Source organism: Cupriavidus consociatus, from assembly GCF_017814975.1.
GTDB lineage: Bacteria > Pseudomonadota > Gammaproteobacteria > Burkholderiales > Burkholderiaceae > Cupriavidus > Cupriavidus consociatus.
This window is the reverse complement of the sequence record NZ_JAGIQA010000016.1, coordinates 55,357-166,734: the sequence shown is the minus strand read 5'-3', so window position 1 is coordinate 166,734 and position 111,378 is coordinate 55,357. Positions and strand designations below refer to the sequence as shown.

Sequence of the window (111,378 nt, the reverse complement as noted above, 5' to 3'; positions counted from 1 at the left end):
CTGCCGAAGGGCCTGCCGTTCTCGGTGCTGAACAAGCCGCTCAAGAAGAAGGAAATCTCGCGCCTGATCAACACCGCATTCCGCAAGTGCGGTCTGCGCGAGACCGTGATCTTCGCCGACAAGCTGCTGCAGTCGGGCTTCCGCCTGGCAACCCGCGCCGGTATCTCGATCGCCATCGACGACATGCTGGTGCCGCCCGCCAAGGAGAAGATCATTGCCGAGGCCTCGGCCAAGGTGAAGGAATACGACAAGCAGTACATGTCGGGTCTGGTGACCGACCAGGAACGCTACAACAACGTCGTGGATATCTGGGGCGCCGCCGGCGACCAGGTGGGCAAGGCGATGATGGAGCAGCTCCAGCACGAGGACGTGGTCGACCGCGAAGGCAAGACCGTGAAGCAAGAGTCGTTCAACTCCATCTACATGATGGCCGACTCGGGCGCACGGGGTTCCGCCGCGCAGATCCGCCAGCTGGCCGGTATGCGTGGCCTGATGGCCAAGCCGGATGGCTCGATCATTGAAACGCCGATTACGGCGAACTTCCGCGAAGGCCTGAACGTTCTGCAGTACTTCATCTCGACCCACGGTGCCCGTAAGGGTCTGGCGGATACGGCACTGAAGACCGCGAACTCGGGTTACCTGACCCGTCGTCTGGTCGACGTGACCCAGGATCTGGTCGTGGTGGAAGACGATTGCGGCACCTCCAACGGCGTGGCCATGAAGGCCCTGGTCGAAGGCGGTGAAGTGATCGAAGCCCTGCGCGACCGTATCCTCGGCCGTGTGACCGTGGCCGACGTGGTGAACCCGGAAACCCAGGAAACCGCGATCGAATCCGGCACGCTGCTGGACGAAGACCTGGTCGAGCTGATTGACAACATCGGCGTGGACGAAGTCAAGGTCCGCACCCCGCTGTCGTGCGACACGCGCTACGGCCTGTGCGGCAAGTGCTATGGCCGCGACCTGGGCCGCGGCGTGCTGGTGAACTCCGGCGAAGCGGTGGGCGTGATTGCCGCCCAGTCGATTGGTGAGCCGGGCACGCAGCTGACCATGCGTACGTTCCACATCGGTGGTGCGGCATCGCGTGCGGCAGTGGCATCGAGCGTGGAAGCCAAGGCGACCGGTACCGTGCGTTTCACGGCGACCATGCGTTACGTCACCAATGCGAAGGGCGAACTGATCGTCATCTCGCGTTCGGGCGAGGCGCTGATCACCGACGACCATGGCCGCGAGCGCGAGCGCCACAAGATCCCGTATGGCGCCACGCTGCTGGTGCAGGACGGCCAGGCGATCAAGGCTGGCACGCAGCTGGCCACGTGGGACGCGCTGACTCGCCCGATCGTTTCGGAATACACCGGTACGACCAAGTTCGAGAACGTCGAAGAAGGCGTGACCGTCGCCAAGCAGATGGACGAAGTCACCGGCCTGTCGACCCTGGTGGTGATCGACGCCAAGCGCCGCACGGCTGCAACCAAGGGCATTCGCCCGCAGGTGAAGCTGCTCGACGCCAACGGCCAGGAAGTCAAGATCCCGGGCACGGACCACTCCGTGACCATCGGCTTCCAGGTCGGCGCGCTGATTACCGTGAAGGACGGCCAGCAGGTGCACGTGGGTGAAGTGCTCGCGCGTATCCCGACCGAATCGCAGAAGACCCGCGACATTACCGGTGGTCTGCCGCGTGTGGCCGAGCTGTTCGAAGCGCGATCGCCGAAGGACGCCGCCGTGCTGGCGGAAGTCACCGGCACGACCTCGTTCGGCAAGGACACCAAGGGCAAGCAGCGCCTGGTCATCACCGACCTGGACGGCAATGCCCACGAGTTCCTGATCGCGAAGGAAAAGCAGGTGCTGGTGCACGACGGCCAGGTGGTGAACAAGGGCGAAATGATCGTGGAAGGTCCGGCGGACCCGCACGACATCCTGCGCCTGAAGGGCATCGAAGAGCTGGCGCACTACATCGTGGACGAAGTGCAGGACGTGTACCGTCTGCAGGGCGTGAAGATCAACGACAAGCACATCGAGGTGATTGTTCGCCAGATGCTGCGTCGCGTGCAGATCGTCGATGTGGGCGACACCAAGTTCATCCCGGGTGAACAGGTGGAGCGTTCGGAACTGCTCGACGAGAACGACCGCGTGATCGCCGAAGGCAAGCGTCCGGCAACCTACGAGAACCTGCTGCTGGGTATTACCAAGGCGTCGCTGTCGACCGACAGCTTCATCTCGGCGGCATCGTTCCAGGAAACCACGCGCGTGCTGACCGAAGCCGCGATCATGGGCAAGACCGACGACCTGCGCGGTCTGAAGGAAAACGTGATCGTGGGCCGTCTGATCCCGGCCGGTACCGGCCTGGCCTACCACCGTGCCCGCAAGGCACGCGAGGCCTCCGAGCGCGAACGCGCCCAGGCGATCGCCGAAGAAGAGCAGTCGCTCTTCATCGAGCCGCCGCCCGTGGTGCAGGCGACGACCGAGGGTGAGGGCGACAACGCCTGATCTTGCAGTACTGAATGCCCGCCGCAAGGCGGTCGAAAGCCCGGCTGATCCAGCCGGGTTTTTTTTTTATGTCCGCGCTGGCGTGGCCTTTCGTGAGAAACGTCGGAGAGTTTGCCCGCCAGTCGCGGTGGCCGGGTCCCTTAGTGGTAAGGTTACGGCTTTTCCGGCTTCAGCAATTCCGCAGTCCATGTCGCAAGCATTGGCGATCCTCAAGGATGTCTTCGGCTACCACGCCTTCCGCGGGCGCCAGGCCGAGATCATCGACCACGTTGCCGAAGGCGGCGACAGCCTGGTGCTGATGCCGACCGGCGGCGGCAAGTCGCTGTGCTACCAGATTCCGGCACTGCTGCGCCAGCGTACGGGGCAGGGCGTCGGCATCGTGGTATCGCCGCTGATCGCGTTGATGCAGGACCAGGTCGCGGCGCTGACCGAAGCGGGCGTGCGCGCCGCGGTACTGAATTCGACGCTGACCGGTTCGGAAGCGTCCGCGGTCGAGCGCGACCTGCTGGCAGGCAGGGTGGAGATCCTCTACGTCGCACCCGAGCGGCTGATGACGCCGCGCTTCCTCGACCTGCTCGAGCGGACCCGCGTCGGACTGTTCGCCATCGACGAGGCGCATTGCGTATCGCAGTGGGGCCATGATTTCCGGCCGGAATACATCCAACTGTCGGTGCTGCACGAGCGCTTCCCGTACGTGCCGCGCATCGCCCTGACCGCTACCGCGGACGCACTGACGCGCAACGAGATCATCGAGCGGCTGGCGCTGGACGACGCCCGCGTCTTCATCTCCAGCTTTGACCGGCCCAATATTCGCTACCGCATTGTCGAGAAGGACAATGCGCGCCAGCAATTGCTGGCCTTTATCAAGGCCGAGCACACCGCCGCCGACGGCACCCACGACAGCGGCATCGTCTACTGCCTGTCGCGCAAGAAGGTGGAGGACACCGCGGCGTGGCTGGAAGGGCACGGCATCAACGCGCTGCCCTACCACGCCGGCATGGACCCAGGCACGCGCCAGCGCCACCAGGCACGCTTCCGCGAAGAAGAAGGGCTGGTGATGGTGGCCACCATTGCCTTCGGCATGGGGATCGACAAGCCGGACGTCCGCTTCGTCGCTCACCTTGACCTGCCCAAGAGCATGGAAGGCTACTACCAGGAGACGGGCCGTGCCGGGCGCGACGGATTGCCCGCCAATGCCTGGATGGCCTACGGCCTCGGTGACGTGGTGCAGCAGAAGCGCATGATCGACGAGTCCGACGCGGACGAGGCGTTCAAGCGCGTGTCGTCGTCCAAGCTCGATGCGCTACTGGGTTTGTGCGAGACTGCCGGCTGCCGGCGCCAGCGCATCCTTGCGTACTTTGAAGAAGCCAGCGAGCCCTGTGGCAACTGCGACACCTGCCTGGAACCGCCGGCCACCTGGGATGGCACGCGCGAGGCGCAGATGGCGCTGTCATGCGTGTACCGCACCGCGCAGGCAAGCCGGGTCCACTTTGGCTCGACGCACCTGATCGACGTACTGCGCGGCAATGCGTCGGAGAAGATCAAGCAGTGGGGCCATGACAAGGTATCGACCTTCGGCATCGGCAAGGACCGTTCGGTGCATGAGTGGCACACGGTCTTTCGCCAGCTGATCGCCCAGGGCTTGCTGTTGATCGACCATGGCGGCCACGGCGCGCTGCTGCTGGGCGAACGCGCGCGCGATGTGCTCAAGGGCGAGCGACAGATCATCCTGCGACGCCAGGCTGCCAAGCCGGGCAAATCCGGCGAACGCGCGGCGCGCGGCAACCGCATCGACCATACCGCGGACATGGATGCCGACACGCTGGCCAACTGGGAGGCGCTGCGCCGCTGGCGCACCGAGGCCGCGCGCGAGCACGGCGTACCGGCCTACGTGATCTTCCATGACGCCACGCTGGCAGAACTGGCGCGTACTGCGCCGGACTCGCTCTCGGCAATGCAAGGCATTCCCGGGATTGGTGCATCCAAGCTGGAGCGCTACGGGCAGGGCATCCTTGACACCCTGCGCGACGTCTAGCCACCGCTGTTTCCATCCGGTTATACGGCTTGACGGTATACGATTCCGCTGCTAGGATGGCAGATTCGAGTTTTTGGCTTTGGATTTCGCTCGCCCGTCGGATAAGTGGCTTTCATGCCGCTGCTGGCAAGCCTTCCGGACCGGTTTTGATGGACCGGTGGCGGCAGACGCGGGATCCGGGTGCCGGCTCGCGCTCTTTGGCATGCTGTTACCGCACAGTCCCGTCTCCAGAGCGCGCCCGCTCATCTCTCCCGCCCAAAAACCCGTAGTTGCCTCTCCAGCCTGGCGCATGCCGGCGCGAGGGGCGTTTTTCGTAAAACCAAGCTGGATTGAACAATGCCAACTATCAACCAACTGGTTCGCAAGCCGCGCGTCTCTGAAGTCATCAAGAGCAAGAGCCCGGCGCTTGAGAACTGCCCCCAGCGCCGTGGTGTGTGCACCCGCGTGTACACCACGACGCCGAAGAAGCCGAACTCGGCACTGCGTAAGGTCGCCAAGGTGCGCCTGACCAACGGTTTCGAAGTCATTTCGTACATCGGTGGTGAAGGCCACAACCTGCAGGAACACTCGGTCGTGCTGATTCGCGGCGGCCGTGTGAAGGATCTGCCGGGTGTGCGTTACCACATCGTCCGTGGCTCGCTGGATCTGCAGGGCGTGAAGGACCGCAAGCAGGCCCGTTCGAAGTACGGCGCGAAGCGTCCGAAGGCGGCCTAAGCTTAGGGTGCCTGGGTCTGCGAGATCCAAAGCAGCAAACAAACGATAGCCTGTGGCGCGAGTCATGGTGCTGTCACCAGGCGGCGGTACAACGGAGCGCCTTTTTGGCAACCGTGCCGTCGAGTAAGTGGTCACCCGGCGAATTTGCTGTCTATTGCATGCAAGCTAGTTGGTGGCCGGAGAGCGGAAACAACTGACCGCGCTCTCAACTGAATCTAAAGGAAAGAAGATGCCACGTCGTCGTGAAGTCCCCAAGCGGGATGTTCTGCCTGATCCGAAGTTCGGCAACGTTGAAGTTGCCAAGTTCATGAACGTGCTGATGCTGGACGGCAAGAAGTCGGTTGCCGAACGTATCGTCTATGGCGCGTTCGACCAGATCGAAAAGAAGGCAGGCAAGGCCCCCATCGAAGTGTTCTCCGTTGCCATCAACAACGTGAAGCCGGTGGTGGAAGTGAAGAGCCGTCGCGTGGGCGGCGCCAACTATCAGGTTCCGGTCGAAGTCCGTCCGTCGCGTCGTCTGGCATTGGCGATGCGTTGGCTGCGCGAGGCCGCGAAGAAACGCAGCGAGAAGTCGATGGCGCTGCGCCTGGCAGGTGAGCTGCTGGAAGCATCGGAAGGCCGTGGCGGCGCGATGAAGAAGCGCGACGAAGTGCACCGCATGGCCGAAGCCAACAAGGCGTTCTCGCATTTCCGCTTCTAAGCGCGCGATAGCGTTTGTTGGTTGCCGGGCGGGCTGTGTTTTTACACATCTCGCCCGTTTGTGTTAGGGGCGCGGGCCATGAGATGCCGGCGCCTCACGGACGAATAGAGGATTAAAGTGGCTCGTAAGACTCCTATTGAGCGCTACCGCAACATCGGTATTTCGGCTCACATTGACGCGGGTAAAACCACCACGACCGAGCGGATCCTGTTCTACACCGGTGTGAACCACAAGATCGGTGAAGTGCATGATGGCGCGGCCACCATGGACTGGATGGAGCAGGAGCAGGAGCGCGGCATCACCATCACGTCTGCTGCGACCACCGCCTTCTGGAAGGGCATGGGCGGCAACTACCCCGAGCACCGCTTCAACATCATCGACACCCCGGGCCACGTGGACTTCACCATCGAGGTGGAGCGTTCCATGCGCGTGCTGGACGGCGCGTGCATGGTGTACTGCGCAGTGGGTGGCGTGCAGCCGCAGTCCGAAACCGTCTGGCGTCAGGCCAACAAGTACAAGGTGCCGCGTCTGGCGTTCGTCAACAAGATGGACCGTACCGGCGCGAACTTCTTCAAGGTCTACGACCAGCTGAAGACCCGCCTGAAGGCCAACCCGGTGCCCGTCGTGGTGCCGATCGGCGCTGAAGACGGCTTCCAGGGCGTCGTCGATCTGCTGGAAATGAAGGCGATCGTTTGGGACGAAGCCAGCCAAGGCGTGAAGTTCGAATACCAGGACATCCCGGCCGAACTGCAAGCCACCGCTGACGAATGGCGCGAGAAGATGGTCGAGTCCGCCGCCGAAGCCAGCGAAGAGCTGATGGAAAAGTACCTGGGCGGCGAAGAGCTGACCCGCGCCGAGATCGTCAAGGCCCTGCGTGACCGTACCATCGCCTGCGAAATCCAGCCGATGCTGTGCGGCACCGCGTTCAAGAACAAGGGCGTGCAGCGCATGCTGGACGCCGTGATCGACTTCCTGCCGTCGCCGGTCGACATTCCGCCGGTTACGGGCACGGACGAGGACGACAGCGAGAAGAAGCTCGAGCGCAAGGCTGACGACAACGAAAAGTTCTCGGCACTGGCGTTCAAGATCATGACCGACCCGTTCGTTGGTCAGCTGATCTTCTTCCGCGTGTACTCGGGCAAGATCAATTCGGGCGACACCGTGTACAACCCGGTCAAGAGCAAGAAGGAACGCCTCGGCCGTATTCTGCAAATGCATGCCAACCAGCGCGAGGAAATCAAGGAAGTGCTGGCCGGCGACATCGCCGCTGCGGTGGGTCTGAAGGACGCCACCACGGGCGACACGCTGTGCGATCCGGCTGCACCGATCGTGCTCGAGCGCATGGTGTTCCCGGAGCCCGTGATCTCGCAGGCTGTCGAGCCGAAGACCAAGGCTGACCAGGAAAAGATGGGCATCGCCCTGAACCGCCTGGCCGCTGAAGATCCGTCGTTCCGCGTGCGTACCGATGAAGAATCGGGTCAGACCATCATTTCGGGCATGGGCGAGCTCCACCTCGAAATTCTGGTCGACCGCATGAAGCGCGAATTCGGCGTGGAAGCCAACATCGGCGCGCCGCAGGTGGCCTACCGCGAAACCATTCGCAAGACGGCCGAAGGCGTCGAGGGCAAGTTCGTCAAGCAGTCGGGCGGCCGCGGCCAGTACGGTCACGCTGTGATCACGCTGGAACCGCAAGAGCCGGGCAAGGGCTTCGAGTTCATCGACGCCATCAAGGGCGGTGTGATTCCTCGCGAGTACATCCCGGCGGTCGAAAAGGGTATCGTCGACACGCTGCCGAACGGTATCCTGGCTGGCTTCCCGGTGGTGGACGTGAAGGTTACGCTGACGTTCGGTTCGTACCACGACGTGGACTCGAACGAAAACGCGTTCCGCATGGCCGGCTCGATGGCTTTCAAGGAAGCCATGCGCAAGGCCAGCCCGGTTCTGCTCGAGCCGATGATGGCCGTGGAAGTGGAAACGCCGGAAGACTACACGGGTACCGTGATGGGCGACTTGTCGTCCCGCCGCGGCATCGTGCAGGGCATGGACGACATGGTGGGCGGCGGCAAGATCATCAAGGCCGAAGTCCCGCTGTCGGAAATGTTCGGTTATTCCACGTCGCTGCGCTCGGCCACGCAAGGCCGCGCCACGTACACCATGGAATTCAAGCACTACGCAGAGGCACCGAAGAACATCGCCGAAGCCGTGATGGCGGCCAAGGGCAAGTAATAAAAAGCTTTGCCGCCACGCCTTAGCCGGCGTGGCGGCGTAATGAATCGAATCACACTGCATTCCATTAGGAGTTGAAACATGGCAAAGGAAAAGTTCGAGCGGACTAAGCCGCACGTGAACGTTGGTACGATTGGTCACGTTGACCACGGCAAGACCACGCTGACCGCAGCGATCGCCACGGTGCTGGCTGCCAAGTTCGGCGGTGCCGCCAAGAAGTACGACGAAATCGACGCAGCGCCGGAAGAGAAGGCACGCGGTATTACCATCAATACCGCCCACGTCGAGTACGAGACGGCCAACCGCCATTACGCGCACGTTGACTGCCCGGGCCACGCCGACTACGTGAAGAACATGATCACGGGTGCCGCCCAGATGGACGGCGCGATCCTGGTGTGCTCGGCCGCTGACGGCCCGATGCCGCAAACGCGTGAGCACATCCTGCTGGCCCGTCAGGTCGGCGTGCCGTACATCATCGTGTTCCTGAACAAGTGCGACATGGTGGACGACGCTGAACTGCTCGAGCTGGTCGAGATGGAAGTTCGCGAACTGCTGTCGAAGTACGAATTCCCCGGCGACGACACCCCGATCATCAAGGGTTCGGCCAAGCTGGCGCTGGAAGGCGACAAGGGCGACCTGGGCGAAGAAGCCATCATGCGCCTGGCCGACGCGCTGGACACCTACATCCCGACGCCGGAGCGTGCCGTTGACGGTACCTTCCTGATGCCGGTGGAAGACGTGTTCTCGATCTCGGGTCGCGGCACCGTGGTGACCGGCCGTATCGAGCGCGGCATCATCAAGGTCGGCGAAGAAATCGAAATCGTCGGTATCCGCCCGACCGTGAAGACCACCTGCACCGGCGTGGAAATGTTCCGCAAGCTGCTGGACCAGGGCCAGGCTGGCGACAACGTCGGTCTGCTGCTGCGCGGCACCAAGCGTGAAGACGTCGAGCGCGGCCAGGTGCTGTGCAAGCCGGGTTCGATCAAGCCGCACACCCACTTCACCGGCGAGGTGTACATCCTGTCGAAGGACGAAGGCGGCCGTCACACCCCGTTCTTCAACAACTACCGCCCGCAGTTCTACTTCCGTACGACCGACGTGACCGGCTCGATCGAGCTGCCGAAGGACAAGGAAATGGTCATGCCGGGTGACAACGTGTCGATCACCGTCAAGCTGATCGCCCCGATCGCCATGGAAGAAGGCCTGCGCTTCGCCATCCGCGAAGGCGGCCGTACCGTCGGCGCCGGCGTCGTGGCAAAGATCCTCGACTAAGCACTTCCTGGGACATGCCCGCAGGCATGTCCCCATTTAACTGGGCACGTTGCCCAATCGCTCTTTTAAGGAAATATCATGCAGAACCAGAAGATCCGTATCCGCCTGAAGGCTTTCGACTATCGCCTGATCGACCAGTCGGCTGCCGAAATCGTGGATACCGCCAAGCGTACCGGCGCGATCGTCAAGGGCCCGGTGCCCCTGCCGACCCGCATCCAGCGCTTCGACATCCTGCGTTCGCCGCACGTCAACAAGACCAGCCGCGATCAGTTCGAGATCCGCACTCACCAGCGCCTGATGGACATCGTCGATCCGACCGACAAGACGGTTGACGCGCTGATGAAGCTCGACCTGCCGGCCGGCGTGGACGTCGAGATCAAGGTGTAAATATGTTTCGGGCCGCTCAGGCGGCTTGATGCAGCAAAACGGCGAACCATGTGGTTCGCCGTTTTGCTTTGGGCGGCCGTTCTCGTGCAGGGCCGGCTAACCCGCACCGCGCCGCCGCAGCGTCTGCGCCGGGCACTCCCCGAACGCGCGCCGATACTCCGCACTGAAGCGCCCCAGGTGCGAAAAGCCCCAGCGCAATGCCGCGGCGCCGACCGATGCCACCGATGCATCGTTCAGCAGGTCGTGCCGCACCCGCTCAAGCCGCACGGTGCGCAGGTAGGCCATCGGTCCGGTACCGCGATGCTCGCGGAAGCCGGCGAACAGGCTGCGCACGCTGACACCGGCGACCTCCGCCAGCAAGGCCGGGGTCAGCGCCGCATCGGCGTTGGCATGAATGTACTCTTCCACCACCTTGACATGGCGCGGTGCCAACGGCTTGCCATGCTCGCGCAGCGCGTCCGACAGGTTGTGCGGCTGCCATGTCAGCAGGGTGCCGATGACCAGCTGCTCGAGCTGGCAGGCGGTAAGCGGATGGCGCGTGGTCTCGGGCGCGCTCTCGAGCATTGCCGCGAGGTAGCGCACCAGCTCATGCCAGGCGCCCGAGCGCCAGGCCATGCCGAGCGCGAAGCGCAGCGGGCGCGCGGGGCGCCGGCCCAGGTGCGCGGCGCAGACGCGTTCCAGCGCGCTGCGTTCGATGCGTACGATCAGCTGGTCGCTGTCTGCGCTCCAGCGCATGACCAGCGGATCGCTGGGCGTCAGTACCGAAGCGCAGTCAGGGGTCGAGACGATGTGCTGGTCGCCACAGCGGATGTCGGCCTGCCCTGACAGCGGCATCTGCACCAGCAGGAAGTCGCCGAGCGGACCGGGATCGATGGTGACGTCGGCGCCGTAGGCGAGGCGGTTGAAAGAGACCGCGCCAAGCGGCGCATGGTGCATGCGCGCCTGCAGCCGCGTGCCCCGCACGTCGAGCCCGTGCGGCTTGAATAGACGGCCGACGGCGGCGCGTGTCTCGGCCAAGTCGGTGGAGGCGAACACGCACCGGGCGGGATCGCCGAGCAGGGCGCTCGCCAGCGGGCCCTGGGACGGGACCGCCGTGGCGGCGGGGGGCAGCTGCATTGTCTCGCTCCTCTGGCGTGGCCGCGGTGCTGCCGGGCATGGCCGCCAGCGGGTGCCGGCGGAGCCCTGGCGCCGTGCGCGCCGCATGGTCCGGGGACGTGGCCGGCACGCCCGCCGGCTCGCGGTTTTCCACGCGATCCACTATACCGGATGCCCTTGCCGTCAGAGATGCAGCGTTGACCGGGTTCGCAGTTTCCTGCACTAATCGGATAGCCGCTGCAGCGGGCGGCTAGTTTGCTGCGGTGCGGAGCCACCATCATGGAGCCAGCACGCGGCGCCAGCGGACACCGTCAAGAAAACTACGACAAGGAGACCAGGCCATGGGCCAGACCATCCAGATCCAGACCCCCGAAGGCAGTTTCAGCGGCTACCTCGCTGTTCCGGCGACAGGCAAGGGCCCCGGAATCGTGCTGTGCCAGGAGATCTTCGGCGTCAATGCCACCATGCGGCAGGTCGCCGACTATTACGCCGAAGAGGGTTACACGGTGCTGGTTCCGGACCTCTTCTGGCGCCTCGCGCCCGGCATCGAGCTGACCGATCGCGGCGAGGATTTCCAGCGCGCGCTCGGGCTCTATCAGCAGTTCGACGAAGCCAAGGGCGTGCAGGACGTGGGCGCGGCGCTGGAGACGCTGCGGGCGCGCCCGGAATGCGTCGGCCAGACCGGCGTGCTGGGCTTCTGCCTGGGTGGCAAGCTGGCTTACCTGGCGGCGTGCCGGCTGCCGGACGTGGCCTGCGCGGTGGCCTATTATGGCGTGGGTATCGAGCACGCGCTGGGCGAAGCCGCACAAGTGCAGGGCCGCCTGGTGCTGCATATCGCCGAGAGGGACGGCTTCTGCCCGCCGCAGGCCCAGGCCGCGATCCGCAAAGCCCTGGCCGGGCGCGCCAATATCGAGATCTATGTCTACCCAGGCGTTGATCATGCCTTTGCGCGCGCCGGCGGCGAGCACTTCGACAAGCCGTCCGCGCTGATGGCGCACCAGCGCGCGATTGCCGCGCTGCGCCGCGAGATGGGACCACATTACGATTTCTCCGCGCTGTGGGACAAGCATTGCGAATATGAATTCGCCGCGCGCGACGTCGATGCCACCATGGCGACGATGGTGCCGCAACCCTATGTGAACCATATCCCGACCATGACTGGCGGTGTCGGCTACGCGCAGCTGCGGCGCTTCTACCAGAACCACTTTGTCCACAGCAATCCGCCCGATACCACGCTGATTCCGCTGTCGCGAACGATCGGCGCCACGCAGATCGTCGACGAACTACTGTTCTGCTTCACGCATACCTGCGAGATCGACTGGATGCTGCCGGGCGTGCCGCCCACCGGCAAGCGCGTGGAGATCCCGCTGATCGCCGTCGTCAAATTCCGTGGCGACAAGCTCTATCACGAGCATATCTACTGGGACCAGGCCAGCGTGCTGGTGCAGATCGGCAAGCTCGATCCGTCAGGTCTGCCGGTGGCGGGCGTGGAGACGGCGCGCAAGCTGCTGGATGAAACCTTGCCGTCGAACACCCTGATGGCGCGCTGGCAGGAGAGCGAAGGCAAATAGCGAAGTCAGGTGGTGAAGTCAGGTAGCGATCATTGCAGCATTGATCCGGAGCGGGCCCGCAGAGGCCCGCCCGGACGCGGACACGGATGGCAAACAAGGAGACAACCATGAAGGGATTGCAGGACAAGGTGGCCATCGTCACCGGCGGCGCCACGTTGATCGGCGCGGGGGTGGCACGGGCCTTCGTCGAGGCCGGTGCGCGCGTGGCGATCTTCGATATCGATGCCGCCAACGGCGAGCGGGTCGCCGCGGCGCTGGGCAAGGACGCACTTTTCATCGCGGCCGACATCACCCAGGACCAGCAGGTCCGCGATGCGGTCAGCCAGGTCGCGCAGCGCTTTGGCGGCGTGGACTTCCTGGTCAACCTGGCCTGCACCTATCTCGACGACGGCTTCCGCTCCGGCCGTGCCGACTGGCTGGCGGCGCTCGACGTCAACGTCGTGTCCGGCGTGATGCTGGCGCAGGCGGTGCAGCCGCAGATGCGCACGCGCGGCGGCGGTGCCATCGTCAATTTCACCAGCATTTCGGCCAACGTCGCGCAGAGCGGGCGCTGGCTCTATCCGGTATCGAAGGCCGCCATCGCGCAGCTGACGCGCAGCATGGCGATGGACCTGGCACCCGACCGCATCCGCGTGAACTCGGTTTCGCCGGGCTGGACCTGGTGCCGGCTGATGGACGAAGTCAGCGGCGGCAACCGCGCCCGTACCGATGCCGTCGCCGCGCCATTCCACCTGCTGGGCCGCGTTGGCGAGCCCGACGAGGTTGCACAGGTAGTGCTGTTCCTGTGTTCTGACCATGCCAGCTTCGTCACCGGCGCGGATTATGCCGTCGACGGTGGCTACAGCGCCATGGGGCCGGAGCAGAACGTTCCGGCCATCGGCAAGCTGGCCGGCTGACGCCATCCCCGCATCCAACCAGGAGACAACATCATGCGCCAACGCATCGCCATCGTCGGGGCCGGGCAGTCCGGCCTGCAAATGGCCCTCGGGCTGCAGGCGGCCGGCTACCAGGTCACGCTGCTGTCCAACCGCACACCCGAACAAGTCCGCGCCGGCAAGGTCATGTCGAGCCAGTGCATGTTCGACCGCGCCTTGCAGACCGAGCGAGACCTCGGCCTCAACTGGTGGGACGACACCTGCCCGCCGGTCGAGCGCATCGGCCTGGCCGTGCCGCACCCCGAGCAGCCCGGCGCGAAAGTCATCGACTGGGCCGCGCCGCTGGACCGGCCGGCGCAGGCGGTCGACCAGCGGCTGAAGATGCCGGCGTGGATGGAAGCCTTTGCCGCGCGCGGCGGCGACCTGCGCATCGTCGATGTCGGCGTGGACGAGCTGGAAGACCTGACGCGCGAGCACGACCTGGTGCTGCTGGCCGCGGGCAAGGGCGAGGTTGTCAGCCGCTTCGAGCGCGATGCGCAGCGCAGCCCGTTCGACAAGCCGCAACGCGCGCTGGCGCTGACCTACGTGACCGGCATGGTGCCGCGCGAGCCGTTCTCGCGGGTTTGCTTCAACCTGATCCCGGGCGTCGGCGAATACTTCGTTTTCCCGGCGCTGACGCTGTCGGGGCCGTGCGAGATCATGGTGTTCGAGGGCATTCCTGGCGGTCCGATGGATCGCTGGGCCGAGGCGCGCACGCCCGAGCAGCACCTCGCGGAAAGCCTGCGCATCCTGCGCACCTATGCGCCGTGGGAAGCCGGGCGCTGCGAGCACGTGGCGCTGACCGACGACAACGGCATCCTGTCGGGCCGCTTCGCGCCGACGGTGCGCAAGCCGGTGCTGACGCTGCCTTCGGGCCGGCTGGTACTCGGCATGGCCGATGCCGTGGTCGTCAACGACCCGATCACCGGGCAAGGCTCGAACAATGCAGCCAAATGCTGCAAGGTCTACCTGGACGCCATCCTCGATCATGGCGAGCGGCCGTTCGACCGTGACTGGATGGAGCAGACCTTCGCCCGCTACTGGCACTACGCCGGCGATGTCGTGGCGTGGACCAACTCCCTGCTGACGCCGCCGCCGCCCCATATCCTGGCGCTGCTGGGCGCGGCGGGGCAGGCGCCGGCACTGGCGGCGCGCATCGCCAACGGCTTCGACAATCCGCCGGACTACTTCCCTTGGTGGATGGAGCCGCAGGCTTGCCACCAGCTGATCGACAACCATCTGCCACAAGCTGCCTGACATGGACACCACCAGTCATGCCGCGCCCCTGCTTGATTCGCGCGAACTGCGCCGGGTTTGCGGCCGCTACGCGACCGGCGTGGCGGTCATCGGTGCCTGTACGGCGCAGCAGCGGCCGGTCGGCATCACCGTCAACTCGTTCGCGTCGCTGTCGCTGGCGCCGCCGCTGATCCTGTGGAGCCTGGCGTCGCACTCGCCCAACGCCGGGCTGTTCGAGCCGGGCCGGCCCTTTGGTGTCAGCATCCTGCGCGCAGGGCACGGCGATCTGGCGCGCCGCTTCGCCACCCCCGCGGCGGACAAGTTCGCCGGCGTGCGCCATACGCGCTGCGTCCAGGGCGTGCCCTACCTTGATGACGCGCTCGCCACGCTCGCGTGCCGCGTCGAGCGTGCCGATCCCGTGGGCGACCACCTGCTGATCGTGGGCGCGGTGGAGTCCATCTCGGCGCAAGAGGGCGAGCCGCTGGTCTTCTACAGCGGCGGCTTCGTGCGCGTCGCAGCGTGACCTGCTTGCCGGTGCGGCGCCTGACGCCCGCCGCGCCGCGTTCGTGCCAGCTTTTGCGCACATCGGCGTGCATCCGGCTGACAACACCCCCCGGCAAATCGCAATTGCTTATTGCCCTTTCCTCAGGGAGAGGTTATAGTGTAAGGCTACCCGTGTCTCCGGGTAGTGGGTTGGCCGTTTTGGCCAGGCGCAGTCCTCTTTAGCGCAGCCCATCCGCGCAGATGCGCAAACACAGTTTTCGTGTATCAATCAGCCCCGGCCAATCGCAGCTGGGAATGGAGCAAACCATGAGCCTTGGCCTTGTAGGTCGCAAGGTTGGCATGACCCGTATTTTCACGGACGACGGTGAAGCGATTCCCGTGACCGTGGTCGAGGTCGGCGACAACCGCGTGACGCAAATCAAGACGGACGAGACCGACGGTTACACCGCGGTTCAAGTCACCTTCGGCGCACGACGCGCAAGCCGCGTCACCAAGCCGCTGGCGGGTCACCTCGCCAAAGCCGGCGTGGAAGCCGGCGAAATCATCCGCGAATTCCGTATCGATGCAGCCAAGGCTGCCGAACTGCAAGCTGGCGGTTCGCTGTCGGTCGACCTGTTCGAAGTCGGTCAGAAGATCGACGTGCAGGGCGTGACCATCGGTAAGGGCTACGCCGGTACCATCAAGCGCTATCACTTCGCCTCCGGCCGTGCCACCCACGGTAACTCGCGCTCGCACAACGTGCCGGGCTCGATCGGTATGGCGCAGGATCCGGGCCGCGTGTTCCCGGGCAAGCGCATGACCGGTCACCTGGGCGATGTCACCCGCACCGTGCAGAACCTGGAGATCGCCAAGATCGACGCAGAGCGCAAGCTGCTGCTGGTCAAGGGCGCCATCCCTGGCTCCAAGAACGGCAAGGTCATCGTTACCCCGGCCGTCAAGGCCAAAGCCAAAGCTTAAGGAGCGCATGTAATGGAACTCAAGCTCCTCCAGGACAATGGCCAGATCGGCGCGGGCGTTGCCGCTTCGCCCGAAGTGTTCGGCCGTGACTACAACGAAGCCCTCGTTCACCAGATCGTCGTCGCTTACCAGGCCAACGCTCGCAGCGGTAACCGTAAGCAGAAGGACCGTGAAGAGGTCAAGCACACGACCAAGAAGCCGTGGCGCCAGAAGGGTACGGGTCGCGCCCGTGCCGGTATGTCCTCGTCGCCGCTGTGGCGCGGGGGCGGCCGAATCTTCCCGAATTCGCCGGAAGAGAACTTCAGCCAGAAGGTCAACAAGAAGATGTTCCGTGCCGGCATGCGCTCGATTTATTCGCAGCTCGCACGTGAAGGCCGTATCAATGTGGTGGACGGTTTCACCGTCGACGCGCCCAAGACCAAGCTCTTGGCCGACAAGTTCAAGGCCATGGGCCTGGACTCGGTGCTGATCATCACCGACAGCCTCGACGAAAACCTCTACCTGGCTTCGCGCAACCTGCCGCACGTGGCAGTTGTCGAGCCGCGCCAGGCTGACCCGCTGTCGCTCGTGCACTACAAGAAGGTGCTGGTGACCAAGGCGGCTGTCGCGCAGATCGAGGAGTTGCTGAAATGACGCAAGTAGCCAAGAACGATCATCGTTTGATGCAGGTGCTGCTCGCGCCGGTGGTTTCCGAAAAGGCAACCCTGGTCGCCGACAAGAATGAACAGGTCGTGTTCGAAGTCGCCCGCGATGCCAACAAGGCAGAAGTGAAGGCCGCCGTCGAGCTGCTGTTCAAGGTCGAGGTGCAGTCCGTTCAGATCCTGAACCAGAAGGGCAAGCAGAAGCGCTTCGGCCGTTTCATGGGCCGTCGCAACCACGTGAAGAAAGCTTACGTGTCGCTGAAGCCGGGTCAGGAAATCAATTTTGAAGCGGAGGCCAAGTAATCATGGCACTCGTCAAGACCAAGCCGACTTCCCCGGGTCGTCGCTCGATGGTGAAGGTGGTCAACAAGGACCTTCACAAGGGCGCCCCGCACGCTCCGCTGCTGGAAAAGCAATTCCAGAAGTCGGGCCGTAACAACAATGGTCATATCACCACCCGCCACAAGGGCGGTGGTCATAAGCACCACTACCGCGTGGTCGACTTCAAGCGCAACGACAAGGACGGCATCCCCGCCAAGGTCGAGCGCCTGGAATACGATCCGAACCGCAGCGCCAACATCGCGCTGGTCGTGTTCGCCGACGGCGAGCGCCGCTACATCATCGCCACCAAGGGCATGGTTGCCGGCCAATCGCTGCTGAATGGCTCGGAAGCGCCGATCAAGGCTGGCAACAACCTGCCGATCCGCAACATTCCGGTCGGTACCACGATCAACAACGTGGAAATGCTGCCGGGCAAGGGCGCCCAGATCGCGCGTGCCGCCGGCGGTTCCGCCGTGCTGCTGGCTCGTGAAGGCCTGTACGCCCAGGTTCGCCTGCGCTCGGGTGAAGTTCGCCGCGTGCACATCGAATGCCGCGCCACCATCGGTGAAGTGGGCAACGAAGAGCACAGCCTGCGCGTCATCGGCAAGGCCGGTGCTACCCGCTGGCGCGGTATCCGCCCGACGGTGCGTGGTGTCGTGATGAACCCGGTGGATCACCCGCACGGTGGTGGTGAAGGCAAGACTGCTGCTGGTCGTGATCCGGTTTCGCCGTGGGGTACCCCGGCCAAGGGTTACCGTACCCGTAGCAACAAGCGCACGGACAGCATGATCGTCCAGAAGCGCCACAAGCGTTAATCGGTAGGTAGGAGCTAAAGATATGACTCGTTCCGCAAAAAAGGGTCCGTTCTGCGACGCCCACCTGCTGAAGAAGGTGGAAGTTGCAGTCAGCGGCAAGGACAAGAAGCCCATCAAGACCTGGTCGCGCCGCTCGACCATTCTGCCGGAGTTCATTGGCCTGACGATCGCCGTTCACAACGGCCGTCAACACGTGCCGGTGTACGTGACGGAAAACATGGTTGGCCACAAGCTCGGCGAATTTGCGATCACCCGCACGTTCAAGGGCCACGCGGCTGACAAGAAAGCGAAGAGGTAAGGTGCCATCATGGAAGTGAAAGCGATTCATCGCGGTGCCCGCATCTCCGCCCAGAAGACGCGCCTGGTCGCTGACCAGATCCGCGGTCTGCCGATCGAGCGCGCGCTCAATGTCCTGACGTTCAGCCCGAAAAAGGCTGCCGGGATCGTGAAGAAGGTGGTCGAATCGGCCATCGCCAACGCTGAGCACAACGAAGGCGCCGACATCGACGAACTGAAGGTCAAATCGATCTACGTCGACAAGGCGACCTCGCTCAAGCGCTTCACCGCACGGGCGAAGGGCCGCGGCAACCGCATCGAGAAACAAACCTGTCACATCACTGTGACGCTCGGCAACTAAGGAGTCACGATGGGACAGAAGATTCATCCGACTGGCTTCCGTCTGGCTGTCAGCCGTAACTGGGCTTCGCGCTGGTACGCCAGCAACACGAAGTTCGCCGGCATGCTGAAGGAAGACATCGAAGTTCGCGACTTCCTGAAGAAGAAGCTGAAGAACGCATCGGTTGGCCGCGTCGTCATCGAGCGCCCCGCCCGCAATGCCCGCATCACCATTTACAGCTCGCGTCCGGGCGTGGTGATCGGCAAGAAGGGTGAGGACATCGAACTGCTGAAGGCCGAACTGCAGCGTCGCATGGGCGTGCCCGTGCACGTGAACATCGAGGAAATCCGCAAGCCGGAAACCGATGCTCAGCTGATCGCCGACTCGATCACCCAGCAGCTCGAGCGCCGCATCATGTTCCGCCGCGCCATGAAGCGCGCCATGCAGAACGCGATGCGCCTGGGCGCCCAGGGTATCAAGATCATGAGCGCCGGCCGTCTGAACGGTATCGAAATCGCACGTACCGAGTGGTACCGCGAAGGCCGTGTGCCTCTGCACACCCTGCGCGCCGACATCGACTACGGCTTCTCCGAAGCAGAAACCACCTACGGCATCATCGGTGTCAAGGTGTGGGTCTACAAGGGGGATCACCTCGGCCGCAATGACGCGCCGGTGGTGGAAGAGCCGCAAGACGACCGTCGTCGTCGTCCGGGTCGTCCGGAAGGTCGCCGCCGTGAAGGCGAAGGCCGTCCGGGTGGCAACCGCCGTGGCGGTGCCGGTGCCGGTCGTCGCGCTGCGCCTGGCGCAGATGGGAAGAGTGGAGAATAACGATGCTGCAACCTAAGCGCAGAAAATACCGCAAGGAGCAGAAAGGCCGCAACACGGGTAAGGCTACCCGTGGCAACGCCGTGTCTTTCGGCGAATTCGGCCTGAAGGCAATGGGCCGCGGCCGTCTGACGGCTCGTCAGATCGAGTCGGCACGTCGTGCGATGACCCGTCACATCAAGCGTGGCGGCCGCATCTGGATCCGGATCTTCCCGGACAAGCCGATCTCGAAGAAGCCTGCTGAAGTCCGCATGGGTAACGGCAAGGGCAATCCGGAATACTACGTGGCTGAAATCCAGCCGGGCAAGATGCTGTACGAAATGGATGGCGTGAGCGAAGAGCTGGCGCGCGAGGCGTTCCGCCTCGCAGCCGCCAAGCTGCCGATCGCCACCAATTTCGTGGTGCGCCAGGTCGGGACGTAAGGAGAGCAGGAATGAAAGCATCCGAACTTCGCGGCAAGGACGCCGCAGGCCTGAACCAGGAGCTCTCCGAGCTGCTGAAGGCCCAATTTAGCCTGCGCATGCAAAAGGCAACCCAACAGCTGCAGAACACCAGCCAGCTGAAGAAGGTTCGCAAGGACATCGCGCGCGTGCAAACCGTGCTGACTCAAAAGGCGAACGCGAAATGACTGAAGCTGCACAAACGGAAAAGTCGCTTCGCCGTACCCTGGTCGGCCGTGTCGTGAGCGACAAGATGGACAAGACCGTTACGGTCTTGGTGGAAAACCGCGTCAAGCATCCCCTGTACGGCAAGTACGTGCTGCGTTCCAAGAAGTACCACGCACACGACGAAGCCAACCAGTACAAGGAAGGCGACAAGGTCGAAATCCAGGAAGGCCGTCCGCTGTCGCGGACCAAGTCCTGGGTGGTTTCCCGGCTGGTAGAGGCTGCACGCGTCATCTAAGAACAACAACACGTTCTTAGCTTGACTTGCAAGTCCAGGATTATGTAGCTATAATTCTGGACTTCCGCTTTATTGCGTTCGCCTAAGCTGTACCACCCGGGCGGGCCTGTTAAGCGAGCCAGGGCCAGGCGGCCTCGACGATCTGTCGGGATTGCCGGGTTCCTACCGACTTCAAAGTTGATCAACCCAGACGGTGCTGGCGCAAGGCCGGAGCCGACGGGACCAAGACTGACCGACGGGCGCTTTGGCACCTGGCGGATTAAGTTGGGAAGACAAACACCATGATTCAGACAGAAAGCCGGCTCGAAGTGGCCGATAACACTGGTGCGCGCGAAGTGCTGTGCATCAAGGTGCTGGGTGGCTCCAAGCGCCGCTACGCAAGCGTTGGCGACATCATCAAGGTGACCGTCAAGGACGCAGCGCCGCGCGGTCGCGTGAAGAAGGGCGACATCTACAACGCCGTCGTCGTGCGTACCGCCAAGGGCGTGCGCCGCGCTGACGGTTCGCTGATCAAGTTCGACGGCAATGCCGCCGTCCTGCTGAACAACAAGCTCGAGCCGATCGGCACCCGTATCTTCGGGCCGGTGACTCGTGAACTCCGTACCGAGCGCTTCATGAAGATCGTGTCGCTCGCTCCGGAAGTGCTGTAAGGAGCCGACATGAACAAGATTCGCAAAGGCGATGAAGTCATCGTCCTGACCGGCAAGGACAAGGGCAAGCGCGGTACCGTGCAGGCCGTGCTCGGTGACAAGGTTGCGGTGCAAGGCGTGAACATCGCCAAGAAGCATGCGCGCCCGAACCCGATGCTGGGCACCACCGGTGGCGTGGTTGACAAGGTCATGCCGCTGCATATTTCCAACGTTGCGCTCGTGGATGCCAATGGCAAGCCGTCGCGCGTCGGCATCAAGGTGGAAGACGGCAAGCGCGTGCGCGTGCTGAAGACCACCGGCGCCGTCGTGGCAGCTTGATTCTGGGCACGTTTAGGAGTTGAGCATGGCAGCACGTCTGCAAGAGTTTTACAAAGAACAGGTTGTGCCGAAGCTGATCGAACAGTTCGGCTACAAGTCGGTCATGGAAGTGCCGCGCATCACCAAGATCACCCTGAACATGGGCCTTGGCGAAGCGATCAATGACAAGAAGATCATTGAAAACGCCGTCGGCGACCTGACCAAGATCGCCGGTCAGAAGCCGGTCGTGACGAAGGCCAAGAAGGCCATCGCCGGCTTCAAGATCCGCCAGGGCTACCCCATCGGTGCGATGGTGACCCTGCGCGGCGAGCGCATGTTCGAATTCCTCGATCGTTTCGTCACCGTGGCCCTGCCGCGCGTGCGTGACTTCCGTGGTGTGTCGGGCCGTTCGTTCGACGGTCGTGGCAACTACAACATCGGTGTGAAAGAGCAGATCATTTTCCCCGAAATCGAGTACGACAAGATCGACGCACTGCGTGGTCTGAACATCAGCATCACGACGACGGCAAAGAACGACGAGGAAGCCAAGGCACTCCTCGGTGCGTTCAAGTTCCCGTTCCGCAATTAAGGGGTAACCGTGGCTAAACTGGCTCTGATTGAACGTGAGAAGAAGCGCGCCAAGCTGGTGGCAAAGTATGCCGCCAAGCGCGCCAACCTCAAGGCCATTATCGACGACCAAGAGAAGTCGGAAGAAGAGCGTTACAGCGCGCGTCTCGAGCTGCAACAGCTCCCGCGCAACGCGAACCCGACCCGCCAGCGTAACCGCTGCGCGATCACCGGTCGTCCCCGCGGTACCTTCCGCAAGTTTGGCCTGGCGCGTAACAAGATCCGCGAAATCGCCTTCAAGGGCGAAATCCCGGGTCTGACGAAAGCCAGCTGGTAATTACGCACAGGCTACAGGAGAAACAGTATGAGCATGAGCGATCCTATCGCCGATATGCTGACGCGCATCCGCAACGCCCAGGGCGTGCAGAAGGCGTCGGTTGTCATGCCGTCGTCGAAGCTGAAAGTGGCAATCGCCAAGGTCCTGAAGGACGAAGGCTACATCGACGATTACGCCGTCCAGGAAGATGGCGGCAAGGCACAACTGAGCATCGGCCTGAAGTACTACGCCGGCCGTCCGGTGATCGAGCGCATCGAGCGCGTCTCGAAGCCCGGGCTGCGCGTGTACAAGGGCCGCAGCGACATCCCGCAAGTGATGAACGGCCTGGGTGTGGCGATCATCTCGACCCCGCAGGGTCTGATGACCGACCGCAAGGCTCGCGCCACTGGCGTGGGCGGCGAAGTTCTCTGCTACGTCGCTTAAGGAGAGAACCATGTCCCGTGTAGGTAAGGCTCCCATCGCGCTCCCCAAGGGCGCGGAAGTGAACGTGGCAGCTGGCGTGCTCTCCGTGAAGGGTCCGCTGGGTACGCTGTCGCAACCGATTCACAGCCTGGTCAAGGTCAATGTCGAGAACGACACGCTGACCTTCTCGCCGGCTGACGAGTCGCGTGAAGCAAACGCCCTGCAAGGCACCATGCGCGCCCTGGCGGCGAACATGGTCAAGGGCGTGACCACCGGTTTCGAGCGCAAGCTGAACCTCGTTGGCGTGGGCTACCGTGCCCAGCTGCAAGGCGCTGCGCTGAAGCTCCAGCTTGGTTTCTCGCACGACGTGATCCATGAGATGCCGGAAGGCGTGAAGGCGGAGACGCCGACGCAGACCGAGATCATCATCAAGGGTGCGGACAAGCAGAAAGTCGGTCAGGTTGCCGCGGAAGTCCGCGCGTACCGTCCGCCTGAGCCCTACAAGGGCAAGGGTGTGCGTTACTCGGACGAGCGCGTCATCCTGAAGGAAACCAAGAAGAAGTAAGGGGTGCAATGATGAACAAGAAAGACGCTCGTTTGCGCCGTGCACGTCAGACCCGCGCCAAGATCGCGGAGATGAAAGTCAATCGTCTGACCGTGTTCCGTACGAATTCGCATATTTACGCCCAGGTTTTCTCGGAGTGCGGCACCAAGGTGCTGGCTTCCGCGTCGACCGCCGAGGTGGAAGTGCGCAAGGAACTGGATGGCAAGGGCGCTACCGCCGCTGCCGCCACCGTGGTTGGCAAGCGCATCGCCGAGAAGGCGAAGGCTGCCGGCGTGGAAACCGTCGCGTTCGATCGCGCCGGCTTCCGTTTCCATGGCCGCGTGAAGGCCCTGGCAGACGCCGCCCGCGAAGCCGGCCTGAAGTTCTAAGCGCATAGAGAGAGATACGTCATGGCAAAGATGCAAGCAAAAGTCCAACAGGACGAACGCGACGACGGCCTCCGCGAGAAGATGATCTCGGTCAACCGCGTCACCAAGGTGGTGAAGGGTGGCCGGATTCTCGGTTTCGCTGCGCTGACCGTGGTTGGTGACGGCGATGGCCGCATCGGCATGGGCAAGGGCAAGGCCAAGGAAGTGCCGGTTGCTGTTCAGAAGGCAATGGACGAAGCCCGTCGCAAGATGGTCAAGGTCTCGCTGAAGAACGGCACGCTGCAACACGAAGTCGTTGGCAAGCACGGCGCCGCCAAGGTGCTGATGATGCCCGCCAAGGAAGGTACCGGCGTGATCGCCGGCGGCCCGATGCGCGCGATCTTCGAAGTGATGGGCGTCACCAACGTGGTGACCAAGTCGCACGGCTCCACCAACCCGTACAACATGGTTCGCGCCACGCTGGACGGCCTTCAGAAGATGAGCACGCCGGGCGAAATCGCCGCGAAGCGTGGCAAGTCGGTCGAAGACATCCTGGGTTAAGGTGAACGCAATGTCGCAGAAAACCGTAAAAGTGCAACTCGTGCGCAGCCTGATCGGCACGCGCGAGGATCATCGCGCCACCGTGCGTGGCCTGGGCCTGCGCCGCATCAACTCGGTGTCGGAGCTGCAGGACACGCCCGCCGTGCGCGGCATGATCAACAAGGTCTCGTACCTGGTCAAGGTTCTGGCCTGATCGGGACTTGGAGAGCAAGATGCAACTGAACAACCTGAAACCGGCTGCCGGTTCGAAGCACGCCAAGCGTCGCGTCGGCCGCGGTATCGGCTCCGGCCTGGGCAAGACCGCCGGTCGCGGTCACAAGGGTCAGAAGTCGCGTTCGGGCGGCTTCCACAAGGTGGGCTTCGAAGGCGGTCAAATGCCGCTGTATCGTCGCCTGCCGAAGCGCGGCTTCACCTCGCTGACCAAGGCGTTCACCGCCGAAGTCACGCTGCGTGACATCGAGCGCCTGGAAGCGGCCGAAGTCGACCTGCTGGTTCTGAAGCAGGCTGGCCTGGTCAGCGACCTGGTCAAGAGCGCCAAGGTCATCAAGGCCGGCGAGCTGACCCGCAAGGTGACGATCAAGGGTCTGGGCGCCACCGCTGGCGCCAAGGCCGCGATCGAAGCCGCCGGCGGCCAGATCGCAGCCTGACAAGGCATTTATCGCAGCATAGGCAGTTATAGTCGGAGCATCGTTTGGCCACGGCGAAACCCAATGCAAGCGCGCAAGCCAGGAACACGGCGAAGTACGGCGACCTCAAGCGCCGGCTGATGTTCCTGGTGCTGGCCCTGATCGTGTACCGCATCGGCGCTCATATTCCGGTGCCCGGTATCGATCCGGAGCAGCTTGCGAAGCTTTTCCAGAGTCAGTCGGGTGGCATCCTCGGGATGTTCAACCTGTTCTCGGGCGGGGCGCTGTCGCGCTTTACCGTCTTCGCGCTCGGCATCATGCCGTACATCTCGGCGTCGATCATCATGCAGTTGCTGACGATCGTGCTGCCGCAGCTGGAGTCGCTGAAGAAGGAAGGGCAGGCAGGCCAGCGCAAGATCACGCAGTACACGCGCTACGGCACCGTGGTTCTGGCCACGTTCCAGGCGCTGTCGATTGCGGTGGCGCTGGAGTCGCAGCCGGGTCTGGTGCTGGATCCTGGCCTGATGTTCCGGGCCACGGCGGTGATCACGCTGGTGACCGGCACGATGTTCCTGATGTGGCTGGGTGAGCAGATCACCGAGCGGGGTCTCGGCAACGGCATCTCGATCATCATCTTCGGCGGTATCGCGGCGGGCCTGCCCAACGCGATCGGCGGACTGTTCGAACTGGTCCGCACAGGTTCCATGAGCATCATCGCGGCGATCTTTATCGTGGCGATCGTGATCGGGGTGACCTTCGCCGTGGTGTTCGTCGAGCGGGGCCAGCGCAAGATCCTGGTGAACTATGCCAAGCGTCAGGTCGGCAATAAGGTGTATGGCGGCCAGTCGTCGCACCTGCCGCTGAAGCTGAACATGGCAGGGGTGATTCCGCCGATCTTCGCATCGTCGATCATCCTGTTCCCGGCAACGATCGCAGGCTGGTTCACGTCTGACGCGACCGGCTCGGTGGGCGGGTTCATCAAGGACCTGGCTGCCACGCTGTCGCCGGGCCAGCCGGTCTACATCCTGCTGTACGCTGCTGCGATTGTATTTTTCTGCTTCTTCTACACGGCCCTGGTCTACAACAGCCGTGAAGTGGCAGACAACCTGAAGAAAAGCGGTGCCTTCATTCCGGGCATTCGTCCGGGCGAGCAGACGACGCGCTATATCGACAAGATCCTGGTGCGTTTGACGCTGGCTGGTGCGATCTACATCACACTGGTCTGCCTGTTGCCGGAATTCCTGGTGCTGCGCTGGAACGTTCCGTTCTATTTTGGCGGAACCTCCCTGCTGATCATCGTGGTCGTCACGATGGACTTCATGGCCCAGGTTCAGTCCTATGTCATGTCGCAGCAGTATGAGTCGCTGCTGAAGAAGGCGAATTTCAAGGGCAATCTGACCTTGCGCTGACTTCGGATCGGTACAGGCTAGGTATGGCTAAAGACGACGTCATCCAGATGCAGGGCGAGGTCCTGGAAAACCTGCCCAATGCGACGTTCCGAGTCAAGCTGGAGAATGGCCATGTGGTGCTGGGCCATATCTCCGGCAAGATGAGAATGCACTACATCCGGATCCTTCCGGGTGACAAGGTGACGGTCGAGCTGACCCCATATGATCTGTCGCGCGCACGAATCGTCTTCCGGACGAAGTGAGCGAACAGGAATTGAAGGAAGAGGAAAATTATGAAAGTGCTGGCTTCTGTTAAGCGCATTTGCCGCAACTGCAAAATCATCAAGCGCAACGGTGTCGTGCGCGTGATCTGCTCGTCGGATCCCCGCCACAAGCAACGCCAAGGCTAATCGGAAAGAGGATTGACGAATGGCACGTATCGCAGGGGTTAACATCCCGAACCACAAGCACACCGAAATCGGCCTGACGGCCATTTATGGTGTCGGCCGCTCGCGCGCTCGCAAGATTTGCGAGGCCACCGGTGTACCGTTTGACAAGAAGGTCAAGGATCTGACCGACGCCGACCTGGAAAAGCTTCGTGACGAAGTGGGCAAGGTTACGGTCGAGGGTGACCTGCGTCGTGAAACCACGATGAACATCAAGCGTCTGATGGACCTTGGTTGCTATCGTGGCATGCGTCACCGCAAGGGCCTGCCCATGCGCGGTCAGCGTACCCGGACCAATGCCCGTACCCGCAAGGGTCCGCGCAAGGCCGGCGTGGCTCTGAAGAAGTAAAGCCGAAGGCAGAGGAAGAAACTAATGGCAAAAGGTCCGAATAACGCCGCTCGCGCGCGTAAAAAGGTCAAGAAGAACGTTGCCGACGGCATTGCGCACGTCCACGCCTCGTTCAACAACACCATCATCACGATCACCGACCGTCAGGGCAACGCCCTGTCGTGGGCGACCGCCGGTGGCCAGGGCTTCAAGGGTTCGCGCAAGTCGACCCCGTTCGCTGCCCAGGTTGCTGCCGAGAACGCCGGCCGCGTGGCGCAAGACCAGGGCATCAAGAACCTGGAAGTGCGCATCAAGGGCCCCGGCCCTGGCCGTGAGTCGGCTGTCCGCGCGTTGAACGCGCTGGGCATCAAGATCGCGATCATCGAAGACGTCACGCCGATTCCGCACAACGGCTGCCGTCCGCCGAAGCGCCGCCGCATCTAAGCGCTGGCGTTGTCCGGGCCCGGCGGGTTTACCTGCCGGTTTCGGATATGGTAGTATCGCGCGTTGACCTGCTGCATTTGATGCGGCAGGTTTTCGTTTTGCATCGATGGGATGTCGCATAAAGCACATTCCGTTGTCGGTGCGCTATAAATGCTTTCAGCGTCGTACCAGGCCACATCCGGCCAGGTCGCGCTTCATAAGCCCACCGTCCGTCACGGTCTTCCCAAGGTTCTGGGAGGCACTGCGTTGACGGACTCGCGGCGCGTCAAGAAGGCGCCGCGATCGATCAAAGGAAGACAACGTGGCACGTTATACCGGCCCGAAGGCCAAACTTTCCCGCCGTGAAGGCACCGACCTGTTCCTGAAGAGCTCGCGCCGCTCGCTGGCCGACAAGTGCAAGCTGGACAGCAAGCCGGGCCAGCATGGCCGCACCTCGGGTGCCCGCACCTCGGACTACGGCAACCAGCTGCGCGAAAAGCAGAAGGTCAAGCGCATCTACGGCGTGCTCGAGCGTCAGTTCCGCCGCTACTTCGCCGAAGCCGACCGTCGCAAGGGCAACACCGGCGAAAACCTGCTGCAACTGCTGGAGTCGCGCCTGGATAACGTGGTGTACCGCATGGGCTTTGGCTCGACCCGCGCTGAAGCGCGCCAGCTGGTTTCGCACAAGGCGATCCTGGTGAACGGCCAGACCCTGAACGTGCCGTCGGCCCAGATCAAGTCGGGCGACGTCGTTGCCATCCGCGAACAGTCGAAGAAGCAAGTCCGTATCGCCGAATCGCTGTCGCTCGCCGAGCAGTCGGGCTTCCCGACCTGGGTTGCCGTGGATGCCAAAAAGTTCGAAGGTACCTTCAAGCAAGTTCCGGATCGCGCCGATATCTCTGGCGACATCAACGAAAGCCTGATCGTCGAACTGTACTCGCGTTAATCCGCGAGCAGACGGCCCAGCGCTTGCGTTCTCCGCAAAGCTTCTCTTTCAGCCCGACGCGCGCTATGCGCGGTCGGGCTTCGCCCATCGTTGCGATGGGAATTTTCAGGTTCCAAACGTCAGCCTTATCGGTGTAACGAGCCGAGGGTATTGAAAAGGACAACCTAATGCAAACAGCACTCCTCAAGCCAAAAATCATCGCCGTCGAGCCTCTGGGCGACCATCACGCCAAAGTCGTGATGGAGCCGTTCGAGCGCGGCTACGGCCATACGCTCGGTAACGCCCTGCGTCGCGTGCTGCTGTCGTCGATGGTCGGCTATGCCCCGACCGAAGTCACGATCGCTGGGGTGGTCCACGAGTATTCCACCATCGACGGCGTGCAGGAAGACGTCGTCAACCTGCTGCTCAACCTGAAGGGCGTGGTGTTCAAGCTGCACAACCGTGATGAAGTCACGGTGTCGCTGCGCAAGGATGGCGAAGGCGTTGTCACGGCTGCCGATATCGAGTTGCCGCACGACGTTGAGATCATCAACCCGAACCACGTTATCGCTCATCTGTCGGCCGGCGGCAAGCTGGACATGCAGATCAAGGTCGAGCAAGGCCGTGGCTATGTGCCGGGCAACGTGCGCAAGTTCGGCGATGAGTCGGGCAAGGTCATCGGCCGCATCGTGCTGGACGCTTCGTTCTCGCCGGTGCGCCGCGTGTCGTACGCCGTTGAGTCCGCTCGCGTCGAGCAGCGTACCGACCTGGACAAGCTGGTGATGAACATCGAAACCGACGGCGTGATCTCGCCCGAGGAAGCGATCCGCCAGTCGGCCCGCATCCTGGTCGACCAGCTGTCCGTGTTCGCCGCGCTGGAAGGCACCGAGTCGGCAGCCGAGGCTGCTTCGAGCCGCACGCCGCAGATCGATCCGATCCTGCTGCGCCCTGTCGACGACCTGGAGCTGACGGTGCGTTCGGCCAACTGCCTGAAGGCCGAGAACATCTACTACATCGGCGACCTGATCCAGCGTACCGAGAACGAGCTGCTGAAGACCCCGAACCTGGGTCGCAAGTCGCTCAACGAGATCAAGGAAGTCCTCGCCTCGCGTGGCCTGACCCTCGGCATGAAGCTCGAGAACTGGCCGCCCGCAGGTCTGGAAAAGTAATTGTGGCGCAGGGGTTAGCCCCTGCACCGCGGTAACCGCCCTGGCTTCGGCCGGGGCTCGTATGACTACCGGCCCGCGTCCAGCCGTATCGGACGATAGAAGAGCTGGACAAACACTTAACTGAAAGGAATCATCATGCGTCACCGTCATGGTCTGCGGAAACTGAACCGCACCTCGTCGCACCGCCTCGCGATGCTGCGCAACATGTCCAACTCGCTGTTCCAGCACGAGCTGATCAAGACCACCGTGCCCAAAGCCAAGGAACTGCGCAAAGTCGTCGAGCCCCTGATCACGCTGGCCAAGAAGGACACCGTTGCCAACCGCCGCCTGGCTTTCGCACGCCTGCGCGACCGCGACATGGTCACCAAGCTGTTCACCGAACTGGGCCCGCGCTATGCCACCCGTCCGGGCGGCTACACCCGCATCCTGAAGTTCGGCTTCCGTCAGGGCGACAACGCGCCGATGGCGCTGGTCGAACTGGTGGATCGTCCGGAAATCACCGAAGCCCCGGCTGAAGAAGCCGCGGAATAAGTGCGTTTCCCCGCCTGCTGCCGTCGTGCGACGGCTGCGGGCACACCGCTTACAATCGAGCCAGGCATTCGCCTGGCTCTTTTGTTTTGGGCGCCAGCCGCCATTGCCAGCCATTCCAGGAGAGTGCCGATGCCCGATCCCAGCCAGTCACCGGACCCCGCGGAGGTCCTCGTAGTGATCACCAATGCCCCCGATGCCGGGACGGCAGCGCGGTTGTCCAGGGCCGTGCTGGAGGCGCGCGCGGCGGCCTGCGTGAATCGTTTGGCCGCGGTGGAATCCGAGTACTGGTGGCAAGGCGCGCTGGAGCAGGCGCAGGAGTGGCCGCTGCTGATCAAGACCACGCGAGCGCGCTACGCTGCACTGGAGGCCGTGATCCGGCAACATCACCCCTATGACGTGCCGGAGATTGTCGCCGTGCCGGTGACGGCGGGTTTTGCGCCTTACCTGGGGTGGGTCGGCAGCGAGACGAATACCGGCGCGAAGCCGGCGGAATAAGGGGCCAATGGGACTGTCGCCCAGCAGCGGGTACGACGGGACCTATCGCTTAGGACAGACAGGAAACAGGTTCATGAACATCGGTTTGGCACTTCCGGAGCGCGCGCGCGGGCCGGTCCGCGCGCGGCATATTGCCGCAGTCCTGTTCGTAGTACTGGCCTGGCTTTGCCTGGCTGGCGCTGCGCTGCCGGCAACGGAGGACGACTTCCTGCCGCCGGAGCAAGCCTTCCGCTTCGACGCGCGCCAGATCGACGACACCACGGTGGAAGTGCGTTTCGATGTCGCCCCTGGCTACTACATGTACCGCGAGCGTTTCGCCTTTGCGACGGAACCTGCCGCCGTGAAGCTGGGCACGCCGGACTTCCCGCATGGCAAGGTCAAGTTCGACGACACCTTCGGCAAGGAGATGGAGACGTACCGCGACAGCGTTACCATCCGCGTGCCGGTAGCGGCAGCACCGGCGGACGGCAAGTGGACGCTGACAGTCACCTCGCAAGGCTGCGCCGACAAGGGCCTGTGCTATCCACCGATGGAAAGCGTGTACAAGGTTGGCGGCACCGGCCTGGCCGACCTGTTCGGTAAACGGGGGCGCTCCGACGCGCCCGCCGCGGCTACATCGCCAGCCCGGCCGGCTCAGCCGGCCGAGCCGGCGCCCGCTGCGACGCTGCGCGCGGATGACAGCGACCGCATCGCGGGCGCGCTGGCGAGCGGCAACGTGGGCCTGATCGCGATGCTCTTCTTCGGCCTGGGCCTGCTGCTGACCTTCACGCCGTGCGTCCTGCCGATGGTGCCGATCCTGTCATCGATCGTCGTCGGCGAACACGTTACGCGCAGCCGTGCGCTGGTGGTGTCGCTGGCCTATGTACTGGGCATGGCGGTGGTGTACACCGCCGTCGGCGTGGCTGCCGGACTGCTGGGCGAAGGTCTCTCGGCCGCGCTGCAGACCCCGTGGGTGCTGGGCTTGTTCGCCGCGCTGATGGTGGCGCTGGCGTTTTCGATGTTCGGCCTGTACGAGCTGCAGCTGCCGCAGCGTTGGCAGACGCGGCTGACGGAATCGTCGAACCGCCGCCAGGGGGGCCAGGTGGCCGGTGCGGCGGCGATGGGTGCGATCTCCGCGCTGATCGTCGGGCCGTGCGTGACCGCGCCGCTGGCGGGCGCCCTGGCCTATATCGCGCAGACCCGCGATGCGGTCATCGGCGGCGCGGCGCTGTTTGCGATGGCAGTCGGTATGGGCGTGCCGCTGGTGCTGGTGGGCGTGGGCGCGGGCAACCTGCTGCCGCGCGCCGGGCGCTGGATGGAAGTGACCAAGCGCTTCTTTGGCTTCCTGCTGCTGGGCGTGGCGCTGTGGATGCTCGGTCCGGTGTTGCCGGCGTGGGCGACGATGCTGCTGGTGGCGGTACTGTTGCTGGTCGCGGCGGTGTTCCTCGGCGCCTTCGACGCGCTCGGGGCCGATCCGCGCAACCTCGCGCGCGTGGGCAAAGGGCTTGGCGTATTGTTCGCGATCGCCGCAGCCATCGTGCTGATCGGCGTGGCATCGGGCGGGCGCGATCCGCTGCAGCCGCTGTCGCACCTGAGCGCGGGCCGTAGTGGTGCGGAAGGCGCAGGCGCCTCCCAGGCGGTGCGCTTCGAGCGCGTGCGCAGTGTCGCGGAACTGGATGCCCGCGTGGCGCAGGCCGCTGCGGCCGGCAAGCCGGTGCTGCTCGATTTCTATGCCGATTGGTGCGTCAGCTGCAAGGAAATGGAGCGCATGACCTTCGTCGAGCCGCGCGTGCGCGCGCAGTTGTCCGAAATCGTGCTGCTGCAGGCGGACGTGACCGCCAACAATGCCGATGACAAGGCGCTGCTCAAGCGCTTCGGGCTGTTCGGGCCGCCGGGGATCATCCTGTTCGGACCGGATGGGCGCGAGCGGCCGGTGCGGGTGATCGGCTATCAGTCGGCCAACCGTTTCCTGGAGAGCCTGGAGCGGGCCTTCGGCAAGCGCACCAGCACCTGAGGCGTACCTGCGCCTGCGTTAGTGCTCCAGCTGCCGCGCCACGGCCCACAGCGTGCCCAGCACCACCACCACCGCCCCCATCAGGCCGATGGACCACCAGAATCCATCCGGCGCCTGCAGCCACGGCATGCGTTCGAAATTCATGCCGAAGATGCCGGTGATCAGCGTCAGCGGCATGAACAGCGCCGTGATCAGCGTCAGCATGCGCATGGTGCGGTTGGTGCGGTGGGCCACTGCCGAAAAGTGGATCTGCACCGCCGACTCGATTGAATCTTCCAGCCGCCGCGCATGGGCGAGCACGCGCTGGATATGCTCCATCACGTCGTTGATGCGCACCAGCAACACTTCGTCGCGCCCCGGGACATCTACCGGGGTGCCTTGCTGGTCGCTGCTGTAGCGGTTGTCGAGCAGGCTGTCGCGGAATTCCTGCAGTGCGTCGCGCTGCTCCTCGCTCAGGTGCTCCAGCTTGCGCAGCTGGATGCGCGCGTCGAGCAGCCCCTCCCAGCTGGAAAAGCTGCGGCGCGAGTTCAGCAGCGCGCGCTGCCAGCGGTCGAGCTGGCGTGTCAGCGGGGCGCGCAGTTCCAGATAGCGGTCCACCATCGCATTGAGCAGGCGCAGCATCAGATCCTCTGGCCGGTTGGGCGGGCGCACGCCGTGCAGCAACGTCTGGCCGTTGCCGCGCGCGGGCGCCGCCTGCGGCCGCGGCGCCTGGCAAAGCTCAAGCAGGCGCTGGCGCACCTGATCGACGGTGCGCGACGGGCCGCTGCGCACCGTGACCAGCAGCGTATCGAAGACGAAGAACGTGACCGGCTGGGTATCGATCCTGGCCAGGGCGGGTAAAAAGCCGGGCGGATAGCGTCGCGCACGCGCCGTCGCGTCGCCCGACGTCCCGGGCGCATTGGCCGGCGTTGCCTCCTGCGGCCCGGCCTCGGCGATTGCGCGGCTGGTCTCGAAGGTCAGCTTGCGGAAAATCACCATGTCATACGCATTGGTCGTGTCGAAATACGACGGATGCGCCGCATTGGTGGCATCGGCCAGGTGCAGGTCGAGAATCGAGGCGCCTGCGAGCTGGCGCACGTTCTCGCGCCATGCATCGGGGGCGGCGGTGACTTCCTCGGTGGAAAAGTCCGCCCAGACGAACAGCGCGGCGGCATTGCCGCCGAGGAAGCTGCCCGCTTCGGTGAGCGAAGCAAGCGGGTGTACCTGGCTGGCCGAGAAGCCGAGCAGTTCCATAGGCGATCAGATCCCGGTAGAGCGACGCAGGTCAGGCGGCCAGCAGGCGCGCGGCGTCGCGCGCGAAATAGGTGAGGATGCCGTCGGCGCCGGCGCGGCGGAAGGCCAGCAGCGATTCCATCATGACCTTGTCGTGGTCGAGCCAGCCGTTCTGCGCGGCAGCCTTCAGCATCGCGTACTCGCCGCTGACCTGGTAGACATAGGTCGGGAAGCGGAACTCGTCCTTCACGCGGCGCACGATGTCGAGGTACGGCATGCCAGGCTTGACCATCACCATGTCGGCGCCTTCCAGGATGTCCTGCGCTACTTCACGCAGGGCTTCGTCGGTGTTGGCCGGATCCATCTGGTAGGTCATCTTGTTGCCCTTGCCCAGGTTGGCGGCCGAGCCCACCGCATCGCGGAAGGGCCCGTAGAAGGCCGATGCGTACTTGGCCGAGTAGGCCATGATGCGGGTATGGATGTGGCCATTGTCTTCCAGCGCCGTGCGCACCGCGCCAATGCGGCCATCCATCATGTCGGACGGAGCCACGATATCGACGCCCGCGTCGGCCTGGGCCAGCGCCTGGCGCACCAGGATCTCCACGGTGGTGTCGTTGATGACGTAGCCGTTTTCGTCCAGCACGCCGTCCTGGCCATGGCTGGTGTAGGGGTCGAGCGCAACGTCGCACAGCACGCCGAGTTCGGGGAAGCGGTCCTTCAGCGCCCGCACCGCGCGCGGCACCAGGCCTTCGGGATTGACGGCCTCGATGCCATCGGGTGTTTTCAGCGAAGGGTCGATCACCGGGAACAGCGCGAGCACCGGAATGCCGAGCTTGACGCAGTCTTCGGCCATCGGCATCAGAAGGTCCACGGAGACCCGCTCGACGCCTGGCATCGAGGCCACGGACTGGCGCTGGTTCTGGCCGTCAAGGATGAACACCGGATAGATAAGGTTGTCCGGCGACAGGCGATGTTCGCGCATCATGCGGCGGGAGAAATCGTCGCGGCGCATGCGGCGCGGGCGGTACTCGGGGAAGGTCGACATGGCAGGCTTCTTGTGCTGGAGACGGGACAGGGAGGTCCCAATGCCAGCCGGCAAGCACTGCGCGCGCGGCGCAACGATGCCGGCTGAAGAAAAACTAAACTTTTGAGCGTGCCCGCCATCATACTCGCGGACACTATGCGTTGCGCCTTGCGTGGCGCGGGCGTCCCCCGCTACTCCTCCCTGAGCGGGTCCCGCCCCAGCGGCGGGAAAGTTCGTCCCCGTTGCTTGCAGCGGGGCTTTTTTTTGCGCGCTGGCTACGCTGCGGCGTTATGCCGCAGGGCCTGCGGAAGCGGGAGGTTCAGCCGCCGTCGGTGCCGTGGCAGCGTCCTGCGCCGCGTCCTTCTGCGCTTCCGGCAGGTTGAGCCAGCCGGCGATCACACCCTGCGCTTCTTCGATGCCGCGGCGCTTGAGGCTCGAAAACAGCTGAGCCGTCAGGGGCACCGGCGTTTCCAGCTGCTCGGCATAGCCCTGCAGCATCTTGCGCGTCTCGCGCAGTGCCTTGGCGTTCTCGCTGTTGGTGAGCTTGTCGGCCTTGGTGAGCAGAACGTGGATCGGCTTGCCGGTAGGCAGGAACCACTCGACCATCTGGCAATCGAGATCGGTGAACGGCCGGCGCGCATCCATCATCAGGATCAGGCCCGACAGTTGCGGCCGCGTCTGCACGTAGTCGCTGAGCAGGCCCTGCCAGTGGTACTTGGCCGAGCCGGACACCTCCGCATATCCGTAGCCGGGAAGGTCGACCAGGAACGCCTGCGGTTCCGGCGCCTTGACCGGGGCCACCGTGAAATAGTTGATGTGCTGCGTGCGCCCTGGCGTGCGCGAGGAAAACGCCAGCCGCTTCTGGTTGCACAGGATGTTGATGGCGGTCGACTTGCCGGCGTTGGAGCGGCCGGCGAACGCTACCTCGGGCACGGCCGTGGCGGGCAGGTCGCGCAGGTGGTTGACGGTAATGAAGAAGCGGGCCTGGTGGAGAAGGGACATGCGCTGGAGAGGTAGGGCGGGGCGCCGCGCGGCGCGCTTTGGCGCGGCCGCGGCCGGGGTGCCGCCAAGGGTGGGCAGGGCTGCGGCCGGGGCCGCTCGCCGGGGTTTGATCTGGCGCAGCCCGCGGCCGGTTCAACACGGCACAGCAGGGCGCAAGGCATCAATCCGGCACATAACTTATTGTACAATACGCCGGTTTACGGTCTCCTGACTGGGTGACGCGCGACATCCTTTGCCGCGTGGCTCGGCTGCCGTTGTCCGGACGGGAAGCCTCGTTGTGTCGTCCTATCGTGGGCACGGCCTTGTTTCGCAGCATGCGTTGCACCTCGGGTGCCGCGGCGGCGGAGCAGGGGCTGGCGGAGGTCTGCCGCCAGGCAACCGCAGCGGATCGGTCATCCGCGCGGGTCGCCACGATGTCAGGCCTTTGTCCCGGCGCGTCCTCACCGCCGGCAGAGTGCCGGTCGGCATGCATTACGGTATCCAAAACAATTCAGAGAAGGTGTGCGAATGAACCGCATTGCGAAGATTCTGGGTGTCCTGGCACTGGCCGTTCCTGCAGCCGCCCTTTCCGGACTGGCATCTGCCGCAGAGCAGGCCGCCGCGAAGGCCGACCCGGCCAAGGGTGAGACGCTGTACACGCAAGGTGCCCCCGATCGCAATGTGCCCGCCTGCCTGAGCTGCCACGGCGCAGCCGGCAACAGCGCGGCTGCCGCCAACCCCAAGCTGGCAGCTCAGCATCCGGAATACGTTCACAAGCAACTGGCGGACTTCAAGTCCAAGGCGCGTAACAACGCGATCATGGTGCCAATGGCATCGGTGCTGACTGACGATGAAATGCGCAACATTGGCGCCTACCTGGCCAAGCAGCCGATCAAGCCGGCCACCGCCAAGAACAAGGACACGATCGAGGAAGGCCAGAAGATCTACCGTGGCGGCATCGCCGCCAAGGGCGTGCCGGCCTGCGCCGCCTGCCATGGTCCTACCGGCGCCGGCATCCCGGCACAGTATCCGCGTATTGGCGGACAGTGGTCGGAATACACCGAGGCACAGCTGGTCGCGTTCCGCCAGGGCACCCGCAAGAACAATTCGGTCATGACGACCATCGCCGCCAAGATGTCGGATGCCGAGATCAAGGCGGTGGCGGACTACGTCGCCGGCGTCCGGTAACGACGTTAGCGCAGTACGCTGGCGCCGCCAGGCGCCTGCGCTTCGGCATGCGGCCCGCGTGGCATGCAACCGAACGCGCCTGTCAAAATCGAAAAGGGTGGCCTGCTCGTCCAAGCAAGTCCACCCTTTTTCATTTCAAAGCAGCACGTTGTCTTAGGTTTCACTGCACATGTCGACCGCTTCCACTTCAGGGCTGCACCTGAAGACCTCTCACCGCGTGTTGCGCGACGCGGTCGAATTGTTGTCCTCGATGCGCTTCGCGATCGCGCTGCTGACGGTCATCTCCATTGCGAGCGTGATCGGCACCGTGCTCAAGCAGAACGAGCCGTATCCGAACTACGTCAATCAGTTCGGGCCGTTCTGGGCCGATGTCTTCCATACACTGTCGCTGCAGAAGGTCTACGGCTCGTGGTGGTTCCTGCTGATCCTGGCCTTCCTGGTGGTGTCCACCACGCTCTGCCTGGTGCGCAACACGCCCAGGATGATTGCGGACATGCGCTCGTGGAAGGACCATGTGCGCGAGCGCAGCCTGCGCGCCTTCCACCATCGCGGCGAGTTCGACGGCGCGCGCACGCGCGCCGAGGCAGTCGGCAGATTGTCGGCGCTGCTGCGCAACCGCGGCTACCGCATCAAGGCCGTCGACCATGACGGCGCCACGCTGCTGGCGGGCAAGGCGGGAGCCGCCAACAAGGTCGGCTATATCCTGGCGCATACCGCCATCGTGGTGATCTGCATCGGCGGCCTGCTCGATGGCGACATGCTGATCCGCGCGCAGATGTGGCTGGGCGGCAAGACGCCGATCAGCGGCAACGCGGTGATCAGCGAGATCCCGCCGCAGCACCGGCTGCCGGCGACCAATCCTGGCTTTCGCGGCAATGCCTACGTGCCCGAGGGGCAGACCGTGTCCACGGCCATCCTGAACGTCGCCGACGGCGCGCTGGTGCAGGATCTGCCGTTCGCGCTCACGCTCAAGAAGTTCTCGATCGACTTCTACGAGACCGGCATGCCCAAGCTGTTCGCCTCCGACGTGATCGTCACCGATCGCGCCACTGGCAAGCAGACCGAGGCCACCATCAAGGTGAACGAGCCGCTGATCGTCAACGGCATCGCCATTTACCAGTCCAGCTTCGAGGATGGCGGCTCGCGCCTGAAGTTCGTCGGCTATCCGATGCAGGGCGCTGCACGCGGCACTTTCGCCATCGACGGTGCCGTAGGCGGCAATGCGCCGCTGAAGGGCACCGGCACCGGCGCGGACAGCGAAGGCGTGACGGTGGAGTTCAGCGACTTCCGGCTGATGAATATCGAGAACGTCACCGACGCCTCGGGCAAGCCCGATGCGCGCGGCGTCGCGCGTAGATCGCTGAACGAGACACTGGAGAAGCACCTGGGTGCCGCGGCCAGCGCCGACCGCGCCAAGACGCTGCGCAACGTCGGCCCCTCGGTGCAGTACAAGCTGCGCGATCGCACCGGGCAGGCGCGCGAGTACAACAACTACATGGTGCCTGTGCAGATGGACGGGCAGTCGGTGTTCCTGGCCGGCATGCGCGAATCGCCGAGCGAGCAGTTCCGCTACCTGCGCATTCCCGCCGATGACCAGGGCAGCGTTGCCGACTGGATGCGCTTGCGCGCCGCGCTGCAGGATCGTGAGCTGCGCGGCGAGGCTGCGCGTCGCTTTGCGCTGGCTTCGATGCCGGGAGACGACAAGGCCGACCTGCGCCGCCAGCTCGCCGAAAGCGCGCTGCGCGCGCTTGACCTGTTTGCCGGCGCCACGCGCCCGACGCCGGATTCGCCGCCGGGCGGCTTCACCGCGATCGCTGCATTCCTGGAAAAGTCGGTGCCGCAGGCCGAACAGCAGAAGGCCGCTGACGTGCTGCTGAAGATCCTGAATGGCTCGATGTGGGAGCTGTGGCAGCTGGCGCGCGCCCAGGACAAGCTGCCGGTGGTGCCAAACAGCGCGCAAAGCGGCACCTTCCTTCAGCAGGCGATCAGTGCGCTGTCGGATAGTTTTTTCTACGGCGCGCCGGTATTCTTGCAGCTCGACGAGTTCAAGGAAATCAAGGCCAGCGTGTTCCAGATGACCCGTGCGCCGGGCAAGAACATCGTGTATCTTGGTTGTCTGCTGCTGACGCTGGGCGTGTTCGCGATGTTCTATATCCGCGAGCGCCGCGTCTGGGTCTGGATCAAGGACAAGCCCGCCGAAGGAATGGCCACGCCGTCCAGCAGCCATGTACTGATGGCGATGTCGACCCAGCGCCGCACGATGGACTTCGAAAAGGAATTCACGGCGCTGCGCGACGACATCGGCCGTGCCGCCGGCGGGACCGCCACGGAAGCGCCACATCACGGCGGCAGCCATTAAACGAGCAGGTACGCTATGTCTTCAAACGTGAATCCGGGCGACCACGCCATGCGTGGCGCCACGCAAGCCACGCGCGCCACACCCGCCCCCGGGGGCATCGGCGACGAGGCCTACCTCGAACCTTCCTTCCTGCGCCGGCTGACGTGGGTGGACTGGCTGTTCGCGCTGGCGCTGGCCGTCGGCGCGGGCGTTGCGCTGTCGCAATACGGGCAGTGGATGGATGGCTACGACAAGGCGGTGCTGATCGGCGCCGTGCCTGCCTTTGCACTGCTCGGCTGGCACTGGAAGGCGGTACGTCCGCTGATGCTGGGGCTGACGGTGCTGTCGCTGTTCGCTATCCAGCTCTACCAGGGCCAGCTCGCGCGCGCGGACCAGGCGTTCTTTCTCAAATACTTCCTGTCGAGCCAGTCGGCCATCCTGTGGATGAGCGCACTGGTGTTCCTGTCCACGCTGTTCTACTGGGTCGGGCTGGCAACGCGCTCGGACACCGGCTACAGCATCGGCAGCAAGCTGTGCTGGGGTGCGATCGTGCTGGGCTTCACCGGCATGCTGGTGCGCTGGTACGAGTCCTACCTGATCGGCACCGACATCGGCCATATCCCCATCTCGAACCTGTATGAAGTGTTCGTGCTGTTCACGCTGATCACTTCGCTGTTCTACCTGTATTACGAAGGCCACTACGGCACGCGCGCGCTCGGCCCGTTCGTGATGCTGGTGGTGTCCGCCGCGGTGGGCTTCCTGCTGTGGTACACGGTCAGCCGCAACGCGCAGGAAATCCAGCCGCTGGTGCCGGCGCTGCAGAGCTGGTGGATGAAGATCCACGTACCGGCCAACTTTATAGGCTACGGCACCTTTGCGCTGGCGGCGATGGTGTCGGTCGCGTACCTGCTCAAGCAGCGCGGCATTCTTGCCGAGCGGCTGCCGTCGCTGGAGTTGCTCGACGACGTGATGTACAAGGCCATCGCGGTCGGGTTTGCCTTCTTCACCATCGCCACCATCCTCGGCGCGCTGTGGGCGGCCGAAGCCTGGGGCGGTTACTGGAGCTGGGACCCGAAGGAGACCTGGGCACTGATCGTGTGGCTGAACTATGCGGCGTGGCTGCATATGCGGCTGATGAAGGGTCTGCGCGGCACGGTGGCTGCGTGGTGGGCGCTGGTCGGACTGCTGGTGACGACCTTTGCCTTCCTCGGCGTCAACATGTTCCTGTCCGGCCTGCACAGCTACGGCGAACTCTGACCGCCACGCACGACGGACATGGTGCGATGCAAGTAAACCTGCCTCCGGGCAGGTTTTTTTGTCTTTTTTTGCAACGTGACGGAATAAAGGCATCACATCCGGTGTTTACTGGTGGAACGGTGCCGGCTGGCGGTACCGGTTAGCATGGAGAAAAAGATCATGGCACGTGTGCGTCTTACCTCTGCAGCATCCCTCGTTCGTCCCGCCGCGCTGGCGCTTGGCTGTGCGGCTGTCCTGCTCGCCGGCTGTTCCGGCATGGGCATGGGCATGGGCGGCAGCAGCGCCGGCAACATGCCGCCCACGGTGAAGGTGACCAGTGGCGTGCTGACCGATCCGCAGGGACTGACGCTGTACACCTTCGACCGCGACACCGCCAACAGCGGCAAGAGCGCCTGCAACGGCCCCTGTGCCACCAACTGGCCGCCGCTGATGGCCGCGCCGGGCTCCAGCGTGTCAGGCCAGTACACCATCATCACCCGCGAGGACGGCGGCAAGCAGTGGGCCTACCGCGGCATGCCGCTGTACCGTTTTGCCAAGGACGCCAAGCCTGGCGACAAGACCGGCGACAACCTCAACAACGTCTGGCACGTCGCCAAGCCCTGATGGGCTGACGCCCTCGACGTACTGAAGCAAGCCACGGCATGGAAGGCTTTGAAGGCCAGCTCGTAGCGCTGGCGCCGCGGCTGCGGCGTCACGCGCGTGGCCTCACCGGCGACTCGGTACAAGCCGACGACCTGGTGCAGGACACGCTCGAGCGCGCGCTGCGCTACCGCTGGCGCTTCCGCCTGCGCCCCGGCGCCTGGTGGGGCGACGGCGCCGACGGCCTGTTGCCGTGGCTGCTGACCCTGATGCACCGGCTGCGCCTGAACAGCTTGCGCCGCAAGGACCTGGTGGTGGCCACCGATACCCTGCCCGAGGTCAGCGCGCCCGCGGCCGACCCTGGCCTGCGGCGCGACCTGCTGCAGGCGCTGGCGCAACTGCCCGAAGCCCAGCGCGCGGTGCTGCTGCTGGTCAGCCTGGAGCAACTGACCTATGCCGAGGCGGCGCGCGTGCTCGACATCCCGCAAGGCACGGTGATGTCGCGGCTGGCACGTGCGCGCGAGCAGATGCGGCGACTGCTCGACGGCGGTGTCCCCGTCCAGCCAATGGCTGTCGCCAGCTCACTGCAGCGGGTGAAATGATGTCCGCGATCCACGAAGCCGATCTCCATGCCTACGCCGACGGCCAGCTGTCCGGCGCGCGCCGCGCCGCGGTGGAAGCGTACCTGGCGCAGCACCCCGATGCAGCGGCGCAGGTCGCCGCGTGGCGCCGCCAGGCCGATGCGCTGCACGGCATGCTGGATCCCGTATTGAACGAACCGGTGCCGCTGGCCGCGCTGCCGCCCGCCCTGCATGGCGAGCCGCGCCAGGCCGGGCGCCGGCGTGCGCCGCGCTGGACCATTGCACTGGCCGCCACCTGTGCCTCGGTGGCACTGCTGGGGTTCGGGGGCGTGCTCGGCTGGATGGCCCACGGCCGCATGGGCGGCACCACCGTGACGATGGCACCCGGCGAGCGCTTTGCACGCGAGGCGCTTGCCACGCATGTGGTGTACGCGCCGGAAATGCGTCACCCGGTGGAAGTTGCCGCCAGCGACGAGGCGCACCTGATCGCGTGGTTGTCCAAGCGCATCGGCATGGCGCTGCAAGTGCCCGACCTGCGCGCGCAGGGCTTCCACCTGATCGGCGGACGGCTGGGCGTCGCCGAAGGCGGCCCGTCGGCCATCCTGATGTACGAGGCGGACGACGGCACGCGCCTGTCGCTGCAGTTGCGTCGCATGACGCAAGGCACGCCCGACACCGGATTCCGCGTCGAGCGCATGCCGGACGAAAGCGCGCGGCGGCCGGCTACCCGGCCGGCACCGATGGCGTTCTACTGGATCGACCGCGACCTCGGCTTCGCGCTGGCCGGCCCGCTCGAGCGCGCACGGCTGCTGACGCTGGCGCAGGCGGTCTACCAGCAATACCAGGGCGGCTAGCCGCCGGCGTGGCGCCTACGCCGCATCTACGCCGCACCGAAAAAAATTTGTCAGGACTGGCCGGCACGCCACGACCAAGCCCTGAGTCCAACCCTGCAAGCGCCAGGCAACGAGGAAAAACCATGTTGATTCCTTCCCCCAAATGGCTCCGTGGCGTCGATATCGCCACCGACGAGATCACTCCCCGCCATATTTTCGAGTCGCGCCGCCGCATGCTGGCGCTGGCCGCCGCGGGCACCGCCGGCGCCGCGCTGGCGCCATGGTTCGCCCGTAACGCCTGGGCGCAGGGACAGCACGGCCCGAAGCTGGCGGCTACGCCCAACAACGCCTATGTCGTGACTGAAAAGCGCACGCCCTACCAGGACGTGACCACCTACAACAACTTCTACGAGTTCGGCACCGACAAGTCCGACCCGGCGCGCAACGCCGGCACGCTGCGCCCGCGCCCATGGCAGGTGTCGGTGGAAGGGCTGGTGAAGAAGCCCAAGGTCTACGATCTGGATGAGCTGATGAAACTCGCGGCGATGGAAGAGCGCGTCTACCGCCTGCGCTGCGTTGAAGGTTGGTCGATGGTGATCCCGTGGATCGGCTATCCGCTGGCCGAGCTGATCAGGCGCGTCGAGCCGCAACCCGGCGCGAAATACGTGCAGTTCATCACGCTCGCCGACAAGAAACAGATGCCCGGCATCAGCAGCAGCGTGCTCGACTGGCCGTACAGCGAAGGCCTGCGCATGGACGAGGCGATGCATCCGCTGGCGCTGCTGACCTTCGGCCTGTACGGCGAGGTGTTGCCCAACCAGAACGGCGCGCCGGTGCGCATGGTGTTGCCGTGGAAATACGGCTTCAAGAGCGCCAAGTCGATCGTCAGGATCCGCTTTGTCGACAAGCAGCCGCCCACCAGCTGGAACCTCGCAGCGCCGCAGGAATACGGTTTCTATTCCAACGTGAACCCCGATGTCGACCACCCGCGCTGGAGCCAGGCGACCGAGCGCCGGATCGGCGAGGACCGCGGCGGCGGCTTCGGTGCGCTGTTCGCGCCCAAGCGCAAGACGCTGCCGTTCAACGGCTATGGCCAGCAGGTGGCGTCGCTGTACGAGGGCATGGACCTGAAGAAGAACTTCTGATGCGGGGTGAACGCATGGCTTCCACTTCCAACGCGGCGGCCACCGCGAGCCGCGTCGCGCGCCAGCCGGCCGGCCTGGCTGCCCTGTCGCCGCAGCGAGTGCGCGCCGTCAAGATCGTCTTGTGGCTGCTGGCGCTGCTGCCGTTCATCCGGCTGCTTTACCTCGGCGCAACGGAGCAATACGGCGCCAACCCGCTGGAGTTCGTCACCCGCTCCACCGGCACCTGGACACTGGTGATGCTGTGCCTGACGCTGGCGATCACGCCGTTGCGTCGGCTGACCGGCTGGAACTGGCTGATCAGGCTGCGCCGCATGCTGGGTTTGTTTGCGTTCTTCTATGGGTTGCAGCACTTCCTGCTGTGGATCGGCGTGGACCGCGGCTTTGACCTGGCCTACATGATCAAGGACGTGTACAAGCGTCCCTTTATCACGGTGGGCTTCACGGCCTTCGTGCTGATGGTGCCGCTGGCGCTGACGTCGACCAACGGCATGGTGCGCCGCCTGGGCGGCAAGCGCTGGCAAGCGCTGCACAGGCTGGTCTATGCGACCGCGGTGCTGGCGATCCTGCACTACTGGTGGCACAAGGCGGGCAAGAACGACTTCGGCGAAGTTTCGATCTATGCCACCGTGGTGTTCGTGCTGCTGGGGATGCGGGTCTGGTGGTGGGCGCGCAAGGGCAGGGTGCCTGATGTGCGGCAGCCGGCCGCGTAGCCGGCTGCGCTGCGGAACTCAGTCCTGCAGCAGGCGCTCGTCGCGGAACAGGTCTTCGACCAGCTCGCGCTCGCGCACCAGGTGCACGCGCGCGCCGTCCACCATTACTTCGGCGGCACGCGGGCGCGTATTGTAGTTCGAGCTCATGGTGAAGCCGTACGCACCCGCAGACATGACCGCCAGCAGGTCGCCCGACTGCACCGACAGTGCGCGGTCGCGGCCAAGCCAGTCGCCCGACTCGCACACCGGGCCGACGATGTCGTAGGTCACCGGCGCCGCGTCGCGCAGCGCGACCGGCTCGATGCGGTGGTACGCCTCGTACATCGCCGGTCGGGCCAGGTCGTTCATGGCCGCGTCGACGATGCAGAAATTCTTGGCTTCGCCGGGCTTGAGGAATTCCACCTGCGTCAGCAGCACGCCGGCATTGCCCACCAGCGAACGGCCCGGCTCGAACAGCACCTCGCGGTGGCCGTGGCCACGCGCGGCCACGCGTTCCAGCAGCGTGCTGGCAAAGCCGGTGATGTCCGGCGGGGTCTCGTCGGTATAGGTGATGCCCAGGCCGCCGCCCACATCGATGTGCTCGAGATTGATGCCCTCGCGCTCGAGCGCCTCGACCACATCCAGCACCTTGTCCAGCGCTTCCAGGTAGGGCTCGACCTCGGTGATCTGCGAGCCGATATGGCAGTCGATGCCGGTCACTTCCAGGTGCGGGAGCGCGGCCGCGGCGCGGTAGGTCGGCAGCACGTCCTCGAAGGCGATGCCGAATTTGTTGCCCTTCAGGCCGGTGGAGATGTACGGATGGGTCCTGGCATCGACATCCGGGTTGATGCGCAGCGACACGCGCGCGCGCTTGCCGACACGGCCGGCAACCTCGTTCAGGCGGTCCAGTTCCGGGATCGACTCGACATTGAAGCAGCGCACGTCGTGCGCCAGCGCCAGTTCCATCTCCGCCGCGCTCTTGCCCACGCCCGAGAACACCACTTTGCGCGCGTCGCCGCCGGCGGCCAGCACGCGCTTGAGTTCGCCGCCCGAGACGATGTCGAAGCCCGCGCCCAGCCTGGCGAACACCTGCAGCACCGCCAGGTTGGAATTGGCCTTCATGGCGTACTGGACCTGCGCCTTGCGGCCCTGGCAGGCGGCGGCGTAGGCCTGGTAAGCGGCGCTCAGCGCCGCACGCGAATAGACATAGGTGGGCGTGCCAAATTCAGCGGCGATCTGCGCCAGCGGCACCTGCTCGACGGCAAGCGCACCGTCCTGGCGATGGAAGAAAGCGGTCATGGTTATCGGGTAGTGGGGGCGGCGGGCGACGATGCCGGCTGGCTGGCCGGGCCCGGAGCGGGCGTCGGAAGCGGCACCACATCGGTGCGGCCCAGTCCGGGATCGGCCACGGTGGGCGCAGTCGGCTCGGGCGGTACCTTGGGCATGGCCAGCGGCCCGCGGATGCCGCATCCGCCCAGCAGGGGCATCGCAAGGGTGGCGGCAAACGCCGATACAATCGCAACACGACGCAGCATCGGTCGTCCTTTAGGCTGTTGGCATGGCGTTGGCGGATTCCGGCGCGATGAGGCATATCTGGCCGGGTCGACCAAGCTCTGCGCTACATGAATTGTCAACAAAAAACGCCGTTCGCGCCACGTACGCCCGGTCCGGGCAGCGGCGGCAACGGCGGTCTCGGAGTTTAGCATGCCCCCCTTGAGCGAAAGCGAGTTCCTGGCCCTGGCCACGCAGGAGCTGGACCGCATTGAAGCCGCGGTCGAAGCCGCCGCCGACGCGGCCGATGCCGATGTGGAAATCAGCCGCACCGGCAACGTGATGGAACTGGAGTTCGAGAACGGCTCCAAGATCATCATCAACAGCCAGGCGCCGATGCAGGAACTGTGGGTGGCGGCGCGCTCCGGCGGTTTCCACTTCCGCCGCGACGGCGAGCGCTGGGTCGACACGCGCAATGGCGGCGAACTGTACGCGGCACTGTCGGGCTATGTGAGCGAGCAGGCCGGCACCGCGCTCAGGCTGGGCTGAAGCCAGCGCGCGTTGCATAAGGAAAAAGCCGGCCAGGGGCCGGCTTTCTTGCTTTCTGGGGATTCTGCCGGACCGATCAGGCGCCGCCGAACATTTCCAGGATCTTCTTCTTCTCCTGCTCGGTATCCGGCGACGGTGTCGTCGTGGAATCCTCCGGCTTGCCTGGCCACGGATCGCCCAGGCCGACCGAGGCCACGCCGGCACCGCCTGCGTTTTCCTCGAAGGTCCAGTCGCCGCCCACCATCAGCACGCCTTCCGGCGCCGGCCGCTCCGGCGATTCGGGCACGCCCTTGAGCGCCTTGCTCATGTAGCCGACCCAGATCGGCAGTGCCAGTCCGCCACCGGTCTCGCGCACGCCCAGGCTCTTGGGCTGGTCGTAGCCCATCCAGGCGATCGCTACCAGGTTGGGCGTATAGCCGGCGAACCAGGCATCGACCGCATCATTGGTGGTGCCGGTCTTGCCGGCGAGGTCGTTGCGGCCCAGGCGTTGTTTGGCCGGGTTGGCAGTGCCGAAGCGGACCACGTCGCGCAGCATGGTGTCGGCGATAAACGCGGTGCGTGCGTCGAGCACGCGCACGGCATCGCTGCCGGCGCGTTGCGGATGGGTTTCGGAGATCACATTGCCGCGCGCGTCCACCACCTTCTGGATCAGGTACGGATTGACGCGGTAGCCGCCGTTGGCGAACACCGAATACGCACCCGCCATCTGCAACGGCGTGACGCTGCCCGAACCCAGCGCCATCGGCAGGTAGGCAGGGTGCTTGTCGGCCTCGAAGCCGAAGCGGGTGATGTAGTCCTGCGCATACTGCGTGCCGATCGCGCGCAGGATTCGCACCGAAACCAGGTTCTTGGACTTGGCCAGCGCGCGGCGCATGGTCATCGGGCCTTCGAAGCGGCCGTCGTAGTTCTTCGGCTCCCACACCTGGCCGCCGGTATCGGGGCCGATCGTCAGCGGCGCGTCGTTGATCACCGTGGCCGGCGAGAAGCCCTTCTCCAGCGCCGCCGAATAGATGAACGGCTTAAAGCTCGAACCCGGCTGGCGCCAGGCCTGCGTCACGCGGTTGAACTTGTTGCGGTTGAAGTCGAAGCCGCCCACCATCGAACGGATCTCGCCGTCCTGCGGGTTCAGCGACACGAACGCTGCGGCCACTTCCGGCAGTTGCGTGACCGACCAGTTGCCCTTGTCATCCTGTGTCACGCGGATGATCGCGCCGGGGCGCATCTTCATCTTGGGCTGCGCGTTTGCCGACATCGACGGCGAAATAAAGCGCAGCGTCGAGCCTTCGATGGTCGCGACCTCGCCCGACAGCAGCGTGGCCTTGACCTGCTTGGACGACACGCTGGTGACCACGGCCGAGCGCAGGTCGCCGCTGCCCGGGTGCTCGACCAGTGCATCGTCGATCGCCTGCTCGCGCTCCGCCGGATCGGATGGCAGGTCGATAAAGGCCTCGGGGCCGCGATAGCCGTGCTTGCGCTCGTAGTTCATGATGCCGGTGCGCACGGCTTCGTAGGCGGCATCCTGGTCGGGCTTGGTCAGCGTGGTGTAGACGGTCAGGCCGCGCGTATAGGTTTCTTCACGGTACTGCGCGTACATCAGCTGGCGCACGATTTCGGCGACGTACTCGGCGTGGGTCGAAAACTCGTTGCCCTCGGTGCGCACCTTCAGTTCTTCGCGCACCGCAGCGTCATATTGCTCGGGGGTTATGTAGCGCAGGTCGCGCATGCGCTGCAGGATGTATTCCTGGCGCACCTTGGCGCGGCGCGGGTTGACCACCGGGTTGTACGCCGACGGCGCCTTGGGCAGGCCGGCCAGCATTGCGGCCTCGGCCGGCGTCACGTCACGCACCGACTTGCCGAAGTACACGCGCGCGGCGCTGTCGAAGCCGTACGCGCGCTGGCCCAGGTAGATCTGGTTCATGTACAGCTCGAGGATCTGGTCCTTGTTCAGGTTGGCCTCGATCTTGTACGCCAGCAGCATCTCGTAGATCTTGCGGGTGTAGGTCTTCTCGCTCGACAGGAAGAAGTTGCGCGCCACCTGCATGGTGATGGTCGACGCACCTTGCGACAGGCCTCCGCGCAGGTTGGCCAGCCCCGCGCGCATCACGCCGACGAAGTCGACGCCGCCATGTTCGTAGAAGCGGTCGTCCTCGATCGCCAGGACGGCCTTTTTCATCACTTCCGGGATCTCGGCGATCGGCACGAAATTGCGGCGCTCTTCGCCGAACTCGCCGATCAGCACATTGTCGGCCGTATAGATCCGCAACGGGATCTTGGGCCGGTAGTCGGTGATGGTGTCCAGCGAGGGCAGGTTGGGCGCGGCCACCAGCAGCGCATAGCCGAGCAGCAGCGCGATCATGACGGCACCGGCAACAACCAGCCCCACCGCCCAGAACATGAAACGCGCCCAGATCGGGCGGCGGGCAGGATGCTTCTGTTGTGCTGTGGCCATAAGGAAAATACCTAGTCAGGGGTGCCGGGCATTATATCTTCCGGCATCGGGCGCGCCGCTCGCGCAGTGCCCCGCGCGCCGCTACCGCGCTGTTACAAGATGTAAAGCAGCGGAAGGCGGCATGCAGGGCGAAGTTACATGCAGCAAGCTTAGGCGGAAGGGAACCCGACGACCGTGGGGTTTTGGCAACGGATTGGCGAGAGCCTTCTGAAAAAGGAATCGTGGTCAGACCGGCACATTGCCACCGATGCTGGTTTTTGTGAGAATCGGCCAACATAAAAGAGCAAGTGTTTCGGTCAAGAAACAAGGCTCGCCCGATTAGAGCGTACAAGCCGGGGGCGAGTTCAAAGTCAGGGGGGTCACCTTGCGACGGGGCATTTTGTCGGGGCTTCTGCGCCGGACTACGGTCGGCGTGGATATCGGGTCATCCAGTATCAAGGTAGTCGAGTTGTCCGTCGGTGGCGGCAAGCACGACTATCGGCTGGAAAAGTGCGCCAGCGAACTGCTGGATCGCAATGCCGTTGCCGATGGCAACGTCATCAACATTGAAGCCGTCGGGATCGCGCTCAGGCGTGCGCTCGGCAAGGCCGGCATCCGTTCGAAAGACGTGGTGCTGGGCGTGCCGTCCATGCTGACCGAGTCGCAGACCGTCAGCTTGCCGGACAACCTGTCCGAGGACGAACTGTATTCGCAGGTCGAGTCCGAGGCACACCGGCTCTATCCGCCATCGCAGGCGGTCAACTTCGACTTCGCCGTGATCGGCCCCAGCGAGACCGAGGGGGGAATCGGCGTGCGCGTCACCGCGGCCAACAGCGACCGCGTGCAGGAGCGCGTGACCGCCGCCGAGATGGCCGGGCTCAAGCCGCAGGTGATGGACGTCGAAGAATACGCGGTGCAGCGGTCGATCGTGCAGATGCTGGGCGTGCCCAAGGAGATGTCCGAAGCCGATGCCCGCGCGCTGCCCGTGGTGGCGGTGGTCCACCTGGGGGGCAGCCGCTCCAAGGCGATCTTCTACCAGGGCTGGAAAGAGCTCTACGAACAGCCGCTCAACAGCTACGGCGACCAGCTCACGCAGAGCGCGGCGCGCATGTTCACGCTCGACGCGCTCAAGGCCGAGATCAAGAAGCGCAAGAACACGCTGCCCGAAGCGTGGCGCGCGCAATTGCTCAAGCCGTCGCTCGATGCGCTGGCGCTTGAAGTGCAGGCCGCGATCGGCAACTTCATCGCCAGCTCCAGCCTGGGACGCGTCGACGAGATCCTGCTGTCGGGCGGCCATGCCTCCCTGCTGGGCGTGCAGGCGGCGATCCAGCAGCAGACCAAGATCACCACCACGCTGGCGAATCCGTTCGCCAACATGGCGACCAACGCCAAGGTCAACGAGCGCTACCTGCAGCGCGACCTGCCGGCGTATATCGTCAGTGCGGGCCTGGCCTTGCGCGGCCTGCAATAACGCACCGGAGGCATTCGAATGTCCACGAACACGCTGCCTTCGGTCAACCTGCTGCCTTACCACGAAGCCCGCAAGGCGGCGCGGCGCAAGAAGGTCTATTCCATACTCGGCGGCGCGGCCACGGCGGGTGCCGCGGTCGTGCTGCTGGGCGGGCTCTATATCGACGGGCGCATCGACTCCGTGGTCGCGCTGAACCAGGTGCTGAGCGCGGAAAATGCCAGGCTCGACGGCCAGATCCGCGAGGTCAACAACCTCAAGAAGGATATCGACGCGCTGCTGCAGCGCCAGAAGGCGGTGGAAAGCCTGCAGACCGAGCGCAACCGCCCGGTGCAGCTGCTGGAAGAACTGGTGCGCCAGGTACCGGAAGGCGTCTACCTGACCAGCCTGAAGCAAACGGGCGAGGCCTTCACCATCGCCGGCGTGGCGCAGTCCAACGAGCGCATCTCCGAACTGCTGCGCAACCTTGGCGACGTGCCGTGGCTGGACAAGGCCGAGCTGGTCGAGTCCAAGGCGGTCACGATGACCAACAACCTGCGCGAGCAGCGCCGGCTGTTCGATTTCTCGATGCGCTTCGCGTACCGCGCGCCGGAGACGCCGGGCGCCAATGGCAAGCAGGGTACGTCTGGCAATCCCGCCGGCGCAGCCGCTTCAGCTCCCGCACCCGCACCCGCAGCCGCATCCGGAAAGGCAGCCTGACCATGGCGCTCAATACCGAAATCAACCTGGCCGATTTGACGAGCCAGTTCCGCGGCCTCAACCTCAACGAGCCGGAAACGTGGCCGGCCGCGCCGCGCGTGCTGTTTGCCGTGATGGCGGCGGCACTGGTGCTGCTGCTGGGCTGGCAGTTCTACTGGAGCGGCAAGTTCGACGAGCTCGACCGCCAGCGGCTGGAACAGGAAAACCTGAAGCAGGCGTACCAGTCCAAGGTGGCGCAGGTGGCCAACCTCGACGCATTGCGCGATCAGAAGAAACAGGTCGAGCAACGCGTTGCCCTGCTGGAGCGGCAGTTGCCCAACAAGACCGAGATGGACGCGCTGCTGGCCGACGTCAACCATGCCGGCGTGGCGCGTGGCCTGCAGTTCGAGCTGTTCAAGCCGCAGGCGGCAGTGCTCAAGCCTTACTTCGCCGAGATCCCCGTGAACCTGCGCGTGACTGGCCGCTATCACGAGGTGGCGCAATTCAACGCCGACGTGGCCGCGCTGTCACGGATCGTGTCGATGCAGAGCCTGCAGCTTGCCCATACCAAGGAGGGCGGACTCTCCATGGAGGCGGTCGCGATGGCGTACCGTGCGCTCGATCCTGACGAGCAGGCTGCGCAACGCAAGGCCGCTGCGGCTGCCGCCGCCGCCAAGACGGGAGGTGCCAAATGAGCCGCACTCATCGCACCTCTCGTACTCGCAGCTCGGCAATGCGGCGCCTGCAGGCATCGCCACGCGCGATGGCGGCTGCGGCGCTTGCCGTGGGCCTGCTGGGCGCCTGCGGCGCCAGCGACGAAGACGCGCTGCGCCAGTGGATGGATGCCACGCGCAACGCCCGCGCCAAGCCGCCCGAGCCGTTGCCCGAAGCCAGGCCCTACGTGGCGCGGGAATACGCCGCGGCCAACGCGCCGGAACCCTTTGCCCAGGCCAAGATCGGCGAACTGAACAAGACGCTGCCGGATTCGCCCGAAGCCGGGCGGCCGCGCCAGCCGCTCGAAGACTACCCCCTCGAGAATTTCAAGATGCTCGGGATGCTGAAGAAGCAGGGGGAGACCTTCGGCATCGTACGCGTCGATAACAAGATCCACCACGTGAAGGTGGGTCAGTATCTCGGCCAGAGTTACGGCCGGGTGGTCCGCATCACCGATCAGGAGATCGTGTTGCGCGAATTAGTCCGGGAGGGGGTATCCGAGTGGAAAGAGAAAATGACCAGCCTCAAGCTGGAGGTGTCGGCATGACCCCCGCGCGCTGGTATCGTGCGCTCGCGGGCGCCGCAAGCGCGACGCTCGCGCTGTTGCTGCTGGTTGCCGCGCCGGCGGCACTGGCACAAAGCAACCGGATCAAGGCGGTGGACGTCAGCACGGTCGGCGAGCAGACCGTGTTCACGGTCGAACTCGAACGGCCGCTGGCGCAGAAGCCGATCGATTTCACCACGCAGAACCCGGCACGGCTCGCGATCGATTTTGCCGATACCGGCATTGCCAAAGGGCGCGCGCAGTATGACTACGGCGGCAAGCTGGTCAAGGCCGCCAACGTGCTGCAGATCGGCAACCGCACCCGCGTGATCCTCGAGCTCACCCGCAACGCCACCTACCGCACCGACCAGCGCGGCAATGTCTTCGTGGTGGCGCTGGACAATGTGGCGCCGGCGGTCAAGAACGCCGCGCCCACGTTCGCCCCGGCTGCGACGACGCCTGCGGCCGCGGCGGCGCGGCCGTCGGTGCGCCATATCGACTTCCGGCGCGGCGCGGACGGCGCCGGGCGCGTGGTGGTGGACCTGTCCTCGCGCGATTCGGGCATCAATATCGCGCAGCAGGGCAAGAACGTGGTGGTCGATTTCCTCGGCACCACGCTGCCTGACCACTTGCGGCGGCGCTTCGACGTCAGCGACTTCGGCTCGCCGGTGCAGAACATGCTTGCCTCCGATACCAACGGCAACGCGCGCCTGACTATCGAGCCGCGCGGTCACTGGGAATACAGTTCCTACCAGACCGACACGCAGTTCGTGGTGGAAGTGCGGCCCGTCAAGGAAGACCCGACCAAGCTGATCAGCGGTCCGGGCTACCGTGGCGAGCGCCTGTCGCTGAACTTCCAGAACATCGACATCCGTTCGCTGCTGCAGGTGTTTGCGGACTTTACCAACCTGAACATCATCACCAGCGAAAGCGTGCAGGGCAATATCACGCTGCGGCTCAAGGATGTGCCGTGGGACCAGGCCCTGCAGATCGTGATGGATGCCAAGGGGCTGGCCTCGCGCCGCAATGGCAATGTGCTGTGGGTGGCGCCCAAGGCGGAACTCCAGACCAAGGAAAAGCTCGAGCTCGAGTCGCAGCAACAGATCAATGACCTCGAGCCGATCCGCAGCCAGGTGTTCCAGCTCAACTACCAGCGCGCCGAAGACGTGCGCCGGATGCTGCTGGGCATGGGTGCCGGCGGCGGCGCAGCGGCCCCAGCCGGCGTGGCGGGGGCCGCGGGCGGCGCGGGCGCCAGTGCGCGCATGTTGTCCAAGCGCGGCTCGCTGACTGCCGATGCGCGCACCAACCAGCTGTTCGTGTCGGATATCGCCAGCAAGCTGGAAGAGGTGCAGAGCTTTATCGGCAAGATCGACATCCCGGTGCGCCAGGTCATCATCGAGGCGCGCATCGTCGAGGCCACCGATTCCTTCAGCCGCAACCTCGGCGTGAAGCTGGGCTTTGCCGGACAGTACAACAACGCGAGGGTCGGCAATACCTATAACAACGTGCTGCCGGGCGCGACCTCGGACAACGGCCCGTTCCTGAGCCTGCCGGCCGCCTCGATCAACGGCACCAATCCGGCCAATGTCGCGGTCAGCCTGTTCAACAGCGCCGCCACCCGCTTCCTGGCGCTGGAGCTGTCGGCACTCGAGGCTGACGGCAAGGGCAAGATCATCTCCAGCCCGCGCGTGGTCACGGCCAACAACATCAAGGCGCTGATCGAGCAGGGCACCGAGCTGCCGTACCAGGCCGCCACCTCAAGCGGCGCCACCTCGGTGCAGTTCCGCAAGGCCAACCTGAAGCTCGAAGTGACGCCGCAGATCACGCCTGAAGGCAATGTGCTGCTGGATGTGGACGTCAACAAGGACAGCGTCGGCATCCAGACGACGTCGGGGTTTGCCATCGACACCAAGCACGTTCAGACGCAGGTGCTGGTGGAAAACGGCGGCACCGTGGTGATCGGCGGCATCTACACGCAGACCGAGTCCAACGACACCGACAAGGTGCCGCTGCTGGGCGATATTCCGGTGCTGGGCTACCTGTTCAAGAACAACGCCAAGGTCCGCAACCGGACCGAGCTGCTGGTGTTCCTGACGCCGCGGATCCTGAACGAAAACGTGTCGCTGCGATGATTGCACCGGGGGTTTGACGCCGGATACAGTAGACTGGCAGGCCGCATCGACCGATGCGGCCTTTTTTGTTGCCGCCGGACTGGACCGGTGGCCAGCCAGGCCAGGAGGAGGCCGGCATGCGCGGCAAGACACGCGGGATGTGGCTGATGCTGCATCCGGCACTTGCCGTGCGCACCACAACATAAGAAGATGATGCAGTTCCTAACCGGGGAGGGCGGCACAGGCGCCGCGCTCCCGAACGACAGTCCCGTGACAGCCTCTGCGACAGGGTCGGCACCAAGCCCGCACCCCGATCGACAGGAATCCGACCGACCGGAATCCGATCGACCCAATCTCTTTTTCGTCGGCCTGATGGGCGCCGGCAAGACTACCGTGGGTCGCACGGTGGCGCGGCGTCTGCATTATCCGTTTTTCGATTCCGATCACGAGATCGAAGCGCACTGTGGCGTGCGCATCCCGGTGATCTTCGAGGTCGAGGGCGAAGCCGGCTTCCGCGACCGCGAAGCCGCGATGATCCGCGAACTGGCCGGGCGCCAGGGCATCGTGCTGGCTACCGGCGGCGGCGCGGTGCTGCGCGCCGAAAACCGTGAGGTGCTGAAAGCCCGCGGCACCGTGGTCTATCTGCGCGCGAGCCCCCACGACCTGTGGCTGCGCACCCGCCATGACCGCAACCGCCCGCTGCTGCAGACCGAAGACCCCAAGGGCAAGCTTGAGGCGCTGTACGCCCAGCGCGACCCGCTCTACCGCGAGGTGGCGGATTTCATTATCGAAACCGGCAAGCCTTCGGTGGCGCAGCTTGCTAATATGGTGTTGATGCAACTTGAAATGGCCGGCTTTGCGATCGATCCCGCGCAACCGGCGCCGCAGGACCCCACCCATCCATGATCACGCTTGAAGTCGACCTGGGAGCGCGCAGCTACCCCATCCATATCGGTACCGGCCTGCTCGACAACGCCGAGCTGCTGCGCCCGCACGTGCGCGGCCAGCACGCCGTCATCGTCACCAACGAGACCGTGGGGCCGCTCTACGCGGCGCGCGTCGAGGCCAGCCTGAAGTCGCTCGGCAAGACCGTGCGCACGGTCACGCTGCCCGACGGCGAAGCCTTCAAGCAGTGGGAAACGCTGAACCTGATCTTCGACGCGCTGCTGCACGCCGGCGCCGACCGCAAGACCACGCTGGTCGCGCTGGGCGGCGGGGTTGTGGGCGACATGACCGGGTTTGCCGCCGCCTGCTATATGCGCGGCGTGCCGTTCATCCAGGTGCCGACCACGCTGCTGTCGCAGGTGGATTCGTCGGTGGGCGGCAAGACCGGCATCAACCACCCGCTCGGCAAGAACATGATCGGCGCGTTCCACCAGCCCAACGCGGTGATCGCCGATATCGACACGCTGCGCACGCTGCCCCCGCGCGAACTGGCCGCCGGCATGGCCGAGGTGATCAAGCACGGTGCCATCGCCGACGCCGAGTACTTTGCCTGGATCGAGCGCAATATCAAGGCGCTGAACGACTGCGATCCCGAGCTGATGGCGGTGGCGGTGCAACGCTCGTGTGAAATCAAGGCCGGCGTGGTGGCGCAGGACGAGCGCGAGGGCGGCCTGCGCGCCATCCTCAACTTTGGCCACACCTTCGGCCATGCGATCGAGGCCGGCATGGGCTACGGTGCCTGGCTGCACGGCGAGGCGGTGGGCTGCGGCATGGTGATGGCCGCCGACCTGTCGCACCGGCTCGGCTTTATCGATACCGAGACCCGCGCCCGCATCCGCGAACTGACGCTGGCAGCCAACCTGCCGGTGGTGGCGCCGGAACTGGGCACCGACCGTTATATCGAAATGATGAAGGTCGACAAGAAGGCCGAGGCTGGCAGCATCAAGTTCATCCTGCTAAAGAAGCTCGGCGAGGCGTTCATCACCACGGTGCCGGACGCCGACCTGCATGCCACGTTGCAGCACGCGGTGCTTAAACCTCCCACCGAGGCCACGGTCGCTTGACTGACCGGTTATGCCTCGCAACCCAGGCCCCCAAACCTCCAGCCAACGGATTGCCGCATGACCGACTTCGAAAGCCACCTCGCCCCATACGCCGCCCGCTCCGCGCAGACGCGCGGGCGAGTGCACGCCGAACCCGCGTCGCAGTCGCGCAGCGAATTCCAGCGCGACCGGGACCGCGTCATCCACAGCACCGCGTTCCGGCGGCTCGAATACAAGACCCAGGTCTTCGTCAACCATGAAGGGGACCTGTTCCGCACCCGGCTGACCCATAGCCTGGAGGTGGCGCAGATCGCCCGCTCGATCGCGCGCAACCTGCGGCTCAACGAAGACCTGGTCGAAGCCATCTCGCTGGCGCACGACCTTGGCCATACCCCTTTCGGCCACGCCGGGCAGGATGCGCTCAACGCCTGCATGAAGAACCATGGCGGCTTCGAGCACAACCTGCAGAGCTTGCTGGTGGTGGACGAGCTGGAAGAGCGCTATGGCGGCTTCAATGGCCTGAACCTGACGTTCGAGACGCGCGAGGGCATCCTGAAGCATTGCTCGCGCGTCAATGCCGCGGCGCTGGGCGAGCTGGGCCGGCGCTTCCTGGAGGGCACGCAGCCGTCGCTGGAGGCGCAGCTTGCCAACCTGGCCGACGAGATCGCCTACAACAACCACGATATCGACGATGGCCTGCGCTCCGGCCTGCTTACGCTGGAGCAGCTCGACGAGGTCCCGATGTGGGCGCGCCACCACGCGGAGGTGGCCGATGCCTTCCCCGGCGTGAATGGCCGGCGCGCCATCAACGAGACCGTTCGGCGCATGATCAATACGCTGATCGTCGACCTGATCGAGACCACCAGCCGCAATATCGCCGCCGCCAATCCTCGCAATATCGACGCGGTGCGAGCCGCCGGCCCGCTGGTGGGCTTCAGTCCCCAACTGCATGAGGAAGCCGCGGCATTGAAGCGCTTCCTGTTCCGGCACCTGTACCGGCATTACCTCGTCATGCGGATGTCGGCCAAGGCCCAGCGCATTGTCGGCGACCTGTTCGGGGCTTTCATGTCCGATCCTCGCCTGCTGCCGCCGCAGTACCAGGCCGGCCACGGCGCCGACCAGCCTCGGCTGATCGCGCATTACATCGCCGGCATGACGGACCGCTATGCGATCCGCGAGCACCGGCGCATCTTCGCGGTCAGCGAGGGCAACTGACGCAAGGAAGGGGCGTGGCCCTTCAGATAATTGGGGACGGATCAGGCTATCATGCGGGCATCGACGCTCGCATGACCTGACATGGCTCGCCTTCCCCGTTTCTCCCCCACCGGCTTTCCCGCCCTGGTGTTGCAGCGAGGCAACAACCGCCAGGACGTCTTCCTCGGCCCGGACGACTACCTGCACTACCTCGACTGCCTGCGCATGGCCGCGCGCGAGCATGACCTTGCGGTCCATGCCTATGCGCTGCGGCCCAATCATGTCCATCTTGTCGCGACGCCCAAGGGTCCGGATTCCCTCAGCCTGACCATGCAGGCGGTCGGCCGCCGCTATGCCCGCTACTTCAATCGTGTCGCCAATCGCACCGGCACGCTCTGGGAGGGACGCTTCCGCTCGGCCGTATTCGAACCGGCGCCCTGGATGCTGCCGGCCATGCTGTATGTCGAAGGCAACGCGCTGCGCGCGGGAGAGGTGTCGACCCCCGAGGCGGATCGCTGGAGCAGCTACCGTCATCACGCCGGTATTGAGGCGAGCCCGTTTGTGAGCGACCACTCCGTATATTGGGAACTGGGCAATACCCCGTTCGAGCGCCAGTCGAACTACCGCATGCTGACCGCCGAGGGGCTTTCCGGCCGCGCGCTCCAGACTCTGCGAAGCCACGCCCACAGCGGATGGCCCCTCGGCGACGAGGCATTCCTGGCGCAACTTGAGCGTGGCGCCACGCGACGGGTTCAGCCGTTGCCGAAAGGACGCCCCAAAAAGGTGCAATCCAATCCAGACGACGTGATGCCGGCCACGCAAAAATAATGTGTCCCCATTTAATCAAATCACCGAAACGGTGCGATATTAAATGTGTTCTGACCCCATTTAAAATTTTTGCGGGGTTTTCAGGTTTCCCATATAGTTGCTCCACCCACAGTCATTGTGCGGCGCGTCACGCTCGTGTACGCCGCTGCGGCCCGCAGACAGCTTCGTCCCCATTTCCCTTCCCGCCGGTCCACCGGTTTGGGTGGATATAAAGAAAGCGCGCGGTCCCCGTTCCGGTCGTCCAGCAGTTCGCGCAGCCTTCACCGGAATTCAGCCCGTGGACCAAATGAAGAACCTTTCGGCCCAAGCGCAGACCAGCGAGCAAATCAGCGAGTCTTCTTCCGCCCTCGACCTGCGTCCGCAGGCCCAAGGCATGTACGACCCCACCAACGAGCATGACGCCTGCGGCGTCGGCATGGTGGCGCACATCAAGGGCAAGAAGTCCCACGAGATCATTTCCCAGGGCCTGAAGATCCTCGAGAACCTGGACCACCGGGGCGCGGTCGGCGCGGACGCGCTGATGGGCGACGGTGCCGGTATCCTGATCCAGATTCCGGACCAGTTCTACCGCGAAGAAATGGCTGCGCAGGGAGTTAGCCTGCCGCCCGCCGGCGAATACGGCGTCGGCATGATCTTCCTGCCGAAGGAACACGCGTCGCGACTGGCCTGCGAGCAGGAACTGGAGCGCACGGTCCGCCTGGAAGGCCAGGTCGTGCTGGGCTGGCGCGACGTGCCGGTGGACTGCAACATGCCGATGTCTCCGACGGTGCGCAAGACCGAGCCGGTGATCCGCCAGATCTTCATCGGTCGCGGCCGCGACATCATGACCACGGACGCGCTGGAACGTAAGCTCTACGTCATCCGCAAGACCGCCAGCCACGCCATCCAGGCGCTCAAGCTCAAGCACGGCAAGGAATACTTCGTGCCGTCGATGTCGGCCCGTACCGTGGTGTACAAGGGCCTGCTGCTGGCCAACCAGGTCGGCGAGTACTACCTGGACCTGCAGGACCAGCGCGCCGTGTCGGCCCTGGCCCTGGTGCACCAGCGCTTCTCGACCAACACCTTCCCGGCCTGGGAACTGGCCCACCCGTACCGCATGGTCGCCCACAACGGCGAAATCAACACGGTCAAGGGCAACGTCAACTGGATCAACGCCCGTACCGGCGCGATCTCGTCGCCGGTGCTGGGCGACGACCTGCCCAAGCTGTGGCCGCTGATCTACCCGGGCCAGTCCGACACGGCATCGTTCGACAACTGCCTCGAACTGCTGACGATGGCCGGCTACCCTCTCGTCCACGCGATGATGATGATGATCCCGGAAGCCTGGGAACAGCACACGCTGATGGACGACAACCGTCGCGCCTTCTACGAGTACCACGCCGCCATGATGGAGCCGTGGGACGGCCCCGCCGCGATCTGCTTCACCGATGGCCGCCAGATCGGCGCCACGCTGGACCGCAACGGCCTGCGCCCGGCACGTTTCTACGTGACCGAGGACGACGTCGTGGTGCTGGCCTCGGAAGCCGGCGTGCTGCCGTTCCCCGAGTCGCGCATCGTCGAGAAGTGGCGCCTGCAGCCGGGCAAGATGTTCCTGATCGACATGGAGCAGGGCCGCATCATCGACGACAAGGAACTCAAGGACAACCTGGCCAACGCCAAGCCGTACAAGAGCTGGATCGACGCCGTCCGGATCAAGCTGGACGAGATCGACGCCAAGCCGGAAGACGTCGCCGCCGAGAAGAAGCCGGTGGCCAAGCTGCTGGATCGCCAGCAAGCCTTCGGCTACACCCAGGAAGACGTCAAGTTCCTGATGGCGCCGATGGCGCTGGCCGGCGAAGAAGCCACCGGCTCGATGGGCAACGACTCGCCGCTGGCGATCCTGTCGTCCAAGAACAAGACGCTGTACCACTACTTCAAGCAGCTGTTCGCGCAGGTCACCAACCCGCCGATCGACCCGATCCGCGAGAACATGGTGATGTCGCTGGTGTCGTTCATCGGCCCGAAGCCGAACCTGCTGGAGCTGAACAACATCAACCCGCCGATGCGCCTCGAAGTGTCCCAGCCCGTGCTGGACTTCAAGGACATCGCCAAGATCCGCAACATCGAGCACTACACCGGCGGCAAGTTCCGTTCGTATGAACTGAACATCTGCTACCCGACCGCGTGGGGCAAGGAAGGCATCGAAGCGCGCCTGGCCTCGCTGTGCGCCGAAGCCGTCGATGCGGTGCGTTCGGGCTACAACATCCTGATCGTGACCGACCGCCCGGTGGATGCCGACCATGTCGCCATCCCGGCTCTGCTGGCCACGTCCGCGATCCACCACCACCTGGTGGAGAAGGGCCTGCGCACGTCCACCGGCCTGGTAGTCGAGACCGGCACCGCGCGTGAAGTGCATCACTTCGCACTGCTGGCCGGCTACGGCGCGGAAGCCGTGCACCCGTACCTGGCGATGGAAACCCTGGCCGACATGGCCAGCGGCCTGTCGGGCGACCTGTCGCCGGAGAAGGCGGTCAAGAACTTCGTCAAGGCGGTCGGCAAGGGCCTGTTCAAGGTGATGTCCAAGATGGGCATCTCCACCTACATGTCGTACACCGGCGCGCAGATCTTCGAAGCCATCGGCCTGTCGCGCGAACTGGTGCAAAAGTACTTCCACGGCACGCCGTCGAACGTCGAGGGCATCGGCATCTTCGAAGTGGCCGAGGAAGCGCTGCGCCTGCACACGGACGCCTTCGGCAACAGCCCGGTGCTGGAGAACATGCTGGACGCCGGCGGCGAGTACGCCTTCCGCATCCGCGGCGAAGAGCACATGTGGACCCCGGACTCGATCGCCAAGCTGCAGCACTCGGTGCGCGCCGACGACGGCAAGGGCGCCTACCAGACGTACAAGGAATACGCCAACATCATCAACGACCAGAGCAAGCGCCACATGACGCTGCGCGGTCTGTTCGAGTTCAAGGTCGATCCGGCCAAGGCGATTCCGCTGGAAGAAGTCGAGCCCGCCAAGGAGATCGTGCGGCGTTTCGCCACCGGCGCGATGTCGCTCGGCTCGATCTCGACCGAAGCCCATGCCACGCTGGCCGTGGCGATGAACCGCATCGGCGGCAAGTCGAACACCGGCGAAGGCGGCGAAGACGAGAAGCGCTATCGCAATGAACTGCGCGGCATCCCCATCAAGCAGGGCGACAGCCTGAAGAGCCTGCTCGGCGACGTGGTCGAGGCCGACCTGCCGCTGCAGGATGGCGACTCGCTGCGCTCGAAGATCAAACAGGTGGCGTCGGGCCGCTTCGGCGTGACCGCCGAGTACCTGGCTTCCGCAGACCAGATTCAGATCAAGATGGCGCAGGGCGCCAAGCCGGGCGAAGGCGGCCAGCTGCCGGGCCACAAGGTCTCGGACTACATCGGCAAGCTGCGTTACTCGGTGCCGGGCGTGGGCCTGATCTCGCCGCCGCCGCACCATGACATCTACTCGATCGAGGACCTGGCGCAGCTGATCCACGACCTGAAGAATGTCAACCCGTCGTCGGATATCTCGGTCAAGCTGGTGTCCGAAGTGGGCGTCGGCACGGTGGCCGCGGGCGTGTCCAAGGCCAAGGCGGATCACGTCGTGATCGCGGGCCATGATGGCGGCACCGGCGCCTCGCCGTGGTCGTCGATCAAGCACGCCGGCACGCCGTGGGAGCTGGGCCTGGCCGAGACGCAGCAGACGCTGCTGCTCAACGGCCTGCGCAACCGCATCCGCGTGCAGGCTGACGGCCAGATGAAGACCGGCCGCGACGTCGTCATCGGCGCGCTGCTGGGCGCCGACGAATTCGGCTTCGCCACGGCACCGCTGGTCGCCGAGGGCTGCATCATGATGCGCAAGTGCCACCTGAACACCTGTCCGGTGGGTGTGGCCACGCAGGATCCGCAGCTGCGCAAGAAGTTCCAGGGCAAGCCGGAGCACGTGGTCAACTTCTTCTTCTTTGTTGCCGAAGAAGCCCGCGAGATCATGGCCCAGCTGGGCATCCGCACCTTCGACGAGCTGATCGGCCGCGCCGACCTGCTCGACACCAAGGCTGGCATCGAGCACTGGAAGGCGCGCGGCCTGGACTTCAGCCGCATCTTCCACCAGGTGTCGCTGGGCGCGGACGTGCCGCTGTACCACACCGACGTGCAGGATCACGGCCTGTCGCAGGAAGCCGGCAAGGCGCTGGACCACGTGCTGATCGCCAAGGCCCGCCCGGCGATCGAGAAGGGCGAGCGCGTGTCGTTCATCCAGCCGGTCAAGAACGTCAACCGCACCGTCGGCGCGATGCTGTCCGGCGTGGTGGCCAAGCAGTACGGCCACGAAGGCCTGCCCGACGACACCATCCACATCCAGCTTCAAGGCACGGCCGGCCAGTCGTTCGGCGCGTTCCTGGCGCATGGCATCACGCTGGACCTGGTGGGCGACGGCAACGACTATGTCGGCAAGGGCCTGTCGGGCGGCCGCGTGATCGTGCGTGCCCCGCACGAGTTCCGCGGCGATCCGACCCGCAACATCATCGTCGGCAACACCGTGCTGTACGGTGCCATTGCCGGTGAAGCGTTCTTCAACGGCGTGGCCGGCGAGCGCTTTGCGGTGCGCAACTCCGGCGCCGTGGCGGTGGTGGAAGGCACCGGCGACCACGGTTGCGAGTACATGACCGGCGGCACGGTGGTGGTGCTGGGCGGCACCGGCCGCAACTTCGCGGCCGGGATGTCGGGCGGCGTGGCCTACGTCTATGACGAGGACGGCCTGTTCGACAAGCGCTGCAATACCTCGATGGTGGCGCTGGAAGCGGTGCTGGCCTCGGCCGACCAGGAGAAGGGCCAGCCCCAGGCTTCGTGGCACAAGGTCGACGGCAAGCGCGTGCTGGATGAAGTCATCCTGCGCAACCTGATCGAGCAGCACTTCCGCTACACCGGTTCCGAGCGCGCCAAGGCGCTGCTGGCTGACTGGACCACGGCACGCCGCAAGTTCGTCAAGGTCTTCCCGACCGAGTACAAGCGCGCGCTGGGCGAGATGTACGCCAAGGAACAGGCAGCCCGCGACAGCGACCGCGAAGCCATCGCGGCCTGAGCGCAGCAAACCAACGTAGCGATGGGCCGCGGCAAGCCGCGGCGGCCCTGACAAGATACTGACCCCACCGCAGGGCCGGCGAAGCCGCCGGTCCCGCGCAGCATGACCAAGGACGCAACATGGGTAAGGCGACTGGCTTTCTCGAATTTCCGCGCCAGAATGAGGGCTACGAACCGGTAGTCAAGCGCGTGAAGCACTACAAGGAATTCGTGTTCGCGCTGTCCGACAGCGAAGCGAAGCTCCAGGGTGCGCGCTGCATGGACTGCGGCATCCCGTTCTGCAACAACGGCTGCCCGGTCAACAACATCATCCCCGACTTCAACGACCTGGTGTACCGCCAGGACTGGAAGTCGGCGATCGAGGTGCTGCACCAGACCAACAACTTCCCCGAGTTCACCGGCCGCATCTGCCCGGCACCGTGCGAGGCCGCCTGCACGCTGGGCATCAACGAGCTGCCCGTGGGCATCAAGTCGATCGAGCACGCCATCATCGACAAGGCCTGGGAAGAAGGCTGGGTGGCACCGCAGCTGCCGCGCCACAAGACCGGCAAGACCGTCGCCGTGGTCGGCTCCGGCCCCGCCGGCATGGCTGCCGCGCAGCAGCTGGCACGTGCCGGCCATGACGTGACCGTGTTCGAAAAGAACGACCGCATCGGCGGCCTGCTGCGCTACGGCATCCCCGACTTCAAGATGGAGAAGTCGCTGATCGACCGCCGCATGGAACAGATGCAGGCAGAAGGCGTGACCTTCCGCGCCGGCGTGATGGTGACCGATGGCGAACTGCCGGCCGGTATCAAGAACTATGCGCGTGAAACCATCTCGGCCCAGGCCCTGATGGACCAGTTCGACGCCGTGGTGCTGGCAGGCGGCGCGGAAGTGCCGCGCGACCTGCCGGTACCGGGCCGCGACCTGAACGGCATCCACTTCGCGCTGGAAATGCTGATTCCGCAGAACAAGGAAGTGGCTGGCGATGGCGCCAACGACATCCGCGCCGAAGGCAAGAACGTGATCGTGATCGGTGGCGGCGATACCGGTTCGGACTGCGTGGGCACGTCCAATCGCCACGGCGCCACCTCGGTGACCCAGTTCGAACTGCTGCCGCAGCCGCCGGAAGAAGAGAACAAGCCGCTGGTGTGGCCGTACTGGCCGATCAAGCTGCGCACCTCGTCCTCGCACGATGAAGGCTGCGAGCGCGACTGGTCGGTCGCCACCAAGGAATTCATCGGCGAGAACGGCAAGGTCACCGCGCTGAAGGCTTGCCGCGTCGAGTGGAAGGATGGCCGCATGCAGGAAGTGGAAGGCAGCGAGTTCATCCTGCCGGCCGACCTGGTGCTGCTGGCGATGGGCTTCACCAACCCGGTGGGCTCGATGCTGGAAGCCTTCGGCGTCGACACCGATGCACGCAAGAACGCCAAGGCCGCGACCGAGGGCGAGCGCGCGTACCACACCAACGTGCCCAAGGTGTTCGCCGCCGGTGACGTGCGCCGTGGCCAGTCGCTGGTGGTGTGGGCCATCCGCGAAGGCCGCCAGGCCGCGCGTTCGGTCGATGCGTTCCTGATGGGGCATACCGACCTGCCGCGCTGATCCGCAGGTCACTGCCGCAACAAAAAAGCCCGCCCGGCGCAAGCCGGCGGGCTTTTTTTCGTTGCGGACGCGGCGCTGCGGCGGGCCTCAGCCGGCTAGCGTCTTTTCCATCAGGACCGCGGCCGCACCATAGTCCGCCAGCTTGCGGGCGTGCCGCGCAGCGGTCTCCGCCGCCACTGGCGCGTACCCGAGCCTGCGCCACCACGGCGCCGCCGACTGTACGGCAATCAGCCGCGAATGCTGCAGTCTGGCTGCCACCGCGGCCGCCTGCGCCGCCGCGTACAGGCGTGGCGCCAGCCCGCGGCTGCGGCCCGCGGGCGCCACGGCCATGTCGTGGACGAACCATGTCAGGGACGCCGGCGTTGGCGCCTGGCGCCAGCCGTCGTCGAGCACGCCATCGAGCGGGGGCAGGCTGGTCTCGGGCCAGGCGTGGGTGAACAGGTAGGCGGCCAGGGCACCGGGCCGGTGCGGATCGTCGGCGACCCAGCAGGTGGTGGGGGAGAGCGCCAGCCGGCTGGCCAGCGCGTCGCAGCTTTCCAGCAGCACCTCGGTATAGCAGGTGGCCTGCACGTCCATCACGGCGGGCAGGTCGGCGGCCACCATGGGCCGCAGGGGAAACATCGTCATCGCGCGATTATAGACCGCGGCCCATGCCGGTTCGGGTTGGAGGCGGGGCTGCCGCCGGACCTGGCAATGGCGCGTTTGGCAAGGCTGGGCAAGGCCTTCAGGGTTCTCCCGGCTATGGTTTACGTGCCTGTGGCCGTCCGGGCAATGTACTTACAATTTTCAAAAAACAACTCACGGAAACCGCCTCGCGAATCCTTTTTCCCCAGAACCAGCTCGCCGTCCCCTCAGGGGATGGGTGGGAGGAAATTGATGACCGAAGTGCGCAATATGCCGCAGCTTTGGCGAGGTAAAGCAAAGCTAGCGTCGTGGCAATCCGCATGGGCGTTGCTCCGGCGCTGGCTCAAGCCTTTCCTGTGCCTCTATGTCCTGGGCTGTGCCACGCTCGCGCTCGCCGTGCCCGCGACGCCGGCGATAGCCGGGCCGCAGCTGGTACGCAGCATGTCGTTCCCGAACCGGCCGATGCGCCTGATCGTGCCGTTCCCGGCCGGCGGCGTGGCCGACGCGGTCGCCCGTCTGCTGGCGGAGCGCCTGTCGGAGCGGCTTGGCGTGCCGATGGAGGTCGACAACCGCCCCGGCGCAGCCGGTACCACCGCCGGCGATGTCGTCGCCAAGGCCAGTTCGGACGGGCATACGCTGCTGTTCCACCAGGCCAACATGCTGATCCAGCCGGGCCTGGAGCCCGTGCCCTATGACGTGGTGCGCGATTTCACCCCGGTGGCGCGGGTCGCCACCACACCGCTGTTCCTGGTGATCGACGCCCGGCTGCCGATGCGTACGACGGAGCAATGGATGACCGCGGTGAAATCCAGCCCGGCTTCCTACAGCTACGGCTATGGCCAGCCGGGCAGCCCTTCGCACCTGTACGCCGAGTACGCCGTGCGCGGCATCCGCAACGGCGTGCCGCTGGTCACCGCCAAGGGCGAGGCCGCGGTGGTGCAGGAGATGCTTGCCGGCCGGATCAGCGCCTGCTTCTGTTCGTTCGCCGCGGTGCAGAGCCAGGTCCGCAGCGGCGGGCTGCGGCTGATCGGCGTGACCGGCGTGGCCCGCTCGCCGCTGGCGCCGCTGGTGCCGACGCTGCAGGAGTCGGGGCTGGAAGGGTATGCGGCCGCGGCCTGGTTCGGCGTGATGGCGCCCGCCAAGACGCCGCGGGCGATCGTTTCGCGGCTGGCAGTCGAGCTCGATGCGGTGATGTCCGAGCGCGAGGTGCGCTCACGGCTGCAGGCCGCCGGACTGACCACGCTGCGCGATTCGCCGGAGGCCTTTGCCACGGCCATCCGTTCAGAATCGATCCAGTGGCAGGTCATCCTGCGGGACGTCAGCCAGGTGCAAGAACCCTGAAGCGAGAGTTTTCGCTCGCAGAATAAGACGCTTTCCTATTGCATCGGTCGGCAGCGATGTGGTGCCCGGCACACGGGTGCCAGCAGGGCTAGGTAGTACACCTTATAATGCGCCCCTGTCCCGACCGGTGCCAACGTGACCGACCCTGCTCAAAACCTCGTCGAACTGAATGCGGTGGATTTCGCTTATGCGGACCACGGCAAGCCCATCCTGTCCGGCCTCACCATGCAATTCCCGCGTGGCAAGGTGATCGCGGTGATGGGCGGTTCGGGGTGCGGCAAGACCACGGTGCTGCGGCTGATCGGCGGCCAGGTGCGCCCGCAGGCGGGCTCGGTCCGCTTCGACGGCACCGATATCCACCGGCTCGATACCCGCGGACTGTATGCGGTACGGCGCCAGATGGGCATGCTGTTCCAGTTCGGCGCGCTGTTTACCGATCTGTCGGTCTTCGACAATGTGGCCTTTCCGCTGCGCGAGCATACCGACCTGCCGGATTCGATGATCCGCGACCTGGTGCTGATGAAGCTGAACGCGGTCGGCCTGCGCGGCGCCCGCGGCCTGATGCCGTCGCAGATCTCCGGCGGCATGGCGCGGCGCGTGGCGCTTGCGCGCGCGATCGCGCTCGATCCCGCGCTGCTGATGTATGACGAGCCCTTCGCCGGCCTCGACCCGATCTCGCTCGGCCTGACCGCCCGCCTGATCCGCAGCCTCAACGACGCACTCGGCGCGACCACGATCATCGTCTCGCACGACGTGCACGAGACCTTCCAGATCGCCGACTACGTGTATTTCATTGCCGACGGGCGCATCGCCGCGCAGGGCGAGCCCGAGGCGCTGCGCGCCTCCACCGACCCGTTCGTGCACCAGTTCGTCCACGCCGAGGCGGACGGCCCGGTGCCGTTCCACTACCCGGGACCGTCGCTGGCCGAAGACTTTGCCGGAGGCGCGCGGTGATCGGTTTCCTTGCCACCATCGGCGCGGCGGTGCGCCGCAGCGTGACTGGCCTGGGCCATGCCACGCGTATGTTCCTGACCGTGCTGGGCCTGTCGCCGGCGCTGCTGCGCCGCTTCCGGCTGGTGACCGACCAGGTTTTCTTTGTCGGCAACCTGTCGCTGGTGATCATCGCCGTGTCTGGCCTGTTCGTCGGCTTCGTGCTCGGGCTGCAGGGCTATTACACGCTGAACCGCTACGGCTCGGAGCAGGCGCTGGGCCTGCTGGTGGCGCTGTCGCTGGTGCGCGAACTGGGGCCGGTGGTGACCGCGCTGCTGTTTGCGGGCCGCGCCGGCACCTCGCTGACCGCCGAGATCGGCCTGATGAAGGCGGGCGAGCAACTGACCGCGATGGAAATGATGGCGGTGAACCCGCTGCAGCGCGTGGTCGCGCCGCGTTTCTGGGCGGGCGTGATCGCCATGCCGGTGCTGGCGGCGATCTTCAGCGCGGTGGGCATCCTGGGCGGCTACGTGGTCGGCGTGCAGCTGATCGGGGTCGACGCCGGCGCTTTCTGGTCGCAGATGCAGGGCGGCGTCGACGTGCGCGCCGACGTGCTCAATGGCGTGATCAAGAGCTTTATTTTCGGCATAGCCGTGACGTTCATCGCCTTGTACCAGGGTTTCGAGGCCAAGCCGACGCCCGAAGGCGTCTCGCGCGCGACCACCCGCACCGTGGTGATCGCGTCGCTGGCGGTACTGGGGCTGGATTTCCTGCTGACCGCGCTGATGTTCAGCAACTGAGGCTGGGCCAGGGGCGCGGGCGAGACTGACAAAAAAGGCAGCGACAAGACACTACGGGGTTGAAGAAGAGAATCCGATGAAAAAGATCACACTCGATTTCTGGGTGGGGCTGTTCGTGGCGGCGGGGTTTGTGGCCCTGCTGTTCCTGGCCCTCAAGGCGGGAAACATGAGCGCCTTCACCTTCCAGGACACTTACAGCGTGCAGGCCCGCTTCGACAATATCGGCGGGCTCAAGCCGCGCGCGCCGGTCAAGAGTGCCGGCGTGGTGGTCGGGCGTGTCGCGGCGATCCGCTTCGACGACAAGACCTACCAGGCCACCGTCGAGATGAATCTGGAGAAGCGCTACCAGTTTCCCAAGGACACCTCGGCCAAGATCCTGACTTCGGGCCTGCTGGGCGAGCAGTACATCGGCCTGGAAGCCGGTGGCGACACCGCGATGCTGGCCGATGGCGCCCGCATCACCATGACGCAATCCGCGGTGGTGCTCGAAAACCTGATCGGCCAGTTCCTATACAACAAGGCGGCGGATGCCGGTGCCAGCGGCTCGCCCGCGGCCGGCGCCAGCGCGCCGGCGCTGGGTGGGGATGCCAAATGAGCGTTCCCCCCGTCAAGCCGGGCCGCGCCGCGCGCCGCCCGGTGGCAGGCCTGATGGCCGCGGCGGCAGCCGCTGCGCTGCTCGCAGGCTGTGCCACCGGCCCCACGGCCAACCCGAAGGATCCGCTCGAGCCCTTTAACCGCGAAGTCTCGAAGATCAACGAGGACTTCGACAAAGGCATCCTGCGCCCGGTGGCCGAGATCTACGCCGACTACATGCCGACACCGGTGCAGCGCGCGGTGGAAAACTTCTTCTCCAACGTTAGCGATGCGTATTCGGCGGTGAACAACCTGCTGCAGGGCAAGCCCACGCGCGCCGCCGAGGATTCGATGCGGGTCGCGATGAACTCCGTGCTGGGCCTGGGCGGCCTGATCGACATCGCCACGCCGGCCGGCCTGCCCAAGTACAAGGAAGACTTCGGCCAGACGCTGGGTGTGTGGGGCGTGCCGCCAGGCCCGTACCTGGTGCTGCCGCTGTTCGGCCCGAGCTCGGTGCGCGATACCGGCGGCATGCTGGTGGATCGCCAGTTCGACCCGTCGGCCTATATTTACCCGGTATCGCTGCGCAATTCGCTGACCGGCGTGCGCATCGTCGCGGGCCGCGCGCAACTGCTGGGCGCCAGCAACCTGCTGGAGCAGGCGGCGCTGGACAAGTATTCCTTCCTGCGCGACTCCTACCTGCAGCGGCGCCAGTACCTGGTGTACGACGGCAATCCGCCGGAAGCTGACGGCGATGCGGACAGGGATGGCGCCGCACCCGCAGCGCCGGCTGTCCCCGCGGACGCCGAGGGCGAGAAGCCTGCCGGCGCCACCACGCCTGCGGCGCCGGCGCCCGGCGCACAAGCGGCGGATGCGTCCGCACCCGCGGCCACGCCGCCGGCCGATGCCTCCGCGCCTGTCGCGACGCCGCCCAAGGGCGACATCCAGCCGGAAAGCCAGAGCCTGCCGGTGCCGACGGTGGAGCCGATGCAGCGTATCGTCCCGGGCGTGATCCGGATTCGCTGAGCTTGTTGCGCCAGTCCCGACGGGCTGGCGCCAGGCTGTGAAAGTCCTGTCAGGGCTGAAACAATTTGTTTGTAAGTGGCGGGAAAGGCGCTGGCGCGAGCAACTCGCCAGCCGTGCTTATGTTCCAATCACCGCAAGGCCGCTGCCGCCAGGCGGCGCTCGTCCGGTGACCTCGCCGGCAAACGTCTTTGAGAAAGAAGGAAAAATCCATGATTAAGCGACTGTTGGTCCCCTTCCTTACGGTAGTAGCCTTCGCCGGCGCTGCCCATGCACAGGTGTCGGGCACGGACGCCGCCACTCCGGACGGGCTGGTCAAGGCCGTGGTCAACGACGTCATGACGACTGTCAAGGCCGACAAGGACATGCAGGCCGGCAATATCGCCAAGATCACCGCGCTGGTCGAGCAGAAGATCATCCCGAACGCCAATTTCCAGAAGACCACGCAGATCGCGATGGGCCGCAACTGGTCGAAGGCGACGCCCGAGCAGCAGAAGCAGATCACCGAAGAGTTCAAGACCTTGCTGATCCGCACTTACGCCGGCGCCATCGCCCAGATCCGCGACCAGGCCGTGCAATACCGCCCGTACCGCGGCACGCCTGAGGACACTGATGCCACCATCCGCACCCAGGTCATCAACAAGGGCGAGCCGATCCAGATGGACTACCGCCTGGAGAAGACCGCGAACGGCTGGAAAGTCTACGACATCAACGTGCTGGGCGCGTGGCTGACCGAGGCCTACAAGGGCAGCTTCAACACCATCGTCGGCCAGCAGGGCGTCGAGGGCGTGATCAAGACGCTGCAAGACCGCAACCGCCAGCTGGCCAACGCAAAGAGCTAAGTCGCGGCGAGCGCGCGCCGCTGCAATGCAGCACGGCGCGCCGATCTTGCACTACAATGGCCGTTCGCGGCACTGGTTCCCGCCTCAGCGCGGGAGCTTTTGTTTGCGCCCGCATTGCCATCCATCCACATCGCCTGCGCTTCCTGACGCCACCATGCTTTCGCTGGGTACCTCGCTGACCAACCAGAACGCCGCCGCCGTGCTGCGCGACGGGCTGGCGCGCGTGGCGCAGGGGGAGACGCAGGTTGATTGCACGGGCCTGGCGCAGGTGGATTCTTCCGCGGTTGCCATACTGTTGGCGTGGCATCGTGCCGCAGCCGCCCGCAATCTGGCGCTGACGCTGCGCGGGGTGCCGGCGCAACTGTCGCAGCTGGCCAACCTGTATGGTGTCGACGGCCTGCTGGGCCTGGCGAACGACGTCGACCCGCTTTCCCGTCCCGGCCACCACCACCGACATTGATCCGGCATCGCCGGGCGCAGCGATTGCGCCCGAACGCGATGCCCCGGCGACGCCTGGTGCGGTCGCCGCGCCCAGCGGGCGGTCCGGTGGGGGATCAAGCGGGACCTACCCCGCATCCCCTATAATTCCGGGTTGTTCGCCCTTTCCCCCGCCTGATTCCGGTGCATGCCAAGCCGGCCCAGGAAATCCGGGCACGCAGTAGCTCCCCATTTCAGGCGGCTGGCCCCCAAAAAAGGCCGGGCATGCCACACACAATCGGCCATGAAAGCCATTGAAATCCACGACGTTCGCAAGCGCTACAGCAACCTGCAGGCGCTCAAGGGCGTCAGCTTCACCGTCGAACGCGGCGAATTCTTCGGCCTGCTCGGGCCGAACGGCGCCGGCAAGACCACGCTGATCTCGATCCTCGCCGGCCTGAACCGCGCCGACTCCGGCCGCGTCCGTGTGCTGGGTCACGATGTCGTATCCGACTACCGGATGGCGCGGCGTATGCTTGGCGTGGTGCCGCAGGAGCTGGTGTTCGACCCGTTCTTCACGGTGCGCGAGACGCTGCGGCTGCAGTCCGGCTATTTCGGCCTGACCCGCAACGACGACTGGATCGACGAGATCATGGCCAACCTGGATCTGACCAGCAAGGCCGATTCCAATATGCGTCAGTTGTCGGGGGGGATGAAACGCCGCGTGCTGGTGGCTCAGGCGCTGGTACACCGCCCGCCGGTGATCGTGCTGGACGAGCCCACCGCCGGCGTCGACGTCGAGCTGCGCCAGACGCTGTGGAAGTTCATCTCGCGCCTGAACCGTGAGGGCCACACCATCATCCTCACCACGCACTACCTGGAAGAGGCCGAGGCGCTGTGCGACCGCATCGCCATGCTCAAGTTCGGCGAAGTGGTGGCGCTGGACCGCACCAGCAATCTCCTGACGCAGTTTGCGGGGCTGCAGCTGGTGCTGACTTTCGCGCAGGGCACCCTGCCGCAGGCGCTGGAGCCGTTGCGCATGCCGGCCAACCCGGGCGAGCGCGCGGTGCGGCTGCGGCTGTCCGGCTACCAGGCGGTCGAGCCAATCCTGGCCGCCTGCCGCGAAGCCGGCTGTGACATCGAAGACATGGAAATCAACAAGGCCGACCTCGAAGACGTGTTTGTTCAGATCATGCGCCGCGAGGGCCACATGCCGGGCGCGCTGCCCGACCCCGCCATGGAGGCCGCGGCATGAAGCAGCCTGGCGAAATCGAACTGGTGGAAGACGCCCGCCTGGGCCCGATGGCCGTCGGCGGCCTGGTCGGCTTCCGGACCCTGCTGTACAAGGAAGTGCTGCGCTTCTGGAAGGTCAGCTTCCAGACCGTGGCCGCGCCGGTGCTGACCGCGGTGCTGTACCTGCTGATCTTCGGCCACGTGCTGGAAGACCGCGTCAAGGTCTACGACCAGATCAGCTACACCGCCTTCCTGGTGCCCGGCCTGGTGATGATGAGCGTGCTGCAGAACGCCTTCGCCAACAGCTCGTCGTCGCTGATCCAGTCCAAGATCACCGGCAACCTGGTGTTCGTGCTGCTGCCGCCGCTGTCGCACTGGGAGATGTTCGGCGCCTATGTGCTCGCCTCGGTGATCCGCGGGCTGACCGTGGGCCTGGGCGTGCTGCTGGTGACGGCATGGTTTGCCAACCTGCATTTCGCCAACATCGGCTGGATCGTGGTGTTCGCGCTGCTGGGCGCAGGCATCCTCGGCACGCTCGGCCTGATCGCCGGCATCTGGGCCGAGAAGTTCGACCAGCTCGCCGCGTTCCAGAACTTCCTGATCATGCCGGCCACTTTCCTGTCCGGCGTGTTCTATTCGATCCATTCGCTGCCGGCCTTCTGGCAGGCGGTGTCCCATGCCAATCCGTTCTTCTACATGATCGACGGCTTCCGCTATGGCTTCTTCGGCGTCTCGGATGTGTCGCCGCTGTTCAGCCTGGCGGTGGTGGGATCGGCCTTCGTGGTGCTGGCGGCGCTGGCGCTGCGGCTGCTGAAGTCCGGCTACAAGCTGCGCCACTGAGCGCGGCCGCACTGACACTGCGCACTTACTGAATACGCTGAAGAGAACCTCATGCTGCCTACACCGGAACAAGTCAGGGAATACATTGCCCAAGGATTGCCCTGCGAACATCTGGAAGTCGAGGGCGACGGCCAGCACTTCTTTGCCACCATCGTCAGCGCCGAGTTCGAAGGCAAGCGGCTGATCCAGCGCCACCAGCGTGTCTATGCCGCCCTCGGCGACCGCATGCGCGCCGAGATCCATGCGCTGTCGATGAAGACGCTGACGCCCGCCGAGTGGCAGGCAGGCGAGGGCAAGTAGCCGGCCGTGCCGCACCGTGCCGCATGCGCGGTTGAAGACAACGACGCCGGGCCCAGTGCCCGGCCAGAACCGACACAACATGGACAAATTCCAGATCCAGGGCAACGGTCCGCTACGGGGCGAAGTCCGCGTTTCGGGCGCCAAGAATGCCGCGCTGCCGATCCTGTGCGCGGGCTTGCTCACGGCGGATACCGTCTCGCTGGATAACGTGCCCAACCTGCAGGATGTGCGCACCACGCTCAAGCTTCTGCGCCTGATGGGCATGCGCGCCGAGCAGGATGGCGCCACCGTCGCGCTCAACGGCGCCGACGTCAACTCGCTCGAGGCGCCGTACGAGCTGGTCAAGACCATGCGCGCCTCGATCCTGGTGCTGGGCCCGCTGGTGGCGCGCTTCGGCGAGGCCCGGGTCTCGCTGCCTGGCGGCTGCGGCATCGGCGCGCGGCCGGTCGACCAGCACATCAAGGGCCTGCAGGCGATGGGCGCCGAGATCAGTATCGAGCATGGCTTTATCCATGCCCGCGCCCCCCGCCTGAAGGGCGCGCGCGTGGTCACCGACATGATCACCGTGACCGGCACCGAGAACCTGCTGATGGCCGCCACGCTGGCCGACGGCGAGACCGTGCTGGAAAACGCCGCGCGCGAGCCCGAGGTCAGCGACCTGGCCCACCTGCTGGTCAAGATGGGCGCGAAAATCGACGGCATCGGCACCGACCGGCTGGTGGTGCAGGGCGTCGACAAGCTGCACGGCGCCCGCCACGGCGTGATTGCCGACCGCATCGAGGCCGGCACCTTCCTGTGCGCTGCGGCCGCGACGCTGGGCGAGCTCGTGCTGCGCGATGTGCGCCCGGACCTGCTCGACGCCGTGCTCGACAAGCTGCGCGAAGCCGGCGCCCGCATCGAGACGGGCGCCGACTGGATCCGCCTGGCGATGCCGCGCCGCGCGAAGGCGGTGAGCTTCCGCACCTCGGAATACCCGGCCTTCCCGACCGATATGCAGGCCCAGTTCATGGCGCTGAATGCCGTGGCCGAAGGCACCGCGCGCGTGACCGAGACCATCTTCGAGAACCGGTTCATGCACGTGCAGGAACTGAACCGCCTCGGCGCCGACATCGCCGTCGAAGGCAACACCGCGGTGGTGAGCGGCGTGCCGCGCCTGTCCGGCGCCAGCGTGATGGCCACCGACCTGCGCGCCTCCGCCAGCCTGGTCATCGCCGGCCTGGTCGCCGAGGGCGACACTGTGATCGACCGTATCTATCACCTGGACCGCGGCTACGACCGCATGGAAGACAAGCTGTCTGCAGTGGGCGCCAAGATCCGCCGCATTGCCTGAGCACGAGGACTGACGCCGATGAGCCCCACTTTCAATGCTTCGCCCAACCAGCTGACGCTGGCGCTGTCCAAGGGCCGCATCTTTACCGAAACGTTGCCGCTGCTCGAAGCCGCCGGCATCCAGGTGACCGAGGATCCCGAGACCTCGCGCAAGCTGATCCTGCCGACCTCGGACCCCGCCGTGCGCGTGGTGATCGTGCGCGCCTCGGACGTGCCGACCTACGTGCAGTACGGCGCCGCCGACTTCGGCGTGGCCGGCAAGGACGTGCTGATGGAACATGGCATGGCCGGCCTGTACGCGCCGATCGACCTCAACATCGCCCGCTGCCGTATGTCGGTGGCGGTGCCGGCCGGATTTGACTACGCCAGCGCGGTGCGCCAGGGCGCGCGCCTGGCGGTGGCCACCAAGTACGTGCAGACCGCGCGCGAGCACTTTGCGAAAAAGGGCGTTCACGTCGACCTGATCAAGCTGTACGGTTCGATGGAGCTGGGCCCGCTGGTGGGCCTGTCCGATGCCATCGTCGACCTGGTCAGCACCGGCAGCACGCTGCGCGCCAACAACCTGGTCGAAGTGGAAGAGATCGTGCAAATTTCGTCGCGGCTGGTGGTGAACCAGGCCGCGCTCAAACTCAAGCGCGAGCGGCTGGCGCCGATCCTCGATGCTTTCGAACGCGCTTCGGCGGCGCTGGTGTAAGGCCACATCGGGCCACACCAGGCCGGTGCCGACTGAGAAGGAAAAGAAGTCATGAACGCAACCGCATCCGAAATGGAAAACCTGCCGATCCGCCGGCTTGATTCCAGAGAGCCGGGTTTTGCCGAGGCGCTGCGCCAGGTACTGGCCTTCGAGGCCGGCGAGGACGAGGCCATCGACCGCGCGGCGGCACAGATCCTGGCAGACGTGAAGGCACGCGGCGACGCCGCGGTGCTGGAATACACCAAACGCTTCGATCGCATGGAAGCGCCGTCGATCGCGGCGCTGGAACTGTCGCAGGCCGAGCTCGAGGCCGCACTCGAAGACCTCGAGCCCAAGCGCCGCGCCGCGCTCGAAGCCGCCGCCGCGCGCGTGCGTGCCTACCACGAGAAGCAGAAGATCGAGTGCGGCAGCCACAGCTGGGAGTACACCGAGGCCGACGGCACCATGCTGGGCCAGAAGGTGACGCCGCTGGACCGCGTCGGCATCTACGTGCCGGGCGGCAAGGCCGCCTACCCGTCGTCGGTGCTGATGAACGCGATTCCGGCGCGCGTGGCCGGCGTGAAGGAAATCATCATGGTCGTGCCCACGCCCGGCGGCGTGCGCAACGAGCTGGTGCTGGCCGCCGCGCAGATCGCCGGCGTCGATCGCGTTTTCACCATCGGGGGCGCGCAGGCCGTGGGCGCGCTGGCCTATAGCACCGCGACGCTGCCGCAGGTCGACAAGATCGTCGGCCCGGGCAATGCCTACGTGGCCGCGGCCAAGCGCCGCGTGTTCGGCACCGTCGGCATCGACATGATTGCAGGGCCGTCCGAGATCCTCGTGATCTGCGACGGCACCACGGATCCCGACTGGGTGGCGATGGACCTGTTCTCGCAGGCCGAGCACGACGAACTGGCGCAGTCCATCCTGCTGTGCCCGGACGCCGAATATATCGCCCGCGTCGAAGCCAGCATCCAGCGCCAGCTGCCGACCATGCCGCGCCGCGACGTGATCGCCGCGTCGATCTCAGGCCGTGGCGCGCTGGTCAAGGTGCGCGACATGGAAGAAGCCTGCGAGATCGCCAACGCGATCGCGCCGGAGCATCTGGAAATCTCCGCCGAGAACCCGCGCCAGTGGAGCGAGAAGATCCGCCACGCCGGCGCCATCTTCCTCGGCCGCTATACCAGCGAGTCGCTGGGCGACTACTGCGCCGGGCCCAACCACGTGCTGCCGACCTCGCGCACCGCACGCTTCTCGTCGCCGCTGGGCGTCTATGACTTCCTGAAGCGCTCGAGCCTGATCGAGGTCAGCGAGGGCGGGGCGCAGATGCTCGGCCAGATCGCCGCCGAGCTGGCATATGGCGAAGGCCTGCAGGCCCACGCCCGCAGCGCGGAATACCGTTTCAAGCGCAGTTGAATTACTGAACCAACGCAGTCAAACCTGGAGTTTCCATGTCAGCCGTAGAGCCCTCCCTGATCGAACGCATCATCCGTGACGACGTGCGCGCCATGGGCGCCTACCACGTGCCGGATTCGCACGGTCTGGTCAAGCTCGACGCGATGGAGAACCCGTACCGCCTGCCGCAGGAGCTACGCCAGCAACTGGCCGCGCGACTGGGCGAGGTGGCGCTGAACCGCTACCCGGTGCCCAGCAGCGAAGCGCTGCGCGCCCGGCTGAAGGATGTGATGCAGGTGCCCGCCGGCATGGACGTGCTGCTGGGCAACGGCTCGGACGAGATCATCAGCATGCTGGCGCTGGCCGCGGCCAAGCCGGGCGCCAAGGTGATGGCGCCGGTGCCGGGCTTTGTCATGTATGCGATGTCGGCGCAGTTTGCCGGCCTCGAGTTCGTCGGCGTGCCGCTGCGCGCCGACTTCACGCTCGACCGCGATGCCATGCTGGCGGCAATGTCCGAGCACCAGCCCGCCATTGTTTACCTGGCCTATCCGAACAATCCCACCGGCAATCTGTTCGACGCGGCTGACATGGAGGCCATCCTCCGCGCCGCGCAAGGCGATGTCTGCAACAGCCTGGTGGTGGTCGACGAGGCCTACCAGCCCTTCGCGCAGCAAAGCTGGATGCCGCGCTTGACGGACTTCGGCAACCTGTTGGTGATGCGCACCGTGTCCAAGCTCGGCCTGGCCGGCATCCGCCTGGGCTACCTGGCCGGCGCGCCGGAGTGGCTGACACAGATCGACAAGGTGCGTCCGCCGTACAACGTCAACGTGCTGACCGAGGCGGCGGCGCTGTTCGCGCTGGAGCATGTGTCGGTGCTGGATGAACAGGCGGCGCAGCTGCGCGCCGAGCGCACTCGCGTGGCCGACGGCATGGCCGCGCATGCTGGCGTCACGGTGTTCCCCAGCGCCGCCAACTTCCTGCTGGCGCGCGTGCCGGATGCCGCACAGACCTTCGACCGCCTGCTGGCGCGGAAGGTGTTGATCAAGAACGTGAGTAAAATGCACCCGTTGCTGGCCAATTGTCTGCGCGTCACAGTCAGCACGCCCGAAGAAAACGCGCAGTTCCTTGAGGCATTCGCAGCGTCGCTGCAGGATTAACAACATGCGTGTTGCAGAGGTCACCCGCAATACTTCGGAAACGCAAATCCGCGTTTCCCTGAATCTCGACGGCACCGGCCGCCAGAAGCTGGCGTCGGGCGTGCCGTTCCTCGACCACATGCTCGACCAGATCGCCCGGCATGGCATGTTCGATCTGGAGGTCGAAGCCACCGGCGACACGCATATCGACGACCACCATACGGTGGAAGACGTCGGCATCACGCTGGGACAGGCCGTCGCCAGGGCCATTGGCGACAAGAAGGGCATCACCCGCTACGGCCACAGCTACGTGCCGCTGGACGAATGCCTGTCGCGCGTGGTGATCGATTTCTCCGGACGCCCCGGCCTGGAGTTCCACGTGCCGTTCACGCGTGCGCGCGTGGGCAGCTTCGATGTCGACCTGACCATCGAGTTCTTCCGCGGCTTCGTCAACCATGCCGGGGTGACCCTGCATATCGACAACCTGCGCGGCATCAATGCCCACCATCAGTGCGAAACCGTGTTCAAGGCCTTTGGCCGGGCACTGCGCATGGCGGTTGAGCTGGATCGGCGCGCGGCCAACACGATCCCGTCGACCAAGGGTACGCTCTGAGCTTCCTTAACCCGTAGGCGTGCCGGCTGGTTGCGGCGCCCGCCCACCTTTGCAGACTGAATACGGCCAGCAATGCTGGCAACCCGCAACCGATGGATACGCTCAAGTCGTTTATTTCGCTGCTGGCGCTGATCAACCCGATCGGGGCGATCCCGTTCTTCATCAGCCTGACCAGCCAGCAGACTGAAGCGGAAAAGCTGCGTACCATCAAGATCGCGTCGATCTCGGTGGCGATCGTGGTGGCGGTGTCGGCGTTGCTGGGGCAGCAGATCATCGAGTTCTTCAATATCTCGGTGGCATCGCTGCAGGTGGGTGGCGGTCTGATCATGATCATGATGGCCATGAACATGCTGAACGCGCAGACCAGCCGTACCAAGGCCACGCCGGAAGAAGAGGATGAGGCCGAGGTAAAGTCCAGCATCGCGGTGGTGCCGCTTGCGCTGCCGCTGCTGACCGGGCCGGGCTCGATCAGCACGGTGATCGTCTATGCCGGCAAGACCCAGCACTGGTACCAGTTGCTGATCCTGGTGGGCATCGGCGCGCTGCTGGGCTCGGTGGTGTACCTGGTGTTCCGCGCGGCCGACCCGATCGCCCGGGTCATCGGCCGCACCGGCATCAATATCGGCACGCGCCTGATGGGGCTGATCCTGTCGGCGCTGGCCGTTGAATTCATTGTGGACGGGCTGAAGACATTGTTGCCTGTTTTGAAATCATGACTACCATAGCAATTGTGGATTACGGCATGGGCAACCTGCGCTCGGTGGCGCAGGCGCTGCGTGCCGCGGCACCGGAAGCGGATGTGCGGCTGGTGGATGCCCCTGAAGGCATCCGCAGCGCGGATCGCGTGGTGCTGCCCGGCCAGGGCGCGATGCCGGACTGCATGTCGGCGCTGGGCGCCTCGGGCCTGCAGGAAGCGGTGGTCGAGGCCGCCGGCAGCAAGCCGATGCTGGGTGTGTGCGTCGGCGAACAGATGCTGTTCGAGTTCAGTACCGAAAGTCGTGCTGGTGCGGACCGCACACCGGCGCTGGGCCTGATGCCCGGCCAGGTGGTGCGTTTTGCACTGGAAGGCATGACGCAGCCCGACGGCTCGCGTTTCAAAGTGCCGCAGATGGGCTGGAACCGGGTGCGCCAGGCGAAGCCGCACCCGCTGTGGGCCGGGATTCCCGACGACAGCTGGTTCTATTTCGTCCATAGCTACTATGTGCAGGCGCAGGATCCGGCCCATATCGCCGGCGAAACGGAGTATGGAGTCGTGTTTACCAGCGCGGTAGCCCGCGATAATATTTTCGCGACGCAGTTCCACCCCGAGAAGAGCGCGGCCGTGGGCCTGCAGCTGTACCGGAACTTCGTCCACTGGAATCCATAAGGCGCAGCGGACACCCCGAATCGCTTGTTTGACGATTGTTCGACCGAGAACCAGACAGACCCGTCACCGGACCCTTCACGCAACCCGTCAAGCGACCAGTTCCCGATCGAATATCGACCCCGACCTGACCGGCCCCGCCGGTCTCGCTCAACCTCACTTACTCAACCACGCTCGTCACGCATATGTTGCTCATTCCGGCCATCGACCTGAAGGACGGTCAGTGTGTACGCCTCAAACAAGGCGACATGGACCAGGCCACCGTCTTTTCCGAAGATCCCGCCGCCATGGCACGCCACTGGGTGGAGCAGGGCGCGCGGCGCCTGCACCTGGTGGACCTGAACGGCGCGTTCGTGGGCAAGCCCCGCAACGAGGCGGCCATCAAGGCCATCATCGCCGAGGTCGGCGATGAGATCCCGGTGCAACTGGGAGGCGGCATCCGCGACCTGAACACCATCGAACGCTGGCTGGACGACGGCTTGTCGTACGTCATCATCGGCACCGCGGCGGTGAAGAACCCCGGCTTCCTGAAGGACGCCTGCTCGGCCTTCGGCGGACACATCATCGTCGGCCTCGATGCCAAGGACGGCAAGGTTGCCACCGATGGCTGGAGCAAGCTGACCGGGCATGAAGTGGCGGACCTGGCGCGCAAGTACGAAGACTACGGTGTCGAAGCCATCATCTATACCGATATCGGCCGCGACGGCATGCTGCAGGGGATCAATATCGACGCCACCGTCAAGCTGGCGCAGTCGATGTCGATCCCGGTGATCGCCAGCGGCGGCCTGTCCAACCTGGCGGACATCGACAACCTGTGCGCGGTCGAAGGCGAGGGTGTGGAAGGCGTCATCTGCGGCCGCGCGATCTACTCCGGTGACCTGAACTTTGCCGATGCGCAGGCCCGTGCCGACAAGCTTCGAGACGGCCAATAAGGCCCACGCGAGCCCAACGCAAGCCAACGCGCCCGCGGGCGCAGCCGCTGTCGCACCGGTGCCTTGCCGGCGCGGCGGCGGACAAGGACTCTCATGCTAGCCAAACGTATCATCCCCTGCCTGGACGTGACCAACGGGCGGGTGGTCAAGGGCGTCAATTTCGTCGAGCTCCGCGATGCGGGCGATCCCGTGGAGATCGCGCGCCGCTATGACGAGCAGGGCGCCGACGAAATCACATTCCTCGACATCACCGCCACCAGCGACGGGCGCGACCTGATGCTGCACATCATCGAGGACGTCGCCTCGCAGGTTTTCATCCCGCTCACGGTCGGTGGTGGCGTGCGCACGGTCGAAGACGTGCGGCGCCTGCTCAATGCCGGCGCGGACAAGATCAGCGTCAATTCGTCGGCCATCGCCAATCCGCAGTTGGTGTCCGATGCCACGGCCAAGTATGGTTCGCAGTGCATCGTGGTGGCCATCGACGCCAAGCGCAGTTCGGCGCCGGGCGAGCCGTCGCGCTGGGAAGTCTTCACCCACGGCGGGCGCAAGGCGACCGGCCTGGACGCGGTCGAGTGGGCCCGGGAGATGGCAGCGCGCGGCGCCGGCGAGATCCTGCTGACCAGCATGGACCGCGACGGCACCAAGAGCGGGTTCGACCTGGAACTGACCCGCGCCGTCAGCGACGCGGTGCCGGTGCCGGTGATCGCCTCGGGTGGCGTCGGCGGGCTGCAGGACCTCGCCGACGGCATCACCAAGGGCCGCGCCGACGCGGTGCTGGCCGCCAGCATCTTCCACTACGGCCAGCATACCGTGGGCGAAGCCAAGGCATTCATGGCCCGCGAGGGCATTCCCGTGCGGATCTGATCATGGCAAAGAAGTGGCTCAACAAGGTCAAGTGGGACGATAACGGGCTGGTGCCGGTGATCGTGCAGGAAGTGGGTTCGAACGACGTGCTGATGTTCGCGTTCATGAACCGCGACGCGCTGCAGCGCACGGTGGAACTGGGCGAGGCCGTGTTCTGGTCGCGTTCGCGCAAGCGCCTGTGGCACAAGGGCGAAGAGTCCGGCCATGTGCAGAAGGTGCATGAGATCCGCCTCGACTGCGACGAGGACGTGGTGCTGCTCAAGGTCACGCAGGTCGACAGCATCGCCTGCCATACCGGGCGCCATTCCTGCTTCTTCCAGAAATTCGAGGGCGATGCGGAAGCGGGCGACTGGCAGACCGTCGAACCCGTGCTGAAGGACCCTGCACAGATCTATACCAAGCCATGAGCGATACCCAACCGAGCAGCAGCGATGTGCTGGCACGCGTGGCCGAAGTGCTCGAATCGCGCAAGCCAGTCAATGGCGGCGATCCCGCCAGATCCTATGTTGCCAAGCTGTACAGCAAGGGCGACGACGCCATCCTGAAGAAGATCGGCGAGGAAGCCACCGAGACCGTGATGGCGGCCAAGGACGCACGCGCTGCCGGCCACAGCGGCAGCGAGGCCGGCAAGCTGGTCTATGAGGTGGCGGACCTGTGGTTCCACACCCTGGTGTTGCTGGCAAACTTCGGGCTGGGCCCCGACGACGTGGTCAACGAACTGGCACGGCGCGAAGGGCTTTCCGGCCTGGAAGAAAAAGCCCGGCGCAAGGAAGAGGGCTGACCGGCTGACCAGTCGCTGTGCTGGCCAGTCTCCCGCCTGCCGTGAGGCAGGCCATCGCAGAACAAGGGCAAACATGGCGAACGACTACACCGCGCAGGTTACCGGTCCCAGCGGCGAACAGCAGAGCAGCCTGCGCAAGCTGCTGCATATCCTGTACGCGCTGTACGCGATCTTCTGGCTGACCGGCGGCATTACGGCGCTGATCGCCATCGTCATCGACTACGTCAAGCGCGATGACGCGCGCGGTTCGCTGTATGCCTCGCACTTCGCCTGGCAGATCCGCTCGTTCTGGTGGTCAGTGGCTTGGGCGGTGCTGGGCGGCGTGCTGTTCGCCACCGTGGTGCTGATGCCGCTGGCTTTCGCGGTCTGGGGCGTGCTGTCGCTGTGGATGCTGTATCGTATCGTCAAGGGCTGGCTGTACCTCAACGACAGCAAGCCGATGTACCCGGATCAGCAGTTCTGATTCCGGAGGACCCGAGACCCCAGGGTGCAGGGTTCGCCGCAATGAAATTTTCATGAACGCTCAGGATAATTGCATTTTCTGCAAGATCGTGGCCGGCCAGATACCGTCGCGCAAGGTGTACGAAGACGACGACATGGTGGCCTTCCACGATATCCATCCCAAGGCCCCGGTACACTTGCTGGTCATCCCCAAGTCGCATGTCGACTCGCTGGCCGATTGCGGCGCCGGCGAAGGGGAGGTGCTTGCTAGAATGATGCTGAAGGTGCCTGAACTGGCGCGCGCGGCAGGCTGTGGCAACGGTTTCCGGACGGTGATCAATACCGGGCCGGACGGCGGTCAGGAAATCTACCACCTGCACCTGCATGTGCTCGGTGGGCCGCGCCACCAGTGGAAGGGACCGCTGCCCTGACCGGGCGGCCTTGGCATGGGAGCGCCCGCGGCGGCAACGCCGGGGCAAATGCTGCGCCGGCAACCGTCGCCCGGCGCGGCCATAACGGGACGGAACAACGGGTCCGGGCGACTATGACTACGCCCGAGGCTTCACCAGGAGCAAGAGATGGGTTCGTTTAGCATTTGGCACTGGCTGATCGTGCTGGTGATCGTCATGCTTGTGTTCGGCACCAAGAAACTGCGCAATATCGGCCAGGACCTGGGCGGCGCAGTCAAGGGTTTCAAGGATGGCATGAAGGACGGCGAAGACAAGGAAAAGTCGGCCGAGGCCGCCCAGTCCAAGGAACTGCGCGACTCCACCACCATCGACGTCGAGGCCAAGGAAAAGTCGCGCCAGCAGCAGTAAGCCGTCGGTGCGCCATCCCCTTCCCGCGATCGTGGCTGCCTGTGCGCAGCCCCGCGTCTCCGCTGTCTTCCGCATGATGTCCGCATGATTGATCTCGGCATTTCCAAGCTGGCGCTGATCGGTGCCGTGGCACTGATCGTGATCGGTCCTGAGCGGCTGCCCAAGGTCGCCCGCACCGTTGGCGCCCTGGTCGGCCGCGCGCAACGCTATATCAATGACGTCAAGGCCGAGGTCAGCCGCGAAGTCGAGCTGGAAGAATTGCGCAAGATGCGCTCCGAATTCGAGGAAGCGGCGCGCGACGTCGAGCGCACGATCCACAAGGAAGTCAGCGAGCAGACTCAGGCGCTGAACGAAGCGCTCGGCGGCACCGAAGCGAACAACGGGGGCGTCAGCGCCAGCGGAGACAGCTTCGTGCCCAGCTGGGACGCGGCGCACAAGGCGCACAACGGCCGCAAGAGTTGGCGCGTGAAGCAAGGCGCGCGGCCGCTGTGGTTCAAGCGCCAGCACAATGTCCGGGTCTGGGTGCAGTCGGGCGCCGCGCGCGTGAAGCGCCACCGCCCGGCCAGCCGGCCGTCCCGTTCCTTTTTCGAGTGAGCACGTTGCACGGCGACGGGTTGCCGGCCCATGCCAGGGCTGCCGCTGCCATCGCCATGCTCATCCAATTGCGCCGCGGCGAGCGGCATCATCGATCCACCTTGCCAGCCTGCGCGGCTGAGCGGTCCACGCCATGAGCGACACCCGGTCCCCAGATCCCCAAGACCCGCAAGACGAGTCGCAGCAGGAAACCTTCATTTCCCACCTGATCGAGTTGCGCCAGCGCCTGGTCAAGGCGGTGGGCGGGATCATCCTGGTCTTCGTTTGCCTGGTCTACTGGGCGCCGGTCATCTTCAACCTGTTTGCGGCGCCGCTGATGCAGTCGCTGCCCAAGGGCGGCAAGATGATCGTGACCGATGTCACCGGCTCGTTCTTCGTGCCGATGAAGGTCACGTTGCTGGTGGCGTTCCTGATCGCGCTGCCGTGGGTGCTCTACCAGGTCTGGCAGTTCGTCGCGCCCGGGCTATATCAGCATGAGAAGCGGCTGATCCTGCCGCTGGTATCGAGCAGTTACATCCTGTTCCTGTGCGGCGTGGCGTTTGCGTACTTCCTGGTGTTCCCGACGGTGTTCCACTTCATGGCGCATTACAACGCGCCGCTGGGTGCGGACATGTCAACCGATATCGACAAGTACCTCAGCTTTGCCATGACCACCTTCCTTGCCTTCGGCATCACCTTCGAGGTGCCGGTGGTGGTGATCGTGCTCGTTCGATTCGGCGTGGTCGAGCTGGAAAAGCTCAAGCAGATTCGCCCCTATGTGATCGTCGGGGCTTTTATCATTGCCGCCATCGTGACGCCGCCGGATGTGCTGTCGCAGTTGCTGCTGGCTGTGCCGCTTGTGCTGCTCTATGAACTCGGGCTGATCATGGCGCGCTTCGTCGGCCGTCCGGCCGCACAAGCCGAGACTTCAGGGGAAACACAGACGGACTAATGCCGCTGAGGTAGTACTCCGAGTCTTAGACCTCAGTTTTGCACCAAAACGGGGATTTTTTCGCCCACCCGTGTTGTTCGATCACAACAAAAACCGTTGGTAAGCTTGGTTTACGCCGAAAAAGCCTTCTGAGGGCCGGGGGGGCTGGCACATAATACGCAGCAGACGTGAATGTAAATACGTCGCCCAAGCACTTGGGCAACCAAGATTTCCCAATCAGTTGACAAGGAAAGTGTCGATATGAAGATGAAACTGTTTGCTGCTGCCGTCGCCGCTCTGGCCGCTGGTGGCGCGTATGCCCAATCGAGCGTGACCCTGTACGGCGTGGCTGACGTCGGCCTCGAGTACAACACCAATGCTAACGCCGCTGGCGACGACCTGTTCCGTATGGCGTCGGGCAACCAGTCCGGTTCGCGCTGGGGCCTGCGTGGCGTTGAAGACCTGGGCGGCGGTCTGAAGGGCGTGTTCGTGCTGGAAAGCGGTTTCGACCTCGACAACGGCACCTCGGCACAAGGCGGCCGTCTGTTCGGTCGTCAAGCCTACGTCGGTGTGCAGAGCCAGTACGGTTCGCTGCTGCTGGGCCGTCAACAGACCTCGTTCTATGACTTCGGTCTGATCTATGACCCGATGGCCATCTCGTCGCGTTACGGCATTCTGGCGCAAGACTCCCAGTTCGCTGCGCGCGCTGACAACACCGTCAAGTACATCGGCACGTTCGGTGGCCTGACCGCTAACGCCTTCTACAGCTTCAACAACAACGGCCAGGAAACCGCTGGTGCGTTCCGCCGCGGCCAACAGTACGGCGCGCTGCTGAACTACGCAGCCGGCCCGTTCTCGGTTGGTGCTGCCTATGACGAAATCCACGGCACCTCGACCGGCACGGGCGCTGCTCTGGTTGACCAGAGCGGTCAGCGCACCCGCCGTGCTACCGTTGGCGCTAACTACGCCTTCGGTCCGGCCAAGGTCTACGCTGGCTATCGCTGGGCCAAGGCTTTCGACGGCGCTGCACTGACGGGCGGCACGACGGTTGACAACGGTGTTGTCACCACGTCGACCTCGTCGAACCTGTACTGGCTGGGTCTGGGCTACCAGCTGACCCCGGCGTTCTCGCTGTCGGGCGCTGCTTACTACCAGGACTTCCGCAAGAGCGACGCGGATCCGTGGCAGTTCGTGATCACGGCCGACTACGCGCTGTCGAAGCGTACCGACGTGTACACCTCGCTGTCGTACGCTCTGAACGACAAGGGCTCGGCCCTGGGCGTGAACGGCTTCAACACCGCCACGACCACCAACGTTCAGCCGAACAAGGATCAGTTCGGTGCTGTGGTTGGTCTGCGCCACAAGTTCTAATCTGATGCGGGCGTAAGCTCGCTTGAGATTGGCTTGCAGAAGGCCGGCGTCCGCAAGGATGCCGGCCTTTTGTCTTGTCTGGCGTCCCGAGACGGGGCCGGCGTTGCCGACGAAGCCGAGTGAAGCGCGGAGGGCCGTCTGTGCGCATTGCGACGTGTAGTGTTGCGCAGGCAGGCTCGCAGGGAAAGGTACGGTTGGCTTTTGGCACTCAGCACTCAGCACTCAGCACTCAGCACTCAGCACTCAGCACTCAGCACTCAGCACTCAGCACTCAGCACTCAGCCCTTGGCCCTTGGCATTGCACCTGGCACCTAGCACGACCACCGACCACCGACCACCGACCACCGACCACCGACCACCTGCTGGCGACTGACCAACCGGCTCCGGCTGGATGAGCATCCGTTGGCTCGACCGCGGTGATCGGGAAAATGCATGGCCCCGATATGGGCTTTAGGGACGAGCGGACGGACAGCGGCGCCACTCGGCACTGGGCAAGCCTATATGGGCCAGAGCCCAACAAAAAAACCCCGCCATCGCTGGCGGGGTTTTGCATGCAGGGCCGGGGATGACTCGGCCTCACTCCTCCTCATCGAACGGCAGCGCCCGGCGTGGCGGTGGCGGCCGCTTGCCGATCGTTACCGTCAGTTCGGTAGGCTTGCCCCGTCGGATGACCGTCATCTTGATATCGACACCTGGCTTGAGCTGGGCGATGGCATTCAGCAGCGCAGTCGTGTCGGTGATCGACGAGCCATCCACCTTGGCTAGCACATCACCCGGCTTCACGCCGGCCTTGTCGGCCGGCCCCCCCTGGACCACGGCGGCGATCAGTGCGCCTTCCTTGGCATCGAGGCCGAACGATTCGGCGATTTCCGGCGTCATGTCCTGCGGCTCGACGCCGATCCAGCCACGCGTGACGCTGCCGGTAGAAATAATCGACTCCATCACTTGCTTGGCCGTCGATACCGGGATCGCAAATCCAATCCCGAGCGAGCCGCCCGAACGCGAGTAGATCGCCGTGTTGATGCCCAGCAGGTTGCCCTGCGCATCAACGAGCGCACCGCCCGAGTTGCCCGGGTTGATTGCCGCGTCGGTCTGGATGAAGTTTTCGAAGGTGTTGATGCCGAGATGGCTGCGCCCCAGCGCCGACACGATGCCCATCGTTACGGTCTGGCCCACGCCGAACGGATTGCCGATCGCCAGCACCACGTCGCCCACCTTGACGTTCTCCAGCCGGCCCAGCGTGATCGCGGGCAGGTCCTTCAGCGTCACTTTCAGCACGGCCAGGTCGGTCTCGGGGTCGGAACCGACGACCTTGGCGTTGGCTTTCCGGCCATCGGTCAGCGCAATCTCGATCTCGTCGGCGCCATCCACCACGTGGTGGTTGGTTAGAATGTAACCCTCGGCACTGACAATCACGCCTGATCCCAGGCTCGACACCGGTTCCTGCCGTTCCGGCAGGCGGTCGCCAAAGAAGAAGCGGAACCACGGATCCTCGGCCTGCGGGTTGGGCGAGCGCTTGTTGCCGTTCTTGCTGGTAAAGATATTCACCACCGCCGGCATGGCGGACTGTGCGGCTTCACTGTAAGACCCTTCGGCGGCAGGGCCGGACACGTTAGGCACGACTTCCTTGAGCGCCACGATCGGCGACCCGGACTGGACAGCGACGCGCCCCCTCTGGAGCCAATCAGGCTTGAGCGTTGCCACGACGAACCAGACCGCCAGCACGACGGTGACAGCCTGGGCAAAGAACAGCCAAAAGCGCCGCAACATATTGGAGTTTTGAGCAGAAAATGAAAACAAAAGAGCTTGAATTGTACTTGAACGACCTGATGGAGGTTTCCCGTTACAAGGACTATTGTCCCAACGGGCTGCAAGTGCAAGGTCGCCCGGAGATCACTCACATCGTCACCGGCGTCACGGCGAGCCTGGCACTGGTCGAGGCCGCGGCCGAAGCCGGCGCCGATGCCATCCTGGTCCATCACGGTTACTTCTGGAAAAATGAAGATGCGCGTGTAGTCGGGCAGAAGCACGCACGTTTGAAGCGGCTGCTTGGCGCCGACATCAACCTGTTCGCCTTTCACCTGCCGCTGGACAACCATCCGGAATTCGGCAACAACGCCCAGCTCGGGCTGCAACTCGGCTTCACGCCGACCGGGCGTTTCAGCGAGGACCAGCTCGGCTGGACCGGCACCTTGCCCGCGCCGATGCCGTTGTCCGCGCTGGCGGCACACGTCGGCGGCGTGCTTGGGCGCGAGCCCCTGGCAATTGGAGAGCCGGAGCAGATGATCCGCACGATCGGCTGGTGCACTGGTGGGGCGCAAGGCTATTTCGACGCGGCAGTGGCCGCGGGCGTCGATGCCTATCTCAGCGGCGAGGTCTCGGAGCAGACCACGCACCTCGCGCGCGAGAGCGGCGTGGCGTACCTGGCCGCCGGCCATCACGCCACCGAGCGCTATGGCATTCGCTCACTGGGCGAACATGTGGCGCAACGCTTCGGATTGCGGCACACATTCATCGATATTCCCAATCCAGTCTGACGCAAAACAATACGGCCCCATCGGGGCCGTTTTATCGTTCTGGATTCAGCGCGTCTTGAGGGCGTCGCGGATCTCGCGCAGCAGCACCACTTCTTCAGGCGGTGCGGCCGGGGGCGGGGGCGGTTCCTTCTCGCGCATCTTGTTGAACGCGCGCACCATCATGAAGATGATGAAGGCCAGGATAATAAAGTTGACAACGATAGTCAGGAAATTGCCGTAGGCAAATACGGGCACACCAGCCTTCTTCAATGCATCCAGCGTCAATGGCGTTCCAGGCGGTGGGTCGGCCAGCGTGACAAACATATTAGAGAAGTCCAGCTTGCCGACAATGCGGCCCACTACCGGCATGATCAGGTCATTGACCACGGAATCCACAATTTTTCCGAATGCAGCGCCGATGATCACACCGACAGCGAGGTCGATGACGTTGCCGCGCATTGCGAAGGTCCTGAATTCCGAGATCATGCCCATGGGGGGTTCTCCTTCTTGTTGCTAGCGATGAACGGTATCAAGCTATCAGCCTGCCGCATCACTGCCCGGAAAGCAAGTCTGGTGGCCGATTTCCGGCATGCATGTCCGATTATCGAGCATAGACAAGGCAATTTGCGCCTATCTAGTGCGCAGATGTCTAAGGTACACTTTATGGTTGACGCAAAATCTAAATTGACTTCCCCTGGGGTTTGGAATGAGTGACCAGCAAGACGTGAAGAGCGTGGATAAAGGTCGCCGCAATTGGTTGATCGCGACATCCGTCGCCGGCGGCGTCGGAGGCGTAGCGGTAGCGGTTCCTTTCGTCAGTACCTTTGCACCATCGGAGAAAGCCAAGGCCGCAGGTGCGCCAGTCGAAGCAGATATCGGTGCGCTGAAGCCGGGCGAGATGATGACTGTCGAATGGCGTGGCAAGCCGGTCTGGATCATGAAGCGGACGGAGGAACAGCTGGCATCGCTGAAGAAGACGGACGGCGAAGTGGCCGATCCGAATTCCGAGATCCCGTTCACCATGCAGACGCCGGACTACTGCAAGAACGAAACCCGCTCGCGCGCAGAACACAAGGACGTCCTGGTCGTGGTCGGAATCTGTTCCCACCTTGGCTGCTCGCCTTCCGGCCCCTTCGCTTCCGGTGCCAATCCCCAACTCGGCGCCGATCCCGGTTTCCTTTGCCCTTGCCACGGCTCCACGTTCGACCTGGCCGGGCGCGTCTTCAAGAACAAGCCGGCTCCGCAAAATCTCGATGTTCCCCCCTACCAATTCCTGACTGACACCAAGATCGTGATCGGCAAGGATGAGAAAGGAGAAGCCTGATCATGGCGGCCGAAAAACAAGTCAAGACGACCGGCCTGATGGGCTGGATCGACGCCCGCTTCCCGGCAACGCAACTGTGGGAAGACCACCTGTCCCGCTACTACGCGCCGAAGAACTTCAACTTCTGGTACTTCTTCGGTTCGCTCGCGCTGCTGGTGCTGGTGATCCAGATCGTCACGGGCATTTTCCTGGTGATGAACTACAAGCCGGATGGCACGCTCAATGCCGCCGGCATTCCCGTGGCCTTTGCCAGCGTGGAATACATCATGCGCGAAGTCCCGTGGGGCTGGCTGGTGCGCTACATGCATTCGACCGGCGCCTCGGCCTTCTTTGTCGTGGTCTACCTGCATATGTTCCGCGGGCTGCTGTACGGTTCGTACCGCAAGCCGCGTGAACTGGTCTGGATCTTCGGCTGCCTGATTTTCCTGTGCCTGATGGCGGAAGCCTTCATGGGCTACCTGCTGCCGTGGGGCCAGATGTCGTACTGGGGCGCGCAGGTGATCGTGAACCTGTTCTCGGCGATTCCGGTGATCGGCCAGGACCTGTCGCTGTTTATCCGCGGCGACTACGTCGTGAGCGATGCCACGCTGAACCGCTTCTTCTCGTTCCACGTCATCGCGGTGCCGCTGGTGCTGCTGGCACTGGTCATTGCACACATCATCGCGCTGCATGAAGTGGGCTCGAACAACCCGGATGGCGTCGAGATCAAGGCCAAGAAGGACGAGAACGGCGTGCCGCTGGATGGCATTCCCTTCCACCCGTACTACTCGGTGCACGACACGCTAGGCGTTGCCGGCTTCCTGGTCATCTTCTCGGCGGTGATCTTCTTCTTCCCGGAAGTGGGCGGCTATTTCCTGGAGCACAACAACTTCTTCCCGGCTGACCCGCTGAAGACGCCGCCGCATATCGCGCCGGTCTGGTACTTCACGCCGTTCTACTCGATGCTGCGTGCCACCACGTCGAACTTCCTGCCGATCCTGTGGGTGTTCTTCGCGCTGCTGCTCGGCATGGTGTTCCTGCGCAGCAAGGACGCACGCGTCAAGGTCGGTGCGATTGCCATCGCCGTGCTCCTGGCTGTGGGCTTCTACTTCATCGACGCCAAGTTCTGGGGCGTGCTGGTGATGGGCGGGTCGGTCGTGATCCTGTTCTTCCTGCCGTGGCTGGACTGCTCGCCGGTCAAGTCCATCCGCTATCGTCCCGCTTTCCACAAGACCATCCTGATCGTCTTTGTGGTGGTGTTCCTGGTGCTCGGCTACCTCGGCGTGCAACCGCCGTCGCCGGTCGGCGAGAAGGTGTCGCAGCTTGGTACGCTGCTGTACTTCGCCTTCTTCCTGACCATGCCGCTGTGGAGCCGTGCCGGCGAGTTCAAGCCGGTGCCCGAGCGTGTCACGTTCCATCCGCACTGAGCGACGCGACCCCGACAAGAGCACAAGGACACAAGATGAAAAAGCTGCTTTCGATCATCGCGCTGGCCGGCGCCTGTTTTGCCGGCGCGCCTGCCATGGCTTCAGAGGGAGGCTTCCCGCTGGAGCCGGCACCGGTGAACACTGCCGACCTGTCGTCGCTGCAGCGCGGCGCCAAGCTGTTCGTCAACTACTGCCTGAACTGCCATGGCGCATCGATGATGCGCTACAACCGGCTCAAGGACATTGGCCTCACTGACGACCAGATCCGCCAGAACCTGCTGTTCACCGCGGACAAGGTCGGCGAAACCATGACCATCGCCATGCAGCCGAAGGAAGCCAAGGCCTTCTTCGGCGCACAGCCGCCGGATCTGTCGGTGATTGCGCGTGCCCGCGGCGACGACTGGCTCTATACCTACCTGCGCACCTTCTACCGTGACGACAGCCGCGCCACCGGCTGGAACAACCTGGTGTTCCCGAGCGTCGGCATGCCGCACGTGCTGTGGGAGCTGCAGGGCCAGCGCGCCGCCAAGTTCACGGAAGTGGAAGAGCATGGCGAGAAGGTCCACAAGTTCGCCGGCTTCGAGCAACTGAGCCAGGGCAAGATGAGCAAGGTCGAATATGACCAGGCCACAGCCGACCTGGTCGGCTTCCTGGACTGGATGGCCGAGCCCGCGCAGAACCACCGCAAGCGCCTGGGCGTGTGGGTGCTGCTGTTCCTGGGCATTTTCACTGTTTTCGCATGGCGCCTGAACGCGGCCTACTGGAAGGATGTGAAGTAGCTGGTGGCAGCCCGGAGGCGGGCAGCCACCCCGAAGGCCAGACGCGGAGGTTGCGAAAGCAGCATCGCTCTGGCCTTTTTCATTGGGCCGGGTGACGAAATATGCCCTGATAAGTGGATCAAATGCCACTTATTTGCTTTTAGGTGTCCGCTTTTGGCAGAATGGCAGACCTTACCGTCCGACCCAGCTCCGGCTAAGCCCAAGGAATCCAACCATGATGGTGTTGTATTCGGGTACGACTTGCCCGTTTTCCCAACGTTGCCGCCTTGTCCTGTTCGAAAAGGGCATGGATTTTGAAATCCGCGACGTCGACCTGTTCAACAAGCCCGAAGATATTTCGGTGATGAACCCCTACGGCCAGGTGCCCATCCTGGTCGAGCGCGATCTCATCCTGTATGAGTCGAACATCATCAACGAATACATCGACGAGCGCTTCCCGCACCCGCAGCTGATGCCGGCCGACCCGGTCCAGCGCGCCCGCGCCCGACTGTTCCTCTTCAACTTCGAAAAGGAACTGTTCACGCACGTGTACACGCTCGAGAACGAAAAGGGCAAGGCCGCGGAGAAGAACCACGAACGCGCCCGTGCCGCGATCCGCGACCGTTTGACGCAGCTCGCGCCGATCTTCGTCAAGAACAAGTACATGCTGGGCGAAGAGTTCTCGATGCTCGACGTCGCCATCGCGCCGCTGCTGTGGCGCCTGGACCACTACGGCATCGAACTGTCGAAAAACGCTGCGCCGCTGCTGAAGTATGCTGAACGCATTTTCAGCCGTCCCGCGTACATCGAAGCGCTCACCCCCTCCGAGAAGGTGATGCGCCGCTAATCGGCACCGGCCCGAAGGCATCCCGCCCTCGGGCTACACGGCGCCACTGGAAGCACAATGCCTGAAACCTCCACCAAGCCTTACCTGATCCGCGCCATCTATGAGTGGTGCACGGATAACGGCTTCACGCCGTACGTCGCCGTGTTCGTCGATGCCAACACCAACGTGCCGCGCGAGTTCGTGAAGAACAACGAGATCGTGCTCAACGTGAGCTTCGATGCCACCAGCGGCCTGGATATGGGCAACGAGTGGATCACCTTCAGCGCACGCTTCGGCGGTGTCTCGCGCAAGATCGACGTCCCCGTCGAGAACGTGCTGGCCATCTACGCCCGCGAAAACGGGCAGGGCATGGCCTTCCCGGTCGAGCGCAGCCTGCCGGAGACGCAAGCTGCCACCGAACGCGAAAACAACCCGCCGCCCAAGCTGGCACCGGTGGAAGCCGAAACGCCGGCCACCACTGCCGACTCCGGCCCGGGCGACGATGAAACGCCGCCCCCGGTACCGCGCATCGGCGGCAAGAAGCCAGCGTTGAAGGTGGTGAAGTAAGCCATCCCAAAGTGGGCCGCGATGCAGTAGAATCGCGGTCTGCACCAGACATGCCGGCTTAGCTCATCAGGTAGAGCAGTTGATTTGTAATCATCAGGTGGCGGGTTCGAGTCCTGCAGCCGGCACCAGGAATACAAATGGCCTCCCGATTCGGGAGGCCATTTTCATTTGGGCCAGTGCATCCGGATCGAGCCCGCGCTGCGTCATCCCGCTTCCCATGTGCCCAAAGCATCCCGCACCGCCTCGCGCGTTGGCAATGGGTCGACCGCGCCATATCCCTTGATATCAGGCAGGCTCGCCAAAATCGAGCAGTATCTTGCAGCCCGCGCGCGGATTGCGTTCGGCAAGGTCCAGGGCGCTGGCGACCTCACGGAAATCGATCCGGTGCGTGACAATGCGGCCGGGATCGACCAGCCCCTGAGAGATCCAGTCGATCACGGTGGGAAACATGTCGCAGTTCAGGCGCGAGGCATAGAGCGTGAGCTCCTTCCGGGTCAGCTCCAGCTGCGGGACGGCCGATGGCGTCGCGGAAAAGCCCAGTATGCCGATGCGGCCTGCCGGTGCGGCAATGCGCACCGCCTCTTCCAGGATCGACGGGTGGCAAACCGCGTCGTAGATGAGTGTCGGTCCCTCCGGCGCGCCGCGTTTTGCAAGGGCCTGCTCGATGGCTTCCTGTGAGGTGTTGATGACCTCTTCCGCATCGGCGCCGCAATGACGGGCCAGCGCCAGGCGTTCGTCGAGGTGGTCGGTGATAAGAACTCGTACACCGTAGACGCGCTTGAGTACTTGCAGCAGGTTCAGCCCGATCGGGCCGGCACCATAAATCAATGCGATGTCTTCGCGCAGCACGCCGGTGCGGTGCGTAATGTTTGCTGCGACGGCGAAGGGCTCGATCACTGCCGCGCTCGGCGCCGTCAGGCCAGCCGGCACCGCGTAAGCATTGCAAGCCGGCACGCAGGTGTATTCGCTGAAGCCGCCATCGCGGTGCACGCCGATTACCTGCATGTGGCTGCAGACATTGCGCCGGCCAATGCGGCAGGCGTGGCATTGGCCGCAACTGATGACCGGATCCACCACCACGCGTTCGCCGATGCGCTGCGTGCTGATGCCTGCGCCGACGGCGTCGATACTGCCGACGAATTCATGGCCGAGAACGCGGGGGTAGCCGGCGAACGGATTCATGCCGTGGAGGATGTGCAGGTCGGAGCCACAGATGCCGGCATAGCGCACGCGCAGGCGGACTTCGCCGGGAGCGGGGGTGGGGATGGGCCTTGTGCAAAGGGCCAGGCTGTGGGGTTGGTTGATGACAATGCTCAACATGTTGGGTGCTTGTGGCTTGAGGGACGGCATTGTGTGGATGCGAACGTCGTCGATGGCGTGCCGGACTACCAGTTCCACATCGCTCCATCGCGCAGCCTTGCCACGGGCAGGTAGGCGCGCTCGTACGGGTACCTCGCAGCCAGCGCTTCGTCGATGTCGACGCCAAGGCCGGCTACTTCATCCATGACCAGATAGCCGTCTTCAAGGCGATAGTTGTGCGGGAACACTTCGTCGGTCAGCGCGTTATGCGGCATCAGTTCCTGGATGCCGAAATTCGGCGCCCACAATCCGAAATTGACCGCCGCCGCCATGCACACCGGGGACAGGTCGGTGGCGCCGTGGAAGCCCGTGCGCACCTGGTGCATCGCGGCGAACTCCGCAATGCGCCGCACATGCGTGATGCCGCCGGCATGGACGATGGTGGTGCGGATGAAGTCGATCAGCTGGTTGCCGATGAGGTCCTTGCAATCCCAGATCGAATTGAAGACTTCTCCTACCGCCAGCGGCGTGGTGGTGTGCTGGCGGATCAGGCGGAAGGCGTCCTGGTTCTCGGCCGGAGTGGCGTCTTCCAGCCAGAACAGGCTGAATGGTTCGAGTGCGTGCCCAAGTCGGGCCGCTTCGATCGGTGTCAGTCGGTGGTGCGCATCATGCAGCAGCTGCGGCCCGAAGCCGATGGCATTGCGCACCTTGCGGAACAGTTCGGGCGTGTGGCGCAGGTAGAGTGTGGTGTCCCACGGCTCTTCCGGCGGAAGGCCCTTCTCCGCGGGTTCGTAATGGCCGGGTTGCTTGCCTACGCCATACACCTTTGAGAGTCCCGGCACACCGGATTGCACACGGATCGCCTTGTAGCCCTCGGCGACATGCCGGTGGACGGCATCGATGGCTTCTTCGTGATCGCGGCCGTTGGCGTGCCCGTAGACCAGCAGCCGTTGCCGGCTCTTGCCGCCGAGCAGCTGGTACACCGGCATGTTCGCCAGCTTGCCGAGGATATCCCACAGCGCCATGTCGATCGCGGCAATCGCGGTCATCGTGACGGGCCCGCGCCGCCAGTAGGCACCCCGATACAGGTACTGCCAGATGTCCTCGATGCAGCGCGGGTCGCGGCCGATCAGGCAGGGAATGACATGCGCGTCGAGATAGGCGCTGACCGCAAGCTCGCGACCGTTGAGCGTGGCATCGCCAAGTCCGTAGACGCCCTGGTCCGTCGTCACCTTGACCGTGACAAAGTTGCGGCCGGGACAGGTGACGATGGTTTGTATCCGTTCGATCTTCAAGACGTGCTCCGGCGGTTGCGCGTTTCCACTGCTGCGTCATCGCATGCGGGGCGCGCATGGGTCTGGCGCTATGGGAAGGAATGCGGAGCAGGTTACCTCGCGAAGGGCAGGGGCGGATATGAGCGGATTCTGCGGCGGGAAAGCGCATGTGCCGCACAAATCTTGCGAAACGGCTGCACGTCTGCAGCATTCGCCAATGGTACGTTTTGCCATCGTCCACAGCACGGGTGTCCCGCACGATGCCGCAATACAAACGATCGAGGGTCAGGGCATGAGGCTGGCGCAGCGTACTCTTTGCAGCGCCGATGCCGCCGTGCAAGGTCCCGGCTACGACCGCAGCCGCTTGTCGCGCGGCGTGGTGCATGTCGGGCTTGGTGCCTTCCACCGCGCGCACCAGGCGCTGTACACCGAGGCAGCGATCCACGATGGCGACGCGCGTTGGGGCATCGTGGGCGTCAGCTTGCGGGAACCGCGCATGGCGCGCGTGCTGACTGCGCAGGATTGCCTGTACGCGCACTTCGAGCGGCAGGGTGACGAGTCCACGGGACGCATCGTGGGCGCCTTGGTGCAGGCCATGTATGCGCCGCATGCGCTGGAGCGGGTGACCGGTGCGATCGCCGATCCCGCCGCTTCGGTCGTGACCTGCACCGTCACTGAAAAGGGCTACAGCCGGCAGCCGTCAACCTCCGACCTCGATACCAACGATCCGGATATCCGGCACGACCTGGCTCACCCCGACGCGCCGCGCAGCACCCTCGGCGTGCTGGCGGCGGGGATACGCCGCCGGCCGGCCGGCGCGCCGCTGAGCATTGTCTGCTGTGACAACATGGCGGACAACGGCGACACGCTGCGCAAGCTGCTGACCCAGTACGCATCGCAGGTCGATCCGGCGCTGGCCCGGCGTATCCACGATGAGGTGGCGCTGCCGAACACCATGGTCGACCGCATTGTTCCGGCCGCGACGCCGGCGTCGTTGAACTGGGCGCAGCAGCGACTCGGACTTCGCGATGACGCTGCCATCGTCTGTGAGCCCTTCACGCAATGGGTGCTCGAAGACCGCTTTGCCGGGCCGCGGCCCGCATGGGAAGCCGGCGGCGCGCTGATGACGAAGGATGTCCGGCCATTCCAGGCCATGAAGCTGCGGATGCTGAACGGCACGCATTCGGCGGTTGCCTATGCGGCACAGTTGTGCGGCATGGCGACCGTGGCCGGGGCGATGGCCGATCCGGTCCTTGGTGCCTTCGCGCGAGGGGTGATGCAGGACCTGCATGCCACCCTCAATGCGCCGCCAGGGTACGACGTTGCCCGCTACGGCAATGCGTTGCTGGGCCGCCTGCGCAACACCGCGATCGTGCACAACACTGCCCAGATCGCGATGGATGGCACGCAGAAGATCCCGGTGCGCTGGCTGCCCGCCTTGCGCGAAAGCCTGGGCTCGGGCATCGAGCGGCCATGCCTGGAGCGTGCGCTGGCGCTGTGGTTTCACTATTTGCGCTGCGACACCAATGAGCGTGGCGAGCCGCTGGTCGCCTGCGATCCCGGTGCGCCGCCACTTGGCGCGGCGCTGCGAGGCGCGGATAGCGATACGGACGCCGTGCGCAGGGCGCTGGCGCACGGGGCCGTATTTGGCGACGCCCCGTGGCCGAAGCAGTTCCGGCGCCGGCTTGCCGCACACCTGACGGTGTTGCGCGAGCACGGCGTGGCAGCGCTGCTGTCCTTCCCGGCCACAACTTGAAAAACAGGAGGCAACCACATCATGGCCAATCGGTTCACTCGCCGACAGTTCGGCGCACTCGCCGCCGGCGGACTGTCGCTGGCATTGCCCGGGCGCAATGCGTTCGCCCAGAACGCCACCATCAAGCTGAAGTACGGCACGGCCTTCCCGGCCGATCATCCGGGCACGCTGCGCATCAAGGAGGCTGCCGAGGCCATTCGCCAGGACACCGGCGGCAAGGTCGACCTGCAGGTCTATCCCAACAGCCAGCTGGGCAGCGAGCCAGACATGGTCTCCCAGATCCTTGCCGGCGCGATCGACTTCATGTCGACGGCCAGCACCAACCTGCAGACACGTGTGCCGGCCGCCAGCCTCAACGGTGTGGCCTTTGCTTTCAAGGACTACGCCACGGTGTGGGCCGCGATGGACGGGGGATTGGGCGCTTACGTGCGCAGCGCGCTGGGCAAGGTGAACCTGCATGTGTTCGAAAAGTGCCTCGACAACGGCTATCGCAGCATCACCTCAGCTACCCGTCCGGTCAGCACGCCAGCGGACCTGAAGGGCTTCAAGATCCGTGTCCCGGCGATCCCGCTGTGGGTCTCCATGTTCAAGATGCTGGGCGCGGCGCCGACGGTCATACCGTTTGCCGATCTCTATTCGGCGCTGCAGACACGCGTGGTGGACGGCCAGGAGACGCCGCTATCGCTGATCCGCAGCGGCAAGCTGTACGAAGTGCAGAAGTTCTGCTCGCTGACCGCGCATACCTGGGACGGCCACTTTATCTTCGGCAATGCCAGAAGATTCCAGGCACTGCCGCGCGAGGTGCAGGCATCGCTGAGCACACGCTTCACCACCGCGGCGCTGAAGCAGCGCGAGGATATCGCGCGGCTCGATGTCGAAGCGCAGGCGGAGATGTCCCGGCTTGGCATCACGTTCAACCGGCCCGATCCGGCGCCGTTCCGCAAGCTGCTGCGCGACGCGGGCTTCTACGCCGAGTGGCGCAGGAAGTTTGGCGACGACGCATGGGAGATGCTTGAAAAATACACCGGACCGCTGGTCTGAAGCAGGCGCCATCAAGCCGACATGCAAGAGAAAGAGGAGCTCATGATGGAGCACGCCGCCGAGACGGTGGACCCGCCCGCCGCCCACAACGCCCACATCGCCCATACCGCCCATACCGCCCATACCGCCCATACACCGCCCGCCGCCAGCGCGCGCTGGGGCCGCATCCTGGCCTGCCTGGTTGAACTGCCGGCCGCGCTGATCGTTGTGGCCGAAATCCTGATACTCGGGGGCGGCGCATTTGCGCGCTATGCCCTGCATGCGCCGTTGCCGTGGACGGAGGAGCTTGCCGGCATCCTGTTCCTGTGGCTGGCGATGCTCGGTGCCATCATTGCCTTGCAGCGCAGCGCGCATATGCAGCTCACCACCTTCATCAGCAAACTGCCGCCGCACCGGCGCGCGTGGCTGGATGCCTGTGGCATGTGGATGGTGGTGGCGTTCCTGTTGCTGCTGGTGGAGCCGGCGTGGGAACATCTCGTCGAACACGTGGAGGTGCTGACGCCGACCCTGGAGGTCAGCGAAGCCTGGCGCGCCGGGGCGGTGCTCGCCGGCACCGTGCTGATGCTCGTGACCGCCGTGATCCGCCTGCTGGAGCGTGCCAGCCGCAGGCAGGCGGCCATCAGCGGATTGCTGGTCGGGCTCGGCGCCGGCATGTTGTGGCTGCTCTCGCCGGTGCTGATGGGGTTGGGCAATGCCAACCTGGTGATCTTCTTTTTGCTGATGCTGGTTGCCTGCGTCGCCATCGGCGTGCCCATCGCCTTCGCCTTCGGGCTCTCCACGCTCTGCTACCTGGCGTTGTCCACCGCCACGCCGCTGTCGATCATCCCGAACCGCATGCAGGAGGGCATGTCGCACCTGATCCTGCTGGCGGTGCCGCTGTTCATCTTCCTGGGCGGGCTGATCGAAATGACCGGCCTGGCGCGCGCCATGATCCAGTTCCTGGCCGGGCTGCTTGGCCATCTGCGTGGCGGACTGCAGTATGTGCTGCTTGGCGCGATGTATATCGTCTCCGGCATTTCCGGCTCGAAGACTGCCGACATGGCCGCGGTCGCGCCGGCGCTGTTCCCGGAGATGAAGCAGCGTGGCGCGAAGGATGGCGACCTGATCGGCCTGCTGTCGGCGTCCGGCGCGATGTCGGAGACGATCCCGCCCAGCATCGTGCTGATCACGGTCGGGTCGGTCACGGGCGTGTCGATCACCTCATTGTTCATCGGCGGGCTGATGCCGGCGCTGGTCGGCCTGGCGATGATGGCGCTGGTGGTCTGGTGGCAGACGCGCAAGGAGGACATGCGGGGCACGGTGCGGCCATCGGGCCGCGTGTTGCTGAGATTGCTGATGGTCGCACTGCCGGCGCTGGCGCTGCCGGTCATCATCCGTACCGCCGTGGTGGAGGGCGTGGCTACCGCCACCGAGGTATCGACCATCGGCATCTTCTATGCGCTGCTGGCCGGCGTGCTGATGTACCGGCAGTTCGACTGCCGGCGCATCTATCCGATCCTGACCGATACGGCGGCGTTGTCTGGCGCGATCCTGCTGATCGTCGGTTGTGCCACCACCATGGCGTGGGCGCTGACGCAGTCGGGGTTTGCACAGGACCTGGTCGGCGTCATGTCCGGTGTGCCCGGCGGCAAGACTGGTTTCCTGCTGGTGTCGGCGCTGGCTTTCGTGATCCTGGGCAGCTTGCTGGAGGGTATCCCGGCCATCGTGCTGTTCGGGCCTTTGCTGTTCCCGATTGCCCGGCTGGTCGGTGTGCATGAGGTGCACTATGCCATGGTAGTGATCTTCGCCATGGGGCTGGGCTTGTTCGCGCCGCCGTTCGGGGTGGGCTTCTATGCTGCCTGCGCGATCGGGCGCGTGTCGCCGGATGTTGCCATGCCACGCGTGTGGCCGCATATGGCGGCGTTGTGCATTGCGCTGTTGCTGCTGACGCTGGTGCCGTGGTTCTCTATCGGGTTCCTGTAGGTTGGCGAGGCGGGGGCTTGCCAGTGAGACTGGATGGAAGCGCAGCCCGCTGGCGTCGTAGAGCGCCAGGTCGGCCGATTGCCGCGGTGCCAGCATTCCGATGTTTGGCAAGCCCAAGACCCGCGCTCCGCGAGCGATGCCCCGGTATTGGCCCGAACCGGGGTCAGCTACGCGAAGGGCGCCGCTGCACAGGGGCACTCCCCTTGCAAGGCGCCCGACAAAGTAGAGGGCCCCCGAAAGCGACCGGCCCGCTCGAGCAGGCATTGGCCGGCTGATGCTGAGGGCGCAAGGGGTTGTTTCACCAGTGCAACCTTTTGTGCTGATCAGGACCGCGTCGGCACATCGCGTACCGCGCAAATGCCTGCCAGGAGGCAGTTCTGGCGGGCTGGCGCACTGTATGCATGGCATTGATGCCGGGCGAGTTCGAGGCCGGGCTTCCGCTGCCTTGAGCGCCTGCGATCCGGCAATACGCCAGGTTTCCTAACGCGGCTGCGGTTGCGGCCGCCTGCTTCAAAAGGAGCTCGTCATGAAAAGAAGGCTTCTCTCACTCAGCGGGGTGGCCTTGTGCGCCTGCCTGGCCACGCCAGCGCTGGCAGCCCCGAAGGCACCGGACGCCAAGGTGAGCATGGTCACCGCCGACCAGGTCAAATGGTCGGAACTGTCCCTGATCCCGGGGGCGCAGATCGCTGTGCTGGAAGGCGCCATGGACAAGAACGTGCCAATCACGGCGCGCATCAGGCTGCCGGCCGACTCCAAGGTGCCGGCGCACTGGCATCCAGGGATCGAGCGCGTGACCGTGCTTTCAGGAACCTTCCACTATGGTATGGGCGACAAGCTGGATCCCGAGAAAACTGCGCCGATGGGTCCCGGCAGCCTGATCGTCATGCAGCCCAAAGTGCATCACTTCGGCTGGACCAGGGATGAAACGGTTATCCAGCTCAATGTAATGGGCCCGTGGGCCTTCCACTTCGTCAATCCGGCCGACGATCCGCGCAAGAAGAAGTAAGTTCCGATGCGGGGACGGCCTTCGTCCCCGTCTTGGCCAGCTCGCGCCACGCCAGCCACAGGCGCGTGTCGAACTCCAGCTGGTGATAGCGCGGCTCCATGTGTTCGCAGAGCCGGTAGAAGGCCTTGTCGTGATCGCTCTCTTTCAGGTGCGAGAGTTCGTGCACGACGATCATGCGCAGGAATTCCGCCGGCGCTTCCTTGAACAGCGACGCCACCCGGATTTCCTTCTTGGCCTTCAGCTTGCCGCCCTGCACGCGCGAGATCGCGGTGTGCAGGCCCAAGGCCTTGTGCGCCGAGTCGAGCGTGGCATCGAAACCGACCTTGTGCAGCGGCGGCGCGCTGCGCAGGTATTCCTGCTTCAGTTCGGCGGCGTAGTCGTACAACGCGCGATCGGTCTGCACGGAGTGGCGGCCGGGATAGCGGCGGGCCAGGTGGTCGCCGAGGCGGCCGGCGGCGGCGAGCTCGCGCACCTGGTCGAGCACCTCGGGCGGGTAGCCGCCCAGGAAGCGCATCGGATCCTTGGCGGAGGGGCGCCAGGTTTCGGTCACTGCGGCGGCCTGCTTAGTAGCGATTAATGGTGGTGGTGATGGTGATGCATCCAGCTGTTGTCCAGCGAGTTGACGAAGGACTCGACCGCGTCCTTGTCGCCCGTGGCGTGGCGCATCATCTCGCCGCACTTGCAGAAGCCCTGGTACGGGGTGATGTGCGAGCACGCGGATGTTTTCTGCAGGTACAGGGTGACGGGTTTCGCGCACTTCTTGCACTTGAACTTCAGGGTCAGGGCGGGTCTGCTCATGGCGATGCCTCGGAAAATCAGCGGAAAGTCGAACCCGCCATTGTACCGGCGGGGGCCAAAGCTGGCTGGGGCCGGCTGCGCGCCCCGGCGTGCCTGATACACTCCCGCCATTCCCGCACCAACCCCAACACGCACCCATGGCACAGTACGTTTTCACCATGAACCGCGTGGGCAAGATCGTTCCGCCCAAGCGTCACATCCTGAAGGACATCTCGCTGTCGTTCTTCCCCGGCGCCAAGATCGGCGTGCTGGGCCTGAACGGCTCGGGCAAGTCCACGTTGCTCAAGATCATGGCCGGCCTCGACAAGGAGATCGAGGGCGAAGCCACGCCGATGCCGAACCTGAATATTGGCTACCTGCCGCAGGAACCGCAGCTCGATCCCGAGCAGACCGTGCGCGAATCGGTGGAAGCGGCGCTGGGCGGTGTGTTCGAGGCGCGCAAGAAGCTCGACGAGATCTATGCGGCCTACGCCGAGCCGGACGCCGACTTCGACGCGCTCGCCGCCGACCAGGCCAAGTACGAAGCGATCCTGGCCGCCAGCGACGGCAATAATGTCGAGCTGCAACTCGACATCGCCGCCGACGCGTTGCGCCTGCCGCCGTGGGATGCCAAGGTCGGCCACCTGTCCGGCGGTGAGAAGCGCCGCGTGGCGCTGTGCCGCCTGCTGCTGTCGCGCCCCGACATGCTGCTGCTCGACGAACCGACCAACCACCTGGATGCCGAGTCGGTCGACTGGCTGGAGCAGTTCCTGACGCGCTTCCCCGGCACCGTGGTGGCCGTGACCCACGACCGCTACTTCCTCGATAACGCCGCCGAGTGGATCCTGGAACTGGATCGCGGCCAGGGCATCCCCTGGAAGGGCAACTACAGCTCGTGGCTGGACCAGAAGGAAGCGCGCCTGAAGCAGGAAGAGGCCAGCGAATCGGCGCGCCAGAAGGCGCTGCACAAGGAACTGGAGTGGGTGCGCCAGAACCCCAAAGGCCGCCAGGCCAAGTCCAAGGCGCGCCTGGCGCGCTTTGACGAGCTGAACAGCCAAGAATACCAGAAGCGCAACGAGACCCAGGAAATCTTCATCCCGGTGGGTGAGCGCCTGGGTAACGAAGTGATCGAGTTCGACAACGTCAGCAAGGGGTTTGGCGACCGCATGCTGATCGAAAACCTGAGCTTCAAGGTGCCGCCGGGCGCGATCGTCGGCATCATCGGTCCGAACGGCGCCGGCAAGTCGACGTTCTTCAAGATGCTCACGGGCAAGGAGCAGCCGGACAGCGGCGAGATCAAGATCGGGCCGACCGTGAAGATGGCGTTTGTCGACCAGAGCCGCGACGCGCTGGATGGCACCAAGACGGTGTTCGAGGAAATCTCGGGCGGCGCCGACGTGCTGACCGTGGGCCGGTACGAGACGCCGTCGCGCGCCTATATCGGCCGCTTCAACTTCAAGGGTGGCGACCAGCAGAAGCAGGTCGGCACGCTGTCGGGCGGTGAACGCGGCCGCCTGCACATGGCCAAGACGCTGATCGCCGGCGGCAACGTGCTGCTGCTGGATGAACCGTCGAACGACCTCGACGTGGAAACGCTGCGCGCGCTGGAAGATGCGCTGCTCGAGTTCGCCGGCTGCGTGATGGTGATTTCGCACGACCGCTGGTTCCTGGACCGGATCGCGACGCACATCCTGGCGTTCGAGGGCGACTCGCATGTCGAGTTCTTCCCGGGCAACTATCAGGAATACGAGGCGGACAAGAAGAAGCGGCTGGGCGAAGAAGGGGCCAAGCCGAAGCGGATCCGGTATAAGCCGATTGCGCGGTGAAGTACTGCTGAGTGTGAAAGTGAACCAGGCCGGCGGGCCTGGTTCACTTTTTATGGCTGGAAGGGGACACGATATTGGCGCGGCGCGCGCTATTCAGTGGCCCGCACCAGCCTCAACCGGGTGATCTCCGACGGCGCCCCAAAGCGCTTCGGCGGTCCCCAGTACCCCGTTCCCCGGCTCACATAGATCCACATCGCCCCATGCCGCACCAGCCCCGCGGTGTACGGCTGCTGCATCGGCACGAACAGGTTCCACGGCCAGAACTGCCCGCCATGGGTATGCCCCGACAGTTGCAGGTCGAAGCCTGCCTCGGCCGCAGCTACCGCCGTGCGCGGCTGGTGCGCTAACAGCACCCGCACCCCGGCTTCCGTCGGCGCTCCGGCGATGGCGCGGTGCGGGTCGCTGCGGTGGCTTTCATGGAAGCGGCCGGCGGAGTAGTCGGTCACGCCTGCCAGCACCAGTGGCTGGTCGCCATGTTGCAGCACCACGTGCTCGTTCATCAGCACGCGCAGGCCGAGCCGGCGCAGTTCGTCGATCCACGGCTGCGCGCCGGCGTAGTACTCGTGGTTGCCGGTGACGAAATAGCTGCCATGGCGAGCCTGCAGCCGCGCCAGCGGCGCGGTGTGCGCGGACAGTTCGCGAACGGTGCCGTCGACCAGGTCGCCGGTGATGGCCACGGCGTCCGGTTTCAGGCTGTTGACGCGGTCGACAATCCGGTCGAGGTAGGACCCCTTGATGGTGGGGCCGACGTGGATGTCGCTGATCTGCGCGATGGTGAAGCCGTGCAGCGCCTCGGGCAGGCCGGCCACCGGCACGTCGACCTCGACCACGCGCGCCACGCGGCGGGCGTTGATATAGCCGGCCAGCGTGACCAGCAGGGCCAGCAGCGGCACGGCGAGGGCGCTGCCCGATACCAGCCCCGGAGCCTGCCCGCCGAGCAGCTTGCCCGCCAGCCAGGCGGCGGCCAGTGCGACGTCGCGCGCCAGCGTCAGTACCAGCAGCGATGAGAAGAATCCCATTGCCAGCATGCCGATCCAGGAGATCCGGTCCCCCCACGGCTGGCTGAAGCGCCGTGCCAGCAACCCGGCCGGCAGCAGCGCGCAGGACAGGGCGAGCCAGATCACGGCGAGCGCCTTGACCAGCATCGGCACCGGCATCGCCGGCAGCAGGCGCAGCCCGATATAGCCGTGCAGCAGTGCCGTGATCAGGGCGGCGGTCAGGATGGTGGTGCGAGGGGGCATGGGGCGCGGCGAGAGCCAGATGGAATCGGAAGATGAGGCCATGGCGGGTGCGCTTCAAGGGCGCCATGGCTGCAGGCGGGTCAAGCAAGATGCACACCCGTGCCGCCGGCAGCAGCCTGATGCCGGGCTGATCTGTACTTTTTTGTGCCGGCCCTGAATGTTTTCAAATGCGATTGTTCGCCTCTCCGGCCTAATTTAGATTGCCAGCATGGGCCGTCTGCTGTGCAGCATCGTGCCCTCCACGCCGGAGACATCCATGTCTTTTCGCTTCAAGCAAACCAGCGCGCTGATCGCGGCGGTATGGCTTGCGCTCGCACCCCTCGCCCCGCTGGCCGCTGCGCCGCCACAGCCAACGGCCGGTGCATTGGCCTGGCCGCGCCATTTCGACGCCGCCAACGACCATGTCGAGTTGTACCAGCCGCAGGTCGAAACCTGGGACGGCAACCGCCTGTCAGGGCGTGCTGCCGTGGCGGTGGGGGAGAAGGGCGGCTCGCCCACCTATGGTGTAGTGCATTTCTCGGCCACCGCCGATATCGACAAGGCGTCCGGGCTGGTGCAGCTGAGTGCGCTGCGCATCGAGCGCGTGGAAGTCCCTACCAGGCACGACGCCGCCGACCGGGTACGCCAGGCGCTGGTGTCCCGACTGCCGGCCAACGGCCTGACCGTGCCGCTGGACCAGTTGCAGGCCAGCTATGCCGTGTCGCAGCAACTGGCTCGCGCCGGTCGAGTGCCGGTTCGCAACGACGCGCCGCAGATCCTGTTTGCGACCACGCCGACACTGCTGGTGCTGGTCGACGGCGACCCGGCCTGGCGCTCGGTTCCTGGCACGCAATATGAACGCGCGCTCAACAGCCGCGCGCTGCTGCTGCGCGAGTCGGGCGGCGAGCTGTACCTGAAGGCAGCAGGCTACTGGTACCGCTCCGAATCCGCGGGCGGCACATGGGAGGTCATGACGACCGTGCCGAAGGCGCTGGAGAATGCCGCCACCAAGGCCGCCGCCGGCATGAAGCCCGATGCCATGCTGCCCGCCGACGGCAAGCGCCCGACGCGCGCGCCGGCCATCGTTTTCGCCACCCAGCCGACCGAGCTGGTGATGACCAGCAGCGCGCCGCAGATGACGCCGGTGAAAGGCGTGGGCCTGCTGACGGTCTCCAATGCCGATCACGCCCTCTTCGTCGACCCGGCCACCAACCAGTATTACCTGCTGGTGTCGGGCCGCTGGTTCCGCGCGCCGATGCTGACCGGGCCGTGGGAATACGTGCCGGGCCGCGAGCTGCCGGCGGATTTCGCCAGGATTCCGGCGACCGATCCCAAGGCCAACGTGCTGGTGTCGGTTCCGGGCACGCCGCAGGCGCGCGAGGCCGAGATCGCCGCCACCATCCCGCAGACCGCCACGGTCTCGCGCAGCAAGGCCAGCCTGAGCGTCGCCTACGACGGCGCGCCGCGCTTTACGCCGATCACCGGCACTTCGCTCAGCTACGCGGCGAACACGGGCACGCCTGTGATCGAGGTCGATGGCAGCCACTATTACGCGGTCGCCAATGGCGTCTGGTTCACGGCGCCGGCACCGTCGGGGCCGTGGCGCGTCGCCACCGAGGTGCCGTCCGCGATCTACACCATCCCGCCGACCTCGCCGCTCTACTACGTGACCTATGTACGGATCTACTCGGTCACCCCGGAAGCCGTCGTGGTTGGCTATACCCCTGGCTACATGGGCGTGGTAGTCAGCCCCGACGGCACGGTGGTGTACGGCACCGGGTACGTCTATCCGCCCTATGTCGGCGCGGCCTACTACGGCTACCCGGTCACCTACGGCTACGGCGCAGGCTTTGGCGTCGGCATGGCGGAGGGGTTTGCCTTCGGCTTCGCTGCCGGCGCGTTCTGGGGCGCGGCGTCGCCGTACTGGGGACCGTACTGGTGGGGCGCTCCGTATAACTGGAACTACGTCAACGTGAACCAGGCGAACTTCTACGGCCGCTGGGGTCAGGGCACGGTGACGCACGCGCAAGGCTGGAACGCCTGGACCGGCACCGAGTGGCGTGGCAGCGCGGCCTCGGGCTTCAACCCGGCGACCGGCGCGCGCTACCAGGGCAGCCGCGGCGCGGCGTTCAACCCGTACTCCGGCAACTACGCGGCCGGCCACCAGGGCTCGTTCGCCAACCCGTCAAGCGGCCGCGAAGGCGCCGCGCGCGGCGGCATGGCAGGCAATACCTATACCGGCGACTACGCCGCCGGGCGCCAGGCGGCGGGCTACAACGCGCAGACCGGCCGTATCGGCGCGGGCGAGGCCGGTATTGCCGGCAACACCCAGACCGGTGCGCATACCGCCGGCAGCCGTGGCTTTGTCGCCAACCCGGGCAAGGACAACGCGCTGGCGTGGAACAACGGCAACGTCTATGCCGGCCACGACGGCTCCGTGTACCAGCACACCGACGACGGCTGGCAGAAGCACACGGCCGGCGGCTGGGAACCGGTGCAGCCGAACAACGACGCCACCAGCCGGCTCGAGTCGCAGCGCCAGGCACGCGAGGTCGGCCAGCAGCGCTGGCAGGGCATGGCGCAGCAGTGGCAGGGCATGGCGCAGCAGTGGCAGGGCGCGGGGCGCTTCGGCGGCGGCTTCGGTGGCGGTGGCGGCGGGGGCTTCCGCGGCGGCGGCTTCCATGGCGGATTCCGGCGCTGAGGCGCTGGCCGGACAACAGCCGCCGGCCTGGTCCCGGCTGTCGAAATGAGTAAACACGGGCACAAGAAAGATTGAATTGGCGCGTCCATGGGCGCGCCTTAACCTGCCTGAACAGGCACAGGATCGGCGGCGGGCGCCGCTGCGTCCGGCATCGGGGGCGGCCATGGTTGCTGGCGGAGGAGGTTTTGTGAGGACAATGCTTAACGGGTGCGGCGCGGCGGGCCTGCTGGCCCTGCTGCTGGTGGCGGGTTGCGGCAAGGAAAAGCCGGCTGCGGTGGCGCCGCCGGCAGCCGAGGTAGGCGTCATCACCGTGGCGCTGCGCGACGTGCCGCTCATCTATGAATTCGTCGGCCAGACCCAGAGTTCGCAGCAGGTGGAGATACGCGCGCGCGTCAATGGCTTCCTGGAGAAGCGGGTCTATACGGAAGGCGCCCTGGTCAAGGCGGGCGAGACCCTGTTCCTGATGGATCCCAAGCCGTTCGAGGCCACGCTGAAGGCGGCCGAGGCCGAACTGGCGCAGCAGCAGGCGCGGCTGAACACCTCACGCGCCGACCTGAACCGCGTGCGCCCGCTGGCGGCGCGCAATGCCCTCAGCCAGCGCGACCTGGATGACGCCACGGGCAAGGAGCAGGAGGCCGCGGCCGCGGTGGAGCAGGCGCGCGCCAATGTGATCAATGCCAAACTGAACCTGAGCTACACCACGATCAAGTCGCCGGTGGCGGGCCTGTCGAGCTTTGCCAAGCGGCAGGTGGGCTCCTATATCGATACCACCAACAGCCTGCTGACCTATGTCGCCAAGCTGGATCCGATGTGGGTCAATTTCAGCCTGTCCGAGAACGAAGTGCTGTCGATCCGTTCGTCGGAGAAGTCGGGGGCGATCCGGTACCCGGCGCAGGAGGCCTTCGACATCGTCATCGTGCTGGCCGACGGGACGGAGTTCCCGCACCACGGCAGGATCGCTTTCGCCGACGCCTCGTTCAGCCAGGAAACCGGCACCTATCTGGTCCGCGCCGAGGTCGCCAATCCACAGGGCGCGCTGAGGCCGGGGCAGTTCGTGCGGGTCAAGGTGCATGGCGCGATGCGTACGCAGGCCATTGCCGTGCCGCAGGAAGCCATCGTGCAAGGCCCGCGCGGGCAGACGGTCTGGGTGATCGGCCCGGACAACAAGGCGCAGCAGCGCGTGGTCGACGTGGGGGAATGGACCGGCTCCAACTGGGTGGTGCGCTCGGGCCTGAAGGCTGGTGACCGCGTGGCGGTGAGCGGCCTGCTGCGCCTGATGCCGGGCGCGCCGGTCAAGGCCGTGCCGGCGACCGAGCTGGCCGCGCATGGCGCGGCCAGCGGTGTCCACGCCGCGCCTGCCGGGCCTCCTGCTGCTGCATCGGCTGCTCCGGCGGCATCAGGCGCAGCCACGCAGCAGGCAGCGGGCACCACCGGGGGCAAGCCATGAAGCTTGCCCATTTCTTTATCGACCGGCCGATCTTCGCATCGGTGCTGTCTATCATCATCACGGTGGGCGGGCTGGTGGCGCTGACCAAGCTGCCGATCGCCCAGTTCCCGGATATCACGCCCCCGTCCATCACGGTCACGACCCGCTACCCCGGCGCCAGCGCCGAGGTGGTGGCGCAGAACGTGGCCGCGCCGATCGAGCAGCAGGTCAACGGCGCCGACCGCATGATGTACATGAACTCGACCAGTTCATCGACCGGCGACCTGACGCTGACCACCTATTTCGAGATCGGCACCGACCCCGAACTCGCGCAGGTGGACGTGCAGAACCGCGTGAACCTGGCGCTGCCCACGCTGCCCGATGCCGTGACGGCGCAGGGCGTCTCGGTGCAGAAGCGGTCGTCCGCGTTCATGATGGTGATTGCCATCTATTCACCCGACAACAGCTACAACCAGACCTTCGTCGGCAACTACGCCAATATCTACGTGCTGGATGCGCTCAAGCGCATCCCCGGCGCCAACCAGTCGTCCATCTTCGGCAGTCCGGACTACGCCATGCGCATCTGGCTGCGGCCGGACCGGATGGCGTCGCTGGGCATCACCACCGAGGACGTCAAGAACGCGGTCGCCAACCAGAACCAGCAGTTCTCCGCGGGGCGCATCGGCCAGTCGCCGACCACCGGGCCGGTGCAGCAGACCTTCCCGATCGCCACCAAGGGCCGCATGACCGAGCCCGCCGAGTTTGAAAACATGATCCTGCGCGCGCAGTCCGGCGACGCCG

118 protein-coding genes and 1 tRNA gene (2 of these 119 cut by a window edge) are annotated in these 111,378 nt (G+C 65.0%); 104 read left to right on the top strand and 15 right to left on the bottom strand.

Annotated features, from left to right (window positions below; translation table 11 throughout):
- From rpoC to rpsJ, 7 genes are all read left to right on the top strand, one after another.
- Positions 1–2,484, top strand: partial view of a DNA-directed RNA polymerase subunit beta' gene (rpoC, locus tag J8I82_RS22340; protein ID WP_209761062.1) — the 3' portion only. Its footprint begins 1,764 nt before the window's first position; 2,484 of the gene's 4,248 nt are visible here — the last part of the coding sequence; the start codon falls outside the window, past its left edge; it ends in the stop codon at positions 2,482–2,484.
- Positions 2,485–2,671: 187 nt separating this feature from the next.
- Positions 2,672–4,519 carry a DNA helicase RecQ gene (gene recQ / locus J8I82_RS22335; protein ID WP_209761061.1) on the top strand — a complete coding sequence of 616 codons (1,848 nt, stop codon included), beginning with the start codon at positions 2,672–2,674 and terminating at the stop codon, positions 4,517–4,519.
- A gap of 336 nt (positions 4,520–4,855) precedes the next feature.
- Positions 4,856–5,233: a 30S ribosomal protein S12 gene (rpsL, locus tag J8I82_RS22330; protein WP_006576501.1), complete on the top strand. Its 378-nt coding sequence runs from the start codon at positions 4,856–4,858 to the stop codon at positions 5,231–5,233.
- A 229-nt stretch (positions 5,234–5,462) separates the two neighbouring features.
- Entirely contained in the window at positions 5,463–5,933 is a 471-nt protein-coding gene (gene rpsG, locus J8I82_RS22325) for a 30S ribosomal protein S7 (protein WP_010810459.1), read from the top strand.
- A gap of 117 nt (positions 5,934–6,050) precedes the next feature.
- Entirely contained in the window at positions 6,051–8,159 is a 2,109-nt protein-coding gene (fusA, locus tag J8I82_RS22320) for an elongation factor G (RefSeq protein ID WP_209761060.1), read from the top strand.
- Between the two features lie 81 nt (positions 8,160–8,240).
- Positions 8,241–9,431 carry an elongation factor Tu gene (gene tuf / locus J8I82_RS22315; RefSeq protein ID WP_133098639.1) on the top strand — a complete coding sequence of 397 codons (1,191 nt, stop codon included), beginning with the start codon at positions 8,241–8,243 and terminating at the stop codon, positions 9,429–9,431.
- 78 nt (positions 9,432–9,509) lie between these two features.
- Positions 9,510–9,818 (top strand): 30S ribosomal protein S10, encoded by a 309-nt coding sequence (rpsJ, locus tag J8I82_RS22310; protein ID WP_006160488.1) that lies wholly within the window; start codon positions 9,510–9,512, stop codon positions 9,816–9,818.
- Between the two features lie 96 nt (positions 9,819–9,914).
- Here the strand turns inward: rpsJ and J8I82_RS22305 are convergent, their stop codons facing one another.
- Positions 9,915–10,934: an AraC family transcriptional regulator gene (locus J8I82_RS22305; protein WP_209761059.1), complete on the bottom strand. Its 1,020-nt coding sequence runs from the start codon at positions 10,932–10,934 to the stop codon at positions 9,915–9,917.
- 320 nt (positions 10,935–11,254) lie between these two features.
- On the opposite strand from J8I82_RS22305, the gene J8I82_RS22300 reads away from it, so the two are divergent.
- The 34 genes from J8I82_RS22300 (at position 11,255) to dsbD (ending at position 32,266) form a co-directional block, all read left to right on the top strand.
- A complete protein-coding gene (locus J8I82_RS22300) occupies positions 11,255–12,484 on the top strand; it encodes a dienelactone hydrolase family protein (RefSeq protein WP_209761058.1) in 1,230 nt (409 codons plus the stop codon).
- A 107-nt stretch (positions 12,485–12,591) separates the two neighbouring features.
- Positions 12,592–13,380, top strand: coding sequence for an SDR family oxidoreductase (locus tag J8I82_RS22295; protein WP_209761057.1), 789 nt, complete (start codon positions 12,592–12,594; stop codon positions 13,378–13,380).
- Between the two features lie 33 nt (positions 13,381–13,413).
- Positions 13,414–14,655, top strand: a complete 1,242-nt coding sequence (locus J8I82_RS22290; RefSeq protein ID WP_209761056.1) for a styrene monooxygenase/indole monooxygenase family protein — start codon at positions 13,414–13,416, stop codon at positions 14,653–14,655.
- Position 14,656: 1 nt separating this feature from the next.
- Positions 14,657–15,157, top strand: a complete 501-nt coding sequence (locus J8I82_RS22285; protein ID WP_209761055.1) for a flavin reductase family protein — start codon at positions 14,657–14,659, stop codon at positions 15,155–15,157.
- 287 nt (positions 15,158–15,444) lie between these two features.
- Entirely contained in the window at positions 15,445–16,095 is a 651-nt protein-coding gene (gene rplC, locus J8I82_RS22280; protein ID WP_010812397.1) for a 50S ribosomal protein L3, read from the top strand.
- A 12-nt stretch (positions 16,096–16,107) separates the two neighbouring features.
- Positions 16,108–16,728, top strand: coding sequence for a 50S ribosomal protein L4 (gene rplD / locus J8I82_RS22275; protein ID WP_029047583.1), 621 nt, complete (start codon positions 16,108–16,110; stop codon positions 16,726–16,728).
- The gene (rplW, locus tag J8I82_RS22270; protein WP_006576245.1) at positions 16,725–17,039 is read left to right on the top strand and encodes a 50S ribosomal protein L23; all 315 of its coding nucleotides are present in this window, start codon (positions 16,725–16,727) and stop codon (positions 17,037–17,039) included. Before rplD ends, rplW begins: the two co-directional genes overlap by 4 nt.
- Positions 17,040–17,041: 2 nt before the next feature.
- Entirely contained in the window at positions 17,042–17,872 is an 831-nt protein-coding gene (gene rplB, locus J8I82_RS22265) for a 50S ribosomal protein L2 (RefSeq protein ID WP_063241276.1), read from the top strand.
- A 22-nt stretch (positions 17,873–17,894) separates the two neighbouring features.
- On the top strand, positions 17,895–18,170 hold the full coding sequence (gene rpsS, locus J8I82_RS22260; RefSeq protein WP_029047585.1) for a 30S ribosomal protein S19: 276 nt from the start codon (positions 17,895–17,897) through the stop codon (positions 18,168–18,170).
- A gap of 9 nt (positions 18,171–18,179) precedes the next feature.
- Positions 18,180–18,509 carry a 50S ribosomal protein L22 gene (rplV, locus tag J8I82_RS22255; RefSeq protein ID WP_003271370.1) on the top strand — a complete coding sequence of 110 codons (330 nt, stop codon included), beginning with the start codon at positions 18,180–18,182 and terminating at the stop codon, positions 18,507–18,509.
- A 9-nt stretch (positions 18,510–18,518) separates the two neighbouring features.
- On the top strand, positions 18,519–19,316 hold the full coding sequence (gene rpsC, locus J8I82_RS22250; protein WP_063241274.1) for a 30S ribosomal protein S3: 798 nt from the start codon (positions 18,519–18,521) through the stop codon (positions 19,314–19,316).
- 2 nt (positions 19,317–19,318) lie between these two features.
- A complete protein-coding gene (gene rplP / locus J8I82_RS22245; RefSeq protein WP_006576240.1) occupies positions 19,319–19,735 on the top strand; it encodes a 50S ribosomal protein L16 in 417 nt (138 codons plus the stop codon).
- A gap of 11 nt (positions 19,736–19,746) precedes the next feature.
- Positions 19,747–19,941 carry a 50S ribosomal protein L29 gene (rpmC, locus tag J8I82_RS22240; RefSeq protein ID WP_010812390.1) on the top strand — a complete coding sequence of 65 codons (195 nt, stop codon included), beginning with the start codon at positions 19,747–19,749 and terminating at the stop codon, positions 19,939–19,941.
- On the top strand, positions 19,938–20,216 hold the full coding sequence (gene rpsQ / locus J8I82_RS22235) for a 30S ribosomal protein S17 (RefSeq protein ID WP_010812389.1): 279 nt from the start codon (positions 19,938–19,940) through the stop codon (positions 20,214–20,216). Before rpmC ends, rpsQ begins: the two co-directional genes overlap by 4 nt.
- A gap of 281 nt (positions 20,217–20,497) precedes the next feature.
- Positions 20,498–20,866 (top strand): 50S ribosomal protein L14, encoded by a 369-nt coding sequence (gene rplN / locus J8I82_RS22230; protein WP_010812388.1) that lies wholly within the window; start codon positions 20,498–20,500, stop codon positions 20,864–20,866.
- A 9-nt stretch (positions 20,867–20,875) separates the two neighbouring features.
- On the top strand, positions 20,876–21,184 hold the full coding sequence (gene rplX / locus J8I82_RS22225; protein ID WP_010812387.1) for a 50S ribosomal protein L24: 309 nt from the start codon (positions 20,876–20,878) through the stop codon (positions 21,182–21,184).
- A 25-nt stretch (positions 21,185–21,209) separates the two neighbouring features.
- Positions 21,210–21,752: a 50S ribosomal protein L5 gene (gene rplE / locus J8I82_RS22220; RefSeq protein ID WP_010812386.1), complete on the top strand. Its 543-nt coding sequence runs from the start codon at positions 21,210–21,212 to the stop codon at positions 21,750–21,752.
- 9 nt (positions 21,753–21,761) lie between these two features.
- The gene (gene rpsN / locus J8I82_RS22215; RefSeq protein WP_010812385.1) at positions 21,762–22,067 is read left to right on the top strand and encodes a 30S ribosomal protein S14; all 306 of its coding nucleotides are present in this window, start codon (positions 21,762–21,764) and stop codon (positions 22,065–22,067) included.
- A 27-nt stretch (positions 22,068–22,094) separates the two neighbouring features.
- Complete coding sequence (gene rpsH / locus J8I82_RS22210; protein ID WP_010812384.1) at positions 22,095–22,490, top strand: 30S ribosomal protein S8; 396 nt, start codon at positions 22,095–22,097, stop codon at positions 22,488–22,490.
- Positions 22,491–22,500: 10 nt separating this feature from the next.
- Positions 22,501–23,034, top strand: coding sequence for a 50S ribosomal protein L6 (rplF, locus tag J8I82_RS22205; protein ID WP_133093429.1), 534 nt, complete (start codon positions 22,501–22,503; stop codon positions 23,032–23,034).
- An 11-nt stretch (positions 23,035–23,045) separates the two neighbouring features.
- Positions 23,046–23,402, top strand: a complete 357-nt coding sequence (gene rplR, locus J8I82_RS22200) for a 50S ribosomal protein L18 (protein WP_010812382.1) — start codon at positions 23,046–23,048, stop codon at positions 23,400–23,402.
- A 21-nt stretch (positions 23,403–23,423) separates the two neighbouring features.
- Positions 23,424–23,942: a 30S ribosomal protein S5 gene (rpsE, locus tag J8I82_RS22195; protein WP_006160449.1), complete on the top strand. Its 519-nt coding sequence runs from the start codon at positions 23,424–23,426 to the stop codon at positions 23,940–23,942.
- 10 nt (positions 23,943–23,952) lie between these two features.
- Complete coding sequence (gene rpmD, locus J8I82_RS22190; protein WP_010812381.1) at positions 23,953–24,135, top strand: 50S ribosomal protein L30; 183 nt, start codon at positions 23,953–23,955, stop codon at positions 24,133–24,135.
- Positions 24,136–24,154: 19 nt separating this feature from the next.
- Complete coding sequence (gene rplO / locus J8I82_RS22185) at positions 24,155–24,589, top strand: 50S ribosomal protein L15 (protein ID WP_063241272.1); 435 nt, start codon at positions 24,155–24,157, stop codon at positions 24,587–24,589.
- 44 nt (positions 24,590–24,633) lie between these two features.
- Positions 24,634–25,977: a preprotein translocase subunit SecY gene (gene secY / locus J8I82_RS22180; protein WP_029047589.1), complete on the top strand. Its 1,344-nt coding sequence runs from the start codon at positions 24,634–24,636 to the stop codon at positions 25,975–25,977.
- A gap of 23 nt (positions 25,978–26,000) precedes the next feature.
- Positions 26,001–26,219, top strand: a complete 219-nt coding sequence (infA, locus tag J8I82_RS22175) for a translation initiation factor IF-1 (RefSeq protein WP_029047590.1) — start codon at positions 26,001–26,003, stop codon at positions 26,217–26,219.
- Between the two features lie 30 nt (positions 26,220–26,249).
- Entirely contained in the window at positions 26,250–26,366 is a 117-nt protein-coding gene (rpmJ, locus tag J8I82_RS22170; protein WP_008642959.1) for a 50S ribosomal protein L36, read from the top strand.
- 19 nt (positions 26,367–26,385) lie between these two features.
- Positions 26,386–26,751 carry a 30S ribosomal protein S13 gene (rpsM, locus tag J8I82_RS22165; protein WP_010812377.1) on the top strand — a complete coding sequence of 122 codons (366 nt, stop codon included), beginning with the start codon at positions 26,386–26,388 and terminating at the stop codon, positions 26,749–26,751.
- A gap of 24 nt (positions 26,752–26,775) precedes the next feature.
- Positions 26,776–27,174, top strand: coding sequence for a 30S ribosomal protein S11 (gene rpsK, locus J8I82_RS22160; protein WP_010812376.1), 399 nt, complete (start codon positions 26,776–26,778; stop codon positions 27,172–27,174).
- A 301-nt stretch (positions 27,175–27,475) separates the two neighbouring features.
- Positions 27,476–28,099 (top strand): 30S ribosomal protein S4, encoded by a 624-nt coding sequence (rpsD, locus tag J8I82_RS22155; protein ID WP_209761054.1) that lies wholly within the window; start codon positions 27,476–27,478, stop codon positions 28,097–28,099.
- Positions 28,100–28,266: 167 nt separating this feature from the next.
- On the top strand, positions 28,267–29,247 hold the full coding sequence (locus J8I82_RS22150) for a DNA-directed RNA polymerase subunit alpha (RefSeq protein ID WP_010812374.1): 981 nt from the start codon (positions 28,267–28,269) through the stop codon (positions 29,245–29,247).
- Positions 29,248–29,382: 135 nt separating this feature from the next.
- Complete coding sequence (rplQ, locus tag J8I82_RS22145; protein ID WP_010812373.1) at positions 29,383–29,778, top strand: 50S ribosomal protein L17; 396 nt, start codon at positions 29,383–29,385, stop codon at positions 29,776–29,778.
- 129 nt (positions 29,779–29,907) lie between these two features.
- Complete coding sequence (gene cutA / locus J8I82_RS22140) at positions 29,908–30,273, top strand: divalent-cation tolerance protein CutA (protein WP_209761053.1); 366 nt, start codon at positions 29,908–29,910, stop codon at positions 30,271–30,273.
- A gap of 73 nt (positions 30,274–30,346) precedes the next feature.
- Positions 30,347–32,266: a protein-disulfide reductase DsbD gene (dsbD, locus tag J8I82_RS22135; RefSeq protein WP_209761052.1), complete on the top strand. Its 1,920-nt coding sequence runs from the start codon at positions 30,347–30,349 to the stop codon at positions 32,264–32,266.
- Positions 32,267–32,284: 18 nt separating this feature from the next.
- Here the strand turns inward: dsbD and J8I82_RS22130 are convergent, their stop codons facing one another.
- The 3 genes from J8I82_RS22130 to yihA form a co-directional block, all read right to left on the bottom strand.
- Entirely contained in the window at positions 32,285–33,499 is a 1,215-nt protein-coding gene (locus J8I82_RS22130; RefSeq protein WP_209761051.1) for a magnesium transporter CorA family protein, read from the bottom strand.
- Between the two features lie 31 nt (positions 33,500–33,530).
- Entirely contained in the window at positions 33,531–34,523 is a 993-nt protein-coding gene (gene hemB, locus J8I82_RS22125) for a porphobilinogen synthase (protein ID WP_209761050.1), read from the bottom strand.
- Positions 34,524–34,790: 267 nt separating this feature from the next.
- Complete coding sequence (yihA, locus tag J8I82_RS22120; protein ID WP_209761049.1) at positions 34,791–35,504, bottom strand: ribosome biogenesis GTP-binding protein YihA/YsxC; 714 nt, start codon at positions 35,502–35,504, stop codon at positions 34,791–34,793.
- A gap of 507 nt (positions 35,505–36,011) precedes the next feature.
- On the opposite strand from yihA, the gene J8I82_RS22115 reads away from it, so the two are divergent.
- The 8 genes from J8I82_RS22115 (at position 36,012) to msrQ (ending at position 44,114) form a co-directional block, all read left to right on the top strand.
- Positions 36,012–36,671, top strand: a complete 660-nt coding sequence (locus J8I82_RS22115; RefSeq protein ID WP_209761048.1) for a c-type cytochrome — start codon at positions 36,012–36,014, stop codon at positions 36,669–36,671.
- 169 nt (positions 36,672–36,840) lie between these two features.
- A complete protein-coding gene (locus tag J8I82_RS22110) occupies positions 36,841–39,030 on the top strand; it encodes a cytochrome c biogenesis protein ResB (RefSeq protein WP_209761047.1) in 2,190 nt (729 codons plus the stop codon).
- Between the two features lie 15 nt (positions 39,031–39,045).
- Complete coding sequence (ccsB, locus tag J8I82_RS22105; RefSeq protein WP_209761046.1) at positions 39,046–40,266, top strand: c-type cytochrome biogenesis protein CcsB; 1,221 nt, start codon at positions 39,046–39,048, stop codon at positions 40,264–40,266.
- A 159-nt stretch (positions 40,267–40,425) separates the two neighbouring features.
- The gene (locus J8I82_RS22100; RefSeq protein ID WP_209761045.1) at positions 40,426–40,869 is read left to right on the top strand and encodes a COG4315 family predicted lipoprotein; all 444 of its coding nucleotides are present in this window, start codon (positions 40,426–40,428) and stop codon (positions 40,867–40,869) included.
- Between the two features lie 38 nt (positions 40,870–40,907).
- Positions 40,908–41,447 (top strand): RNA polymerase sigma factor, encoded by a 540-nt coding sequence (locus J8I82_RS22095; RefSeq protein WP_209761044.1) that lies wholly within the window; start codon positions 40,908–40,910, stop codon positions 41,445–41,447.
- On the top strand, positions 41,444–42,280 hold the full coding sequence (locus tag J8I82_RS22090) for an anti-sigma factor family protein (protein WP_209761043.1): 837 nt from the start codon (positions 41,444–41,446) through the stop codon (positions 42,278–42,280). The genes J8I82_RS22095 and J8I82_RS22090 overlap by 4 nt, the downstream gene beginning before the upstream one ends.
- A gap of 122 nt (positions 42,281–42,402) precedes the next feature.
- Positions 42,403–43,404, top strand: coding sequence for a protein-methionine-sulfoxide reductase catalytic subunit MsrP (gene msrP / locus J8I82_RS22085; protein WP_209761042.1), 1,002 nt, complete (start codon positions 42,403–42,405; stop codon positions 43,402–43,404).
- Positions 43,404–44,114 carry a protein-methionine-sulfoxide reductase heme-binding subunit MsrQ gene (gene msrQ, locus J8I82_RS22080; protein WP_209761041.1) on the top strand — a complete coding sequence of 237 codons (711 nt, stop codon included), beginning with the start codon at positions 43,404–43,406 and terminating at the stop codon, positions 44,112–44,114. The genes msrP and msrQ overlap by 1 nt, the downstream gene beginning before the upstream one ends.
- 18 nt (positions 44,115–44,132) lie before the next feature.
- Here the strand turns inward: msrQ and lysA are convergent, their stop codons facing one another.
- Positions 44,133–45,392 (bottom strand): diaminopimelate decarboxylase, encoded by a 1,260-nt coding sequence (lysA, locus tag J8I82_RS22075; protein ID WP_209761040.1) that lies wholly within the window; start codon positions 45,390–45,392, stop codon positions 44,133–44,135.
- 2 nt (positions 45,393–45,394) lie between these two features.
- Positions 45,395–45,628, bottom strand: coding sequence for a hypothetical protein (locus tag J8I82_RS22070; RefSeq protein WP_209761039.1), 234 nt, complete (start codon positions 45,626–45,628; stop codon positions 45,395–45,397).
- A gap of 169 nt (positions 45,629–45,797) precedes the next feature.
- Between J8I82_RS22070 and cyaY the strand changes: the two genes are divergently transcribed.
- Positions 45,798–46,133, top strand: coding sequence for an iron donor protein CyaY (cyaY, locus tag J8I82_RS22065; RefSeq protein ID WP_209761038.1), 336 nt, complete (start codon positions 45,798–45,800; stop codon positions 46,131–46,133).
- A gap of 76 nt (positions 46,134–46,209) precedes the next feature.
- Here cyaY and J8I82_RS22060 read toward each other — a convergent pair whose 3' ends face one another.
- Positions 46,210–48,582, bottom strand: a complete 2,373-nt coding sequence (locus J8I82_RS22060; protein ID WP_209761037.1) for a penicillin-binding protein 1A — start codon at positions 48,580–48,582, stop codon at positions 46,210–46,212.
- A 379-nt stretch (positions 48,583–48,961) separates the two neighbouring features.
- Here J8I82_RS22060 and pilM point away from each other — a divergent pair, with 379 nt between their 5' ends.
- The 11 genes from pilM (at position 48,962) to J8I82_RS22005 (ending at position 64,749) form a co-directional block, all read left to right on the top strand.
- On the top strand, positions 48,962–50,032 hold the full coding sequence (gene pilM, locus J8I82_RS22055; protein ID WP_209761076.1) for a type IV pilus assembly protein PilM: 1,071 nt from the start codon (positions 48,962–48,964) through the stop codon (positions 50,030–50,032).
- A gap of 18 nt (positions 50,033–50,050) precedes the next feature.
- The gene (locus J8I82_RS22050; protein ID WP_209761036.1) at positions 50,051–50,728 is read left to right on the top strand and encodes a PilN domain-containing protein; all 678 of its coding nucleotides are present in this window, start codon (positions 50,051–50,053) and stop codon (positions 50,726–50,728) included.
- Positions 50,729–50,730: 2 nt separating this feature from the next.
- The gene (locus J8I82_RS22045; protein ID WP_209761035.1) at positions 50,731–51,402 is read left to right on the top strand and encodes a type IV pilus inner membrane component PilO; all 672 of its coding nucleotides are present in this window, start codon (positions 50,731–50,733) and stop codon (positions 51,400–51,402) included.
- Positions 51,403–51,440: 38 nt separating this feature from the next.
- Positions 51,441–51,968, top strand: coding sequence for a pilus assembly protein PilP (locus tag J8I82_RS22040; RefSeq protein WP_209761034.1), 528 nt, complete (start codon positions 51,441–51,443; stop codon positions 51,966–51,968).
- A complete protein-coding gene (locus J8I82_RS22035) occupies positions 51,965–54,097 on the top strand; it encodes a type IV pilus secretin PilQ (protein ID WP_209761033.1) in 2,133 nt (710 codons plus the stop codon). The genes J8I82_RS22040 and J8I82_RS22035 overlap by 4 nt, the downstream gene beginning before the upstream one ends.
- Positions 54,098–54,448: 351 nt before the next feature.
- Positions 54,449–54,982, top strand: coding sequence for a shikimate kinase (locus J8I82_RS22030; protein WP_035877764.1), 534 nt, complete (start codon positions 54,449–54,451; stop codon positions 54,980–54,982).
- Positions 54,979–56,085 carry a 3-dehydroquinate synthase gene (aroB, locus tag J8I82_RS22025; RefSeq protein ID WP_209761032.1) on the top strand — a complete coding sequence of 369 codons (1,107 nt, stop codon included), beginning with the start codon at positions 54,979–54,981 and terminating at the stop codon, positions 56,083–56,085. The genes J8I82_RS22030 and aroB overlap by 4 nt, the downstream gene beginning before the upstream one ends.
- Positions 56,086–56,142: 57 nt before the next feature.
- A complete protein-coding gene (locus J8I82_RS22020) occupies positions 56,143–57,279 on the top strand; it encodes a deoxyguanosinetriphosphate triphosphohydrolase (RefSeq protein ID WP_209761031.1) in 1,137 nt (378 codons plus the stop codon).
- Between the two features lie 81 nt (positions 57,280–57,360).
- Entirely contained in the window at positions 57,361–58,086 is a 726-nt protein-coding gene (locus J8I82_RS22015) for a transposase (RefSeq protein ID WP_209761030.1), read from the top strand.
- Positions 58,087–58,372: 286 nt separating this feature from the next.
- The gene (locus J8I82_RS22010; RefSeq protein WP_209761029.1) at positions 58,373–63,166 is read left to right on the top strand and encodes a glutamate synthase-related protein; all 4,794 of its coding nucleotides are present in this window, start codon (positions 58,373–58,375) and stop codon (positions 63,164–63,166) included.
- A 119-nt stretch (positions 63,167–63,285) separates the two neighbouring features.
- Positions 63,286–64,749, top strand: coding sequence for a glutamate synthase subunit beta (locus J8I82_RS22005; RefSeq protein ID WP_209761028.1), 1,464 nt, complete (start codon positions 63,286–63,288; stop codon positions 64,747–64,749).
- Between the two features lie 87 nt (positions 64,750–64,836).
- Here the strand turns inward: J8I82_RS22005 and J8I82_RS22000 are convergent, their stop codons facing one another.
- Positions 64,837–65,376 (bottom strand): GNAT family N-acetyltransferase, encoded by a 540-nt coding sequence (locus J8I82_RS22000; RefSeq protein WP_209761027.1) that lies wholly within the window; start codon positions 65,374–65,376, stop codon positions 64,837–64,839.
- Positions 65,377–65,625: 249 nt separating this feature from the next.
- Between J8I82_RS22000 and J8I82_RS21995 the strand changes: the two genes are divergently transcribed.
- The 28 genes from J8I82_RS21995 to J8I82_RS21860 all read left to right on the top strand — a co-directional run bounded on the left by J8I82_RS21995 (position 65,626) and on the right by J8I82_RS21860 (position 86,892).
- Complete coding sequence (locus J8I82_RS21995) at positions 65,626–66,714, top strand: Bug family tripartite tricarboxylate transporter substrate binding protein (protein WP_209761026.1); 1,089 nt, start codon at positions 65,626–65,628, stop codon at positions 66,712–66,714.
- 135 nt (positions 66,715–66,849) lie between these two features.
- Positions 66,850–67,668, top strand: coding sequence for an ABC transporter ATP-binding protein (locus tag J8I82_RS21990; RefSeq protein WP_209761025.1), 819 nt, complete (start codon positions 66,850–66,852; stop codon positions 67,666–67,668).
- Positions 67,665–68,444, top strand: a complete 780-nt coding sequence (mlaE, locus tag J8I82_RS21985) for a lipid asymmetry maintenance ABC transporter permease subunit MlaE (protein WP_209761024.1) — start codon at positions 67,665–67,667, stop codon at positions 68,442–68,444. The genes J8I82_RS21990 and mlaE overlap by 4 nt, the downstream gene beginning before the upstream one ends.
- 76 nt (positions 68,445–68,520) lie before the next feature.
- Positions 68,521–69,039, top strand: a complete 519-nt coding sequence (gene mlaD / locus J8I82_RS21980) for an outer membrane lipid asymmetry maintenance protein MlaD (RefSeq protein WP_209761023.1) — start codon at positions 68,521–68,523, stop codon at positions 69,037–69,039.
- Entirely contained in the window at positions 69,036–70,043 is a 1,008-nt protein-coding gene (locus J8I82_RS21975) for an MlaA family lipoprotein (protein ID WP_209761022.1), read from the top strand. Before mlaD ends, J8I82_RS21975 begins: the two co-directional genes overlap by 4 nt.
- A 37-nt stretch (positions 70,044–70,080) precedes the next feature.
- On the top strand, positions 70,081–70,260 hold the full coding sequence (locus J8I82_RS21970; RefSeq protein ID WP_209761021.1) for a hypothetical protein: 180 nt from the start codon (positions 70,081–70,083) through the stop codon (positions 70,258–70,260).
- On the top strand, positions 70,253–70,882 hold the full coding sequence (locus J8I82_RS21965) for an MlaC/ttg2D family ABC transporter substrate-binding protein (RefSeq protein ID WP_133093457.1): 630 nt from the start codon (positions 70,253–70,255) through the stop codon (positions 70,880–70,882). Before J8I82_RS21970 ends, J8I82_RS21965 begins: the two co-directional genes overlap by 8 nt.
- 154 nt (positions 70,883–71,036) lie before the next feature.
- Complete coding sequence (locus tag J8I82_RS21960) at positions 71,037–71,342, top strand: STAS domain-containing protein (protein WP_209761020.1); 306 nt, start codon at positions 71,037–71,039, stop codon at positions 71,340–71,342.
- 261 nt (positions 71,343–71,603) lie between these two features.
- Positions 71,604–72,554 carry an ABC transporter ATP-binding protein gene (locus J8I82_RS21955; RefSeq protein ID WP_209761019.1) on the top strand — a complete coding sequence of 317 codons (951 nt, stop codon included), beginning with the start codon at positions 71,604–71,606 and terminating at the stop codon, positions 72,552–72,554.
- On the top strand, positions 72,551–73,372 hold the full coding sequence (locus J8I82_RS21950; protein ID WP_209761018.1) for an ABC transporter permease: 822 nt from the start codon (positions 72,551–72,553) through the stop codon (positions 73,370–73,372). Before J8I82_RS21955 ends, J8I82_RS21950 begins: the two co-directional genes overlap by 4 nt.
- A gap of 51 nt (positions 73,373–73,423) precedes the next feature.
- Positions 73,424–73,672: a BolA family protein gene (locus tag J8I82_RS21945; protein ID WP_209761017.1), complete on the top strand. Its 249-nt coding sequence runs from the start codon at positions 73,424–73,426 to the stop codon at positions 73,670–73,672.
- A gap of 79 nt (positions 73,673–73,751) precedes the next feature.
- Entirely contained in the window at positions 73,752–75,002 is a 1,251-nt protein-coding gene (gene murA, locus J8I82_RS21940; RefSeq protein WP_209761016.1) for a UDP-N-acetylglucosamine 1-carboxyvinyltransferase, read from the top strand.
- 18 nt (positions 75,003–75,020) lie between these two features.
- Complete coding sequence (gene hisG, locus J8I82_RS21935) at positions 75,021–75,695, top strand: ATP phosphoribosyltransferase (protein ID WP_029047631.1); 675 nt, start codon at positions 75,021–75,023, stop codon at positions 75,693–75,695.
- Between the two features lie 51 nt (positions 75,696–75,746).
- Entirely contained in the window at positions 75,747–77,090 is a 1,344-nt protein-coding gene (hisD, locus tag J8I82_RS21930; RefSeq protein ID WP_209761015.1) for a histidinol dehydrogenase, read from the top strand.
- Between the two features lie 35 nt (positions 77,091–77,125).
- On the top strand, positions 77,126–78,226 hold the full coding sequence (hisC, locus tag J8I82_RS21925) for a histidinol-phosphate transaminase (RefSeq protein ID WP_209761014.1): 1,101 nt from the start codon (positions 77,126–77,128) through the stop codon (positions 78,224–78,226).
- A gap of 4 nt (positions 78,227–78,230) precedes the next feature.
- Positions 78,231–78,818 (top strand): imidazoleglycerol-phosphate dehydratase HisB, encoded by a 588-nt coding sequence (gene hisB / locus J8I82_RS21920; protein WP_209761013.1) that lies wholly within the window; start codon positions 78,231–78,233, stop codon positions 78,816–78,818.
- Positions 78,819–78,910: 92 nt separating this feature from the next.
- Entirely contained in the window at positions 78,911–79,534 is a 624-nt protein-coding gene (locus tag J8I82_RS21915; RefSeq protein WP_018004934.1) for a YchE family NAAT transporter, read from the top strand.
- Positions 79,531–80,184: an imidazole glycerol phosphate synthase subunit HisH gene (gene hisH / locus J8I82_RS21910; RefSeq protein WP_209761012.1), complete on the top strand. Its 654-nt coding sequence runs from the start codon at positions 79,531–79,533 to the stop codon at positions 80,182–80,184. Before J8I82_RS21915 ends, hisH begins: the two co-directional genes overlap by 4 nt.
- Before the next feature lie 182 nt (positions 80,185–80,366).
- On the top strand, positions 80,367–81,113 hold the full coding sequence (hisA, locus tag J8I82_RS21905) for a 1-(5-phosphoribosyl)-5-[(5-phosphoribosylamino)methylideneamino]imidazole-4-carboxamide isomerase (protein ID WP_029047635.1): 747 nt from the start codon (positions 80,367–80,369) through the stop codon (positions 81,111–81,113).
- Positions 81,114–81,206: 93 nt separating this feature from the next.
- Positions 81,207–81,977, top strand: a complete 771-nt coding sequence (gene hisF / locus J8I82_RS21900; protein WP_063241228.1) for an imidazole glycerol phosphate synthase subunit HisF — start codon at positions 81,207–81,209, stop codon at positions 81,975–81,977.
- A gap of 2 nt (positions 81,978–81,979) precedes the next feature.
- Complete coding sequence (hisI, locus tag J8I82_RS21895) at positions 81,980–82,384, top strand: phosphoribosyl-AMP cyclohydrolase (RefSeq protein ID WP_063241227.1); 405 nt, start codon at positions 81,980–81,982, stop codon at positions 82,382–82,384.
- The gene (locus J8I82_RS21890) at positions 82,381–82,758 is read left to right on the top strand and encodes a phosphoribosyl-ATP diphosphatase (protein WP_209761011.1); all 378 of its coding nucleotides are present in this window, start codon (positions 82,381–82,383) and stop codon (positions 82,756–82,758) included. Before hisI ends, J8I82_RS21890 begins: the two co-directional genes overlap by 4 nt.
- Before the next feature lie 73 nt (positions 82,759–82,831).
- Positions 82,832–83,221 carry a DUF4870 family protein gene (locus tag J8I82_RS21885; RefSeq protein ID WP_209761010.1) on the top strand — a complete coding sequence of 130 codons (390 nt, stop codon included), beginning with the start codon at positions 82,832–82,834 and terminating at the stop codon, positions 83,219–83,221.
- A 52-nt stretch (positions 83,222–83,273) separates the two neighbouring features.
- Entirely contained in the window at positions 83,274–83,630 is a 357-nt protein-coding gene (locus J8I82_RS21880; protein WP_209761009.1) for a histidine triad nucleotide-binding protein, read from the top strand.
- Between the two features lie 147 nt (positions 83,631–83,777).
- Positions 83,778–84,017 carry a Sec-independent protein translocase subunit TatA gene (tatA, locus tag J8I82_RS21875; RefSeq protein ID WP_209761008.1) on the top strand — a complete coding sequence of 80 codons (240 nt, stop codon included), beginning with the start codon at positions 83,778–83,780 and terminating at the stop codon, positions 84,015–84,017.
- Positions 84,018–84,101: 84 nt separating this feature from the next.
- The gene (tatB, locus tag J8I82_RS21870; protein WP_209761007.1) at positions 84,102–84,611 is read left to right on the top strand and encodes a Sec-independent protein translocase protein TatB; all 510 of its coding nucleotides are present in this window, start codon (positions 84,102–84,104) and stop codon (positions 84,609–84,611) included.
- A gap of 133 nt (positions 84,612–84,744) precedes the next feature.
- Positions 84,745–85,542, top strand: coding sequence for a twin-arginine translocase subunit TatC (tatC, locus tag J8I82_RS21865; protein ID WP_209761006.1), 798 nt, complete (start codon positions 84,745–84,747; stop codon positions 85,540–85,542).
- Between the two features lie 240 nt (positions 85,543–85,782).
- Positions 85,783–86,892, top strand: coding sequence for a porin (locus tag J8I82_RS21860; protein ID WP_209761005.1), 1,110 nt, complete (start codon positions 85,783–85,785; stop codon positions 86,890–86,892).
- Between the two features lie 576 nt (positions 86,893–87,468).
- Here the strand turns inward: J8I82_RS21860 and J8I82_RS21855 are convergent.
- Positions 87,469–88,662, bottom strand: coding sequence for a Do family serine endopeptidase (locus J8I82_RS21855; RefSeq protein ID WP_209761004.1), 1,194 nt, complete (start codon positions 88,660–88,662; stop codon positions 87,469–87,471).
- Positions 88,663–88,682: 20 nt separating this feature from the next.
- On the opposite strand from J8I82_RS21855, the gene J8I82_RS21850 reads away from it, so the two are divergent.
- Positions 88,683–89,429: a Nif3-like dinuclear metal center hexameric protein gene (locus J8I82_RS21850; protein ID WP_209761003.1), complete on the top strand. Its 747-nt coding sequence runs from the start codon at positions 88,683–88,685 to the stop codon at positions 89,427–89,429.
- Positions 89,430–89,474: 45 nt separating this feature from the next.
- Here J8I82_RS21850 and mscL read toward each other — a convergent pair whose 3' ends face one another.
- On the bottom strand, positions 89,475–89,900 hold the full coding sequence (gene mscL / locus J8I82_RS21845; RefSeq protein ID WP_245179998.1) for a large conductance mechanosensitive channel protein MscL: 426 nt from the start codon (positions 89,898–89,900) through the stop codon (positions 89,475–89,477).
- A 214-nt stretch (positions 89,901–90,114) separates the two neighbouring features.
- On the opposite strand from mscL, the gene petA reads away from it, so the two are divergent.
- The 6 genes from petA to J8I82_RS21815 all read left to right on the top strand — a co-directional run bounded on the left by petA (position 90,115) and on the right by J8I82_RS21815 (position 94,417).
- The gene (gene petA / locus J8I82_RS21840; protein WP_133093477.1) at positions 90,115–90,732 is read left to right on the top strand and encodes a ubiquinol-cytochrome c reductase iron-sulfur subunit; all 618 of its coding nucleotides are present in this window, start codon (positions 90,115–90,117) and stop codon (positions 90,730–90,732) included.
- 2 nt (positions 90,733–90,734) lie between these two features.
- Positions 90,735–92,138: a cytochrome b gene (locus J8I82_RS21835; protein WP_209761002.1), complete on the top strand. Its 1,404-nt coding sequence runs from the start codon at positions 90,735–90,737 to the stop codon at positions 92,136–92,138.
- 35 nt (positions 92,139–92,173) lie between these two features.
- A complete protein-coding gene (locus tag J8I82_RS21830; protein WP_133093479.1) occupies positions 92,174–92,917 on the top strand; it encodes a cytochrome c1 in 744 nt (247 codons plus the stop codon).
- A 214-nt stretch (positions 92,918–93,131) separates the two neighbouring features.
- Positions 93,132–93,743 carry a glutathione S-transferase N-terminal domain-containing protein gene (locus J8I82_RS21825; protein WP_010812311.1) on the top strand — a complete coding sequence of 204 codons (612 nt, stop codon included), beginning with the start codon at positions 93,132–93,134 and terminating at the stop codon, positions 93,741–93,743.
- Positions 93,744–93,800: 57 nt separating this feature from the next.
- Positions 93,801–94,289 (top strand): ClpXP protease specificity-enhancing factor, encoded by a 489-nt coding sequence (locus tag J8I82_RS21820; protein WP_029047651.1) that lies wholly within the window; start codon positions 93,801–93,803, stop codon positions 94,287–94,289.
- A 52-nt stretch (positions 94,290–94,341) separates the two neighbouring features.
- Positions 94,342–94,417 (top strand) — tRNA-Thr (locus tag J8I82_RS21815).
- A 157-nt stretch (positions 94,418–94,574) separates the two neighbouring features.
- Here J8I82_RS21815 and J8I82_RS21810 read toward each other — a convergent pair.
- Both J8I82_RS21810 and manD read right to left on the bottom strand, forming a co-directional pair.
- On the bottom strand, positions 94,575–95,609 hold the full coding sequence (locus J8I82_RS21810) for a Zn-dependent oxidoreductase (protein ID WP_209761001.1): 1,035 nt from the start codon (positions 95,607–95,609) through the stop codon (positions 94,575–94,577).
- Between the two features lie 65 nt (positions 95,610–95,674).
- Positions 95,675–96,883, bottom strand: a complete 1,209-nt coding sequence (gene manD / locus J8I82_RS21805; protein ID WP_209761000.1) for a D-mannonate dehydratase ManD — start codon at positions 96,881–96,883, stop codon at positions 95,675–95,677.
- Positions 96,884–97,154: 271 nt separating this feature from the next.
- Here manD and J8I82_RS21800 point away from each other — a divergent pair, with 271 nt between their 5' ends.
- The 4 genes from J8I82_RS21800 to J8I82_RS21785 all read left to right on the top strand — a co-directional run bounded on the left by J8I82_RS21800 (position 97,155) and on the right by J8I82_RS21785 (position 102,627).
- Complete coding sequence (locus J8I82_RS21800; RefSeq protein WP_209761074.1) at positions 97,155–98,618, top strand: mannitol dehydrogenase family protein; 1,464 nt, start codon at positions 97,155–97,157, stop codon at positions 98,616–98,618.
- A gap of 21 nt (positions 98,619–98,639) precedes the next feature.
- The gene (locus J8I82_RS21795) at positions 98,640–99,659 is read left to right on the top strand and encodes a TRAP transporter substrate-binding protein (RefSeq protein WP_209760999.1); all 1,020 of its coding nucleotides are present in this window, start codon (positions 98,640–98,642) and stop codon (positions 99,657–99,659) included.
- 45 nt (positions 99,660–99,704) lie between these two features.
- Positions 99,705–101,621 carry a TRAP transporter large permease gene (locus J8I82_RS21790; protein WP_431831571.1) on the top strand — a complete coding sequence of 639 codons (1,917 nt, stop codon included), beginning with the start codon at positions 99,705–99,707 and terminating at the stop codon, positions 101,619–101,621.
- 526 nt (positions 101,622–102,147) lie between these two features.
- Positions 102,148–102,627, top strand: coding sequence for a cupin domain-containing protein (locus J8I82_RS21785; RefSeq protein ID WP_209760997.1), 480 nt, complete (start codon positions 102,148–102,150; stop codon positions 102,625–102,627).
- Here J8I82_RS21785 and J8I82_RS21780 read toward each other — a convergent pair.
- Both J8I82_RS21780 and J8I82_RS21775 read right to left on the bottom strand, forming a co-directional pair.
- The gene (locus J8I82_RS21780; RefSeq protein ID WP_209761073.1) at positions 102,593–103,141 is read right to left on the bottom strand and encodes a M48 metallopeptidase family protein; all 549 of its coding nucleotides are present in this window, start codon (positions 103,139–103,141) and stop codon (positions 102,593–102,595) included. The genes J8I82_RS21785 and J8I82_RS21780 overlap by 35 nt on opposite strands.
- Positions 103,142–103,200: 59 nt before the next feature.
- Positions 103,201–103,425 carry a hypothetical protein gene (locus J8I82_RS21775; RefSeq protein WP_029048367.1) on the bottom strand — a complete coding sequence of 75 codons (225 nt, stop codon included), beginning with the start codon at positions 103,423–103,425 and terminating at the stop codon, positions 103,201–103,203.
- A gap of 137 nt (positions 103,426–103,562) precedes the next feature.
- Between J8I82_RS21775 and ettA the strand changes: the two genes are divergently transcribed.
- Complete coding sequence (ettA, locus tag J8I82_RS21770; protein WP_209760996.1) at positions 103,563–105,230, top strand: energy-dependent translational throttle protein EttA; 1,668 nt, start codon at positions 103,563–103,565, stop codon at positions 105,228–105,230.
- Between the two features lie 89 nt (positions 105,231–105,319).
- On the opposite strand, the gene J8I82_RS21765 is transcribed toward ettA, so the two are convergent.
- The gene (locus tag J8I82_RS21765) at positions 105,320–106,471 is read right to left on the bottom strand and encodes a metallophosphoesterase (RefSeq protein WP_209760995.1); all 1,152 of its coding nucleotides are present in this window, start codon (positions 106,469–106,471) and stop codon (positions 105,320–105,322) included.
- Between the two features lie 256 nt (positions 106,472–106,727).
- Here J8I82_RS21765 and J8I82_RS21760 point away from each other — a divergent pair, with 256 nt between their 5' ends.
- The 3 genes from J8I82_RS21760 to J8I82_RS21750 all read left to right on the top strand — a co-directional run.
- Positions 106,728–109,151 carry a carbohydrate-binding family V/XII gene (locus J8I82_RS21760; RefSeq protein WP_209760994.1) on the top strand — a complete coding sequence of 808 codons (2,424 nt, stop codon included), beginning with the start codon at positions 106,728–106,730 and terminating at the stop codon, positions 109,149–109,151.
- 196 nt (positions 109,152–109,347) lie between these two features.
- On the top strand, positions 109,348–110,598 hold the full coding sequence (locus J8I82_RS21755) for an efflux RND transporter periplasmic adaptor subunit (RefSeq protein WP_209761072.1): 1,251 nt from the start codon (positions 109,348–109,350) through the stop codon (positions 110,596–110,598).
- Positions 110,595–111,378, top strand: partial view of an efflux RND transporter permease subunit gene (locus tag J8I82_RS21750; RefSeq protein WP_209760993.1) — the start only. It continues 2,402 nt past the right edge of the window; 784 of the gene's 3,186 nt are visible here — the first part of the coding sequence; its start codon is at positions 110,595–110,597; its stop codon lies off the right edge, out of view. The genes J8I82_RS21755 and J8I82_RS21750 overlap by 4 nt, the downstream gene beginning before the upstream one ends.

Coding starts and splice junctions, on each gene's coding strand:
- recQ (WP_209761061.1), top strand. CDS start 2,672: ATGTCGCAAGCATTGGCGATCCTCAAGGATGTCTTCGGCTACCACGCC.
- rpsL (WP_006576501.1), top strand. CDS start 4,856: ATGCCAACTATCAACCAACTGGTTCGCAAGCCGCGCGTCTCTGAAGTC.
- rpsG (WP_010810459.1), top strand. CDS start 5,463: ATGCCACGTCGTCGTGAAGTCCCCAAGCGGGATGTTCTGCCTGATCCG.
- tuf (WP_133098639.1), top strand. CDS start 8,241: ATGGCAAAGGAAAAGTTCGAGCGGACTAAGCCGCACGTGAACGTTGGT.
- rpsJ (WP_006160488.1), top strand. CDS start 9,510: ATGCAGAACCAGAAGATCCGTATCCGCCTGAAGGCTTTCGACTATCGC.
- J8I82_RS22305 (WP_209761059.1), bottom strand. CDS start 10,934: ATGCAGCTGCCCCCCGCCGCCACGGCGGTCCCGTCCCAGGGCCCGCTG.
- J8I82_RS22300 (WP_209761058.1), top strand. CDS start 11,255: ATGGGCCAGACCATCCAGATCCAGACCCCCGAAGGCAGTTTCAGCGGC.
- J8I82_RS22295 (WP_209761057.1), top strand. CDS start 12,592: ATGAAGGGATTGCAGGACAAGGTGGCCATCGTCACCGGCGGCGCCACG.
- J8I82_RS22290 (WP_209761056.1), top strand. CDS start 13,414: ATGCGCCAACGCATCGCCATCGTCGGGGCCGGGCAGTCCGGCCTGCAA.
- J8I82_RS22285 (WP_209761055.1), top strand. CDS start 14,657: ATGGACACCACCAGTCATGCCGCGCCCCTGCTTGATTCGCGCGAACTG.
- rplC (WP_010812397.1), top strand. CDS start 15,445: ATGAGCCTTGGCCTTGTAGGTCGCAAGGTTGGCATGACCCGTATTTTC.
- rplD (WP_029047583.1), top strand. CDS start 16,108: ATGGAACTCAAGCTCCTCCAGGACAATGGCCAGATCGGCGCGGGCGTT.
- rplW (WP_006576245.1), top strand. CDS start 16,725: ATGACGCAAGTAGCCAAGAACGATCATCGTTTGATGCAGGTGCTGCTC.
- rplB (WP_063241276.1), top strand. CDS start 17,042: ATGGCACTCGTCAAGACCAAGCCGACTTCCCCGGGTCGTCGCTCGATG.
- rpsS (WP_029047585.1), top strand. CDS start 17,895: ATGACTCGTTCCGCAAAAAAGGGTCCGTTCTGCGACGCCCACCTGCTG.
- rplV (WP_003271370.1), top strand. CDS start 18,180: ATGGAAGTGAAAGCGATTCATCGCGGTGCCCGCATCTCCGCCCAGAAG.
- rpsC (WP_063241274.1), top strand. CDS start 18,519: ATGGGACAGAAGATTCATCCGACTGGCTTCCGTCTGGCTGTCAGCCGT.
- rplP (WP_006576240.1), top strand. CDS start 19,319: ATGCTGCAACCTAAGCGCAGAAAATACCGCAAGGAGCAGAAAGGCCGC.
- rpmC (WP_010812390.1), top strand. CDS start 19,747: ATGAAAGCATCCGAACTTCGCGGCAAGGACGCCGCAGGCCTGAACCAG.
- rpsQ (WP_010812389.1), top strand. CDS start 19,938: ATGACTGAAGCTGCACAAACGGAAAAGTCGCTTCGCCGTACCCTGGTC.
- rplN (WP_010812388.1), top strand. CDS start 20,498: ATGATTCAGACAGAAAGCCGGCTCGAAGTGGCCGATAACACTGGTGCG.
- rplX (WP_010812387.1), top strand. CDS start 20,876: ATGAACAAGATTCGCAAAGGCGATGAAGTCATCGTCCTGACCGGCAAG.
- rplE (WP_010812386.1), top strand. CDS start 21,210: ATGGCAGCACGTCTGCAAGAGTTTTACAAAGAACAGGTTGTGCCGAAG.
- rpsH (WP_010812384.1), top strand. CDS start 22,095: ATGAGCATGAGCGATCCTATCGCCGATATGCTGACGCGCATCCGCAAC.
- rplF (WP_133093429.1), top strand. CDS start 22,501: ATGTCCCGTGTAGGTAAGGCTCCCATCGCGCTCCCCAAGGGCGCGGAA.
- rplR (WP_010812382.1), top strand. CDS start 23,046: ATGAACAAGAAAGACGCTCGTTTGCGCCGTGCACGTCAGACCCGCGCC.
- rpsE (WP_006160449.1), top strand. CDS start 23,424: ATGGCAAAGATGCAAGCAAAAGTCCAACAGGACGAACGCGACGACGGC.
- rpmD (WP_010812381.1), top strand. CDS start 23,953: ATGTCGCAGAAAACCGTAAAAGTGCAACTCGTGCGCAGCCTGATCGGC.
- rplO (WP_063241272.1), top strand. CDS start 24,155: ATGCAACTGAACAACCTGAAACCGGCTGCCGGTTCGAAGCACGCCAAG.
- infA (WP_029047590.1), top strand. CDS start 26,001: ATGGCTAAAGACGACGTCATCCAGATGCAGGGCGAGGTCCTGGAAAAC.
- rpmJ (WP_008642959.1), top strand. CDS start 26,250: ATGAAAGTGCTGGCTTCTGTTAAGCGCATTTGCCGCAACTGCAAAATC.
- rpsM (WP_010812377.1), top strand. CDS start 26,386: ATGGCACGTATCGCAGGGGTTAACATCCCGAACCACAAGCACACCGAA.
- rpsK (WP_010812376.1), top strand. CDS start 26,776: ATGGCAAAAGGTCCGAATAACGCCGCTCGCGCGCGTAAAAAGGTCAAG.
- J8I82_RS22150 (WP_010812374.1), top strand. CDS start 28,267: ATGCAAACAGCACTCCTCAAGCCAAAAATCATCGCCGTCGAGCCTCTG.
- rplQ (WP_010812373.1), top strand. CDS start 29,383: ATGCGTCACCGTCATGGTCTGCGGAAACTGAACCGCACCTCGTCGCAC.
- cutA (WP_209761053.1), top strand. CDS start 29,908: ATGCCCGATCCCAGCCAGTCACCGGACCCCGCGGAGGTCCTCGTAGTG.
- dsbD (WP_209761052.1), top strand. CDS start 30,347: ATGAACATCGGTTTGGCACTTCCGGAGCGCGCGCGCGGGCCGGTCCGC.
- J8I82_RS22130 (WP_209761051.1), bottom strand. CDS start 33,499: ATGGAACTGCTCGGCTTCTCGGCCAGCCAGGTACACCCGCTTGCTTCG.
- hemB (WP_209761050.1), bottom strand. CDS start 34,523: ATGTCGACCTTCCCCGAGTACCGCCCGCGCCGCATGCGCCGCGACGAT.
- yihA (WP_209761049.1), bottom strand. CDS start 35,504: ATGTCCCTTCTCCACCAGGCCCGCTTCTTCATTACCGTCAACCACCTG.
- J8I82_RS22115 (WP_209761048.1), top strand. CDS start 36,012: ATGAACCGCATTGCGAAGATTCTGGGTGTCCTGGCACTGGCCGTTCCT.
- J8I82_RS22110 (WP_209761047.1), top strand. CDS start 36,841: ATGTCGACCGCTTCCACTTCAGGGCTGCACCTGAAGACCTCTCACCGC.
- ccsB (WP_209761046.1), top strand. CDS start 39,046: ATGTCTTCAAACGTGAATCCGGGCGACCACGCCATGCGTGGCGCCACG.
- J8I82_RS22100 (WP_209761045.1), top strand. CDS start 40,426: ATGGCACGTGTGCGTCTTACCTCTGCAGCATCCCTCGTTCGTCCCGCC.
- J8I82_RS22095 (WP_209761044.1), top strand. CDS start 40,908: ATGGAAGGCTTTGAAGGCCAGCTCGTAGCGCTGGCGCCGCGGCTGCGG.
- J8I82_RS22090 (WP_209761043.1), top strand. CDS start 41,444: ATGATGTCCGCGATCCACGAAGCCGATCTCCATGCCTACGCCGACGGC.
- msrP (WP_209761042.1), top strand. CDS start 42,403: ATGTTGATTCCTTCCCCCAAATGGCTCCGTGGCGTCGATATCGCCACC.
- msrQ (WP_209761041.1), top strand. CDS start 43,404: ATGCGGGGTGAACGCATGGCTTCCACTTCCAACGCGGCGGCCACCGCG.
- lysA (WP_209761040.1), bottom strand. CDS start 45,392: ATGACCGCTTTCTTCCATCGCCAGGACGGTGCGCTTGCCGTCGAGCAG.
- J8I82_RS22070 (WP_209761039.1), bottom strand. CDS start 45,628: ATGCTGCGTCGTGTTGCGATTGTATCGGCGTTTGCCGCCACCCTTGCG.
- cyaY (WP_209761038.1), top strand. CDS start 45,798: ATGCCCCCCTTGAGCGAAAGCGAGTTCCTGGCCCTGGCCACGCAGGAG.
- J8I82_RS22060 (WP_209761037.1), bottom strand. CDS start 48,582: ATGGCCACAGCACAACAGAAGCATCCTGCCCGCCGCCCGATCTGGGCG.
- J8I82_RS22050 (WP_209761036.1), top strand. CDS start 50,051: ATGTCCACGAACACGCTGCCTTCGGTCAACCTGCTGCCTTACCACGAA.
- J8I82_RS22045 (WP_209761035.1), top strand. CDS start 50,731: ATGGCGCTCAATACCGAAATCAACCTGGCCGATTTGACGAGCCAGTTC.
- J8I82_RS22040 (WP_209761034.1), top strand. CDS start 51,441: ATGCGGCGCCTGCAGGCATCGCCACGCGCGATGGCGGCTGCGGCGCTT.
- J8I82_RS22035 (WP_209761033.1), top strand. CDS start 51,965: ATGACCCCCGCGCGCTGGTATCGTGCGCTCGCGGGCGCCGCAAGCGCG.
- J8I82_RS22030 (WP_035877764.1), top strand. CDS start 54,449: ATGGGCGCCGGCAAGACTACCGTGGGTCGCACGGTGGCGCGGCGTCTG.
- aroB (WP_209761032.1), top strand. CDS start 54,979: ATGATCACGCTTGAAGTCGACCTGGGAGCGCGCAGCTACCCCATCCAT.
- J8I82_RS22020 (WP_209761031.1), top strand. CDS start 56,143: ATGACCGACTTCGAAAGCCACCTCGCCCCATACGCCGCCCGCTCCGCG.
- J8I82_RS22015 (WP_209761030.1), top strand. CDS start 57,361: ATGGCTCGCCTTCCCCGTTTCTCCCCCACCGGCTTTCCCGCCCTGGTG.
- J8I82_RS22010 (WP_209761029.1), top strand. CDS start 58,373: ATGAAGAACCTTTCGGCCCAAGCGCAGACCAGCGAGCAAATCAGCGAG.
- J8I82_RS22005 (WP_209761028.1), top strand. CDS start 63,286: ATGGGTAAGGCGACTGGCTTTCTCGAATTTCCGCGCCAGAATGAGGGC.
- J8I82_RS22000 (WP_209761027.1), bottom strand. CDS start 65,376: ATGACGATGTTTCCCCTGCGGCCCATGGTGGCCGCCGACCTGCCCGCC.
- J8I82_RS21995 (WP_209761026.1), top strand. CDS start 65,626: ATGACCGAAGTGCGCAATATGCCGCAGCTTTGGCGAGGTAAAGCAAAG.
- mlaD (WP_209761023.1), top strand. CDS start 68,521: ATGAAAAAGATCACACTCGATTTCTGGGTGGGGCTGTTCGTGGCGGCG.
- J8I82_RS21975 (WP_209761022.1), top strand. CDS start 69,036: ATGAGCGTTCCCCCCGTCAAGCCGGGCCGCGCCGCGCGCCGCCCGGTG.
- J8I82_RS21965 (WP_133093457.1), top strand. CDS start 70,253: ATGATTAAGCGACTGTTGGTCCCCTTCCTTACGGTAGTAGCCTTCGCC.
- J8I82_RS21960 (WP_209761020.1), top strand. CDS start 71,037: ATGCTTTCGCTGGGTACCTCGCTGACCAACCAGAACGCCGCCGCCGTG.
- J8I82_RS21955 (WP_209761019.1), top strand. CDS start 71,604: ATGAAAGCCATTGAAATCCACGACGTTCGCAAGCGCTACAGCAACCTG.
- J8I82_RS21950 (WP_209761018.1), top strand. CDS start 72,551: ATGAAGCAGCCTGGCGAAATCGAACTGGTGGAAGACGCCCGCCTGGGC.
- J8I82_RS21945 (WP_209761017.1), top strand. CDS start 73,424: ATGCTGCCTACACCGGAACAAGTCAGGGAATACATTGCCCAAGGATTG.
- murA (WP_209761016.1), top strand. CDS start 73,752: ATGGACAAATTCCAGATCCAGGGCAACGGTCCGCTACGGGGCGAAGTC.
- hisG (WP_029047631.1), top strand. CDS start 75,021: ATGAGCCCCACTTTCAATGCTTCGCCCAACCAGCTGACGCTGGCGCTG.
- hisD (WP_209761015.1), top strand. CDS start 75,747: ATGAACGCAACCGCATCCGAAATGGAAAACCTGCCGATCCGCCGGCTT.
- hisC (WP_209761014.1), top strand. CDS start 77,126: ATGTCAGCCGTAGAGCCCTCCCTGATCGAACGCATCATCCGTGACGAC.
- hisB (WP_209761013.1), top strand. CDS start 78,231: ATGCGTGTTGCAGAGGTCACCCGCAATACTTCGGAAACGCAAATCCGC.
- J8I82_RS21915 (WP_018004934.1), top strand. CDS start 78,911: ATGGATACGCTCAAGTCGTTTATTTCGCTGCTGGCGCTGATCAACCCG.
- hisH (WP_209761012.1), top strand. CDS start 79,531: ATGACTACCATAGCAATTGTGGATTACGGCATGGGCAACCTGCGCTCG.
- hisA (WP_029047635.1), top strand. CDS start 80,367: ATGTTGCTCATTCCGGCCATCGACCTGAAGGACGGTCAGTGTGTACGC.
- hisF (WP_063241228.1), top strand. CDS start 81,207: ATGCTAGCCAAACGTATCATCCCCTGCCTGGACGTGACCAACGGGCGG.
- hisI (WP_063241227.1), top strand. CDS start 81,980: ATGGCAAAGAAGTGGCTCAACAAGGTCAAGTGGGACGATAACGGGCTG.
- J8I82_RS21890 (WP_209761011.1), top strand. CDS start 82,381: ATGAGCGATACCCAACCGAGCAGCAGCGATGTGCTGGCACGCGTGGCC.
- J8I82_RS21885 (WP_209761010.1), top strand. CDS start 82,832: ATGGCGAACGACTACACCGCGCAGGTTACCGGTCCCAGCGGCGAACAG.
- J8I82_RS21880 (WP_209761009.1), top strand. CDS start 83,274: ATGAACGCTCAGGATAATTGCATTTTCTGCAAGATCGTGGCCGGCCAG.
- tatA (WP_209761008.1), top strand. CDS start 83,778: ATGGGTTCGTTTAGCATTTGGCACTGGCTGATCGTGCTGGTGATCGTC.
- tatB (WP_209761007.1), top strand. CDS start 84,102: ATGATTGATCTCGGCATTTCCAAGCTGGCGCTGATCGGTGCCGTGGCA.
- tatC (WP_209761006.1), top strand. CDS start 84,745: ATGAGCGACACCCGGTCCCCAGATCCCCAAGACCCGCAAGACGAGTCG.
- J8I82_RS21860 (WP_209761005.1), top strand. CDS start 85,783: ATGAAGATGAAACTGTTTGCTGCTGCCGTCGCCGCTCTGGCCGCTGGT.
- J8I82_RS21855 (WP_209761004.1), bottom strand. CDS start 88,662: ATGTTGCGGCGCTTTTGGCTGTTCTTTGCCCAGGCTGTCACCGTCGTG.
- J8I82_RS21850 (WP_209761003.1), top strand. CDS start 88,683: ATGAAAACAAAAGAGCTTGAATTGTACTTGAACGACCTGATGGAGGTT.
- mscL (WP_245179998.1), bottom strand. CDS start 89,900: ATGGGCATGATCTCGGAATTCAGGACCTTCGCAATGCGCGGCAACGTC.
- petA (WP_133093477.1), top strand. CDS start 90,115: ATGAGTGACCAGCAAGACGTGAAGAGCGTGGATAAAGGTCGCCGCAAT.
- J8I82_RS21835 (WP_209761002.1), top strand. CDS start 90,735: ATGGCGGCCGAAAAACAAGTCAAGACGACCGGCCTGATGGGCTGGATC.
- J8I82_RS21830 (WP_133093479.1), top strand. CDS start 92,174: ATGAAAAAGCTGCTTTCGATCATCGCGCTGGCCGGCGCCTGTTTTGCC.
- J8I82_RS21825 (WP_010812311.1), top strand. CDS start 93,132: ATGATGGTGTTGTATTCGGGTACGACTTGCCCGTTTTCCCAACGTTGC.
- J8I82_RS21820 (WP_029047651.1), top strand. CDS start 93,801: ATGCCTGAAACCTCCACCAAGCCTTACCTGATCCGCGCCATCTATGAG.
- J8I82_RS21810 (WP_209761001.1), bottom strand. CDS start 95,609: ATGTTGAGCATTGTCATCAACCAACCCCACAGCCTGGCCCTTTGCACA.
- J8I82_RS21800 (WP_209761074.1), top strand. CDS start 97,155: ATGAGGCTGGCGCAGCGTACTCTTTGCAGCGCCGATGCCGCCGTGCAA.
- J8I82_RS21795 (WP_209760999.1), top strand. CDS start 98,640: ATGGCCAATCGGTTCACTCGCCGACAGTTCGGCGCACTCGCCGCCGGC.
- J8I82_RS21790 (WP_431831571.1), top strand. CDS start 99,705: ATGGAGCACGCCGCCGAGACGGTGGACCCGCCCGCCGCCCACAACGCC.
- J8I82_RS21785 (WP_209760997.1), top strand. CDS start 102,148: ATGAAAAGAAGGCTTCTCTCACTCAGCGGGGTGGCCTTGTGCGCCTGC.
- J8I82_RS21780 (WP_209761073.1), bottom strand. CDS start 103,141: ATGCGCTTCCTGGGCGGCTACCCGCCCGAGGTGCTCGACCAGGTGCGC.
- J8I82_RS21775 (WP_029048367.1), bottom strand. CDS start 103,425: ATGAGCAGACCCGCCCTGACCCTGAAGTTCAAGTGCAAGAAGTGCGCG.
- ettA (WP_209760996.1), top strand. CDS start 103,563: ATGGCACAGTACGTTTTCACCATGAACCGCGTGGGCAAGATCGTTCCG.
- J8I82_RS21765 (WP_209760995.1), bottom strand. CDS start 106,471: ATGCCCCCTCGCACCACCATCCTGACCGCCGCCCTGATCACGGCACTG.
- J8I82_RS21760 (WP_209760994.1), top strand. CDS start 106,728: ATGTCTTTTCGCTTCAAGCAAACCAGCGCGCTGATCGCGGCGGTATGG.
- J8I82_RS21755 (WP_209761072.1), top strand. CDS start 109,348: ATGCTTAACGGGTGCGGCGCGGCGGGCCTGCTGGCCCTGCTGCTGGTG.